The sequence below is a fragment of the Paraburkholderia sp. J7 genome (assembly GCF_905220155.1).
GTDB lineage: Bacteria > Pseudomonadota > Gammaproteobacteria > Burkholderiales > Burkholderiaceae > Paraburkholderia.
Genome location: NZ_CAJMYZ010000002.1, coordinates 1 through 112,891, shown reverse-complemented (window position 1 = coordinate 112,891; position 112,891 = coordinate 1). Strand labels below are relative to the sequence as shown.

Here is a 112,891-nt window from a genome sequence, read left to right as displayed (position 1 = left end):
CCGCGAAAGCGGTATCTCCGGCACGATCACTCAACGTGGAGGAAACCATGAATCGCCGTCAATTGCTGCAACTGGGCCTCGCAGTCGGGCCCGCCATCGTATTGTCCCGCTCCGTGCTTGCGGCCGATGCTGAACTGGTGGTCGGCTCCAACGTGGGCGCTCCGCCGTTCGCGTTCAAGCAGGGCGACACGTATTCCGGCTTCGATGTCGAGGTCTGGAGCGAAGTCGCGAAGGGATTGAACCGGAAGTGGCGCCTGCAACCCATGGAGTTCGGCGCGTTGATCCCGGCGCTTCAGACCCACAATCTCGACGTGATCGTCTCGCAACTGTTCATCAAGCCGGAGCGGCAGCAGGTTATCGACTTTTCTACGCCGTACTACAAAAGCGGGCTGATCGCGGTAACACGCGTTGACAACACCAGCATCCGTACGCCGGCCGATCTTGCCGGCAAACGGATCGGCACCGAAACAGGCACGGTCGCGGTCAATTACATCAAGGACCACATCAAGGACGCTGCGCTCGAGCAGATGCCCAGCATCAATAACGCCCTGCTCGCGCTGGAAGCCGGCCGTACTGACGTCGTCGTCTACGACAAGCCGCAACTGCTTTACTACGCCAACACCGCCGGCAAGAACAAGGTCAGGGTGATCCTGCCCGCGCTGGAAGGACTCGACGTCGGCATGGGCTTTCAGAAAGGCAGCCCGCTCGTCGCAGCGGCCAACGCTCAACTCGCGGCGATGAGAGCCGACGGCCGGCTCGAGGCGATCAACCGGAAATGGTTCGGCGAGGCTTTGTCATGAGCTTTGACTGGGCGGCGCTCATCGCCGCATTGCCGGATCTGCTGCAGGGCCTTCGGCTGACCTTGCTGATCGCGCTGTCCGGGCTGGCCGGCGGCCTCGCGCTCGGCGTCGTCGCGGGCGTGGCGCTGACTTACGGCAGCCGGGTCGCGGCGTTCCCGGCCAGGCTGTATGTCGCCTTGATTCGCGGCACGCCAATCGTGGTTCAGGTGATGTTCGTTTATTTCGCATTGCCGATCATGATGAACATACGCATCAGCGCGACCAGCGCCGCGATCATCACGCTAGTCATCAATTCCGGCGCCTATAACGCGGAGATTATCCGCGGCGCGCTCGACGGCGTGCCGGGCGGACTGCGCGAGGCCGGCATGGCGATGGGTCTGCCGTTTCACAGGACGCTGGCCCATGTGATTGCACCCATTGCGTTCAGACGCGCGCTGCCGGCGATGGGCAACCAGTTCGTCAATCTGGTCAAGGACACCTCGATCTTTCTCGTTATCGGTGTGGGCGAACTGACGCGTAGAGGGCAGGAAATCATGGCCGAGAATTTTCGCGCGGTCGAAATCTGGACTGCGGTCGCGATCATCTACCTGCTCGTCATCAGTCTGCTCGCGCTGGGTCTGCTAATGCTCGAACGGAGAGTGCGCCTGCCATGAGCATGATCGAATTTCAGCAAGCCTCGAAGCGGTTCGGCCAGCATGTCGTGCTGCATCCGCTGGACCTCACGATCGAACGAGGGGAAGTCGCCGTCATAGTCGGCCCGTCCGGCTCCGGCAAGTCGACGTTGCTGCGCTGTATCAACGGGCTCGAAACCATCAGTTCCGGCGATCTGCGCGTCGACAACATCAGCGTGCTGGGCTCGGCCCGCGACGTCAGACGAATCAGGCTCGAAGCCGGCATGGTATTTCAGCAGTTCAATCTGTTTCCGAATCTGACTGCGATGCAGAATGTCATGTTTGGACCGCTTCGCGCGCGTCACCAGACAAAAGCCGAAGCACGCGACATTGCAAGCGCGCTTCTGCACAAGGTCGGACTTTCCGAGCGTATGCATCACTATCCGTCGCAACTGTCCGGTGGGCAGCAGCAACGTGTGGCAATCGCGCGTGCGCTGGCCGTACAGCCAAAGCTGATGCTCTTCGACGAACCGACGTCGGCACTCGACCCGGAATTGCGCCAGGAGGTTCTCAAGGTCATGCAAACGCTCGCTTGCGAAGGCATGACGATGGTGGTCGTGACTCACGAAATGGGCTTTGCGCAGCGTGTGGGTTCACGCCTGCTCTTTATGGAAGCAGGCCGTGTCGTGCACGACGGCAAGCCTGTCGAGATGCTGTCCGCGCCGCCCGGAGAGCGCTTTTGCGAGTTCCTTCAGCATGTTCATTGACGTCCGCGCAATTCGCGCTGTATGCCCGAGGAGTCTGCAGTCACGATGAACCCGTCACAATTTGAAAATAACTACGGCTTTCGCCGCGATAGTGTGCGGCACGACAACTGGCGCGAAGCACCATGGAATGTCTGGGCCTTTCGCCATGTGCACGAAATCATCCCGACAGCGCGTATTCCTGCCACGCAGGGGCTCGTTGAAGAACCCGCGGCCGGAGCCGACGCACTGACCGAGCACCCCTTCGTGGTCCATGGCGCACGTCGCACGGTCGGACAGATCCTGAGACAGACCTCCACCGACGCCATTGCCGTGATGCGAGCCGGGCGGTTCGTCGCCGACTATCATGCGCCGCACTTCACGCTGCAAAGCCGCCATATCCTGTTCTCGGCCAGCAAGTCGGTCGCGGGCCTTCTCGCGGGCATGCTGGTCGGCGACGGCCTTCTGGACCCTGAAGCGCCTGTGGCGCAGTACGTTCCCGAACTCGCTCGCTCGGCTTTCGGCGATGCCCGCGTCCAGCATGTCCTCGATATGCGGACCAGTCTCGCGTTCAACGAGGACTATCTCGATCCGGATGGTGTCTATGCACGCTACCGGCGGGCCGGCCTGCTGGACCCGCGCCGCGAAGGCGAACCACCGGAGACGGTGATCGAGCTGCTTGCATCGCTGGCCAAAGGCGCGGGCGAGCATGGCGGCCCGTTCCATTACTGCTCGCCTAACTCGGACGTACTCGGCCTCGTGATCGAGCGTGCCTCGGGCCAGCGCTATGCCGACTTCGCGGCCGCCCGTCTGTGGCAACCGCTGGAATTGCGGCACGACGGATGTATCACGGTGGATATTGCTGGCACCGCGCGCTCGGGCGGAGGCTTGTGCATGACCGTGCGCGATCTGGCCAGGATCGGCGAACTGGTGCGTCTGGGCGGCATCGTCAACGGACGCAGGCTGATACCGGAAAGCTGGATGACCGATACGCTCACGGGCGGGAGTGCGCAGGCGTGGCGGCAGGGCAACTTCTCAAGCTGGCTGCCGAACGGCAAGTACCGCAACAAGTGGTATCAGGTGGGCAATAACAGCGGCGCGTGCTTTGCGATTGGTATTCATGGCCAGTGGCTCTATGTCGATCCGCTGCGTGAGACGGTGATCGCCAAATTTTCGTCGCAACCCCAGCCAACCAACGACGAAGTCAAACTGCTGAATCTCGCATTGTTCGAAGCGATTGCAGCGATGGCGTGAGGCGAGGTGTTGTCCGGCACGAGTCTAGCGTATCAGTCAGCCGGAGTGAAACTCAGCGTGCCTGCCAGGCGCGCTGGCTCGCCCGTGTCGTTCGGATGATTGACGCCATCCATCACCGGCACTTCAGCGAAATCAAATGGGCTCATGCCGTCGAGGCAAGCTACGTTCACGCCGTACAGGTTCGGGTTGGACCGCCGTTGAAGATGGGTGGCGATGCCGCAGCGGGAACAGAAGAAGTGCTGCGCCGCTTCCGTGTTGAAGCGGTAGCTAGCTAGCACCTCCTCGCCCTGCAGGAACTCGATTCCGCCCATTTCAGCCGCAACGATGACCGCGCCACGCATGCGGCAGTAAGAGCAGTTGCAGCGACGAATCGAGTTGAAGCCGTTGCTGAGTGTCGCCATGAAACGCACCGCGCCGCAATGGCATTGGCCGGCGTATTTGTTCGTATCGCTAATCATTGGGTTGTATTCCCTCTGCAGATAAAGCGCGCCAGGCAGACCCTGTCAAAGCCCGAGACAAACCGCACCGGCCGCGACGACCACGCAGGCGAGCCAGCGCGCTGCGCTCACCGTTTCTCGCAAAAACAGTCGCCCGATCAGCACCGCGAACACCACGCTGGTCTCGCGCAACGCCGACACCGCGCCCATCGCGCCTGACTGCAGCGCCCAGATCACGATGCCATAGGCTGCGATGGACACGAGGCCACCGGCCAGCGACGAGGCGATCGACAATGGCTCGTCACGCACCGGCGTCCACAACGGCGCGAACCCGCGCGCAGCGACGAACAGCACCGGCATCGCCCAGTAGAACAGGAACATCCATGCGGTGTAGCTGAGCGGCTGGCCGTCGGACAGGCGCACGCCCATGCCGTCGATCACGGTATAGAGCGCGATCGTCGCGCCGGTCGTCAACGCGGCCAGCGCACCCGCACGCGGCACGCGACGCCCCTGCAGCGCGATCGCGATGATGCCTCCCGAAATCATCAAGATCCCGAGTACGTGCAAGAGGCCGATCGCTTCGTGTGCAAAGAGCGCCGCGCCGAGCGTGACGAGCAGCGGCGACGAGCCTCGCGCAATCGGATACGCCAACGCCAGATCGCTGCGCCGATACGACCGCACGAGGCTCACGTTGTAGAAGATATGCACGAGCCCCGACGCGGCAATGTACGGCCAGGCGGCGCTAGCCGGCCAGGGCGTGGACAGGACGACGAGCGTGGCGACCGCCGCGATGGCGATGCTCATCCACGTCATGGAAAAAAAACGGTCGCGGTTGCCGTGGAGCATCGCGTTCCAGCTTGCGTGGAGCAGCGCTGCGAAGAGCACGATACCGCCGATATAGCTGAGCATGAGCGCGCGGGCCGGGTTTCATGAGTGGTTATCATCGGCAGGATATCTATCTTGTGATGGACCGGCAAACCAGATAAATTGCTCGTTCACGTTAAATAAACTATTGCGAATGAAACCGGTGTTGCCCCCGCTCAATGCCCTGCGGGCCTTCGAGGCCGCGGGCCGGCTCGGCAGCTTTAAGGAAGCCGCCGCAGAGTTGCACGTGACGCCAGGGGCGGTGAGCCAGCAGGTGCGCCTGCTGGAGGAGTGGCTTGGCGCGTCGCTGTTTGAACGGCACAACCGGCGTGTGGCGCTCACTGCGGCGGCAAAGGCATATCTGGAGGAAATCGGCCCCTTGTTCGAACGGCTCGCGCAGGCAACCGCGCGATACGGCGTGCCGCGAACGGTCTCCCGCACGCTGTCCGTGAACGCGCCCGCGACATTTACATTGCGCTGGCTGGTGCCGAGGCTGGCAACGTTCCGCGCCGGGCACCCCGACGTGCACGTCAAGGTGGAAACGTCGAACGAGCCGTTAGAGAGTCTGAACGATGACTACGACGTCATCATCCGCGGCGGTCCCGACACGTTCTACGGCTATTCAATGCGGCCTTTCTTGTGTGAGGAGCGGCTTCCGGTGTGTAGTCCTGCGCTTTTGCAGCGCGTGCCGCTGCGCACGCCTCGCGACTTGCGAGACCACACGTTGCTGCATACCTCGAGTCTTCCGCGGCTTTGGCCCGACTGGCTGGCGAGCGCGCAGATTGCCGAACTGAGGCCGGCGGCCGCTTTGACGTTCGACCATTTTTTTCTGACTTTGCAGGCAGCGATCGACGGAATCGGCATCGCCATGGGACCAACCGCGCTGGTGGCCGACGATCTCGCGGCTGGCCGGCTCGTCGCGCCGTTCGCGGGCCCGCGCCTGCCGTCGCGCAGCTATTGCACTTATGTTGCGCATGAGAAGTCCGGCGATGAATGGGTCGCGCTGTTCCGTGCGTGGCTCGAGCGGGAAGGGATGGGTGCATGAACGCAGCGCGGCGCCGCGCGATGCAAGAGAAAGCCTGCTGTCGTGCCGATGCGCCGCGAGAACCGGCGTCGCAATTATGCGACGCCTGGCAGACTTTTTCCGCGCACGCGCTGCTGGATATGCGCTCAATTTCTCACCCATCCGGAAAACAGCGCGTCGAAGCCATTTCATGGTTGACGGACCCGATTGGAGTTGGGGGCAATGTGACCATAAGTTCATGGCTACAAACGGTGTGCCTACTCCATGATGGGATCGATATCAAGCTGGTGATGGAGCCGCATTTTCCCGCCCTGCGCCGCACATTACATTCCTATAATCTGGCGCGTGCTCGCGTTTGACGCGCGAATGCTGAGTAGTGGATGGGGTAGTGCACCGGCTCGTTCGTGGGCCCACAACAAGACTGTGACAACAGGAGAAACTGCATGAAGGCTCTTCAAGTATTCAAGCTGGCCGCGGCGACGGCTCTCGTGGCTGCGTCCCTGCACGCCTATGCGCAGGACGACGCAGCGAGCGGCGCGGCCGCCGCTGCCCAGCAGGCCAGCCCGTCGCACGCGCAAACGAAGCAGGAGAAGGCCGCTAACCGGGCGCTCAGCCGCAAGGTTCGCACGGCGCTCGCCAAGGACAAGAAGATCGACGTTGCCCGTATCACCGTGCGCGCACGTGACGGCGCCGTGGTGCTGCAGGGCTCGGTGCCCGAGTCGGCGCAGATCGACCACGCCACCGAAGTCGCCAAGGGCGTGCAAGGCGTAACGTCGGTCAAGAACGCGCTGACGATCCGCCCGAACGAGTCCTGATCGTTCCTCGCCATCGCCATGCGCCCGTCCGGGCGCATGCGCCGATACCCGGAGACGAGTCTCCGGGTTCCTGCTGAAGGTTTCATATCGCGAAGCGCGGCAGACGCGCTCTTCTCGCGCCCGGTGGGTTCTCTCGCGCTTTGGCTGTGCTTTGCCGGCCCGCCGCGGACCGCATGCCAATGCGGAAACGACAGACGACCTCGATGCGTATGCAACGATTTTTCGAAATGCCGTTGCGAAAACAACGTCTCGCAAAAATCGGCATTTATCGCTGAACCGGATTTCAATCAGCGTGCCAAAGGGCTGCTTGTCAATGCCTGCCTGACTGGCCAAAACGCGAATCATTGCGGATGTACGGACCCTTGCGCGCATTGAGGCCCGTCTAATATCCGTTCCGAGTCGATTTACAGGAAATCCCCTTAATACGGCAATCGTGCGCCCAGAGGATTGGCGACCCGAATCCATTACCTCTAATGCCAAAAAGCGAAATAAATCGTTGCGTGCAATGCGCTTAATAATCTGCCATCGCTTTCCTAAACTTGTTATCAACTGGTAGTGGTTTGTTTGACGCATACCGCTGCGAACAGTTAAGCGATTTTGATCGCCGCGAGCCGCGCATGGAACGACCGCGAAGGAGATAGACGAGTGGATCGTTTGTGCCGGAATTCCAGTCCAATCATAGGAGGAGCGAGTCATGAGCAAAACAATCAGCACATTCATCGCGGGCGTTGCCGCACTCACGCTGTCGGCCGGTGCGTATGCACAGGCCAACAATACGCTGGCTACCCCGAGCGTTGTATCGCCCGCCGCGGCTAATGCCAATGCCAATGCAACGAGCGGCTACGGCGCGCCGGGCGCCGCCAACTCGGACAGCGGCATGAGCACTTCGCCGAATAGCGCGAACAATGGCGCGGCGCCGATCCCCGGCGGCCCTAACAACAATACGCTGGCGACCCCGACCACAGCGTCGCCGGCCGCCAAATAACAGGAGCCTCTCGCCGTAAGCAAGGCCGCGGCCCCCACGGGCGGCGGCCTTTTCTTTTTCTCCTTGCCCGGCACACGCAGCGCGGCCTCAAGTCTGTCCCCAAGCTGCCGTAATAGCAGGCTTCGGAATATTCTCGATGCATCGTGACACATCCCGGGACTCAGCCCTCACTGGATCTTGCAGCGCTTATCGAAACCGTTCAGCGCAACGAACGCGCGTCGAAGTCATTCCAGGACGTGGAACTGCGCCTGATCGGCGCGCACGACTGGTGCGCCTTTCTCGAAGGGATATTCGTCTATCTGCCCGAGGTGTTCCGGCTCGCTTCGTCCGGCATCTGGCTCGATGCCCGCACGCCGCTCCTGCGCGACCTGCTCGAAACCGACTGCGGGCGTGCCGACCTCGAAGCGAACCTGCGCTCCGGGGTTCAGGGCGGCCTCGCGCTGTCGCGCCTGTGCGCGGGCAACCAGCCGTGGCTGGGCCGCGTGAGCGAAATGAGCGATCTCGAGCCTGCGGTGAGCGAGACCTTCTTCGGCGCGCGAGCGGCGCAGCCAGCACAGACAGCGAGCGGCAGCGCGATCGTGTTGCCGCTTCTGAACCGCACCCAGGTGCTCGGCTACTTGTGCCTTGCAAGCGATGACCCCGCGCGCTTCGACGCCAGCATGGGCACCGACCTGCTCATGCGCTTCAGCAGCGTGGCGGCGGCGAGTCTGGACAACGTCGCCCACCGCGAGCATCTGCGCAAGACGGGCGTGACCGACCCGCTCACGGGTCTCTCGAACCGCCGCTATTTCGACGAGCGCCTGCATCACGAGATTCGCCGCGCGAGTTCGCACGCCGCGCCCATGTCGTGCCTGTTCATCGACATCGATCACTTCAAGCAGATCAACGACACGCACGGCCACGCAACCGGCGATCTCGCGCTGGGCGCCATCGGCACGTGCCTGAAGCAGCAGGTGCGCGTGGGGGATACGGTATCGCGCTACGGCGGCGAAGAGTTCGTCGCGCTGCTGATGTGCGAGTTGCCCGACGCGCTGGCGGTTGCGGAGCGTATCCGGCATGCGGTCGAGGCGCTCGAAGTGCTCGACGACGAGGGCGAGCGCATTGCGCTCAGCGTGTCGATCGGCGTGGCGGCGTATCGGATGAACGCGCTCGCCGCGAGCCCCGAGGTGCTGGCGCGCTCGCTGCTGGAGCAGGCCGATCAGGCCATGTACCGGGCCAAGCACCAGGGGCGCAACCGCGTTTCCCTGCTGGAAGCGTGAAGGAAGCGTGAAGGAAGCGTGAGGCAAGCGCGAGTCGCGCACACGTTCACAAACATGTCATCAAGGCAGCGGCGCCGTGGGCATGATCCAAGGCCGCGCTGAAACGTAAGTTTTCAAAATCCGGCACTATTTGCGGTAGCAGTGGTTTCAAGGCCCGTTGAGCGGTACATCGACCAGGCAAACCGAAATCATGTCTACCGACCTTTTGATGACCGTTGCCTGTCTGGCCAGCGCGATCGCGATGTTCCTGATCGGCCGGCCCCGCTCGGACGCGGTGGGGCTCATCATGATCGTCGCGCTGTCGCTCTCGGGCATCGTGACCGTCAACGAGGCGCTGGCCGGTTTCTCCGATCCGAACATCGTTCTCATCGCGGCCCTTTTCGTGCTCGGCGACGGGCTTGCACGCACGGGCGTCGCCCAGCGCGTGGGCGACTACCTGATCGCGCGCGGCGGCTCCAACGAGCGCCGCCTCGTCGTGCTGATCATGGTCGTGGTGGGCGTCATGGGCTCGGTCATGAGTTCGACGGCCGTCGTGGCGATCTTCATTCCCATCGTCATTCGCATTGCGCGGCAGTCGCGCGTGTCGCGCGCACGCATGCTCATGCCGGTCAGCATGGCCGCGCTCACGAGCGGCATGCTCACGCTCGTCGCCACGACGCCGAATCTCGTCATCAACAGCGCGCTTGTCTATCACGGCTACCCGGGCTTCAGTTTTTTCGGCATCACGCCGCTGGGCCTGCCGATTCTCGCCGCGAGCATTGGCTGGATGCTGTTCGCAAGGCGCTTTCTGAACGGCACCGGTGGCGCCGAGGCGAGCACGCGGCCGTCGCTGAATGACTGGGTCGCGCGCTATTCGCTCGAAGGGCGCGCATTTCGCCTGGAGGTGGGTGCGGAGTCCCCGCTCGTCGGGCAAACGCTCGGGCACACCGGGCTCGACGACGACCCCGTGGCGCACGTCGTCGCGATCGAGCGGCGCGCGCGCATGGGCGCAACGGTGCTGCCCGCGACCGCGGACAGCAGCATCGCGCCCGGCGACGTGCTGCTGCTCGACGTGGAGTCCGCGAGCTTCGACGTCAAGGCGTTTTGCGGGCGCTATGCGCTCGCGGTGCGCCACATGTCTGGCGCGTACTTCACGGACCAGACCCACGACGTGGGCATGGCCGAGGTCATCGTGCCGCCGGACTCCTCGCTCGTGGGCAACGTCGCGCGCAGTTCCGCCGCGCTGCGCCGCCACGGCGTGACGGTCGTCGGCCTGCGCCGCGCCGACGCCGCGCTCGAGCAGGATCTGCAGGCCACACGGCTGAAAGTGGGCGACACGCTGCTGGTGGTGGGGCCGTGGATCGATATCTTCTCGATGCAGTCGGTCGAGCGCGATATCGTGTGTCTTGCCATGCCGGTCGAAAGCGACGCCTACGTGCCCGTGCCGCACAAGGCGCTGCACGCGCTCGCCATCATGGCGCTCGTCATCGCGATGATGCTCACGCCGCGCGTGCCGAACGTGCTCGCGGGCCTGATCGGCTGCCTGCTGATGGGCGCGTTCGGCTGCGTGAGTCTCGACAGCGCGTATCGCGCGATTCACTGGCGCAGCCTCGTGCTGATCGTGGGCATGCTGCCGTTTTCCATCGCGCTGCAACGCACGGGCGGCATCGACATTGCCGCCGACGCCGTGTTGCGCGTGGCCGGCAACTGGGGGGCGCATGGTCTGCTGGGCGCCGTATTTCTGCTCACGCTCGTGATCGGCACCGTGATTTCCGGCACGGCGACCGCGGTGCTGATGGCGCCCGTGGTGCTCGCGATGGCGGCGCACCTGCATGCGTCGCCGTATCCGTTTGCGATGACGACGGCCGTTGCCGCGTCCGCGGCCTATATGTCGCCGATATCGACCCCTGTGAATGCGCTCGTCAGCACGGCGGGCGGCTATCGGTTCCGGGATTTTTTCAAGGTGGGCTCGCCGGCCGCCCTCGGGGCGCTCGTGATCACCGTATTGCTGGTACCGCTCATCTGGCCGGTTTACCCGCGCTAGCGCGAAGAACGGCCGGCCACCCGTTCGCGAGGCATTGACCGGACATGGCGAACTTCTTGACGAGAACGTGGGCTTTTCGCTGGATCAAGCGGCTTCTCCTGTTCGTGCTGATCGCGTTCGTGTGCATTGCCGGCGTGCGCCTGTACGACGCGCAGCGCAAGGCGCCGTTGAGCCTGTGGCACACGTATGTCCCGGAAGACATGCACGCACACGAAATCGATCACGCGACGTGGGAGGAATACATCGCGAACGAGAACCGCGTGTTCGACTCGGTCAGGAAGAACGTGACCGACAAACTACCGGCGGACGAACGCGTTCCCGCTAACCGCTATTTCTCGGGCAGCCCGATTTATCCGGGCCACTTTCGCACCGACTGGAACCGCTCGTTCACGCTCATGCCTCAGGGCGCGCCGCGCGGCGTGGCCGTGATGCTGCACGGGCTGACCGATTCGCCATACAGCCTGCGGCACATCGCGCAGCGTTATCAGCAAGATGGCTTCGCCGTGGTGGGGGTGCGCTTGCCGGGGCACGGCACCGTGCCAGCGGGTCTGACCGAGGTGACGGAGGAAGACTGGGAGGCGGCCACGCGTCTGGCCGTGCGCGAAGCGCGGCGGCTAGTGCCGGCGCCTGCGCCGCTGCATATCGTGGGGTATTCGAACGGCGGCGCACTCGCGCTGCAATACTCGCTCGAGGTGCTGGACGACCCGAGCCTGCCGAAAGCGGATCGCCTGATCCTGCTTTCGCCGATGATCGGCGTTACGGCCTTCGCGCGCTTTGCGGGGCTTGCGGCCTTGCCCGCGATCCTGCCTGCATTTGCAAAAGCCGCGTGGCTCGACATCGTGCCGGAATTCAATCCGTTCAAGTACAACTCGTTTCCGGTGAACGGCGCGCGCCAGTCATGGCGGGTCACGCGCAAGATCCAGCAGGAAGTGGCGGACGCGGCGCGCAACGGCAAACTCGCGTCGCTGCCTCCCACGCTCGCATTCCAGTCCGTGCTCGACTCCACGGTCAGCACGAGCGCGATTATCAGTTCGTTGTACTCGCAACTGCCTGCCAATGGCAGCGAGCTTGTGCTGTTCGACATCAATCGCACGGCGCAATGGAGCCCGCTGCTGCGCGCTTCGATGCGCGACGCGCTGCGCCGTCTCTTGCCCGTGCCGCCGCTGCGCTACCGGCTGACCGTGCTGACCAACGCCTCCGCCACCTCGCCGCAAGTGGTCGAAGCGAGCACGGCGCCGAACGAAACAACGGCGAAAGTCGAATCCACGGGGCTCGACTATCCGCCTGACGTCTATTCGCTTTCACACGTGGCCCTGCCGTTTCCGGTGACCGACTCGCTGTACGGCCGCACCCCCGACCCCGACGACGACGTGGGCATCCACCTGGGCGCCCAATCCGTACGCGGCGAAACCGGGGCGCTGATGGTGGGGGCGGGGTTCCTCACGCGGCTCTCGTGGAACCCCTTCTACGGGTACATCGTCGAGCGCATCGACGCTCTGGCGAGTCATGGGCCGTGAGCGCGCAAATAACGCGCGCCCGGCCCGCCCTCGCTTAGGCGCGCGGTGCGAGTTCGACCTTCGCGGTCATCTGCTCGCCGTCGCGCGCAACGACGATCGACACGTTGCTCCGAGCCCGCGCGATCATGCTTTGCAGCTGCTCGACATTCTCCACTTCGATGCCGTTGACCGCAACGATCACGTCGCCGGCGCTGATGCCAGCCGCCTTGGCCGCACCGCCCGATTTCACGACGAGCACGCCGCCGTCCACGCCGACTTGCTGCGCTTCGTCGCTGGTGAGCGAGCGCACGGCTACGCCAAGGCGCGGACGCGCATTGTGAGCCAGCGTGCCGCCGTTGCCGTTGCCGCCGCCTTGCACGATCTGATCCTTGATGTGCATGGCTTCGTCGATGGGAATGGCGAACGAGAGGCCCTGGAAGCCGCCCGTGCGCGAATAGATCATTGAATTGATGCCGATGACTTCGCCGTTCAGGTTGAAGAGCGGGCCGCCTGAATTGCCCGGATTGACGGGCACGTCGGTCTGGATGAGGTGCGTCGGGCTGTCTTCCGAGAGCTGGCGCGACTTCGCGCTGATGATGCCCGAGGTCACGGTGTTGTCGAGACCATAAGGCGAGCCGATTGCAACGACCCAGTCGCCGACCTTGCTGTTCGCCGGATTGCCGATCTTCACCGTGGGGAAACCCGTACCGGCGATTTTCAGCACGGCCACGTCGCCCGCCTTGTCGGTGCCGATCACGCGTGCGGGGAACTTGCGGCCGTCGGTGAGCTTGACCGTCACGTCGTCCGCGCCTTCGACGACGTGATTGTTCGTCAGGATGTAGCCATCCTGGCTCACGATGAAGCCCGATCCCAGGGCGCCCGAATGGCCGTCTTCGGAGTCGGGGTTTTCCTTGACGACTTCGACATGGACCACAGCCGGACCGTACTGCGCGACGATCGCCGAGAAGTTCGGCGCCGTGCCCTTGACGTCGTCCGTTTTGGGCACAGGCGTCGACAACGACGTTTTCATGATGCCGCGTTCGTCCGCGCTGGCGTGCTCATGGCTAACAACCCAGGCGCCGGCAAGCGCCACCGCTACACCGGCGATCAGGCCCCGGCGCCGATATTTGATGGTACTCATTGCTATGGTCTTCGAAGAGGTTGGTGAAGGTGGGGCGTAAGGTACTTTTTGCTGCTTAAACGTGACTTAAAGGAAAGAAGGATCTTTTGACCGATCGACGAGTCGATGTGCGCGCAACGAAATTGGGGCGCGCTTGTTTCGACGTGGTTCGGAATCCTCGCCAGCTAGCGCGCAAGTCTTCTGCAAAGCAGCTAGTCTTTCGAAGTCGTGCCCGATCACGCCCCGAAGACGTTTTTTTTTGGGGCCGGATAAAACACAGCGGGACGTTGATGGCTTGCAAACGTCTCATCAACGCAACGTGGTTCGTCATCCAAAGCATCTCCATGAAACAGGATCTCGTCACGTTCACCTGCGTGGTCGTCATCGCCGTCATCACGGGATGGGTGCTGTATATCGGGCGGCCGGTGCTGGTGCCCATTGCATTCGCGATCATCACGTCGTACGTGATCTACGGGCTCGCCGACATCCTGCGGCGCGTGCCCCACGTGGGCAAGCGCATTCGCGCGGGCGTGCGTTACTGGAGCGCCGCCGCGCTCATTCTCGCGGCCGCGTGGCTCGCAACCGAACTGCTGCTTTCCGACACGGACCGCATGGTCGCCGTGGCGCCCAAGTACGAAGCCACGCTGCTCGCGTTGCTCGCCAAGATCACCGCGCTGTTTCATCTGGAAACCGAGGCTTCGTGGGCGGCATTCCGGCGCGAACTGCTCGCGACCGTCAACGTGCAGTCGCTGCTCACCTCGCTCCTTGGCTCGCTCTCTTCGCTCATGGCCACGACGCTCGTCGTCTTGCTATACACGGCGTTCTTCATGATCGAGATGGGGCGCTTTCGTCGCAAGCTCTCTGCGGTCATGCGCGGCAAGGCCGACATGGAGCCCGTGATCGACGCCATCAACGCGAAGATCGGCACGTATCTGGCGTTGAAAGCGCTGCTCGGCGTGGTGCTCGGCATTCTCAGCTGGATCTGCATGCATCTGGTCGGGCTCGAGTTCGCGCCGCTCCTGGCCATTCTCATCGTGTTGCTCAACTTCGTGCCGTATGCGGGCTCGCTCATCTCCGTGGTGCTTCCCGCCTTGCTCGCCGCGCTTCAATTCGGTCAGTGGAACGAAGCGATCACACTGCTCATTGCGCTTTCGGCGATCAACTTCGTGATGGGCAACGTGCTCGACCCGTGGTTGATGGCGGGCTCGTTGAACCTGAGCCCCGCGGTCATTCTCATGAGCCTCGCCGCATGGACGGCGATCTGGGGCATTCCGGGCGCCTTTCTCGCCGTGCCGGGGACCGTGGCGCTCACGATCATCTTCTCCGCGTTCAGCTCCACACGGCCGCTGGCGTTGCTGTTAACGAAGGACGATGTTGTTAGGCATGCAGAATAAATGCGTGGCTTACTTTCACAGGTGATCTATGGCTTCCAGAATCAACCGCCGCGGCAACGCAATCGGCCCGGTTTCCTCGTGCCTGTGCGACAAGGCGCTCGCAGCGTTCGCGAATCGCCGCATCAGCGCCGATCTTTCCAGGCGCGGTTTTTTGGTCGGCATGGGTGCATCGTTGTTGAGCGCGGTCTTGCCTGAGTTCAGCAGCGCGCAGCAGCCCGGCGCCGCGGCCCCCGCGCAGCCCACGACATTCACGAACTTCCGCTTGTTCGACGGCAAGTCGGCCGCGCTGCAGGACGGCATGTATCTCGTGGTCGACGGCAACCGCATCTCGCAGTTGCGCCGGGGCTCGCCCGGCGCGCAGAACGCGTCGGGCGGCCGTGTGATCGATTGCGGCGGCAAGGTGATGATGCCGGGCCTCATCGACATGCACTGGCATTCGTTGCTCGCCTCGCTCCCGATCGCGGCCATCATGCAATCCGACCTGAGCTTCGTGTACCTGGCCGCGGGCGCGGAGGCACAGCGCACGCTGTTGCGCGGATTCACGACCATTCGCGATGTGGGGGGGCCCGCGTTCGCTCTGAAGCAGGCTATCGACGCGGGCATGCTGAGCGGCCCGCGTATTTACCCCTGCGGCGCGATGATCACCACGACGGGCGGGCACGGCGACTTTCGTCTGCTGACCGATGTGCCGCGCACCACCGGCCAGATCAGCGAGATTGAGCGAACCGGCGCCGCCGCGATCGCCGATTCGTCCGACGAAGTGCGCCTGCGTGTGCGCGAGCAGTTCATGATGGGGGCGACGCAGATCAAAATCGTGGGTTGCGGCGGGGTTTCCACGCCGCGCAGCCCGCTCGACATGCTCACATTCACCGAGGCGCAACTGAAAGCGGCGGTGGAAACCGCAGCCGACTGGGGCACCTACGTGCTCGTGCATGCGTACACGCCGGAAGCGGTGAAGCGCAGTGTTGCGGCCGGCGCGCAATGCGTCGAGCACGGACACCTCATCGACGACCGGACCGCCGAAGTCATCGCGAAGAACGGCACATGGTTGAGCACGCAACCGTTTACGAGCGAAGAGGATGTGGCGCCGATGGCGCCGTCGAGCCGCGAGAAGTTTCTGGAGGTGACCGCCGGGACCGACAACATGTACAAGCTCGCGCGCAAGCACGGGCTCAAGGTCGCGTTCGGCACGGACCTGATCTTCTCCCAGGCGCTGGCGACGCGCCAGGGCACGATGCTCGGGCACATGACGCGCTGGTATTCGAACGCCGAGGCATTGCGCATGGCCACGGCCACGAATGGGCAATTGCTCGCGCTGGCGGGCGAGCGCAATCCGTATCCTCACAAGCTTGGTGTGCTGGAAGAGGGCGCGTATGCGGACCTGCTGCTCGTGGCCGGTGACCCGCTCCAGGATATGGCGCTGCTGGCCAACCCCGATCAGAACCTGAATCTGATCATGAAGGATGGCCGCATTTTCAAGGATGCGTTGAAGGCGTGACGCTGTGAGGCGCGCCGCTTTCGCGAGGCAGCGCGCTCGAGCCGGTGGGCGTCATCTGGCGCAAGGAAGTTGAAAGTCCGCTTGCCGTGGCGCTATTCGTCGGTTGTTTGCGCGAGGCGTTGCGAAAACGCCTGCGTTTCGCGTATGAGCCACACGTTTTCTGTATCAAGATGTCACGCCGTAGGTCCCCATCGACCGGGCAGATTTGCCCGCGTGGCGCAGCCATCATGGCATGGCCCTCCAGCCCTCTGCGGGGGTCGAAATCCCGCCTGTCCAAATCCGCCATCTGGCCGATTAAGCCGGTTGAACTTCGCCGCGAAGTAGCTCATATTCAAAACGACTATTTGTTACAACCCTCCCACGCTCCGCGAAATACAGTAGGGACTACAGCGAATACTTCGAATCCGTGCCGCCTGGATGCCTCCGCCGTGACGTGACGCGCACCAGCCGCCGGTAGCAAACCCGAACCTATCCTGTCAAAGCTTCCATGCCTGCAATGTTCAACGAACCTGGCCGAGCCACGTCTGGTCCGTGGGGATGTCCATACTGCGGGACCCGCTTTAATGCGCCACTGATGATTTGCCCTCAGTGCGGCGCGAAGCAGCTTTCCTCTGGCCCGCGCATGTCGCCGGCTAGCGAATCCGCCGCGCCCGAATGGCACGATGGTTTCGCACGCCATGCGCGCACGGAGTGGAACGCTCCGGCGTTCAGTTTCGGCGGCGCGGCGCGCGACAGCGATTACGAACCGCGCGATGAAGCGCCCGCCGCGCCACGCTCGTGGCTGCCTTTCTATACCATCGGCAGCGTGGTTTCGATCGCGTTCCTGCTGACCGCATACATCGTTTCGCATCGAGCCGAGCGGGAGCCGGCGCCGGGCGCCCAGGTCGTCGAAGGAGCGATCCTCGGGCCGAAGACCCCATCGGCTGTGCCGGACACGAAGCCGCACCCGGTGCTGCATTCGGTGCGCAGCGCGCCGCCGGTAGCCGTCGCTCAGTTGCCGCCTCCTGCAGTGAGCGCGCCGCCGCCCATGACCGCTCAGGTGCCACTGCCGCATCAAGCGCCGCAAGCGCCGCAAGCGCAGCCGCGTACCGCTGCAGTGCATACGGTGACGGTGCCGCCGGGCACTGCTGCACGAAAGAGCAGCGCTGATGAACGCGCACTCGCCGCCGCGAAGATCAAGGCGGAAAAGGCCAACGAAGCGAAGGCCAACGCCGCGAAGGCCAGCTACGCGCGCGCCGACGTCGCGCGAAATCTGGCAAGCGCGCGTGCGAGCCTCGACAAGAACAACCTGGGGCCTGCGCGCAGTGCGATCAATGCCGCACTCGCGGAACAACCGGGCAACGGCAACGCGCTGCAAATGCAGGCCGAATTGACTTCGCGTGAAGATCAGCGCGATTCGTTGCTTGGCTACGCACGGCTGTGCGCACGCGACGGGCGGTGGCTGTGCGCCTGGCACAACGCGGGGCATGCATTGACCGTCGATTCGTCGAGCGGCGAAGCGCGGGCAATCCTCTCGCGTTCAATCGCGGCACAGGGCGCGGGCAACATGGCGCAGGGCGCGGGCGCCGCGCCCACGATGAGGCAGGTGGATTCGGGGCCGCCAGGCCCGCCAATCGATCCCAATTGACGCAATCCGCAGCGCAGGCTTGGGCGTGTGACGCCAGTCATGCGCCCGGGCTAGCTGCGCATCGCGCATTGCCTGGCCGGTTGCTCGCTGTGGCGCTCAACCAGCCAGTTGCTGAAGTTGCGAACGCGTAGTGTGTCCTGCACTTCGGGGCGCACGTCGAGCCAGTATCCCGAAGGTCCCACCACTTCCACCTCGCTCAGCTGGACGAGCGTGCCGTTCGCCAGTTCGGGCGCGATCATGTGCCGGTCGGCGACGGCAATGCCAAGCCCGGCCACCGCCGCGTGTATGACCTGATCGAGCGTGCTGAACTCCAGTTCCCCACGCGGTGCGATCGGCACGTCGAGCGCCGCGGCCTCGAGCCACGCTTCCCAGACCAGCAGGCGCCGGTCGATATCGAGGATATAGAGCCACGGATGCTGCGCGAGGATCTCGCGCAGCACATTTTGATCGGCGGGGGCCTCGGAGAACTCGCGCGCCGAGCCGACGAGTACATGACGCTCGCGCATGAGCAGCGTGCTTTGCCCGCCCGGCAGCGGCTCCATGCCGAAGCGGATCTGGCAGTCCTCGTTGCGCTCCGTGCCGTGCAGCGGGCCGTATTCGTTCGTGATGGAGATGCGCAGATCGGGGTGGCGCACCTGGAAGTCGCGCAGGCGTGGCGTGAGCCAGCGCGTGGCGAGCGTCGGTGCAGCGTTCAGACTGAGCAGGCTGTTCGACGGATCGGCGCGAATCGTGTCGAGCGTGTGAGCGATGCTGTCGAATGCGGCCTGGAGCGTAGGCAGCAAACGCTTGCCCGCGGCCGTGATTTCGAGCCGGTGATGATGCCGCATGAAGAGCGGCGTGCCGAGATAATCTTCGAGCAGGCGAATCTGGCGGCTGATCGCCCCCTGGGTCACGTGCAGGTTTTGCGCTGCCCGGGTGAAGCTGAGCGTGCGGCTCGCCTCCTCGAATGAACGCAGTGCCGATAAAGAGGGAAGGCGGCGCATGCAAACCTCGCGATGCAGGCGCGCCGGCGCGGTTTGATTCGCACCGGCGCATTGGCATTGATAAGGACTACGTCAAGAATGTTAGAACGCGTGCGTGATACCCACGCGGGCGACGGCCTGGTTGTCGGTGCCCGAGGGGTTGAAGCCCGTGATCTGCGCGTTTTCCGCGGAGCCCGCCGCATGCTGGTACACGCCCATCGCATAGAGCGACGTGCGCTTGGAGAGCGCATACTGGCCGATCAGGTTGAACTGGTGATACTTCGGCGAGTTGTCGGTGGCGTGGTCCTGGCCCACCGTGTAGGTGTAGCCCGCGCCCACCGTGAAGGCGGGCGTCACGGCGTAGGTGCCGGCCACTTCGAAGTTCTGGAAGTGCAGGTCGCCGCTGCCGGTGGCCGAGGAGAAGTCCACGTTCGAGTAGTTCGTCATCAGCTTGAGGCTGCCGATCACATACGACGCGCCGGCGGAGAGAATGCCCTGATAGCGCGCGTTGGCGAGCGCGTTGCCGAACACCGAATTCACGAAGCTGCCGCCGCTGCCATAACCGGCTACCGCCGTGATCGGGTTATTCACGCGCAGGTAGCCCACGCCCGCACTGAACGAGCCGAGCGTGTAGGCTGCCGCCGCGCTATACGAGGCGTTGTTCGAGAACTGGCCCGCCTGGCCGCCAAACGAGTAGTGGCCTTCGAACTGGAAGCCGGCGAGCACGGGGCTCACGTATTTCACGGCGTTGTTGACAGGGAAGCCGTTGTCCAGGTTGTCCATGTCGTTCGGGTGGGCGAAATACCAGCCGCCGTAGTTGCCGTTGAGCGAATACGGTTCGATCAGGTCGACGGTGGCGTCCCATTGCTTGCCGAAGGTGATCTGGCCATATTGATCCGACTTGAAGCCGACATAGGCATTACGCGAAAACGCGAGACCGCCGCCGAGTCCGCCCGTCGCGGCATTGAAGCCGCTTTCGAGCCGGAAGATCGCGGCGTAGCCGCCGCCCAGGTCTTCGGTGCCGCGCAGACCCCAGCGGCTGCCTGCGGGCACGCCGCTTTGCATCTGTACGAGCTTGCTGCCCGTGCCCGGCACGAGCTGGCCGTTCGCCCCGTTCGCCACATTGCTGGCATAGTCCACGCCGAGGTCGATGAGGCCGTACAGCGTCACACTGCTTTGCGCGTGCGCGCCTGCTGCGGCGAGCGCCAGCGGCAGCGCCGCGAGAATCTTCTTCTTCAATTAAGTCTCCTTATCATGGAGCCGCGTTACGCGGCCCGGCATTCTGGTTGGTATCAGGCTGGTATCGCGCGGGTATTGGGTTGGTATTACGCGCCAAGCGACTTCTGCACCTTCGCCGCGACATCCGCAGGCACCCAGGTCTTCCACATTTCAGGGTGCTGCTTGAGGAACTTGAGCGCTTCGTCCTGCGCATCGACCTTGTGCTCGGTCATGTCGAGGATCGTCGTGTTCAGGAAGTCGATAGGGAAGCTCACCTTCGAGAAGAAGGTCATCACGTCGGGCTCCGCCTGATAGAACGGTGTCGAAACGCCGATCTTCAACTGCGAGACCAGATACGACGAGGCACATTGCTGCGCGCTGTTGGCGTCGCGCAGCGTCTTCCAGCAGGCTTCGTTGAACGGCGGCATCTTGAGCTGAACGAACTTGTACTTCGCCATCAGCGCGGCCGGCTCCCAGTAGTAGGTGAGAATCGGCTTGCCGCGCGCGTAGGCCGAGGAGATGGCCGCATCGAGCGCCGCGCCCGTGCCGGGGCGGAAGTTCGTGTAGGTGTCGTCGAGCTTGAGCAGCTTGAGCAAGCGCGTATTCACGCGTTCGCAGTCCCAGCCCGAGGGGCAGTTGAGAAAGCGGCCGCGATCGGGTTCCTCGTCGTCGACGAAAAGGCCCTTGTATTTGGGCAGATCGCTCACGGACTGAAGGTCGGGCGCGCTGGCCTTGATGCTGCGCTTCGCGTCGCCGTGCACCACGTAGTCGGGCACGTACCAGCCTTCCTTCGTGCCGCCCGGCAGCGTGTCGCCCACGAGCTTGACCGAGCCCGCCTTGACCGCGCCCGCGATGATCTCCGAACGTCCCGTCCATTGCTCGGCCCAGATCTGCAGGTCGTTGCGCGAAAGCGCCGTTTCGGTGGCCGCGGTGCTGCCGGGCACGCTGTCGGTCTGGCAGCTATAGCCGTTCTTGAGGATGTAGCGCAGCACTTCGCTCGTGAAGTTGCCGCTTTCCCACGTGATGCCCGCGAAGCGCACGGGTTTGCCGCTGCTGCACCAGGTGCCGGCGGCGTGCGCCGGCAAGGCGGCGATGGCGAGCGGCGCCGCAAGGCAGGCCGCGCGCAGGAGGGACGTCAAGCGTTTCATTGCATGTCTCCGTTTTATTGAAATGTTTCGGAATGCTTCATATAGAGGATGGCATCGCCTTCATGCCATGCCCGTTGTGCTTCAGTCGTACCGGCTGTCGTGTGCGCGTGTGGCGGCGAGCATGGCTTCGTCGAGTTCGATGCCAAGGCCCGGCGCATCGCTTAGCTCGATCCAGCCGTTCGCGTCGATGTCGATCACGTGCTTGATCGGGAAGTCGCGCCGCGCAGGCGTCCATTCGGGCGGGTCGTACGGAAACTCGACGAACGGCGCGTTGCCTGCGCCCGCCACGATATGCAGGTTCGCTGCGAGGCCGATGCCGTTGCCCCACGTGTGCGGCGTGAACACCTTGCCGTGCGCTTCGATCTGCGCCGCGAGCCGCCGCGCGCCTTCCATGCCGAGCGTGCAGACGACATCGGGCTGATAGACGTCCAGACAGTCGTGTGCGAGGAGCGCCGCGAATTCGTGCGCGTCGCGCGTCATCTCGCCACCCGCGATGCGTATGCCGAGTCCTTCCGTTTGCTTGCGCAATTGCGCGTGGCCCGCGTAGTCGCCGCGATGCAGCGGTTCTTCCACCCAGTACACGCGATGCTTTTCGATCTGCCGGATCACGGCGAGTGCTTCGTCGGCGCGCCACGGCGCCTGGGTGTCCCAGGGCATGCGCCAGCCCTGGTTGCAATCCACCATGAGTTCGATCGCGTCGCCAGCGGCTTCGCGCACGGCGGCGAGCGCGGCAATATCGTCGGCGAGCGTGGCGCGGCCAAAGCGCACCTTGAGCGCCGGGAAGCCGCGCGCCACGGCATGCTCGGCCCACTGCGCCATGCCTTCGAGCGTGCGATGCACGCCCGAGGACGCATACGCCCGCACCCGCTTCGAACGGCCGCCGGCCATCTGCCAGCAAGGCTCGCCGCGAATCTTGCCGGCGAGGTCCCAGAGCGCGACGTCGAGCGGCCAAAGGCGGCCCGCGTGGAAGCTGAGGTTGTCGAGCACCGCCGCGTGGCGCGCCAGATCGAGCGGATCTGTGCCGATGAAGAGATCGCGGTAGTCGTCGAAGCCATACATGGCGTCGCCGGAACCGATGCCCACGCGGCCTTCGTCGTCCTCCACGCGCACGATCGTCGCCGGGAAGGCGCGCCGCGGGCGGCTGTCCCACGAGGCGGGGAACGGCGGGTCGAGCGACAGCCGGTGCTGGCTCACGGTGATGCGGGCGATGCGGTTCGTCATGGCGCGTGGGGCGCCGCCCGGTGGCGCGCAACATTGCGTAACTTACGTATGAAGATACGCATGTGGTGCGCCGTGGGGCGGGCATTGTCTCCTTGGCCTTGTCAGGCGTTACGGCATCCTAGAGGGTCAATTCCACGCACTCAATGAAGTCAATTGAAGTAAATGACAGCCTTCATTTCGGCGAATTGGGCGCGATAATGGCGCAGCCGCCGCGCCGTGCCGCGGCGTGCTTTTCTCCTTCGGGAAAACCATGAACGGCTGGACGCCCACGCTCTCGCGCAGCAGCGAACCCAAGTACCGCGCAATCGCTCACGCCTACGCGCAGGCCATTCATGGCGGCCAGATGCTGCCCGGAGAAAAGCTGCCTGCGCACCGGCTGCTCGCGAAGAAGCTCAATGTCACGACCGGCACGGTGAGTCGCGCGTATGCGGAGCTGGAGCGCGGCGGGATGGTGGTGGCGCGCGTGGGCGACGGCACCTACGTGGCCGAGCCCGACGCCGACGGCGTGCGTATGCAGGACCGTACGCGCCCCGCACCCGAATCCACCGAGCGGGCTGCAGCGACCACGCCGGGTGCACCGGGCGCTTATGCACCGGGGCGCTTGATCGATCTCGGCCAGAACGTGCCGATGCCGACCGACGAAGCCTTCCTGCTGACGCAGACCTTGCGCGAACTGGCTGCCGACGAGCGGCTGGCGGGCGAGCTGCTGCTGTATCAGCCCGAAGGCGGCCGCCGCTCGCACCGCGAGGCGGGGGCGCGCTGGCTTGCGCGCATGGGCTGCACGGTGGCCGCCGAGCGCGTGCTGGTCACGCAGGGCGCGCAGCACGGACTTGCCTGTGTGTTGCGCGCAGTGCTGCGACCAGGCGACACGATTTTCGCCGAGGCCTTGAGCTATCCCGGCATCGTCGCGCTCGCGCGGCAGTTGCGGCTCAATCTCGTCGGCATCGAAATCGACGAGGAGGGCATCGTGCCCGCGGCGCTCGAGCGCGCGTGCGGCCTGCTCGCGCCGCGCGCGCTCTTTTGCGTGCCGACGCTGCACAACCCGACCACGGCCACGCTTTCCGAAGCGCGTCGCGCGATGATCGCCGAGATCGCCGTGCGCCATCATCTCGTCGTGATCGAGGATCTCGTGCCAGCCGCCTTGCTCGACGCCCCGCCCACGCCGCTCGCGGCGCGCCTGCCCGAGCATGGCATCGTGATCAGCAGTCTTTCGAAGGCGGTCGCGCCGGGCCTGCGCATTGGCTATGTGCAGGCGCCGCAGGACTGGGTCGGCAAGATTCTCGCGGTGATACGCAGCGATTGCTGGATGACGTCGCCGCTCGCCGCGGAGATTGCGGCGCGCTGGATCGTGGATGGCGAGATCGATCGCCTCGTCGCGCAGCAGCGCGCGCAGGTGGACGTGCGCCACGCGATCGCCGCCGAGGTGCTGGCGGACTGGACGTATCGCACCGACCCCGCAAGCCCGCATCTCTGGCTGCCGCTCGCCGAGCCGTGGCGTGCCGCCGAATTCTCGGCGGCGCTGCGTCAGGCCGGCGTGCTCGCGAAAACGGCGGACAGCTTCGTGATCGGGCGCGGCTCCGCACCGCACGCGGTGCGCTTGAGCCTCGGCGGCGCGCGCAGCCACGAGGCGCTGCGCGAGGGGCTGGAGTTGCTGGCGCGCACGCTGCGCAACGGGCCGGAAGGGTTGTATTCGGCGTGACGTCGCGCAGCGTAACGTTACGCGCGCTTACTCCGCGATAAACGAGACCGTGCGCTTGCGCCGCTCATCGACCGAAAGCGAGAACACATCGGGCCGCGCATAGTGGCCCACCACATCGAAATCGTAGCGGGCGCGCGTGAGTTCTTCGGTGTCGATCTCCGCGACGATAAGGCCGGTTTCGCCGCGCAACGGCCCGGCCAGCACATCGCCAAGCGGCCCGACAATCAAGCTGCCGCCATTGATGAGCGGCCGGTTCTCGTCCCAGCCCGGCACCTCGACGCCGAGCGCCGCGGGCGAGGGCTGCACCTGGCATGCGCTGATCACGAAGCAGCGCCCTTCGTGCGCGATATGGCGCATGGAGCACTGCCAGATGTCGCGCTCGTCCACGGTGGGTGCGCACCAGATCTGCACGCCTTTCGCGTACATCGCCGTGCGCAACAGCGGCATGTGGTTTTCCCAGCAGATCGCAGCGCCCGCTACGCCGGATTCCGTACGAACGGCCGGCAGCGTTGAGCCGTCGCCTTGCCCCCAGACGAGCCGTTCGGTGCCGGTGGGCATGAGCTTGCGGTGCTTCGCCACGAGCCCCTCACCCGGATTGAAGAACAGCGCGGTGCAATAGAGCGTGCTGCCGTCGCGCTCGATCACGCCGAGCACGAGCGACGCGCCGCAACGCGTGGAAAGCTCGGCGAGCGCTTCGGTTTCCGCGCCTGGCACGTCGATCGCATTCTCGTAATAGCGCGCGAATGCCTCGCGGCCTTCGGGCAGGCGGTAGCCGAGGCGCGTGCCGAATATTTCGCCCTTCGGGTAACCGCCGAGCAATGCCTCGGGCATGACCACGAGCTTCGCGCCCGAGGCGCGGATCTGCGCTTCGAACGAGAGAATCTGTTCCAGCGTTTGCGCTTTGCCGGCGGCGGATGAACCGATCTGCAGCGCGGCGACTTTCGACTTGGCCATGATGGCGTGCTCCCAGGGGTTTGGATAGCTCACATCTTTCCACGGCGATAAAATCGCGAGAACGTATATCGATACTATGTGATATGAACCAGTTTGATATCGCAGGCGTGGACCTGAATCTGCTGAAGATCTTCGAGGCGCTGTTCGAGGAGGGCGGGGCAAGCCGCGCCGCGATACGCCTCGACATGACACAGTCCGCCGTGAGCGCCGCGCTCAGGCGCTTGCGCACACTCTATGCGGACACGCTCTTCGTGCGTACCGGGCGTGGACTCGCGCCGACCTCGCGCGCGCAGGAACTCAAGCCCGTGATTAGCGAGGCGCTCGACCATTGCCGCCATAGCCTTGCGATTGCCTCGCCCGACGCGACCACGTTTCATGGGCGCGCGGTGTCGATCGGGCTTTCCGACGACTTCGAGGTGGCCATTGGCCGGCGCATCATCGAAACGCTGGAAGCGAGCGCGCCGGGCCTGCGCATCATCTTTCGTCAGACGCACAGCCAGATCGTCGCCGACGCGCTCGCGAACCAGGACATGGATCTCGCCGTCGCGGCGGGCGGCTTCGCTTCGCGCGGGCTGAGCCACCGGGTGCTCGGCGAGGGCAGCTATGCGTGCCTCGTGGACCACGCTCCCCGCACGCCACGGCGCCTGACGCTTGCCGACTACGTGTCGAGAGGGCACATCCTGGTGTCGTCGGGCGGCGTGGTCGGGATCGTTGACGAAGGGCTCGCCGCGCGCGGCCTGAAGCGCAACGTCGTGGCCTCTACGACGCATTTCGCCGCGTTGCCTTTCCTGCTCAAGGGCACGCGCAGCGTCGCCACGATTCCGCGCCACGCGGCCGAAGCGATCGCGCGCGTGACGGGCCTGAAACTGCTTGCTTGCCCAATCGATCTGCCGCGCTATCCGGTGGAACTCGGGTGGCGCAACAGCTCGCTGCGCGACGCTGCCATCGTCAAGGTTCAGGCCGCCATCATCGCGTGCTTTCCGGCTAAACACTGATCGACACCCAGGCGGCATTCGCGTTGAATGATCGGGCACGAGATTTGCCTCCAGCCAGTCTCTTAACGGAACGACGATAACAACGGACTCGACAAGGAGATTCTCCGCATGCGCGCAGTGCCTTTGCCAGATGGTTATACGATCGAGTCACATATGCAGGAACCGCGCGACTTGCGCCGAGTGCCCATTCATCCCGACTACTGGTATCCGCTTGCCTGGTCGCGCGAACTCAAGCCTGGCAAGACGCTGGGTACGCATTTCGCCGGCGAGCCCATTGTGCTCTTTCGCACCGCGTCAGGCGCGGTGTACGCGCTCGAAGACCGCTGCGCGCATCGCCAGGTGCCGCTACATGCGGGCGTGGTGGACGGCGAGTCGCTTCGTTGCGGCTACCACGGCTGGACCTATGATTGTTCGGGCCAATGCGTGGACGTGCCCTACCTTGGCCGGGAGCGCTTGCCCAACGGCGTGCGCGCCTACCCGTGCCGCGAGGCGCACGGCATGATCTTCGTCTTTCCCGGCAACGCCACGCTTGCCGAAGCGCAACCGCTGCCCGTGCTGGATTCGGTCACGGACAAGGCCTACAAGACGCGCCGCTTCGGCCAGGAAGTGAAGTGCCACTACTCGTTCATGCACGAGAATCTGATGGACATGAACCACCAGTTTCTCCACCGCCGCCAGATGGGCCAGATGCGGGCGCGCTCGCTCGGCCGGCGGCGCGGCGAGAAGTCCATCGAAGTGGATTACACGTTCGCGCGCATGGCGGGCAAGCAGCCCGCGGGCGAGGCGCTCGTGTTCGGCGCGAGCAAGAACCGCGCGGACCCGAGCGATCAGAGCGTGATGACCGTTCGCACGGAATATCCGTATCAAACGCTGAAGATCCGGTCGGGCGACGAGTCGCTCCTCATGGACCTGTGGATCGTGTATGTGCCGCTCGACGCGCAGCAGCGCACGAACCGGACCTTCGGACTCCTTTCGGTGAAGCGTCCTGCCGTGCCGTTCCTGCTCGACGCGGCGTGGCCGCTGCTGGTCTGGTTCACGGAGCGCATCTTCAAGGAAGACCGCACGATCGTGGAACTCGAACAGGCGGCGCACGACAACCAGGGCGCCGACTGGAATCACGAAGTCTTTCCCGTCATCAACGAATTGCGCGACCTGCTGCGCGAATGCGGCGAGCGCACCGTGATTCCCATTCGCGAGTTGAGCGAAGTGTGAGGCGCTCGCGTCAGGCGGTTTTGCTGGCGCGCGGCTTCGCGGGCGCTTTTTTCTTCGCCTTGCCCTGGTTGAATTCGATTGCCGCGCGAATGAGCGCCTTCAGCGCGCGCTTGTCGACCTTGTCGCCTTCGAGATAGTCGATGGCGCGCCGCGCGTTGCCCTCGAGCCCGGCGTTGAAGAGCTTGTTCGGGTCGGGCAGGCTCGCGCCGTACAGGAACGTGAGCTTGACCTTGCCTTTGTGCGCGTTGCCCACGGCGATCATGCCGTCCCGATACCACACGGGGCTGCCCATGTATTTCCATTCCTCGACGATCGCCGGGTCGGCTTCGAGAATGGCCTCGCGCATGGCGGTGAAGGTGTCGCGGCGCCAGTCGGTGAGGTCCGCGATTAGCTGGTCAATACGTTCCGATGGGGTCATTCGCGCTCCGTGCCTTGCGTGGCTTCCCGTCGCCGGGCGATCAGGACCGTAATGTAGCACTCGGCAACCTCAGCTGACGTGCGCGCGGCCGGTGCTGGCTGGGATTTGCGCTTCGGGCTCCATGAGGGAGATCGTGAAGAAGCTGCCCATGACAGCGGAAAGAATGATGAAGATCGATGCGGCATCGACAAGGAAGCCGAAATACCGGAACACGAGGAAGCAAACCGAAAGCGTCAACACGTTAAGCGTAACGCCAATGATGGCCGAAGCCTTCGGCACGGTGCGCATGAAGACGGCGAGCCGCGAATCGTTGCGCGGCACATACCAGATGAAGAACAGCCCGACCACGAGGATGAAAGCGCTCTCGCACCAGATCAGCCAGGCCGGGCGCTGCAGGAAACGGCCCTCGAAGATCGTCTCGATCACTTGCGCCTGAATCTCGATGCCGGGCACCAGCTCGCCTAGCGCCGTCGTGCGCATGTCCGTCAAGCCCGTGCCGGTGAGGCCGACGAGAATCAGCTTGTTGCGGATGCGGTTTGCGTCGATCTTGCCTTGCAGCACGTCGCGTGCGGAAACGTAGCGCTGCTGCGTGTGCGCAATCGAGGCGAAATGCAGCCAGATATCGCCATCGGGTTGCGTGGGCACCCGCACATCCGCCACGCCCACGGCGCGCACGCCGGATGGGCCCGCAAACACCTCGATGGCGGGCGAGCCGGTGGCCACGCGCAGCATTTCAACGGGCAGGCTCGGCACGAGCTTGTCGCCAAGACCCAGCACGAGCGGAATGCGCCGCACCGTGCCCTGTTCCTGCGCGACGTTGAGCATGGCCTGGCCGTGGGCCGCGCCTTGCAGTTCGGGCAGGCTTGCGAGCACGTAATTGAAGCGGTGAACGCTCGCGAGCGCGTCCGGGCCGTGCACGAGCACGGGGGCGCTCAGCATGTCGGTGCGCGTGGTGGAGGTCGCGTAATCGAACGCGGCCGCACCGAGAATGGAAGGCGACGCGCGCAACGCGGTCTCTAGAATGCGCTCGTGGCTGGGCAGCGCGCGCAGTTGCGTGGCGAGTGCGACCTCGGAAGCGGGCAGGTTGTCGGCCACGATGCCCGGCGAGGTTTGGTCGGGTTCGGGCATGTAGATATCAAGGCCGATCGCCAGCGGTTTGCCCGCCTCGATCGCATCGACGAGGCCGGCGAGGCGGTTGCGCGGCCAGGGCCATTGGCCGAAGGCTTCGAGCGTCTTGTCGTCGATCTCGACGATGGTCACCGGCTGCGCGGCGGGTACGCGCGGAAAGCGGCGCTGATAGTGGTCGAAAAGAAGCTGGCGCGCCGAACCGAAGGTATCGGGCAATACATTGTCGAGTGTGTCGAGGAAGGCGGGGCGTACCACGTCGCCGGGCCATTCGCTGCACAGGTTGATGAACAAAAGCGTCACGAGCACCGCGAGCGCCCAAGGGCGCCCTTTGCGCGCCCGCATCATGCGTCTCAAGAATGCGATGCATGCGTTGCGGTAGCGTTTCATGGGGATGGGGGCTGACGATGAGCGCCGCGCATCGATACGGATTACTGAACGGTGATGACCGCGCGCCGGTTTGCCTGGTTGGGCACGCCGTCTGCAGTGTGGACGAGTGGCTCGCGTTTGCCCCGGCCGGCAATTTCGATCTGCTGCGCGGGTATGCCGGACTTGACCAGAAACGACGCTACGCTTTGCGCCCTGCGCATGGAGAGCTGGTCGTTGAACGCCTGCGAGCCCGCCATGTCGGTATGGCCGACCACCGTGAGGTGAGGGGCCGGCCACGTTGCCAGCACCTTCTTCAACTCGGCAACCGTGGCCGCCGACTCGGGTGCGAGTTGCGTGGCGGAGTCGAAAACGAAGTTGATCGTGAACGTGCGGGGCCGTGGCGGCTGGGCGGCCAGCAGATCGCCGTACTGCGCCTCCACGGCGGCCTTGTTATCGGCGGTTTCCGCGATGGCGCCGCCTTTCGAAACATCGGCGCGTGTGTAGGCCTTGTCGATGACTTGCGTCTTGCTGCCGCTATGCACGATCACGTTGCCGACGCTGCCGTCCGGATTCGGCAGCAGCGTGATCTTGTCGGGCGTGCTGCATGCAAAGAGGCACAAGCACAGCGTAAGGGCCATGTATCGCGCAAGCCAGTGCCCGGCGTTCATTGTCTTCAATGACCGTTCTCCCCGCTTCCCCCTACCTCGATGATGAATTCGGTGCCCCGCACGCCGAGCGTGGTGGTGGGCGTGCTGTAGCGCACGGCTTCCGGATTGGCCTTCGCGAGCTTGCCGTCGACCACGGCGAGCGAGCCGCGCTTGATGCTCACGTCGAGCGCCCCGTCGTAGGTGGTGGTGTTGAATGCGAACTTGTTGAGATCGAGAACGGAATTGGCGCCCTCGGTCAGCAGTGTGTTGTCGCGCAGCGTGATCCCAACGGCGGATGCGGGGCCGGTCGTGACACGGTCGCTCGCGAACACCTCGCTGCCGACCGCCACGCTGACCGGTTGGCTTGCGCGCTCGATTTGCACCGAGCCTTTGATCGTCTTGACTATGCCAATTGCATCGGCTGCGTGCGCGTCGAATGCTGGCGGGCACCCGCAGGCGAGAAGCAAGGCATATTGGATGGCTTGGCTGCGCACTGGCGATACCGTTTGGAGAAACGAACGTGAGGGCTAGCGCCGGGCCTCTCGGGCACCTGGCGAGCATAGCGATCGAGCGCGGCCCGTTCCGTGCGCTAGCGTACATAGTGCAATCGCGCTGAAGGTGCGCCAGAATCGGCAAATCGGGTCCGGCTCGCGCCGGACGAACAGCGCGCCCCGGCACTCACATCCATGCCGACACCGACCCACGCGAGACCGCACGGACTGGACCGACCGCATGCCGCAGCGCAGACATGGGCGCTCGCGGTGGCGCAACTCGTTTCGTGGGGGACGATCTACTACGCGTTCCCGCTTTTCGTCGTGCCCATGGAAGGCGCGATGGGCTGGAGCCGCACGGCGACGAACGCCGCGCTCTCAACAGGTTTGCTGGTCTCGGGGTTCGCGGCCTACCCGGTCGGCACGTTGATCGACCGCGGCTATGGCCGGCGCGTCATGGCGGGCGGCACGCTGCTCGCATCGTCGATGCTCGTGCTGTGGGCGCAGGCGCGCAGTCTGCCGGCGCTCTTTGCCGTGTGGTGCGGCTTGGGCGTAGCCATTGCGGCGACGCTCTACGACCCGGTGTTTGCGGTCGTGACGCGCGACTTCCCGCGCAGCTATGCAAGGAGAATCACGCTCATCACGCTTGTGGCGGGTTTCGCGAGCACGGTGTTCATTCCGCTCACGCAAGGCTTGATCGTCTCGTTCGGCTGGCGGGGCGCGCTGCTCGCGCTTGCGCTCGTTAATCTGCTCGTCTGCTTGCCGGTGCACGCATTCGTGATTCATCGCGGCGAGCCGGATGCGGACACCGCGACGCAGGAACGCGCCCGCGAAGTGAGCCGCGCCTCGGCGCGCAACGCCTTGCGCTCGCCCGTATTCTGGGCGCTGGCCGTTTGCTTCACGGCGTATTACTCCACCTTCGTCGCGCTCACCTTTCATCTGATCCCGTTGATGCACGAGCGTGACGTTGCGGGCGCAACGACCATTGTCACCATGGCGGCGATCGGGCCGGCACAGGTGCTGGCGCGGGTCCTGTGGTTCGCCGTCGGCAGGCGCGCGCCACCGGGGCGTGTCGCCGTTGTGGTGACGACTGCGTTCCCGTGCTCCGTCGTGATCCTGATGGGTGCGGGGAAGTCGGCTGCGTGGTTGATGCTGTTCGCCATCGTCTACGGCGGCGCCAACGGCATGATGACGATCCTGCGCGGGATGCTCGTGCAGACGCTGCTGGGAACCGAAGGCTACGGCGCGGTGAGCGGCCTGCTCTCGATGCCTGCGAACATCGCCAAAGGCATTGCGCCTATCGCGGGCGCAGCGATCTGGGCGATACGCGGCAGCTACGTACCGGTGGAGTGGGCCGTGCTGATCGTCTCGTTGATATCGATGGCGGCTTGTGTGGTTGCGGTGCGCATGGCCACGCCCCGCGTCGCCGATACAGAATCTGCCGCAGCGGGTCGGCGGAGATAGCGCGCGCCGCCGCTAATGCCAACCCTGTTATCGGCTTATCGCGCTCGCGCGGAGCATGGCAGCATGCGCCTGTATTGCCACAAGCTCCGCGCGGCCCCTTCAGTGATCGTGCCTCACCTGCGCCATGACCGGCTGGCTTGCTTTGCGGCTCAGCATCAACGTGACCACCGCGGAAAGCGCGAGCGTCGCGCCAACGACATACAAGCCCGCGGCATAACCCCCCGTCTGAGTTTTCAGCCAGCCAATCACGGCGGGCCCCACGAAGCCGCCGAGATTGCCGATCGAATTGATCATGGCGATCCCCGCCGCTGCTCCAGCGCCAGAGAGAAACATGCTGGGCATGGCCCAGAGCGGCGCCTTCGCGGCGCTGATGCCGATATTGACCACCACGAGCGCCAGCACGATCATCAGCGCGGTGCTGGCTTGCCCCGCGAAGATGAAGCCCACGCAAGCGAGCACGCAAGGGACGACGACGTGCCAGGTGCGCTCCGCCGTGCGGTCGGAGTGCCGCGCCCACAGAATCATCGCGACGACCGCCACGATGCTCGGAATGGCATTGAGCAGTCCGGTCTCGAGCGAACTGAAACCATATTGCCGGATGATGAGCGGCGCCCACAGCCCCAGCGTGTAAAGGCCCGCCGAGGTGCCGAAGTAGATCAGCGCGAGCGCCAGCACGCGCGGGTCGCGCAGGGCGCTCAGCGCGCCTGCCGTGTGGCCGGTGTGGTTCTCTCTCTCGCGCGCTTCCTCGACGAGCTTCGCCATGAGCCAGTCGCGTTCTTGCGGCTTCAGCCAGCGCGCTTTGGCAGGCGCATCGGTGAGAACCTTCAGGACCACGAAACCCAGCAGCACGGCGGGAATTGCTTCGATCACATAGAGCAGTTGCCAGTTGGCGAGCCCGAACGTGCGCGGCAATTGCATGAGCGCGCCTGAAATGGGCGAGCCGAGCGCAGTCGAGATCGGCGCGGCTGCCATGAACCATGCCGCGGCTGCCGCGCGTTGCTTGCCCGGAAACCAGAGGCTGAGATAGAGAATGATGCCGGGGAAGAAGCCCGCTTCCGCCACGCCCAGCAAAAAGCGCAGTACATAGAAGCTTGTGGGCCCGGTCACGAATGCGGAGGCCGCCGAGACGATGCCCCATGTGACCATGACGCGCGCGATCCAGATGCGCGCGCCCACGCGGTGCAAGATCAGGTTCGAAGGCACTTCGAACAGAAAGTAGCCGATGAAGAAGAGCCCGCCGCCGAGACCGAAGGCCGTAGGCGAAAGGCCAATCGCCTTATTCATCGTCATTGCCGCGAAGCCCACGTTGACCCGGTCGAGAAAGCTCACGAAGTAGAGCAGCATGACGAACGGGATGATGCGCCACATGAGTTTGCGCGTGACAATTGCTTCGGTATCCGAATTCATGTGTCTCCTCCTTGGAGGGTTGACGGAGGCGTGCGGGTATTTTTTGTGTTACGCCCCCGTGTCTGCTTGATTTGACGGCGCGGTAGCGCTCAGGCCTGCATTCAGGCAGCGACGGCTGCCTTCTCGACGAGTTCGCACACCGCGGCCGTGACCTGCGCGGTGGTCGCCTTGCCGCCAAGATCGCCCGTGTGCAGCGCGGGGTTGGCCGTCACGGTCTCGATGGCCTGCATCACATGAGCGGCGGCTTCGGTTTCGCCGAGGTGTTCGAGCAGCATCACGACCGACCAGAACGTGCCGATCGGATTGGCGAGCCCCTTGCCCATGATGTCGAAGGCGGAGCCGTGGATTGGCTCGAACATCGACGGGTAGCGGCGCTCGGGATCGATGTTGCCCGTAGGCGCAATGCCCAGGCTGCCCGCGAGCGCGGCGGCGAGGTCGCTGAGAATGTCGGCATGCAGGTTGGTCGCGACGATCGTGTCGAGCGAGGCGGGACGGTTGACCATGCGCGCCGTGGCGGCGTCCACCAGCTCCTTGTCCCACTTCACGTCCGGGAATTCCTTCGAGACTTGCTGCGCAATCTCGTCCCACATGACCATGGCGTGGCGCTGCGCGTTGCTCTTGGTGATGACCGTGAGCAGCTTGCGAGGGCGCGACTGCGCGAGCCGGAACGCAAAGCGCAGGATGCGTTCGACGCCGGCGCGCGTGAGGATCGAGACATCGGTTGCGGCTTCGAGCGGATGGCCCTGGTGCACGCGGCCGCCCACGCCCGAGTATTCGCCTTCGGAGTTTTCGCGCACGATCACCCAGTTGAGGTCCTCGGGCTTGCAGCGCTTCAAAGGCGCGTCGATGCCGGGCAGGATGCGCGTGGGGCGCACGTTGGCATACTGGTCGAAGCCCTGGCAGATCTTCAGGCGCAGGCCCCACAGTGTGATGTGATCGGGTACGTCGGGGTCGCCCGCGGAGCCGAACAGAATGGCGTCCTTGTTGCGAATGGCGTCGAGGCCATCGGCGGGCATCATCACGCCGTGCTGGCGGTAATAGTCGGCGCCCCAGTCGAAGTTCTCGAACTCGAACGCGAAGCGCTGCGTGGTTTTCGCAAGCGCTTCCAGCACCTCCTTGCCTGCGGGCACGACTTCCTTGCCAATGCCGTCGCCGGGAATGGTTGCGATGCGATAGGTCTTCATGTCTCGTTCCTTTGGAATGTGGCCAGTGTGGGTGCACTTTACCCAACTCCTGGTTCAAAAACCGGTGCTAGACTCAAAGCATCATTAACCTGAATTCACAAGTGGTGACCGTGACCGACACCGTTCTGCCCGCCGATCTCGGCTTTTTCTCCACGCTCGCTTCCTCGGGCAGCCTGAGCGCCGCCGCACGAGAATTGGGCCTCACGCCCGCTGCCGTGAGCAAGCGGCTCGCGCAAATGGAAGAGCGCGCCGGCGTGCCGCTCGTGAACCGCACGACGCGCCGCATGATGCTCACGCCCGAAGGCGAGGTGTACCTGGAGCATGCGCGGCGCATTCTCGACGAGATCGACGAACTGGGTGAACTGCTGGGTGGCTCGAAGAAGCACCCCAAGGGCTTGCTGCGCGTGAACGCCACGCTCGGCTTTGGGCGCAGCCACATCGGGCCGGCGCTTTCGCGTTTCGTCGCGCAGTATCCGCAGGTTTCCGTGCAGCTTCAGCTTTCGGTCATGCCGCCGCCGCTCACGGAGGATTCGTACGATGTCTGCATCCGCTTTGGCGAGCCGCCGGATACGCGCGTGATCGCCCGGCGTCTCGCGGCGAACCGGCGTTTGCTCTGCGCTTCGCCCGCCTATCTCGCGAACCGGGGCACGCCCGCCACGCCGCACGACCTCGCGAAGCACAACTGCATCAGCATTCGCCAGGGCGACGAAGCGTATGGCGTGTGGCGGCTTTCGAACGAGCGCGGCAATACGCGCAAATCGGAAGCCATCCGGATCAATGGCAACCTCACGACCAACGACGGCGAGATTGCGGTGAAGTGGGCGCTGGACGGGCACGGCATTCTGATGCGCGCGGAATGGGATATCAACGAATATCTCGCGGACGGGCGGCTCGTGGTCGTGCTGCCCGAATATGAAACGCCGGGCGCGGACATCTACGCCGTGTATGCGCAGCGGCATCAGCTTTCTACGCGGATTCGGGCGTTTGTCGACTTTCTCGCCATCGAACTCAGCAAGTCGCAGCGATATCCAGTAGCCCGAAATACTTGATCTCGCCTTATCTCGCCACTGAGGCGATCACGGCGGCAAGACGATGCGCAGCCGCTTTCATTTGAGCGGTGCTAAAGCCGCCAAAGCCGAGGATCAGCCCCGGGCGCGCCGTGCCCGCTGCGAACATGGGCGACGCCGCGCGCACCGCGACGCCCGCATCGGCGGCGAGCCGGACTACGCGGTGATCGTCGAGTCCCGCTGCAAGCCAGAGCACGAGATGCATGCCCTGATCGCCGGGCTCGATCCACGCCAGATTCCGGGGCAATAGCGCTTCGAGGGTCTCGATCAGGCTGAGCCGCTGCTCCGCATAGACGTTGCGAACCTTGCGCACGTGCCGCTCCAGGTGCCCCTCGGTCATGAAGGCGGCCAGAACGTGTTGATCGGCAGTGGGCGGATGGCGGTCTACGAGCACGCGCGCGCCGCAGAACGCATCGACGAGATTGGGCGGCACGACGACATAGCCCAGCCGCAGTGATGGAAAGAGGATCTTGCTGAAGGTGCCGAGATACACCACGCGATCCGGCGCGAGCCCCTGCAGTGCCGGAAACGGATAGCCCTCGTAGCGCAACTCGCTGTCGTAGTCGTCCTCGACGATCCACGCACGGGTCGAGCGCGCCCACGCGAGCAACGCCGCGCGCCGCGCCATGCTCAGCGGCATGCCGAGCGGATATTGATGCGAGGGCGTGACGAATGCCACGCGCGCTTTCGGCGCCATGCGTATGCCCGCCTCGACGTCGAGACCTTCGGCATCCACGGGCACGCGGACCATGGCGTCGCGGTAGGGCAGGCTCTCGAGTATGGCGGTGACGCCACGGTAGGCCGGGTTCTCGACCCATGCCTGGTCACGCGGCCCGAGCAGCACCTGGCTGGCGAGAAAGAGGCCCTGCTGGGTGCCGTTCGTGACGATGACCTGATCCGCATCGCAGCGCACCGAGCGGGACTTGCGCACATAGTCGGCGATGGCTTCGCGCAGCGCCCGCGCGCCAAGCGGATCGGCATAACCGGTTGGCGAGGCCGGACCGCGCGCGCGCAAGCGGTTGCCGAGCCGGCGCCAGATATCGCCTGGCGCGGTAAGGCCCGTTGGCACCGAAATGGCAAACGGCACCGGAGGAAGCGGCTTGAACTCACGTCCGATTCTGGCGAACGCTTCGGCGCGTTCCGGCAGCCCGGCTTCTTCCGCATGGCGCGAAGCTGCGCGGGGCTCGCGCGCGGGCGGCGGCTCGGCCAGCGCGAGCGCCACGCGCGTGCCGGCTCCCGCTTTCGATTCCAGGAAGCCTTCGGCGATCAATTGCTCGTACGCCTCGACCACCGTGCCGCGCGCGATCTGGAGCGAAGCGGCGAGCGAGCGCGTGGAAGGCAACGCGTCGGCGGGCCTCAAGTCCCCTTTGCGCACCGCTTCGCGCAGCGCCTCGGCCACCTGGCGGCTGAGATTGCCCGCCTCACGGTCCAGCGTGCCGAACGATGGCATTTCCGCGGCCTGCGCTGTTCTCGGCATGATTCTGGTTCACTGGAATTTAAATAAACTGGATCTATAGAATAAACCACTTTTGGGGCAGACTTGGCTGTGTGGCAGCGTCGGCCACGCTACCATTCACCTTACAAGCAGGGACACCCGCATGTACGTACCAGCCCATTTCGCCGAAAACCGCAAGGACGCCCTGCACGATTGCATTGCCCAACATCCGTTCGGCACGTTGGTCACGCACGGAGCAAGCGGGCTCGACGCCAATCACATTCCCTTCGAACTCGCGGCGGGCGAAGGCGAGCTGGGCATCTTGCGCGCGCACGTCGCGCGGGCCAATCCGGTTTGGCAGGACGTGGCCAACGGCGACGAAGTGCTCGTGATCTTCCGCGCGGGCGACGCGTATATCTCGCCGAACTGGTATCCGAGCAAGCACGAAGCACACAAGCAGGTGCCGACCTGGAATTACGTGGTCGTTCACGCGCATGGGCGCATCAGGATTCTCGACGACGAGCGCTACGTGCGCGGCGTGGTTGGCCGCTTGACGCGCACGCACGAAGCCACGCAGCCCAAGCCCTGGAAGATGGCCGACGCGCCCAAGGACTATACGGACACGCTCGTGAAGCTGATCGTTGGCGTGGAGATCGAGATCACGCGTCTCGTCGGCAAGAGCAAGCTCAGCCAGAACAAGGAAGAGCGCGATATTCGCGGCGCGGGCGAAGCGCTCATATCGAGCGGCGAGTCGCCCATTGGCGACGCCATGCTCGCCGCTGCCGACGAAAAGGCGCGATAACGACTACCGGGCACACAACAGAGGGCCGCGCCATGCAACGGGTGCGGTTCGCTGCAGGCGCAACATTTCCGAGGCACCGCCATACCGGTCCCGAGTTCATCTACGCGCTCGAAGGCGAGGCGGTGCAAAACGGCTGGCGGCCGCCCGCGCGCTGCACGGTTGTCGCCGCGCGGGCCGATGAGCAAACGCGGGTAAACCACATTCCAGGCGCTTGAAGAAAATCTTCACAGGCCTATTCAACTAGTATTTAATAAACCGGCGCGGCAGTGAGCGACGGGTCACGCGCGTCGCCGTGACCTGACCCTGACGGTACGAGGCCGGAACGATGAATCCCCACGAATACGAAATCCACGATGCGCGCTTTCGCATGCTGCTGCAGCCCAACGCGCAGTTCGAGAAGCTCGCGGGCGGCTGCATGTGGGCGGAAGGGCCGGTGTGGTTTCCCGCCGGCGACTTTCTTGTCTGGAGCGACATCCCCAACAACCGCATGATGCGCTGGGTGCCCGGCATCGGCACCGGCGTGTTTCGCGCGAACTCGAATTTCAGCAACGGCAATACGCTCGACCGGGAATGCCGGCTCGTGACGTGCGAGCACGGTACGCGCCGTGTCACGCGCACGGAGCACGACGGGCGCATCACCGTGATCGCCGATCGCTTTGAAGGCCACCGGCTGAATTCGCCCAACGACGTGATCGTGCAGTCGGACGGCTCGATCTGGTTCACGGACCCCGACTACGGCATTCTCGGCGACTACGAGGGCTTTCGCGCGCCGAGCGAGATCGGCGGCTGCCACGTGTATCGCGTGACGCCCGACACGGGCGTGGTGCAGCGCATGGCCGACGACTTCACGAAGCCCAACGGCCTCGCATTCTCGCCGGATGAATCGCGGCTTTATGTGGCCGACTCGGGCGCGTCGCATATCGAGAACGGCCCGCATCACATCCGCGTATTCGACGTGGACGCGCAAGGCAGGTTGCACAACGGCCGGGTGTTCGCGGAAGTCGCGCCCGGCGTGCCCGACGGCATGCGCGTGGACGAGCACGGCAATGTCTGGACGAGCGCGGGGGACGGCATCCACTGCTATGCGCCCGATGCCACGCTGCTCGGCAAGATCCTCGTGCCGGAAACGGTCGCGAATCTCGTGTTCGGCGGCCCGAACCGCAATCGTCTTTTCATCGCGGCCAACACCTCGCTGTACTCGCTTTACGTAGGCGTGCGCGGCGCTTCCCAGGGAGACCGGCTATGACACTTCTCGACCCCGCTCAGCTTTCGGCCGCGCTCATTCTTCTCGACCGGCGCGACGACGTTGCCATCGCGCGCGGGCAGTTGATGCCAGGCTCGGTACTCTATGGCGACCACACGGTCGCGGGCATGATTCCGCCGGGCCACAAGGTCGCGCTGCGCGATATCGAGCAAGGCGAACCGGTGCGCCGCTATGGGCAGATCATCGGCTTCGCGAGCCGGCCGATCCGCCGTGGCGAACACGTGCATACCCAGAATCTCTCGATGGGCGATTTCGAGCGCGACTACGCATTCGGCGTGGACGCGCACGACACGCCCGCCGCTGCGCAGCCTGCGACGTTCCTCGGCATCCGGCGCGCGGATGGCCGCGTCGCCACGCGCAATTACATAGGCATCCTGACGTCGGTGAACTGTTCGGCCACGGTTGCGCGCGCGATAGCCGACCACTTCCGCCGCGATATCCACCCCGAAGCGCTCGAAGCGTTCCCTAACGTGGATGGCGTGGTGGCGCTCACGCACGGCGAAGGGTGTGCGCTCGCGGCGGAGGGCGAGCCCATTACGGTGCTGCGCCGTACGCTCGCGGGCTATGCGCGTCACGCGAACTTCTATGCAGTGCTGATCGTTGGTCTTGGCTGCGAGACGAACCAGATCGACGGTCTCGTGGAAGCCGAGCAACTGGAGCGCGGCGCGCGCCTCTCGACCATGACGATCCAGCAAACGGGCGGCACTGCGCGCACGGTTGCAGCGGGTATCGACCAGGTGCGCGCGCTGCTGCCCGATGCGAATCGCGTGAAGCGCGAGCCGGTGGAGGCGCGTCATCTGATGGTTGGCCTGCAGTGCGGCGGCTCGGACGGCTACTCCGGCATTTCCGCGAATCCGGCGCTCGGCGCAGCCGTAGACAGACTGGTCATGCACGGCGGCACGGCCATTCTCTCCGAAACGCCCGAGATCTACGGCGCCGAACATTTGCTCACACGGCGTGCGGCGTCGCGCGAAGTGGGCGAAAAGCTCGTGGCGCGCATCCGCTGGTGGGAAGCCTATTGCGCGCGCATGGAAGCGAACATGAACAACAATCCTTCTGCCGGCAACAAGGCGGGCGGCCTCACGACGATTCTCGAAAAGTCCCTCGGCGCGGTGGCGAAAGGCGGCACGACACGGCTCGTCGAAGCCTACGAGTATGCGCAGCCCGTGCATGCGCGGGGGCTCGTGTTCATGGACACGCCCGGCTACGACCCTGTGTCCGCCACGGGCCAGGTGGCGGGCGGCGCCAATCTGATCTGCTTCACGACGGGCCGAGGCTCCGCTTACGGCTGCGCGCCTTCGCCCTCGCTCAAGCTCGGCACGAACAGCGCGCTGTGGCGGCGCCAGGAAGAGGACATCGACCTGAACTGCGGCCGCATTCTGGACGGCGAGCAAAGCGTGGACGAGGCGGGCGCCGCGATCTTCGAGCTGATGCTCGCGACGGCCTCCGGGCAGCGCACGAAGAGCGAGCTGCATGGCTATGGCCAGAATGAATTCGTGCCCTGGCATCTGGGGGCGGTCATGTAGCGCGGGAGCGATTCGGACAGGCGCCGCAACTCGATGGGGTCACGACGCCGCATTCAGAAGGAGTGCTTTTCATGAAGGAAAAGTCGCGCTGGCTGGTCATTTTCTTCTGTTTCCTGGCGATTGCAGTGAACTACATCGACCGCGCCAATCTCGCGGTCGCAGCACCCCACATCATGAAGGACCTCGGTATTGGTCCTGCCGCCATGGGGCTGCTGCTAAGCGGCTTCTTCTGGACTTACGCGGTAATGCAGCTGCCCTACGGCTGGTTCGTCGACCGGGCCGGCGCGCGCATCGCGTTGCCGTTCGCCGTGGGCTGGTGGTCGGTGTTTACCGCGGCCACCGCGGTCGCGGGCGGCTTCGCTGCCATGTTCGGCTGCCGGCTCATGCTCGGCGCGGGTGAGGCCGGCGCGTACCCGTCGTGCGCGAAGCTCGTTAGCCAGTGGTTTTCGCGCGAAGAACGCGCGCTCGCCACGAGCATTTTCGATAGCGGCTCGCGCGTGGGCTCCGCGCTGTCGCTGCCGCTCGTTGCCGCGATCATGGCCGCGTGGGGCTGGAAGGCTTCATTTGTGATTACCGGCGCGCTCGGTTTCGTGTGGATCGTGGGCTGGCTCGTGATGTATCGGGAGCCTGAGGCGCGCGCCGCACTCGATCAGCCGCGCGCCCCCGTGCCGGCCGCCGCCTCGATCCGCTGGAGCGGGTTGTTCCGCTATCGCACCGTGTGGGGCATGATGCTGGGCTTCTTCTGCCTGAACTTCGTCATCTACTTCTTCATTACGTGGTTTCCGAGCTATCTCGTGCAAGCGCGCGGCTTCTCGCTCAAGTCGCTTGGCACGCTCGGCACCTTGCCCGCCATTGCCTCGATCCCCGGCGGCTGGCTGGGCGGCTGGCTTTCCGACACGCTGGTCAAGCGCGGCTGGAGCCTGACGGCCGCGCGCAAGACCTGCATCGTCGGCGGCATGCTGCTTTCGTCCGTGATCACGCTCACCGGCGTTGTTCAGGATGTCTATCTAATGCTCGCGCTCTTCGCGATTGCTTATGGGAGCCTCGCGGCCGCCGCAGCCAGCATCTGGTCGCTGCCTGCCGACATCGCGCCCACGCCGCGGCACGTCGCCTCGCTGGCGGGCATCCAGAACTTCGCGTCGAATCTCGCGGGCATCGCGCTTACGACGTTTACAGGCGTGATGTTGCAGCTCACGCGCGGCTCTTTCACGATTCCGCTCGTTGTCGCCGGTGGGTTTTGCGTGCTCGGCGCAGTGAGCTATCTTGTGATTGTCGGGCGTGTCGAGCCGCTGCAGGCACCCGAGGCCAAGGGTGTCGACGAGTCGGCCTACGCGCCGCGCGCCTGAGCGCCGCCTCTTGTTCCGCTGCCATACACAGGGTCACGTACATGTCGAATTCCACTGCTGCGAAAGGTTCAGAAGTCGTTGTCGATGCTCGCGCGCTGCATGCTTTCGTCGTCGCCATCTGGCGCGCGGCCGGCAGCGAGGCGCGCGAGGCGACGCTCGTTGCCGACCATCTCGTCGAAGCGAATCTCGCGGGGCACGACTCGCACGGCGTGGGCATGATCCCGCGCTATATGCTGGCGTGCCGCGAAGGCGAACTGAAACTCAACGCGCACGCGCAAGTCGCGCGCGACGCGGGCGCGGTGCTCACAATCGAAGCAGGGCGCGGCTTCGGGCAAGTCACGGCGTTCGAAGCGATGGAGCACGGCATCGAGCGTGCGAAGTCGCTCGGCGTGTGCGCGCTCGGTCTGCGCAATGCCCATCACATCGGACGTATCGGGCACTGGGCGGAGCAATGCGCGCGCTCCGGGCTCGTGTCGTTCCACTTCGTCAACGTCGCGGGCGATCCGCTTGTCGCGCCGTTCGGCGGCATCGACCGGCGCTTCGGCACCAATCCGTTTTGTGCGGCGTTTCCGCTCGAGGGCCGCTCGCCGCTGGTGCTCGACTTCGCCACGAGCGCGATTGCCGCGGGCAAAGTGCGCGTGGCCTACAACAAGGGCGTGGATGTGCCAGCCGACGCGTTGATCGACAGCGACGGCCGCCCCACGCGCGACCCCGGCGCGCTCTTTAGCGATACCCAGCATGGCGCGCTGCGCGCGTTCGGCGGCGCGGTGGCGGGGCACAAGGGTTCGGGGCTTGCCGCGATGTGCGAGATTCTGGCCGGTGCGCTCTCGGGCGGCTTCACGACGCGCGAGCAAACCATCGTCTCCACGCACGCGATCGTCAATTGCATGATGTCGGTGATCGTCGATCCGGCGGCGTTCGACGCGCCCTCGCGCGAGGACGAAGCGCTCGCATTCGTCGAATGGCTAAAGGCCACGCGGCGCGCGGCGGGTGTCGATGAGATCCTGCTGCCCGGCGAGCGCGAGGACGCGACACGGCGTGCGCGCGAGGCGCACGGCATTCCCGTGGATGCGACGAGCTGGGCGCAGATCGTCGATGCCGCGCGCATGGCGGGCGTGACGGATGCGGAAATCGCGGCGTGCGAGCAACCCGGCTAACTGCGACGCGCCAACTACCTGCCGCTCACTCGTCGCACTTCACCTCGCTCTTGGGCGCGACGATGATCACGGGGTAGGTGCCGCGGTCGAGTTCCACGCGCACGACGACAGCGGTGGTAGCCGGGTCGCTATCGTCGTACACGCTCACCTTCTCGTTCTTCAATAACGTGACGCCCGTGCAGCCGGACGCGTGGCTGTCGTCGTCGGCGATCTTGCATTGGATCTCGTTTTCCTTGAGGTAGCGAATGCGGTCGCGGTCGGGCGTGGCCAGATAGTCGCGCACGCTTTGCGCCGAGCCTGCAACGCCCGTGACATAGCCGATCGCGCAATCGCGCTTCGAATTCGAAGCGCCCGACGACGTTTGGGCAAGGGCGGGAACGGCGGCCAGAGCGATGGCAGCGAGGGCGCACGAGAGGGTGAGGCACTTCATGGGTGTTCTATTGCCGCAAAAGTGGAATGCGCGATTTTAACGCTTGCGCGCAATTCGCTATCGGGCCAAACGCACCGCATGGCGGTGGTCCGCCCGATTCAAGCGGCCAGCGCTGCATCGACCGCGGCCTGGTATTGCTGGAAGCCAGCCTGCAACAGCACGCTTCGCACGCGTCCAAGCTCGCACCGCGCGGCTTCGTCAGCGCGCTCATGCAGGGCGCTCGCGAGCGCGCGTCCACGCGCCGCGAACAGGTCAGCCCAGGGCAACGGTTCACGTCGCGTGTAGTTCTCCAGCGCGCTCACATAGCGCAGCACGCCGTCCGGATCGCGGGCCGCGAGCATCGCTTCGATCGCGTCGCGATAGAACCAGAGGTGGTTGTGGCCAACCGCGCCGCGGCGTAGTAGGTCCTCACCTTCTGCGAGGAGCCGCAGCCGTTCGTCATGCTCGTCGACTGCGCCGGCGAGCGCGCTCAGGGCCTTCGGTGCGCTGAACTGCGTGCCCACCTCGCGCGAGATCGCAATCGCCTCACGCAGCGCTTCGAGCGCTTCGCTGCGGCGCCCATCGGCGAGCCAGACGCGCCCCTGCATTTCCACGTTCTGCGCCTCGAACCGGCGCGCGCCCAATTGCCGGATCACGCGCCGCTCCAGGTCCAGATGGACCTGCATGGCCTGCATATCGCCTAGCTCGTAACTGGAGAATACGCCGAGCGTTTCGCCCAGCAATTGCGCGCGCGGCTGCCCGACCAGCTCGGCGGCGCCCACGGCGGCGACAGCGTCTTCGCGCGCCTGCCGCGGGTCGTTCAGATATATGCGGCTGAAGCCCTGCATCGACCGGTTGGCGACTTCAATGCGGCCGCATCCGTGCTCGCGGCTCAGCGCCACGCAATCGCTGAAATGGCGGAACGCCGTGCGCATGCGCCCTTGCGCGTACGCGGCATCGGCGAGGCCGCCCAGCGCGCGGGCCTCTGCCTCCGGCAGGCCGAGGCGACGCGCATAAACAAGTCCGCGTTCGTGCTCGGTGCTGCAGGCATCGATCTTTCCGAGCGGAAAGTAGATGTTGCCGCGCAAATAGTGAAGGCTCGCGAGTTCGGCCACCCGGTCGTCGCGTTCCGCGATCCGCTGCGCGGCGTCGAGCAGGTCTAGCGCTTCGTCGAGCCCTTCGCTCACGCGCAAGCCTTCCGCGAGCCCGAGCTGGCAGCGGCACAGACTGGCGTCGTCCGGGGCGGCCGCGAGCGCTGCGCGCCAGGTCGCGATCGATCCCGCAATGTCGCCCAGGTCGCGCTGCAGCTCGCCCTTGCAACAGGCCAGGGCGTGGCGGTCCGCCTCTGTCTGCGCGATCTCGAGGCCGCGCTCGGCGAGGCGCAGTGCGGCTTCGAGCAGGTGCGCCGCGCGCTGTGCGAGCGCGGCGGCGAGGTAGGCCTGCGGCGCGCGTTCGTCCTCGGCGCGGTCGAGATGCTGGGCGTGCAGCGTGGGGTCGCCGTGTGCAAACCAGTCGGCCGCGCAGCGGTGCAGCTCGCGCCTGCGCGCGCGCAGCAGCGTCGAATAGGCGCTTTCCTGGATCAGTGCATGGGCGAACAGGAACTCCTCGCCCTCCGGCAACACGAGCGCATTGGCGAGCAGACCGTCGCAGACATAGCCGGGGTCGTCGATGAGCCGCCGCAACAAGGCGAGGTCGAAGCGCTGGCCGATCACGGCGGCCGCCTGGAAGGCGAGGCGGTCGTGCCGCGCGAGCCGGTCCATGCGCGCGAGCACGAGGCTGCGGATCGAGGCGGGCACGGCACTGTCGCTGCCTTCCTCGACGTTGCGCAACAGCTGCTCGAGGAACAGCGGGTTGCCGCCCGCGCGCTCGATGCACGCGAGCGCCACGCGCTGCGTCGCGTCGATGAAGTTGCCCGCGAGGCTCAGCGCCTCATCCTTGCGCAGCGGCCCGAGATCGATCGTCGCGAACGGCGTGTCGCGGCAGCGCGCGCGCCACGTCGCATCGATCGGATCGCCTTCCACGCGCGAAGTCGTCACGAGCAGGCCCGGACCGTTCGCGATGCCCGAGGCGAAGGCCGAGAGATAGTCGAGCACTTCGGGGTCGGCCCAATGCAGGTCTTCTACGACGATTAGCGTTGCCGCGCGCCGGCAGGCGTCGTCGGTCAGTCTCGCCGCGAGCGCCTGCTTGCCGCGCTTGCGCGCGCCGTGGTCCATTGCGTCGTAAAGGGCGCGCCACTCGTGCGCGAGCGGCAGGTCGAGGAGGTCGTGGACAAATGCGCGCTGTTCGGCCTTGACGACGCCTTCAGCGGCGAGACGATCGGCGGCGGCCTGGCGCGCGTCGCCCGAAGCGCCGGCCGGCAGGCCGAGCAGGCTGGCGACGATCGTGTGCACGGGGTCCTGCCCTTTGCCCACGCCGAAATCGAGCACGAGGCCCCGGTGGATCTCGAAGCCCTGCGACTGCGCGTAGCGGCGCATCTCGTCGACAAGACGCGTCTTGCCGATGCCCGCTTCGCCGCGCACATGGACGATGTGGCCGGCCCGCCTCGCCATGCACGCGTGGACGATACCGTGAAACTGCTCGAGCTCGGCCTGACGTCCGACGAAAAGGCTCTGCCCCGCCTTGGCCGACTCGCTCGCCGGGTCGTTCGAAATCGCGCGCAGCCGCCATGCGCGCAGCGGCGTGTCGATGCCTTTGAAGCGCTGCTCGCCGAGCGCGTCGCACACGGCGGTGTCGCCGAGCGCGCGCGCCACGTCATCGGAAAGCCAGGTCTCCCCGGGCGCCGCCGCCACCTGCAGCCGCGCGGCCAGGTTCACCGGATTGCCGGTCACGGTGTAGTCCCGCGCGTCGACGCAGCCGAGCGCGCCCGCGACGACTTCGCCGCTCGCGATGCCGATATGTGCCTGCAGCGTGCGCGCCGCCTGCGCGCTTAGGTGGGTCAGCGCCTCATGGATGTCGAGCGCCGCACGCGCCGCGCGCAGCGTGTCCGTCTCGTGCGCGCGGGGCGCGCCGAACAGCGCCATGACCGCGTCGCCGATGTGCCTGTCGGTCGTGCCGCCGTAGGCGAGCACGATACCGTCGACGAGCGCCGTGAAGCGGCCGATCAGCGCGCGCAGTTCCTCCGGATCGAGCGTGCGCGAGAGCGCGGTGAAGCCGCAGAGATCGGCAAAGAGGATCGTGACCTGCCGGCGCTCGTCCGTGGGGATGTCCCCAGCGTCGGGTGCGGTGGGTGTGTTCGGCGTCTGCGCCTGCGGCCCGGACGCCGGCGCCAAACCCTGCGCGGCGGCAGCGAGGATGCGTTTGCGATGGCCGAGCGACTGCACCCCGAGCTCCCTCAGGTCCGCGTCGGTCAGCTGCGCGAGCAGCGACAGATCGATATCGTTTGCCGCGAACGCGGGTGCGTACTGCTCAAGTCCGAGGGCGCGCAGCCATTGCTCAGTATCCATGTTCGCCGTCTGGATCCCATGCCGCTCGCCCGATGCGAACCGCCGCGAGCCTGTGGGCACTCGTGCCGATGAATATTCAGTGTAGGCGCGCGCCACGCGCCGCGTATGGCCTGCTTCCGGCGTTTGACAGGCTTTCGATTGCGGACGGATACTGGATCGCACCCCATCGCTCCCCAATCGCGCCTCGCGCATTCCACTGAGCATTCACGTGAAGCCGGGCAAGACCGCTACCGTCGCCGCCGCCCCGCCGCGCTCGCGTATGGCGGCGCTGCCCGGCGATCTGGCGGCCGGCGCGGTATCGGCGCTCGTCATGCTGTGCTACGCAATGAGCCTCGGCACGATGATCTTCAGCGCCGATCTTGCCCGCTACGCGATGCTCGGCGTGCCCACCGCGCTCGTCAGCTGTGTCGTCACGGCGCTCGTGATTGCCTTGACAAGCTCGATGCGTCTGAACATTGGCGGCCCCGACAGCAATGCGGCTGCGTTTCTCGCGGGGGTGGCGGCAGGCGTGGCGAGCAGCGTGCGCGCGGACGGCGGCTCCCCGCAGACACTCCTCCTCACCGTGCTGATCGCCATCGCGCTGTGTTCGCTCGTGACCGGCGTCGTGCTTTACGCGATCGGCTCCTCGAAGCGCAGCCGCTCGCTGCAGTTCCTGCCTTACCCGGTCCTCGGCGGTTTTCTCGCGGGCACGGGTTATCTGCTGCTCGCCGGTGCATTTCGCGTCATGACGGGCGAGTCGCTGCAATGGCACACGCTCGCGCTATTGACCCATCTTCACTGGCTCGCCTGGCTGCCCGCGCTCATCGTAGGCGTGCTGGCCACTGTCCTCATGCGCAGCTGGAAACACGTTGCGGCGCTGCCGCTCACGCTCGCCTTCGGGATCGTCCTTTTCTACGTTCTGCTACATGCTGCGGGCCTGTCGATCGATCAAGCGCGCGACATGGGGTTGCTGCTGCCGCGCGTGGCGCTGCGCCTCACGGGCATACCGGAGCTGCACTTGCGGGCGCAGCTCGCGCAGGGTGGCGTCGACTGGACGGCGATCGCCTCTCACCTCCCCGAAAGCCTCGTGGTCACGTCGGTTTCGGCCGTCACGATCCTGATGAATTCGACGGCGATCGGCGCGGCAACGGGCGAGGAAGTCGATCTGAACCGCGAAATGAAGGCTGCGGGCCTCGCCAATCTCGCGAGCGGACTGTTGGGCGGCATGGTGGGTTATCAATCGTTCAATCGCTCGATGCTCAATGCGCGCGTTGGCGCGACGAGCCGGATGGCGGGCGTGTTCGCATCGCTCGCGTGTCTCGTCGTGCTGGCGTCGTCGCCCGGTTTTGTCGCGCTCTTTCCCGTGCCGGTGCTCGTCGGCCTCCAGCTGTTCATGGGGCTGCGCCTCATCGTGCAGTGGGTTGTCGGCGCATGGACGAAGCTCACCTGGTACGAGTACCTGCTCGTGCCGGTCATTCTCGGCACGATCGCGGCCTGGGGCGTGATTGTCGGCGTAGGCGCGGGCCTGATCGCCGCGTGCATCATGTTCACGCTGCTCTACGGCCGCGTGAGTTGCATACGCATGGCGTTCGACCTTCGCACCCGCAGATCGAATGTCGAGCGCAACATCGAGGAGACCGAAGCATTGCGCGCACTCGGCGCGCAGGTGTGCGGAATGTGCCTGCAAGGGTTTCTCTTTTTCGGCACGGCCAATTCGATCCTCCAGCGCATACGGGAGCGGCTAGCCGCGCGCGACGCGGTGCCGGTTCATTTCGTCGTGCTCGATTTCGCGTCGACACAAGGCATTGACGCGTCGGTTTCGATCAGCTTCGTCAAGCTGCGGCAGCTCTGCGCGGCCATGAACGCGGACTTGATCCTGACCGCGCTGCCGCCGCGCTCGCGCGATCTGCTGACCAAAACCGGCACGCTCAATCTGCGCATTCGTGAATTCGACACGCTCGATGCGGGCCTGGAATGGGTGGAAGACCAGTTGCTCGCGACAAGCGCGTTCGCGCCGAAGCGCGGGGACGACCTGAACGCGTTGCTCGCGCTGCATTTCACGGCCAGCGCGCTGAGCACGCTCTCCACCCGGCTCGAAGTGCACGATCTGCAAGCGGGCCAGGCGCTGTTTCTTCGTGGAGATCCCGGCGACGCGCTGTACATCATCGAGCGCGGGCGCGTCGCCGTTTCGCTGCCGCTCGGCAACGGGCGCTCGGTGCGCCTGCGCGCTTGCCTGCCGGGCACGGTCATCGGGGAAATGGCCGTGTATACGCAGCGGCCGCGCAGCGCGGATGTGTTCGCTGAGGTGCCGACGCGGGTGCGCAGGCTGTCGCTGGCTGCGCTCGTTGCGCTCGAGCGGGACGACCCCGCAGCCGCCCAGCAGTTTCATCGCTTTCTGGTGAAGGTCATTGCGTCGCGCCTCGCCCTCGCCACGGAGGCGCTGCGCGCAGCCTACTGAGCGGTGGGAGCTTGCCAGTCGCGTACGCCTTCAGTCACCTCTTCATGCAGGTGATCGTCGAGCGATTTCCGGGACGTTTCCGGCAAGGACATGCCGCCAACCAGCGCCAGCAGCGAGACGGCGATCAGGTAGAAAGCGGGCGAGATGTTGTTGCCCGTCGTCTCGATCAGCCAGGTGGCAACGAGCGGCGCCGTTCCGCCAAAGATCGTATAGGCGAGGTTGTACGTGATGGCTGAAGCGGTGTAACGCGTTCGGGTCGGAAAGACTTCGGAAAGCAGGGCCGCCGTGACCACGCCTGACAAGACCGCGCCGACCGCAAGCATGGCCGCGCCAAGCAGTGCGGAGCGAAAGTCGCCTGACCCACCGAGCACGAAGGAAGGGTAGACCGCGGCGATCAGGATGGCGCATACCGTGAAAACGGTTTTGCGTCTTCCCACGGCGTCCGAGTAGAGGCCGGCAAGCGGGCAGAGTGCCGCGGCGAAGACCAGTGCGATTACCGTGATCAACAACGCGCTGGCCCGGCTCAGATGACCGACAACCTGCAGATACGTGGCGAAGTAGGTCGTAAAGGTATAGAACGAGAGCGCGGTGACGGAGACAAAGGCCCCAAGGCGCACAATCGCGCTTGCCTGGGTCTTGAGCGTTTCACGCAGCGGGGCGTGGGCCAGGTCGTGATCGTGTTCGACTGCGGCAAACGACGGCGTTTCGCCAAGGCGCGTGCGCAGATACAGGCCGACGAGGCCGATAGGCGCCGCCGCGATGAACGGGACTCGCCAGCCCCAGCTGCTCATTGCCTCTGCCGACAGCATGGCGTCCAGTCCGGATGCCACCACGGCGGCGCTCGCGAACGACAGGAACGTGGAGACGGGAAGAAAGCTTCCGTAGCGCGCGCGCTGGTGCTTCGGCGCATGTTCCATCAGATACGCGCAGGCGCCGGCGTACTCGCCGCCGGCGGAAAAGCCTTGCACGCATCGCACGATCGCGAGCAGCAACGGTGCGAGCATGCCGACCGATGCGTAGGTCGGCAGCAAGCCGATAACCGTAGTTGCACCTGCCATGATCAGGATGGTCAGTGCGAGCGTTTTCTTGCGGCCTACCCTGTCGCCCACCACGCCGAAGAAAATGCCGCCGAGCGGTCTGAATGCAAAAGCGACGGCGAAAACCGCGAAGGTTTTCATCAACGCGATCGCGGGGTCGCCGTTCGGAAAGAATTGGCGAGTCAGCAGGGTTGCCAGAAATCCGTAAACGGCAAAGTCGAACCATTCGACGAAATTGCCTACCGCGGCGGCGATGATCACCTTGCGAAGCGTTTTTGGGTCCACGTCTGGCTGATACGCTTTCATGCTCTGGCCGTCCCTTATGCGTTGAATAAGGTGTGCGTATCACCATGAATGGCAGAGCCACTTGAGGCGAGCGGTTTAACGCTGAAGTCGCACGGTATTGGTTTGCACAGTAAATGCGACCATAAATGGCGCTCCTAGAACAAAGGCGACATGGTGACGCGCTGGAAGCGACATCCGGTTTTGCTGTCGCGCGATGACCAGACAATGCCGTTTTTTGAATGGTTTTATTCAGCGAGAGCCGGTCGCTCCGGTCGAATCGCCATTGCCTTTTCGATTGAATGCGCCTGCACGACGTGCCAACCGGAATGCGCGTTCGTGATACAAGGTCACAACGCAAAGCGGCCACCCAACCAGAAATACGCAATGGACCGAATCGACGCCATGAAGGTTTTCGTCGCCACGCTCGACGAGGGAAGTCTCGCGGGCGCGGGCCGCCGCCTGGGCCGCTCGCCCGCGGCGGTGAGCCGGGCCATTGCGTTCCTGGAGGAGCACACCGGCACGCCGCTCTTGTACCGCACCACGCGCACGATTCGGCTGAGCGAGGCGGGCGAGCGCTATGCGCTCGCATGCCGGCGCATTCTGGCCGACCTCGAGGAGGCGGACTTGCTCGCCGCCGACGAGCGCTCCGCGCCGCGCGGGCTGCTCGGCGTCACGGCGGCGGTGGCGGTGGGCGAAGAGGTGCTGCGCCCGATGATCGACGAGTTCATCGACCGCCACCCCGAGGTGTCGATCCGCCTGCACTTGCTCGACAGGCCCGCAAGCCTGATCGACGAGGGCATCGACGTGGCGTTGCGCATTGCGCATTTGCAGGACTCCACGCTCGTCGCCATTCCGGTGGGCGAGGTGCGGCGCGTGGTGGTCGCTTCGCCCGGCTATCTCGCCACGCATGCGGCCATCGAGGCGCCCGCCGATCTCGCGAGCCACCCGATCATTTCGATGACGCATTTCGGGCTCGACTCGTGGAGCTTCCCGGCCGCGCGCCAGACGGCGCTGCCCCAGGTCGTGCAGTTCTCGCCGCGCTTCATCGTGAACACGATACGCGCGGCGCGGGCTTCGGCCGTGGCGGGGCATGGGCTCACGCGGCTCTTTTCGTACCACGTGGCCGAGGAGGTCGAGGCGGGCAGGCTCGAGATCGTGCTGCGCGACAGCGAGCATGCGCCGCTGCCCGCGAATCTCGTCACGCCGCACGGGCGCCTTTCGGTGCCCAAGGTGCGCAGTTTCGTCGATTTCGCCGCGCCCCGGCTGCGCGAGTACTTCGCGCAGGCCCGGCGCATTACCGACGCCGATTGAGCGATATTCGACGCGGCCGCCATACGCGCATTCGTTCGCGGCGCGGAAGAATGACTTCCGTATCGCGACGATTCTCCCGCCATTCGATCTAACCTAGACTGACTCCCATCTTCAGCGGGTGCTTCATTGCCTCGTTTGCCGGGAGTCGTCATGCATCAAGCCGTTTCGAATCCTTCCACGCCTGCCGCCTACAACGTGTGGCGCGGCACGCTCGCCGGGGCCAGCGCTAGCCTCATCGGCATTGGCCTTGCACGTTTCGCCTACACGCCGCTGTTGCCCGCCATCATCGGCGCACACTGGTTCCCCGCCTCGACCGCCGCCTACCTCGGCGCAGCGAACCTGGGCGGCTATCTGGCCGGTGCGCTGCTCGCGGGCGCAATGGCTCGCGCCGCGAGGCCCGCCGCCGTGCTGCGCGCGATGATGCTGCTCGCGACGCTCGCCTTCGTCGCCTGCGCGGTGCCCGTTTCGTTTCTCTGGTTCTTCGTCTGGCGCTTCGCCTCGGGCTTGTCGGGCGGTGCGCTCATGGTGCTCGCCGCGCCCACGATCCTTGCGCATGTCCCGGCGGCGCGGCGCGGCTTTGCGAGCGGCGTCATCTTCACGGGCATCGGGCTCGGCATTGCGGCCTCGGGCACGATCGTGCCGATCCTGCTGCGCCAGGGCCTGAGCGCCACGTGGCTCGGGCTCGCCGTCGTCTCGGCGCTGCTCACGGCAGTGGCGTGGAACGGCTGGCCCGAGCACGGCGCGAGCGCGCCCGCTCATACGCCTTCACGCTTCGAACACGCCAAGGCCTACCCCCGCGCGAAGCTGCGCGCGCTCTACGTCGAATACGGGCTGAACGCCGTGGGGCTCGTGCCGCACATGATCTTCCTCGTCGATTACGTGGCGCGCGGTCTCGGTCGCGGCGTCGATGCTGGCGCCGAATTCTGGGTGCTGTACGGCATCGGCGCGATCGTCGGCCCGCTCGCGGCGGGACATCTCGCCGACCGCTCGGGCTTCGCGCCGGCATTGCGCGCGGCGTATCTGCTGCAGGCCGTCGCGGTCGCCATTCCGGCGTTCGGCATGTTCGGCGCGCAGGGGCTCATGGTCTCAGCCGTGCTGGTGGGCGCATTTACACCCGCCATCGTGCCGCTGGTGCTCGGCCGCGTGAACGAGCTGCTCGCGCATCATCCGTCCGCCGTGAAAAGCGCGTGGAGCCGCGCCACGACGAGCTTTGCCGTGATGCAGGCGGTCGCCGCCTACGGGCTGTCGTTCGTGTTCTCGTCGAGCGGCGGCAACTACCTCGTGTTGTTTGCCATCGGCGCTGTGGCGCTCGTGCTCGCGCTCTTTGTCGATCTCTGCTCCGCGTTGCGCGCCAAGTGAGGGCCAGGTGAATACCACCGTATCTTCCCCGGCCGCTGCGCAGCGGCAGGGCACGCCTGCGCGACGGGGCTATGTGGAGCGCAATGCGCAGTACTGGCAGCGCAATCTCGTGGTGTGCGTAGTCGGCTCGTTCACGACGCTCGTGAGCCTGAGCATGCTGCTGCCGTTCCTGCCGCTCTACGTGCGGCAGCTCGGCGTGAGCTCGCAGTCCGCCGTGATCCAGTGGTCGGGCGTGGCATTCGGCGCGACCTTCCTCGGCACGGCGCTTACGGCGCCGATCTGGGGGCGTCTCGCCGACCGCTATGGCCGCAAGCCCATGCTCGTGCGCGCGGCGATCGGCATGGCCGTGGTGATGTCGTTGATCGGCGTGGCGCACAATGTGTACGAGCTCGTCGCGCTGCGTCTGATCGCCGGTCTCGTGGGGGGCTATGCGTCGGCTTCCACCGTGATGGTCGGCACCCAGGCGCCGCGCGAGCGCGCGGGCTGGGCCCTCGGCATCCTTTCCACGGGCGCGCTGGCGGGCAATCTCGTCGGGCCGCTGGTGGGCGGCGTGCTGCCTGGCTGGATCGGCATTCGCGGCACCTTTTTCGCAGGCGGCGCGATGATCGCCGTGGCGGCGCTCCTGACCATCTTCGTGGTGAAGGAAGAGTTTCATCCAGAAAGCGACGCGAAGCCACACGCGCGCCATGCCGCAGCGGGTTCAGGCAGTAGCGCGCGCCGCCCCGACTACGCGGTCGTAGCCGCGCTGCTCGTGACCGCGATGATGGTGCTGCTCGCCAACATGTCGATCGAACCCGTCATCACGGTTTTTATCGGCAGTCTGGGCGTGGGCGCGGCGCATCTCGCGCGCGTGGCGGGCGTGGTCATGGCATGCTCGGCGCTTGGCAGCATGCTCACGGCGGCGCGCCTTGGCGCGCTCGCCGACCGCTTCGGCAGCTGGCGCGTGATCGTCGCGTGCCTCGTGCTCACCGGGCTCGCCATGGTGCCGCAAGCGTTCGTCACGCACTGGTGGCAGCTCGCGGGCCTGCGTGTGGTGATGGGCATGACGCTCGCGGGGCTCCTGCCTTCCATCGGCAAGCTCGCGCGGCAATCGGTAGACGAAAGCAAAACGGGCCGCATGCTCGGCTATCTGCAATCGGCGCAATTCAGCGGCCAGGTGGTGGGCCCGGTGATCGGCGGCGTGATCGGCGTTCACTTCGGCCTGCACGCCGTGTTCTTCGCGACCGGCGCGCTGCTGGTCGCATGCGGTGGACTCGCGCACTGGGCGCAGCGCCGCGCCCACGCTTGAAAGTGGAACGCATCCGGAGGTAACGCAACATGAGCAGCACTCAAGTGGACGAACGCGCGTTGTTGCGCTCGCTCGGCATTCAAAAACCGATCGTTCAGGCGCCCATGGCGGGCACCACCACGCCCGCGCTGGCCGCCGCCGTGTCGAACGCGGGCGCGCTCGGCTCGCTGGGCGTGGCCGCGATGAGCGCGGAGAACGCGCGCAACGCCATTCGCCAGACGCGCGAACTGACGGCCAAGCCGTTCAACGTCAACGTGTTCTGCCATCGCCCGGCCACGCCCGATGCGGCGGTTGAACGCGCGTGGCTGGACTGGCTCGCACCGGTGTTCGAGCAATACGGCGCCACGCCGCCGCAATCGCTTTCGGAGATCTACACGAGCTTCGTCGTGGATCAGGCCATGCAGCGCATGCTGCTCGAAGAAAAACCCGCGGTGGTGAGCTTCCATTTCGGCCGGCCGCCCGATGCGGTGATCGCCGAACTCAAACACGCGGGCATCCGTTTGTTTGCGAGCGCAACGAGTCTCGACGAAGCGGCCGCGGCCGTGGAGGCGGGCGTCGATGCCATCGTCGCGCAGGGCGTGGAGGCGGGCGGCCATCGCGGTGTGTTCGATCAGAACGCCCGCGACGACGGCCTTGGCACGTTCGCGCTCACGCGCCTGCTCGTGAGCGAGTTCGACGTACCCGTGATCGCGGCGGGCGGCATCATGGACGGCGCGGGCATTGCCGCCGCGCTGGCGCTCGGCGCGCAGGCGGCGCAACTGGGCACCGCGTTCGTGGCCTGCCCGGAGAGCGCGGCCGACGAGGGTTATCGCGCGGCCTTGCTTGGTGACGCGGCGCGGCATACTACCTTCACCTCGGCGATTTCGGGGCGCCTTGCGCGCAGCATCGTCAACCGGTTCACCGCGCTTGGCGAGGACCCGAAGGCGCCGCGCATTCCGTCCTACCCGATCGCCTACGACGCGGGCAAGTCCCTGATCGCGGCTGCGAAGGCCAAGGGCGAATCCGGCTACGGCGCGCAATGGGCGGGCCAGGCCGCGCCGCTCGCGCGCGCGTTGCCGGCGGCGGAACTCGTGGCGCAACTGGAGCTCGAGACGCGCGAAAGCATCGCGCGCTTGCAGTCCGTGTGGGGTTGAGCCGGGTCTGACTGCCGCCAGCGTTTCGCCGCCCGCCGCAAAAGACGCGCTCAGGCAGGCACGATTTGCGCGATCACCACGAGTTCGACGGGCAAGTTGAGCGGCAGTTGCGAATGCGAGAACGCCGAGCGCGCATGTCCGGCCTTCTCGCCGAGCGTGGCGGCGAAGAGATCCGATGCGGCGTCGAGCACAGCAGGCTGATCGAGGAAGCCTTCGGCGCTGCTCACGTGGCCTTCCATACGCACGATGTGATGCAGACGCTCGAAGCCGCCCAGGTGGCGCTTGATTTGCGCGAGCACGTTCAAGGCGGTGAGCTGCGCCGCCTCGCGGCCTTGTTCGAGCGTCAACTCCGCGCCCACGCGTCCGGTCCAGCGCAGCTTGCCGTCGGCGAGCGGCCCCTGGCCGGAGATGAAGAGCAGATTGCCCGCCTCGGAAGCGGCCGTGTAGTTGCCGAGCGGCTGCGGCGCGGCGGGCAGGGCGAGACCGAGATCGGCAAGTTTCTGTTCGACGGACACGATGTTCTCCTTGAGTGGTGGTGAGCATTCGCCTCATGTTGGCGCCTTCAGAATAGAGCGAAAACAGCGGGCGCGAATCGGAGCAGGCAGGAGAAAACGGGCATGCAACGCAAATTCGACGATCTGCTGCTGGGCAGCATCGAGCTGTTCTGCCAGGCAGCGGAACTGGGCAGCTTCACGCTGGCGGCCAATGCGGCGAGCGTCACGCCCGCTGCGGTGAGCCGGTCCGTCGCGCGGCTCGAAGAGCGGCTTGGCGTGCGCCTGTTCGTGCGCACGACGCGCCAGATCCGCCTGACCGATGCGGGGCGACGCTACTTCGAGCAGTGCCGCCAGGCGCTGTCGCAACTCGTCGACGCCGAGCGCGAGGTCACGGGCGAGCAGACCACGCCGGCCGGCGTGCTGCGCATCAGCATGCCCACGCCCTACGGGCACTATCGCGTGCTGCCGCTTTTGCCGGCGTTTCGCGAACGTTATCCGCAGGTGCAGGTCGACACGCACCTGAGCAACCGCAACATCGACTTCGCCGACGAAGGCTTCGACCTGGCGATTCGCGGGCGTGCGCCTGCCGATTCCAACCTGGTGGCGCGCAAGCTGGAAGACGCGGAGATGGTTGTGGTGGCCACGCCCGCTTATCTGAAGCGTGCGGGTACACCGAAGACCGTGGCCGATCTGCAGAAGCACGAATGCATACAGTTCGAACTGCCAAGTAGCGGGCGCCATGTTGTCTGGACGTTCGACGGCAATGCCAATGAAGATGGCGATGTGGCGACGAGCGGAAGTTACGGAACCTCCGGCGACGCGCTCGCCGGCGTGACGCTCGCGCGTGCGGGGGCGGGGCTCTTTCAGACGTATCGCTTCGTGGTGGCGGACGACCTGCGCGAGGGCCGGCTCGTTGAGGTGCTGCGCGAGGAGGGCGGGCGTACCCGGCCTTTCATTCTGCTGTATCCGCACGCGCGTTATTTGACGTCGCGCGTGCGGGCCTTTGTGGATTTTCTGGTGGAGCAACTGGCGGCGCCTGCGCCGCGTGCGAAGCGCGCGACATGAGGGCGCAGGCGACGGCCTGAATTCATTGCTTGCCAGGGAATAGCCCCGCCGCTGCTTCGTTTATGCAAGACGCGGGGCGCGCGAAGCATGGTGGGTTCACCGGCCGCGCGAGTCGTCATGGCATTGGCGGCCCGTCCCCGCGAGAAGGAGGTGTCAGATGAAAGCTTCTCGCTCGTTGTCTGCATGTCGTTCATACATCGGCAGGAACCGCACGGCGTTTGTGCCGCGACTGCGTCACCTGGCGTTGGGCGCGGGGCTCCTCGCCCTTTCACTCGGCGCGGTTAGCGTAGACGCCCAGCAAGCGATCCTGCCGCCGGCGTTTGCGACTTCATCGACTGTGCCGACCAATGGCGACGTCAATCCGTACGGCATTGCATTCGTACCGGCCGGCGTGCCGTCGTGGAGTCCGCTCAAACCCGGCGACGTGGTGGTGTCCAACTTCAATGCGCAATCGAATCTGCAAGGCACCGGCACGACGATCGTGAAGATCGTTCCCAATAGCCAGCCCGTGACATTCTTCGCGGGACACAACCTCGGTCTCACAACGGCGCTCGCCGTGCTGAGAAGCGGCTTCGTGCTGGTGGGCAACGTGCCGACCGCCGACGGCAAGAACGTCATCGCGCCGGGCTCGCTGCTCGTCATCAATCCGCAGGGCCGGCTCGTCAAGGAACTGAAAGATGCGCGCCTGCTCGACGGCCCATGGGACCTCACCGTGATCGACGGCGGGCCATTCGTGAAGGTTTTCGTCTCGGACGTGCTGAACGGCACCGTCGCGAGAATCGACCTGCTGATCGGCGAGAACGGCGTGACCGAGTTGCCGACCTCGACGATCGTCGCCTCGGGCTACCAGCATCGGACCGATCCGGCGGCGCTGGTTGTCGGCCCCACGGGCCTCGCCTACGACGGCCTGCGTGACGTGCTCTATGTCGCCTCGACCGGCGACAACGCGGTGTTCGCCATTTACGGCGCGGCGTTCGCGAGCCATAGCGGCGGCATGGGGCGGATGATCTATCAGGACAACACCCATCTGCATGGACCGCTTGCCCTTGCACTCGCACCCAACGGGCATCTCGTCACGGCCAACGGCGACGCCGTGAACGCCGACCCGCAACAGCCCAGCGAAATCGTCGAGTTCACGGTGGACGGGCAATTCGTCGCTCAGATGTCGGTCGATCCTGCGGCGGGTTCTGCGTTCGGGCTGGCATTTGGCATGGACAGCCAGCATCACTCGCAGTTTGCCGCCGTAGACGACGCCACCAACACGACGACAGTCTGGACGCTGCGCACCGGCAACTGATCAACAAGCGCGCAACGTGATGACCCATGCCCCGCTCCGAAGCGCTGGAGCGGGGCGGGTGGTGGGAATTGCTTAGTGTGCCGAAATAATGTCAGGGCTTCACGACGTGCCACATGTCTTTGAAGCCGTCGCCGGTCATCTGTCCAGCGTGCGTGTCTTTCGAGTAGCGATAGAGGGGGTGGCCCTTGTAGGTCCATTGATGCTTCCCGTCTGCGGAAGCGATCAACCCCCAGTCGCCGCTGGCCTTGTCGTAAGGGTCGGCGAGCGCGGCTGGCCACATGGTTGCGCATGCGCCGGCGCACGCGCTTTTGCCCTGCTCGGTGTCCTTGTCGAACGTATAGAGCGTCATGCCGTCGTCGTCGACGACCATGCCGTTGGCCACTTTCGGTGGTTCCGCGAACACCGCAATGGGTAGAAAGCAAACCACGGCGCACAACAAGATTCTGGTCATGATTTCAGTCCTTGTAAAAACCCGCTGGGATACGTGATAAACGGCTGACGGCTGGCTTTCTTCCATTTTCGGTTCGTCGTTGGAAAGCGCTCCGCGGCGCGTGACATCCATTTCCGCGAGGGCAGGTGAAACGCCCGCCGCGCGCCCTACGTTCGGTGCCGAACACACCGCGAACAAACGGCGCATAAACGCGGGTCTATCGCGCACGTCGAGCCACCGGGCCGAAGGCGGATGCGGCATACTGCAAAGCGCACAATGCGTATGCCTACACAGAGAGCCGCGATGATCTTTCGCCAGCTTTTCGACCCGGTATCGTCTACCTATACCTACCTGCTCGGCGACCCCGAAAGCGGCGAGGCGCTGCTGATCGACCCTGTCTACGAGCAGGTGCCGCGCGACCTCGCGCTGCTGCAGGAACTGGGCCTGCGTCTGCAGGCGACGCTCGACACCCATGTGCACGCCGACCATGTGACCGGCGCGTGGCGCTTGCGCGAGCGCAGCGGCAGCCAGATCGCGCTCGCCGAAACGGTGGGCGCCGAGGGCGTGAACCGCCCGCTGCGGCATGGTGACCGCATCCCTTTCGGCAAGCGGTATCTGGAGGTGCGCGCCACGCCCGGCCACACCAGCGGCTGCCTGACCTACGTGCTCGACGACGCAAGCATGGCCTTCACCGGCGACAGCCTGTTGATTCGCGGCTGCGGCCGCACCGATTTTCAGGGCGGGAGCGCGGAGCAGCTGTTCGCTTCCGTGCGCGAGCAGATTCTCACGCTGCCCGGCGACTGCCTGCTTTACCCGGCGCACGACTATCGCGGCATCACGGTCACGAGCGTGGCCGAAGAGCGGCGCTTCAATCCGCGCCTGGGCGGCGACGTCGATCTCGGCGACTTCGCGGGCTACATGCACAACCTGAATTTGCCGCACCCCAAGCAGATGGCCGTCGCGGTGCCCGCCAACCTGCGCTGCGGCAAGCCCGAGGGCGAGGCGCCGATCCAGGAAACGCCCGACTGGGCCCCCCTCACGCTGCGTTTTAGCGGCGTGTGGGAAATCGAGCCCATGGCGTTGCTGGAGCATGTGGCGGCCATGCAGATCGTCGATGTGCGCGAGCCGCCCGAGTTCATTGACCAGCTCGGCCATCTGCCCGATGCGAAGCTCGTGCCGCTCTCGCAACTGATGGCCCGCATCGACGAGCTCGATCGCGACCGGCCGGTCGTGGCCGTGTGCCGCTCCGGCGTGCGCTCCGCGCAGGCAAGCGTATTGCTCACGAAGGCGGGCTTCGGCAAGGTGGCCAATCTCGCTGGCGGCATGTTGCGCTGGAAGGCCGAGGGACTGCCCGTCGCGCCGTGCAGTCCGTGATGACGCCCAGGAGGAGACGAACATGACAGCCCACGACTTCGCCGAGTTTTCCTGGGACGAACAGGAAGACGTCAAGGCTGTGCTCGCCAGCCGGGGGCTCGAGCTGCGCGACTTCCGGATCTCGGACAACGAGAAAAGCCCTGCAGGGGGCGAGCGCGCGGCGATCCGGCAGGTATCCGTCACTCGGATCGCCAATGGCAAGACGGCCACCTACGACACCGACCACTTCGCCCCGTGGATCACGGATTTCGACGAAGCGCTGCAGGCCGGCGAATTCGACGACTGAACCAGGCTGAGCGGGCGCCGGCGAGACCGGGGGCGCGCTGCGTGCTTCGCGCAGGGCTCGCGTACACTCGTGCCCTTGGGTAAGGAACCGGGAACGAGGAGCGAGGCAGGCCATGACGAACGCGACGGTGACTGAGGGCCGGAACGATCACTGGCTCGTCGCGCGGCGCGACGCGCAAACGGGTATCGAGAGTTTGCGCGCGCATTTCAGCGGCCACGCCTACGACCCCCACGATCACGACGACATGCTGATCGGCTATACGGAGCAGGGGGTGCAGCGTTTTCAATGCCACCGGTCGCTGCATACGAGCGTGCCGGGCCGCGCGATCCTGATCGAGCCGGGTGCGCTGCACGACGGCCACGCGCCCGAACCGGGCGGCTTCACCTACGCGATGTTGTATCTGCCGCAGCCGTGGGTCGAGCGTGCGGCGCGCAGGCTGAACATTGCGGGCCTCGGCGCCGTGGAGGCCGCTTTCGGCCAGACGCTCGTTGACGACCCGCGCCTGACCGACGCAATCCGCCGCGCCTTTCTCGCGCTATACGGCGAGGAAGGCCGGCTCGCGCGCGACGAGGCGCTCGACCGCTTGCTGGAGCACCTGGGCGGCCATCTGGTCGATACGACCGTAACGGCGAGTCCGGCGCCGCCCGCACTTGCCCGCGTGCGTGACCTGCTGCACGAGCACATGGCCGCGAACATCGGGCTCGACGAACTCGTCGATAGCGCGGGCATCGACCGGTTTCGTTTGACGCGCCTGTTCCAGCGCGAGTTCGGGACGTCGCCCCATGCGTACCTGGTGCGTTTGCGTCTGCGCGCCGCGCGCAGGCTGCTGGCGGCGGGGCGCACGCCGGCCCAGGTTGCCGCGGAGGTCGGCTTCGCGGACCAGAGCCATTTGGGACGCTGGTTTCGCCGCGCGTACCGGATGACGCCGGCCACCTACCGGCGCATGTGCGAGGAGAGGCTCGACTAGACGAATCCCGCGATTGGCGTTTCGCATGGGCGCGCCTCGCGGGAAACCGTTTGCGCTACCGGCCCAAGCCGGCCTGGGCTCGTTGCAGCCACTCGCTATTGTGTTCACGGGCGTGGCGCGGCCAGTGCCTGGCGTCGTGCACGATATCGGCGTAAAGCTCGCGTGCACGCTGGCGGTCGGCGTCGCCGGGCTGTTTTGCCAGCCAGTCGGCGAAGAGGCAACGCGGGGCGGCGTCGCTCGCGCAAGCAAGCGCGGCTTCGAACGCGGCGCGCGTGCCCGCTGCGCCATTGGCGGCGAGCGCCCGTGCATACAGCAAAGCGGGGTCCGGCTGCTGGCGGGCCACAGGCTGCACGGCGAACAGCTTTTCGAGCGTCTCTTGCGTGGCAGCGGCATTGCCGTTTGCAAACTGCGCGCGCGCGAGGCCTTCGAGCAGGGCGGGATCGGAGGCGAACGGCCCGGTTGCCGCCGCCTCGTAATGCTCCAGCGCTTCAACGGCATTGCCCGCGTCGAGCAGCGCCGCGCCCAGCCGCATACGGTGCGCGACGGTCGGCGCGCGGTCGAAGTCCGTGCGCGCCTCACGCACCGCGCGGTTGGGATCGACCAGTTGCGAGATGGCCCGGCCCGTCGCCCTCGCCCCGCGCGACTGGCGCAGGCTCGGCAAATAAATCACGAAGAAGTAGACGAGGCTGCCAAGGCCGGGGAAAAGAAACAGGATCAGCAGCCAGTACATGTTCTGCTGGTTGCGGATGGCATGCACTGCAAAGAGCAGGGCGATGATGACGTAGAGGCTGATTCCGAATATGCGCATTGGCGAAAGGGTCCGTTGTGGTGCGTTGCCGGTGCGTGGTTCTGCTTCAGGCATGGCGAGTCGTCGCAGGTCGTCGAATCGACCTCAAGCTCGCGGATCAGGGGCGACGTTTGTGCAGTTTGCGCTGCAGCGACTCCATCCTTTCAATGATACCCGCGGGCAGCTTGCGTTCCCTCGCAAGTGCAACAGTATCGCGGCCTTGCTGATCGCTTGCTTCGATCAGCCCGGGCGCGGCTGCGATGGCTTGGTCATGGTCGCGCCACATTGGGGCGATGGCCGGATTGTCGTGAATTCTAGCCTTCCCGTTCGACGAGCGTGTTTTTGGACTGTTCTCGCCCGGAGCCCTTGCATCCGGCTCAGTGAGCTGCACACGTTGCGCATGCATCGATTGGCGCAAGACCCTGCAGGCCGCAGCGGTGGCAATTTGCACACACGGACCGACCACAGGCAGAATACGCAATTCAAGCGGACGCAAAGACGCTATGCGCGGTGGGTTGGCGCTATGCGCCGATGCACGCGCATCAATCTAAAAATGAGCTTACGGGGTAGTAAAGATGATGGGACGGTTTCTGGTGGTGGTATCGATGGTTGGCCTACTAGCCGCCTTGGCGGGCTGCAATACGATTGCCGGTTTCGGGCAGGACATTACGGACTCTGCACGAGCCGTTCAGCGCGCTATTTGACCGGCGCTTCGGGTGGCGTGTAGCCGCTCGATCGAAGGTAACGGCTGGAGCGGGCTCCTGCTGAATGAACACGGAACGTCGATGCGTTCCGTGTTGTGAATCAATAAGTAATCCTGTGGAAATCAGTTACAGCGTTGCTGCCGCTGGCATTCGACTCCGGTCCAGTAGCAGATTCCATCGCCGCGACGCATTGAATGGGCGAGCGATTCACGCTGAATAAAAGCCATTTTTATTCAGAAAAATAAAAAGTATAAATAGCGCCGCCGCTCATGGAAATCCCGTATAAATCGGCGCGACCCGCGAAAGCTTCGGGAAGGGTTTGAATCACTAAAATCCCCGAAACGATCGAGGCGGCCAGCATTGCGCCGCCGGCCCATTCTGATGGAGACACTCAATGCAACCCAGTTCTGGCGCGCTGCGTCAAGTCGCACTCGCTGGCGGCCTGCTGTTTGCCATGGCGCTTCACGGCGCTCATGCCGCCGACGATGCCGGCGACAAGATCACCATCATGGTGGGCGGTATTACGAAGCTCATTTACCTGCCCGCGCGCCTCACCGAGCAACTGGGATATTTCAGGGACGAAGGGCTGAATGTCGAGTTGCTCTCGCAACCCGCGGGTGTGGATGCCGAGAACGAACTGCTCGCGGGCGCAGTGCAGGGTGTTGTGGGCTTCTACGATCACACCATCGACTTGCAGACCAAAGGTAAGGACGTCAAGGCAATCGTCGTGTTCGGTCAGGTGCCCGGCGAAGTGGAGATGGTGTCGTCGAAGGCGGCCGGCACCATCAAGTCCATGGGCGACGTCAAAGGCAAAACGCTGGGCGTGACGGGCCTGGGCTCTTCGACCAGCTTTCTCACGCAGTATCTCGCGAGCCAGCATGGCATCGCCTCCAGCGCATACACCATGCTGCCGGTGGGCGCGGACGCGAGTTTCATTGCCGCCATCAAGCAAGGGCGCATCGACGCGGGCATGACGACCGAGCCGACCGTTTCGGCGCTGCAGAAAGCCGGCGACGCGAAGGTGCTCGTGGACATGCGCTCGGTGGAAGGCACGCGCGCCGCGCTCGGCGGCACCTATCCCGCCGCGAGCCTTTACGTGCAGAACGCGTGGGCCGAGTCGCACAAGGCGCAGGCGGCGAAGCTCGCGCACGCGTTCGTGCGCACCATGCAGTTCATTCACACGCATAGCGCCGAGGAAATCGCCGCGCAAATGCCGGCCGATTATCAAAAGGACAAGGCGCTGTATGTCAGCGCACTCAAGGCCTCGCTGCCGATGTACACCGCAGACGGCAAGATGCCGGCCGACGGTCCGGCGACCGTGCTGAAGGTGCTTTCGAGTTTCAATCCTTCGGTCAAGGGCAAGCACGTGGATCTGTCCGGCACGTATACGAACGAATTCGTCAGCGCGAAATGAAGCACGCCGAGCGCCGTCCTGCGCGCGCCATCTCGCGGCTCGTACCTTTGAGAGCGTGACATGGTGCATAGTCTGCGTGCGCGATTGCTGTTGTGGCTGCTGGTGCCGCTCGCCGTATTTGTCGTCGTGACGAGCGGCGTGTCGTATGACGCCGCACGGCAGACTGCGGATCTCGTGCAGGACCATTCGCTGCTGAATTCGGCGCGCACGATCATCGAAGACGTCGACTGGGACAACGGTTCCCTCCGCGCGTCGATTCCGCCTGCGGCGCTGGAGCTATTCGAATCGCCGTGGCAGGACCACGTTTTCTACAAGGTGCTGGCCGGCAACGGCCGCCTGCTGGGCGGCGCGCCGGACTTGCCGCTGCCGCGCGCGGATACCGCCAACGCGCCTGTGTTCTACGACACCGCGTACGCAGGTATGCCGATTCGCGCCGTGGCCTACGAGCGCATGCTCTACGACTCGGGCCGCGCCGAACGCGTCGTGGTGATCGTTGGCAAGACGATCGCGTCGCGCGAAGCGATGATCAGCGCCTTGTGGAGGCCGCAGCTTGCACGCCAGTGGCTCATGCTCGCGCTCGTCGCGCTGCTCGTGCCGCTCGGGCTCACGCTCGAACTGCGGCCGCTCATGAAGCTCAAGGACGACGTGGCCGACCGCGAGCCCGTGCAACTGGAGCCGATCCGCCCGGACCATCTGCCTTCGGAGCTGAGGCCAATCGTCGAAGCGATCAACCAGTGCATCGCGCGCCTCAAGGTGCACGCCGCCATGCAGCGCCAGTTCATTGCCGACGCGGCGCACCAGTTGCGCACCCCGCTCACGCTGCTCACCACGCAAACGCAATTCGCGAGCCAATGCGACGCGCGCGACCCTGCGCTATACGACGCGCTCAAAGGCGTGCGCCGCACCAGCCAGAAAATGGCGGAGTTGACGAATCAACTACTTCTGCTCGCGCAGGCAGAGTCGATGGCGCAGTCGTCGCGCAGCCAGACACGTGTCGATTTCACCGAGGTCGTGTCTTCGGTGCTCGAAGAGATGGTTCAGGCCGCCGAGCGGCGCGGCATCGATCTCGGCGCGGAACTCGCCGACGACGTGCACGTGGCGGGCAATACGGGCCTGCTTGCCTCGCTCGTGTCGAACCTGATCGACAACGCCATACGCTACACGCAGCCCGGCGGCCGCGTGACCGCCATCTGCCGCAGCGAAGGCAGCGAGGTCATGCTGCAGGTGGTGGACAACGGCCCAGGCATCCCCGCCGAGGCCCGCGCGCATGTGTTCGAGCGCTTCTATCGCGTCGCGGCGGATACCGAAGGCACAGGCCTCGGTCTTGCCATCGTGCACCAGGTCGCGCGCTCGCACGGCGGCTCGGTGAGCGTGGCCGCAGGGGCCGCGCGCGTGGGTCTTGTTGCGACGGTGCGCTTGCCTGTGTGGCCCGGATGAGAAGAAGTGAGGAAGGACCATGAAGCTGCTGCTCGTAGAAGACAATGCCGAACTCGCGCACTGGATCGTCAACCTGTTGCGCGCCGAGAATTTCACGGTGGACTGCGTGGTCGACGGAGAGGCCGCGGATTCCGTGCTGCTCACGCAGAGCTACGATCTCGTGCTTCTCGACATGCGCCTGCCGCGCCTGAGCGGCAAGGACGTGCTCAACCGCTTGCGGCGCAGGCGCAATAACGTGCCCGTGCTCATGCTGACTGCGCATGGCTCGATCGACGACAAGGTGGCGTGTTTCGGCGCCGGCGCCGACGATTACGTGGTCAAGCCGTTCGACAGCCGCGAACTGGTGGCGCGCATCAAGGCGCTGATACGGCGGCAGACGGGCGAGAAGTCGGGCTGGCTCACCTGCGGCGACCTGCAGTACGTTTGCGACACGCGCGAATTCCGTCACAAGGACGCGCCGCTCACGCTACGCAGGCGCGAGCACTCCATACTCGAGGCACTCATGCTGCGCCAGGGCAAGGCCGTGCCCAAGCATGCGCTGCTCGAGCGCATCTGCAGCCTGAGCGACGACCCGAGTGTGGACGCGATCGACATCTACATTCACAGGCTGCGCAAACATCTTGCGGAATCGAGCGTGCAAATCACCACGCTGCGCGGCCTTGGCTACATCCTTCGCGCGAAGGACCCCATGCCGGCGTGAACAGGTCCGCTTCTTTACCGGTATTAGTGATTTTACTTAGCATTACCAAGCGGTCGTGAAAGAATCGCGAAGGATTCACCTCTCTACTATTCGTCTCACCCGCTGATTCACACGGCTCGCCGCAACCGGTGAGTGATGCCAGCGGGTCCATGAAAACTTCCACACAGCACCCTGGAGACGATCTTGAAGAGAAGGCACCTTGCATTCACCGTGACGGTTGGCGCACTGGCGGCGAGCGGCGCACACGCGCAGTCGAGCGTTCAACTGTATGGTCTCATCGACCTGAGCGTTCCCACGTATCAGTCGCATGCCGACGCCAACGGCAATCACGTGATCGGCATGGGCATTGCCGGTGAACCGTGGTTCAGCGGCAGCCGCTGGGGCTTGAAGGGCGCTGAAGACATCGGCGGCGGCACGAAGGTGATCTTCCGGCTCGAAAGCGAATACCGTGTGAGCGACGGCCAGATGGAAGACCCGGGTCAGATCTTCGACCGCGACGCGTGGGTGGGCCTGGAGGACGACCGCTTCGGCAAGATCACGGCGGGCTTCCAGAACACCATCGCGCGCGACGCCGCGGCCATTTACGGCGACCCGTACGGCAACGCGAAGCTCACGACGGAAGAGGGCGGCTGGACCAACGCGAACAACTTCAAGCAGATGATTTTCTACGCTGCGAGCGCAACGGGCACCCGTTATAACAATGGCGTCGCATGGAAGAAGGTGTTCGACAACGGGATCTACGCGGCAGCGGGCTACGCGTTCGGCAATTCAACGAGCTTTGGCAATAACGCAAACTATCAGTTCGCGCTCGGCTACAACGCCCCGACCTGGACGGCCTCGACCTTCTACAACCATGTGAACAACAACGGCAACACGAACCAGGCGTTCTCGGTGGGCGGCAACTACACGATCGGCATCGTGCGCGCCAATGCGGGCTATTTCCGCTACTGGGGCAATCAGGGTGCGCTCGGCCAGCGTCAGGACAATGCGTGGACGGTGTCGTTCAAGCTCGTGCCGAAGGGCGCGTTCGACTACGAACTGGGCTATCAGCAAATGCGCACGCACAACGCTGCGTACAACGTCGATGGCGATATTCCGAACGCCAACGTAGGCGCATTCGATCCTGCGAGCGGGCTGCACAACGGCTTCAAGGAAACGCTCTACGGCTCGGTCTTCTATCACCTCTCGAAGCGCACCGAAGTGTACCTGGCGGGCGACTACATGAAGCTGCACGGCGGCTACACGGTTGGCACGACCTTCGGGGCGACCAATCAGGTCGAAGTGACGACGGGCGTGCGTACGCGCTTCTAATCCGGTCTGAATGCGCGCAGGGCTCGATTCGTCAGGCGAATCGAGCCCTTTGTTCTTATTGCGGCATCAACCCGCGTTCACGCAGGCCACGCTCGGCGCCGTATAGGCAGAGGGATAAGGCGACTCCGGTCCGCTTACGAGCCGCAAGCGCTGCGTGGCGAGGACATCGGCCTCCACTTGCTCGCGGCGCGTGAGCACCGCGGTTTCGCCTGCAGGCTGTGATTCGTTCACGCTGCAAAGCAGGTTTCTTCCGCTCGATAACTGCACCGGCGTCTGGTAAGCGGAACCCGGTGGCGCGGCCAGCGCGCCGGTACTCCACAGCACCGCGGCGCAAACAGCGGCGCATCCTGGCAAGACGATCTTCATGGCTCGCTCCTCAAGTTGCGGTGATTCATCTTCGGCCAACGTTCGGTGCTGTACCAGAACAAATTCTGAAAATGATTCTTGCGATCGGCTCAAGGGTCGGGCCGTTGTTATTGGCGACGGATGCAAGCGGTCGGCAGGCAGGCCGAGATTTCAGCCTGCGGCTCGGGCCGATTCTGAAATTTCGGAGCGATGGGGTGAAGGGATCGGAGGCGCTTCTAGAAAATTATCAACAAATCAACAAGTTATGGTTGGTGTGGCAGGGTGAAACGCGCTGGCACGGCTACTGCTATATAGACGCCCGGCGGCCTATTTCTCGATAGTCCGAACCCGTTATTAAACAAGCACCGGAGACGCGACGCAGTCCGGTCGCGAAAACGAAGGAGACATCCCGTGCAGAACAGCGCATCCGCATCCACCGCCTCGCAAGTGAGCCAGTCGGTCCCCGAATCATCCTCCACGACTCCCACCCGCTTCTGGCCCGAAGGCTGGTGGAAGCTGATGGAAATCCGCATCGGCATCATTCCGCTGCCGATCTACGTGATCCTGTTTGCGCTAATCGCGGGCTTCGCGGTGACCGGCAAGGTGCCCGGCGAGATCTCGATGGCCATCGCCGTGCTCGCGTTCTGCGGCTTCACGTGCGCCGAACTCGGCAAGCGCCTGCCGCTTCTGCGCAATATCGGCGCGGCGGCGATTCTCGCGACCTTCGTGCCTTCGGCGCTCGTGTACTACCACGTGCTGCCCCAGCCCGTGCAGCACCTCACGGTCGAGTTCACGAAGCAGACCAACTTCCTGTATCTCTTCATCGCCTCGATCATCGTCGGCAGCATTCTGAGCATGGACCGGCGCGTGCTGATTCAAGGCTTCCTGAAGATCTTCATTCCGCTCGCGGCCGGCACGGTTGCGGCGACTATCGTGGGCACGGCCGTGGGTGCTGCGCTCGGCCTTGGCGTCAAACACACGCTGCTCTATATCGTCGTGCCGATCATGGCGGGCGGCGTGGGCGAAGGCGCGATTCCGCTTTCGGTGGGCTACTCGGAAATCATGCATGTGGCGCAAGGCGATCTGTTCGCACAGGTGCTGCCGCCCGTGATGCTCGGCAGCCTCATCGCCATCATCCTCTCGGGCATGCTCGACATGCTGGGCCGGCGCATGCCGCATCTCACCGGCAACGGCCGCCTGCAAGTCGGCGCAACCGATGAACTGGCGTCGTCGTCGAACGACGAAATTCGCGGGCATGTGGACGTGAGCCACATCGCCGCGGCCGGTATCACGGCGATCACGCTGTACCTCATCGGCCTGATGGCGAACAAGCTGTTCGGTTTGCCCGCGCCGGTGGCCATGCTGTTCCTCGCCGTGCTCGTAAAGCTCGCGCGCGCGGTTTCGCCGCCGCTGCAGGAAGGCGCGTTCGTGGTCTACAAGTTCTTCTCGACGGCGGTTACGTACCCGCTGCTGTTCGCCATCGGCGTGGCAATGACGCCGTGGGACAAGCTCATGGCCGCGTTCACGCTCGTCAACGTCGTGACGATTGCCGCGACCGTGGTCACGCTCATGGGCACGGGCTTCGTGGTGGGCCGCCTGATGAAGATGTACCCTATCGACACCGCAATCGTGAACGCGTGCCACAGCGGCCAGGGCGGCACCGGCGACGTGGCGATCCTCACCGCCGCGAACCGCATGCAGCTCATGCCGTTCGCGCAGATCGCCACGCGCATTGGCGGCGCCATCGTCGTGACCGTGACGCTCATCCTGCTCGCGCATTTCGGCGCATGACGCGCCGCCGTGCGCCCTGCGTGCGAGCCTCGCACGCGCCTTCGCGATAGCGTCGCTGGTCCAATCGGCGCGCGGTGTTCGCTGAACCCGCCGTCTGGCGGCAGCCAATCGACGAGGGTGAACGTGCAGATGCGTTACAAGGGCATTCCATGGTGGGGATGGGCGGCGGCGGCCGTGCTGTATGTCGGCGCGGCCGCCGCCGCGGTGGAGTTCGCATGGAACCGCGCGATCGACGCGCTCGCCGACGTGGGCGAGCATCGCCTCGACCTCTACGCCGCGAGCCTGAAAAGCGAGCTGGGACGCTTCGAGATGGTCCCCGCGCTCGTGGCGCGCCAGGATAGCGTGCGCGCGTTGCTCAAGTCATCGCCCGATGAAGCGCGCGGCATGTTGCCCGCAGTCAATGCCTACCTCGAAGCGGTCAACAACGATGTCGGCAGCGGCGCCGTAGACGTGATCGACGCGCACGGCACGGTGATCGCCGCGAGCAACTGGAACCAGCCGGTCAGCTTTGTCGGCACCAACGTGTCGTATCGCCCGTACTTCAAGGACGCGCTCGCGCAGGGCCGCGGCCGCTTCTTCGGCATTGGCACGAACACCGGCGTGCCGGGGCTGTACTTCGCGAATGCGATTCACGATGGCAATGTTGGCAATGCGGCAATTGGAGCTGCGGCCGTGAAGGTCAGCGTCGACGCGCTCGAATCCGCATGGCGCACGCCTGGCGAAGCGGCCATCGTCGTCGACAGCAACGGCGTGATCGTGATCTCGACCCAACCCGAATGGAAATTCACCGCCATGCGGGCGATCACCGAGCCGCAGCAGCGCGATATTCAGGCGTCGCGGCAATACGCGGGCCGCATCGTCGAGGCGCTGCAATACCGGCGCGTTGGCGACTGGAACGACAACGCGTGGATCGGCCTCTTCCCCGACCTGCGCCGCGCGGGCCGTACTGGACGCTTTCTGGTGATGTCGAGTCCCGCGCCACAAGGTCAGGACACGATCATGGTGCTGCTCGACACGGCGGGCGCGCGGCGCCAGCAGCGGCTTGCGTTCGCGTTCGTGACGGGCTTGTTTGCGATTGCCGCGCTCTATGCGCTGTATGCGGTGCAGCGCCGCCGCGTGATCGTGGAAAAGCTCAAGGCGCAAGAAGCGTTGCGGCGCGCGAACGACCAGCTGGAAACGACCGTCGCGCAGCGCACCGCCGCGCTCACGCAGGCCAATGCGCAGATGCAGCGTGAGATCGCCGAGCGCGAACGCACCGAGCAGCGCCTGCGCGCCACACAGCAGGAAGTCGTGCATGCCGGCAAGCTCGCCGTGATCGGCCAGATGGCGGCCGGGCTCACGCATGAGCTGAATCAGCCGCTCGTCGCGATCCGCACGCTCTGCGACAATGCGCGCACTTTCTTCGAACGCAATCAACCCGCGCAGGCGATTGCCAATCTCGAGCGCGTCGGGCGTCTCGTGGACAGCATGGCGGTGCTCACGAGCGAGCTGAAGGCGTTCGCGCGCAAGCCGGACGTGGAGCGCGTGGCGGTGTCGCTTGGCGAAGCCGTTGCGCATGCAAGGCTTATCTACGAGTCGCGCATTCGCGACGAAGCGGTGCAACTCGACGTGCGGATCGCGCCGGGCACCACGGTGTACGCAGAGTCCAGCCAATTGCAGCAAGTGATCGTGAACTTGCTCGGCAACGCGCTCGACGCGGTGCGCGACGCGAGCAAGCGTGTGATCGCGATGGAGGCGAGCGAGCCCGACGCGCAAGGCCGCGTGCGCTTTACGATCGACGATAGCGGCCCCGGCATCGCGCCGGAAGTGCGGGCGCACCTGTTCGAGCCGTTCGTGACGACCAAGCCGCGCGGGCAAGGTCTCGGGCTGGGGCTCGCGATCACGTCGCGCATTGTCGAAGGCTTTGGCGCGAAAATCACGGCCACGAATGGCGACGAAGGCGGGGCCCGCTTCACGATCGAATTCGCGGCCGCCGAGCCGCAAAGGACAGAACATGGCAGATGACAGGGCAAATGAGATTCGCGTGCTGGTCGTCGAGGATGACGAGAACGTGCGCATCGGCGTCGAGCAGGCGGTGGCGCTGGCGGGATTCCCGGTGAGCGCATATGCGTCGGCGGCCGATGCCTATGCCGACATCGCCCCGGGCGCCCCGATCGTGATCGTCTCGGACGTGCGCATGCCCGGCATCGACGGGTTGCAGCTGCTCGACCATGTGATGGCGATCGACCCGCAAATTCCGGTGTTGCTGATCAGCGGGCACGCGGACATTTCGACGGCGGTCAGCGCCATGCGCGTGGGCGCCTACGACTTCATCGAAAAGCCGTTCTCGTCCGACGTGATCGCGGGCCGCGTGGCCCGCGCGGTCGAGAAACGCCGGCTCACGCTCGAAGTCGAGGGCCTGCGCGCGTCATTGCACAACTGGCAGGGGATCGAGGCGCTCGTGCTCGGCAAGTCGCCGGCCATGGCGGAGGTCCGCAAGAAAATTCTGCGCCTCGCCGATACGTCCGTGTCGGTGCTGATCACGGGCGAGACGGGCACCGGCAAGGAACTGATCGCGCGCAGCCTCCACGACTTCAGCGCGCGGCGCGACGCGCATTTCGTGGCGCTGAACTGCGGCGGCCTGCCCGAGCAGGTGTTCGAGAGCGAACTGTTCGGGCACGAGGCGGGCGCGTTCACGGGCGCGATCAAGAAGCGCGTGGGCAAGATCGAATGGGCGAACGGCGGCACGCTCTTTCTCGACGAAATCGAAACGATGTCGATGCCGCTGCAGATCAAGATGCTGCGCGTGCTGCAGGAGCGCGTCGTCGAGCGCCTCGGCGCGAACGAGCTGATTCCGGTGGATTGCCGCATTGTCGCCGCGTCGAAGGCGGACCTCGCCGAAGTCTCCGCCGAGGGCAACTTCCGCGCGGACCTGCTGTACCGGCTGAACGTTGCGCAGATCGAATTGCCGCCGCTGCGCGAGCGGCGCGAAGACGTCCCGCTGCTGTTCGAACATTTCGTGCTCGCGGCCGCGCGCCGCTTCGGCACGCCGGCGCCGGTCGTGACCGCCGCGCAGGTGTCCGAGCTCATGACGCACGCATGGCCCGGCAACGTGCGCGAGCTGCAGAATGTCGCCGACCGCTTCGTGCTCGGACTAACCGGCGACAGCCTGCTTTCCGCGGGCGCGGCGACGGCGAAAGGGGAGACGCTTGCGGACCAGATTGCGTACTTCGAACGCATGCTGATCGAGAACACCCTGCGGCGCCATCACGGCAACGTCGCCCAGGCGAGCGACGAGCTTGGCATGCCGAAGAAAACGCTTTATCACAAGCTGCGTCAGCTGAAGATCGCGGCTCGCGACTCGCAGGGCGAGGAGAAGGACGAAAAAGACGCCTGAGCGGTCTAGTTGGTGCGGTAGGTGGTCGTCGACGATTGCAGCTTCGTGAGCGCGCCGTTCTTGAGCCGGAACCAGCCCTCCGAGCCTTGCATCACGACTTCGTCGGGTTGCCAGAACACGCGCTTGATCGTCATGCGCGCGCTCACGTGCTGCACGAGCGGCGGATTGCGGCGAAAGTCGTACAGCACGGGGCCAAAGTCGGTCTGCACGAGCATGCGCGTAATCGTGCTGTTGTCGTGGCCCATTTCGTCGAAATGCGTGAGCGTTTTCGCGTCGAAGCGGTCGAAGATGTCCTTGCCGAGGACCGCCACGAAGTCGCGGTCGTCGCGCACGAATTGCACCGTGCCTGCGGGGGTGGCGAACGAGCCGGCCGCGTTGCTCTGTGCATGAGCGCAGGTGGCGAACGAGGCGGCGGTGAGCGCGGCGAGTAACAGTCGTTTCATGTTTCTTTCCAGTAAGTTCGCGGTATTTTCGTTGATTTCGGTCGCTGCGTCGAATCCTGCGATCGCGTTGGATGGGGCCGCTGGTCGCATCCGCCATTCCGGCTTTCTTCGCCACGCGATGAAATCAATCAGGAAAGCTTACGAATTAGAGAGCGCCGCAAGCAGCTGATTCTTCACGATCGCCGTTGCCCGCGGCTGGCGGCCGAACTCGTACCAGGCCACGTGCCTGCGCCATGTGGTGCCGGGAATCGGCTTGACGAACAGTTGCGGGTCGTCGGCCCACGCCGCGTGCCGCAGGCTCGGCACGATCGACACCCCCACGTTCTGCCGGACCAGATCGGCAATCGCGGCAATCGAATTCATTTCCAGCACCGGATTGACCTCCACGCGCAAACGGCGCAGCAGGCTCGCCACGTGTCTGCCTGTGAGCGATGCCCCTTCGAAGCCGATGAACGGCAAGCGCTTGAGCAGCGAGGCCGCCGACGCGTCGGCGGGACCGACTGCCGGATTGGCCAGCAGCACGAGCGGCTCCTCGTAGAGCGACTCCCACGATTCCGGCAGCGTGGTGCTGCGCGGTTCGCTGATGAGCACCGCGGCGTCGATCTCGCCCGCGCGCACCTGGCGCTCCAGTTCCGGGCTGCTGCCATGGGTGAGGCGCACGTTCAGCGCGGGGTACGGCACCTTGAGCTTGATGACGTTGGCGGCGAGAAAGCCCATGGACGACACGGTCGAGCCGATCGTGACCGTGCCTTCGATGCTGTGCGTGTCGGCCACGCCGCGCAGCAGCGAGTCGTAGGCCGCCACCACCGTGCGCGCCTGCTCGATGATCGAGCGGCCCGCGTCGTTGAGCTGGATGCTGCGGCCGCTGCGGTCGAACAACTGGCGTTGGCACACGCGTTCCAGCGTGCGCATTTGCGCGCCGACCGCCGCGTGGGTCAGCGCCATGCGATCGGCGGCGGCCGCCATGGTGCCGTGCTTCTCGATCGCCAGAAAGGTCCGGAGCATCCGGATTTCGCTCATCTTTCGCCTCCTCGGGCCGCTTTTGGCATGTCATGCCGTGCCCCGCATGATCGCACGAAGCACAAAAAAATCTTTCCTTTCAGTAAACAAAATAACGCTTTTTATTTTATTTCTCTCGCCCGAGAATCGTTTCATCAAGTTCATTCGTTTCTTGCGTGGGAGTGATTCGATGCCGCAAATCCAGCCGTTTCCGTTCGTCAGCGTCTCCGGCAAGCCCTATGAGCGCGGGGTGCAATATGGCCGCGCCGTGGCCGGCCGCGTTCGTTTGAGCGCGTCGCGCTACGGCCAGACGCTGCGCAATATCGGCTATAGCGAAGCGTCGCAAACGGCGCTGATCCGCTCGCTCGAACAGGCGATCGGCGAGTTCCAGCCGGCGTATCTGGACGAAATGCGCGGCATTGCGGTGGGCGCGGACGTGCCGTTCGAAGACATCGTCATGATCAATGCCCGCACCGAGGTGCTGGCCAAGGCGCGCGCCGACAAGACGACACCGGCGGATGCCGAAGACGAGGACGGTTGTACGGGCGTGCTCGTGCTGCCTTCGCGTTGCGCGAACGGGCGGCTGATCCACGCGCAGAACTGGGACTGGAAAGCCGACTGCGTCGATACCGGCATCGTCCTGCGCGTGCGCAACGACGAGGGCCCCGACTATCTGACCTTCGTCGAAGCGGGCGGCCTCGCGCGCAGCGGCCTGAATGCGGCGGGCGTGTCGATCACGGCGAACTACCTCGAATCGGATCGCGATTTCACGCAGATGGGCGTGCCGCTTTCGCTCCTGCGTCGCCGCGTGCTCGAAGAGCCGGTCTTCGCCAACGCGATGCGCACGATCGCCACGACGCCCAAGTCGTGCTCGAACAACATCATGCTGGGCATGGCCGAGGGCTTCGGCATCGATTTCGAATGCGCGCCGGATGAGGCGTTTCCGATCTGGCCAAACGACGATCAACTGATCGTGCATGCGAACCACTGGATGAGTCCGGTCGCCCGCACGAAGCTGCGCGACACCGGCTGCGAAAACTCGCCCGACAGCTACTACCGCGACTGGCGCGTGCGTCAGTTGCTCAACGCCGCGCCGAAGGTGGACCGCAACGCGGTGAAAGCCGCGCTGTTCGACGCGTTCGGCACGCCGCATTCGGTTTGCCGTCCGCCGCGCCCGGGCACGCGCCACACGCTGAGTGCAACGGTCGCGATGATCGTCATGGAACCGGCCAGCGGCGAGATGGACGTTGCACCAATGCCTGCGCTGAACCGCGTTTTCACTCGCTACAGCCTCCAGCACGAGCCGATTGCCGAAGCGGCTTGAAGCTTGATAAACGCCATACGCGAAACGAATTGGGAGGAGAGACCGATGTCCGAAGTTGCAGAAAGGCCGCTTACGGTGGACAAAGCGAAAGCCGAAGCGCTCTATGACCTGGGCTCGACCACGGTGTACGCGAGCCGGCACGATGCGCGGTTCCCCTACACGCTTTACGTGCCGCCCGAAGTGATTGCGCCTGGCAACGACGTCGAGCTGGTTGTCGTGATGCACGGCACCGGCCGGCAATTCATTCAGTACCGCGATGCATTTGCGGGCTTCGGCCGCTGGAACCGCTGCATCGTGCTCTGTCCGCTCTTTCCGGTGGGCGTGCGCGGCGACGGCGATCGCAGCGGCTTCAAGCGCCTCGTGGAAGGCGACATCCACTACGATAACGTTCTGCTCGACATGGTGAGCGAAGTCGGCGAACGTTACGGCAAGCACTTTGAGAAGTTCGCCTTGTTCGGCTACTCGGGCGGCGGCCAGTTCGTCAACCGTTTCGCGTATGTTCACCCCGAACGCTTGTGGGCGGCCACCATCGGCGCGCCGGGCAACGTCACGCTGCTGGACGCGTCGAAGGACTGGTGGCTGGGCGTGGGCGGCTTCGAGCGGCACTTCGGCAAGCCTTTCGATCTCGCCGCGCTGCGCCGGGTGCCGGTGCAGATGGTGGTGGGCCGCGCGGACCTCGAAACGTGGGAAATCACCGTGCGCGGCGACAGCCCGATGTACCTGCCGGGCATCAACGATGCGGGCAGAACGCGCCCGGAGCGCCTTAGAGCGCTCAAGGCATCGTTCGAGGCGGCCGGTATCGACGTACGCTTCGACGAACTCGAGAACATCGCCCACAGCGGCCTGCAGGTGGTCGAGGTGGTCCAGGACTTCTTCGCGCAAAGCCTGCGCGCGATGCGCACGGGAGCCTAAGCCGATGGAAACGGTCAGCGAAGCCAGAAAGATCCGCAAAGTCATCATCACGACTGTGGCGGGCGGCACGTTCGAATGGTTCGACTTCGCGGTATATGCCTATTTTTCGAGCTTGATCGCGCGGACGTTTTTCGCCGGCGTGAATCGCGGCGAGTCCTTGCTGCTGACGTTCGCAACGTTCGCGGTCGGCTTTCTCGTGCGGCCGATAGGCGGCGTGGTGATGGGCATGTACGCGGACCGCGCGGGGCGCGTGAAGGCGCTCTCGTGGATCATGGTGGCGATGTCCGTGGCCTCGCTGCTGCTGGCGCTGACGCCGGGCTATGCCACGCTCGGGCTCGCAGCGCCCATTCTGGTGGTGATCGGCCGCCTCGTGCAGGGCTTTGCGGTGGGCGCGCAGTTCGCGCTTTCGTCGGTCACGATCTACGAGGTGGCGCCGCCGGGCAAGAAGATGTTCTACGGCAGCTTCAACATGGTCTCGCTCGGCGTGGCGGCCATGCTGTCCTCAGGCTGCAGCTACCTGTTGACGAGTCATCTTTCGCACGACGCGCTCGCTGCGTGGGGATGGCGCGTGCCGTTCCTGGTCGGCGCGCTCGTCGGGCCCATCGGCTTCTATCTGCGGCATCATATTGGCGAGTCGGACGACTTTCAGCGCATGCAGGCGCGCCCCGCCGCGCAGGCACCCACGCTCGTGCGGGCGCGCCAGTTCGTGCGCGAAAACGGCGATGCGCTCGTGTGCGCGATGGGCGTGATGATCGCGGGCACCTCGCTCAATTACGTGTGGAATGCCTATTTGCCGAACTATGCGCAGTTCCAGCTGCATCTTTCGCTGGGCTCGACGCTGCGCGGCGTGTTCGTGACGAGCCTCGTGATGTCGATCCTTTCACCCGTGTTCGGCATGCTCGCCGACCGCATTGGCGCCTATCGTCTGTTCTGCTTATTTATTGCGGGGTGGATGGTGTGTGTCTTTCCGCTCTTCTGGTACCTGCTCGCCCAGCCGAGCGAGAACAGGCTGATGTTCGTGCAGGTCGTCGGCATGCTGTTCCTGACGCTGCAAGGCGCCGCCCACCCCGGCATGCTCGTGAAGATCTTTACGGTGCAAGGCCGCTCCACGGGCGTGGCGATCGCATACAACACGGCGGTGATGCTGTTCGGCGGGCTGGCGCCTTTTTATATCTCGGTCGTGGCGCGATTCACGGACGCCAGATTCATTCCGCCGGGCTATCTGTTCGGCACGAGTCTGCTGGCCATCGTGCTCGTGCTGCTCACGCGCACGGGGCGGCGCGTGTTGCAGGACGACCGCGCTCAGCGCAGCTATGAGGCGCAGACGTCGTCAGCCTGATTGCTTCGCGCGTAGCGTGTGGCGCTAAGCGAGCAGGTCCTCGTAGAACGCGCCGAACGCACGCGTGGGATGTGCGATCTGTATTTCGAGGATCCACAAGCCGGCGGCCGGCACCGTTTCGAAGTCGCCGAGGTCGCCGGCCCGGTAAATGGCGTGCGGAAAGTCGCTCACGCGATGGCCCTTGATATCGACGTTCAGGCGCCAGCCATAGGCGCTCGCGCGTTCCGCGGCGAATTCGTAGAGCGCCTTGCCGCTGCAGCCCGTGCTGCGCCAGTGGATGGCCACCTCGTCGTAGATGATCTTGACGTCGCGCGCGCAGCGCCGCATTTCCAGGTCGCCGCCGGTGACGAAGGTTGCGCCCGCGTCGCCTTCATGCTGGTTCCACACGACGCCAAGGTCGATGAAGAAGATGTCGTCCGCGCCCAGAACGGGGTCGCCTTCGGAGCGCTCCTTGAAGATGCGCAGCGTGTTCTCGCCAAAGCGGATCAGCACGGGATGCCAGATGCGGTCCATGCCCAGCGCTTCGAGGATGGCCTTGCTTTGCGCCGTGGCTTCCGATTCGCGCATGCCGGGCCGGATGGCCGCCGCAATCTGCTCGATTGCCTTCCAGGTCATCACGCGTGCGTGCTCCATGGCGTCGGCCGAGAATTTTTCTCCCACCGCTTCCTTGCTGCCAGTGTTCACCTGATGTCGCTCCAGTTGTCTTGCCGCCCATTGAGGAGGGGACCGGGGCGGTAGCGCTATATTCTCGCGTATATTTCGATTCGTTGCCAACCGCAACGATGTGCGGTTCACGGGGAGCAAGCCTGTCGACGGTAAACGGACGAAGCGCCCGGCCCGCGGAACCGTGTCCGCGGGCCGGGCGCTTCGGGGTGCCGCTTTTCGCGCGGTCAGGTGGCCGCGCAGTTCGCTCAGTTCGCCACGTAGCCCGTCGGAAGCGTCGCATTGGCGCTCGCCACCGAGGCATTCTGCGAAACCACGTACACCGGTGATTCAGTCAGATTCAGCGAGAGCTGGCCATTGGTGTAGCCCATCGTTGTCGGATTGCCCATCTCGTCGAGCACGGTGACCGTGCCGCTCGTGCCGGGCGCATCCACTGCGAGGGTATAGGCCACGCTATAGGTCGAGCTGTAGCCGCTGCTCGCGCTCCACACGCTGTTGTTGTGCGTCCAGAGCGCGGTGATGACCGCGCCGTTGTTCAGCTGCTGGAACGCATAGGCGTAGACACCCGAAGGCGTGCCGTTCACCGGGCCGAGCGTGTTGGTGCCGTCGAGAATGCGCGTCATCGCCGCGACAGCCATCGCCGCCGGCTTGGGGCTGATGTTCTGCGCGCCGTACTGGCCCTGGGCGTCGGCGAGATCGAAGAACGTGCCATAGCCCACGAGGCCCGGGAAGTCCGCGCCATAGAAGATCCAGGTTTGATCGGCGCCTTCGCCCAGAATGATCACGTGGCTGCGCGCCACCAGTGCGCCTTGTGCGTACAGGATGTTGGCGCTCGGATAGTTGGCGCCGTACGACGAGCCGTTGTCATAGCTGATGCCCAGCTCCGTGCTGAACAGCTTCATGCCCGGCTTGTAGTCGGCGGCCATTTCGCTGCGCAGCGCGCGCATTTGCCCGATCAGCGAGCCGGATGCGTTGGCGGGATCGGTCGCGAGACGTTCCGGCGGGTACGAAGGCGAGGTGCCGTTGATGTCGTAGTAGCCGTGCGTCGTCACGCCGTCGATGTACTGCGCGTAGCCGAGTGGCGCGAGCGTCTTGAGCTGGCTGGCGGTGCCGGAGGGCGCCGTATCGGTCGGACCCATCACGACAGCATGCGGGTCAGTCGAATGGATGCCCTGATAAACGGTCTGATACAGCTGCACGAACTGCGCGTTCGTGCCTTGCCATTGCGCGTCCGGTTCCCAGGTGAGCTGGTAATAGTTGGCCGACTGGTTCGGAAAATAAGTCGTCCGAATGAGGTTCGACTCCGTGCCGATCCGGGCCATGTAGTTCTGGTAGTACGAGAGATCGGAAGGCGCAAGCGCTTCGTCCTCGAACGCGCCCGTGGGGCTCGCCCACGCGGGAATGCCGTCCAGACGCACGAGCCGCATCACCTGGCCCGTGGTGTAGAACGGATCGAGGTTATTGGCGTTCGGGTTGAAGGTGTTGGGGCCGTTCGGCTCCATGTTGTACAGCTCGCGATGGTCGTACGTCCACGAGATGCCGAGCGAGGAGAGCACGGAGGTGTTGTCGTCCTCGCCTTGCATGCCGAAGCGATGCAGGTCCTGACGCGCATACGTGACCGTCGGCACGATGTTGGCCAGATTGGGCAGCACACCGAAGGTCGCGGTGCCCGCGGGCCGGGTGCCGAGCGAGGGCAGCTGACCGCCGGCGTTGGCGAGCGTGGCCGACACGGCGAAGTAGCCCGCGAGCGTGGACGAGCAGGAGAGCGTGGTCGTCAGGGGGCCTGCCGTCACGGGCAGGCGGCCACTCGCGGCCACGTTGCCGAACTGGTCGGCGATCGACCAGATCAGCGTGTCGGCGGCGGGCGCGTTGGTCGTCAAGGCAACAGGGAACGCTGTGGCCGAGGCGAAGATGCGGCCGCTTTGCGTGGTCGGCGTATCGGCTGAAACGAGCGCGCTGCCGGAACTCGCGCTCGAAGTCGAGGCGGAGCCGCAGGTCATCGTCCCGGGCTTGAGCGCGGTCGTGCCCGCATTCGCTGCGGCCGCGTTGCTGCCGCCATTGGCGCCACTCGAGTTTTGCGACGTGGCCGAGGCATTGGTTGCATCGCCGGAGCTTCCGGAACCGCCGCCGCCGCACGCCGCGAGGAATAGCGACGAGGACAGCAAGAGATAAAAGAGTTTCATCGTGCTCGAAAAAGACAAAGCGACGCCCAGCCGGCGACGGCGCGCGCTGCGCGCTCAGAGGCTGGCTAAGGTCTGAAGAATGAGTTTTGGCAGACGCCGCACAACGGCTCGATGAGCCCTGCGCCCGCTACGTGCGCCGCGCGGCTCGCGCTACAGCGCGAACGTGCGTATCTGTCCTTTGCTTTCGCGGGGGTAAATATTGCGCCCTCGCTACGGCTGCCCGTCGGGAATTTCGGCCCTGCGCTGGATCCCTGGAGGAGGGGAGACGTGCGCAATATTTTCGGACGAAGAAGTATTAAGTCACTGCTTGAAGTCAGACGCGCGGCGGATGTTACCGATAATTCCCCCTGACATGTGAAAATCAGACGTAACAAAATGTCACACGAATTCACATCAGTTTCAATTACCGAAACTTAGTGAATTTCCGCCAATAGCAAGGTATGAATTACCTCAAAAGAAGACGGTAATGCTTGCTGCATCGATCGCGTGTTTCACCCGCTATTTCCGGCTATATCGGCAACTATGGGGCGATCTGAAGAGCGCAGATGTCATTCATTCTTTTGTCTATATCTCCCTTTTAAATGCCTTTCTGATTTAAATCGGGTCGGAATTTAATTGACTCTGCTGATATGATTGCGGGCATGCGAATCGATCCCTATAGCCTCGAGCTGTTCATCTCGGTCGTGGAGGAAGGTTCCATTGCGCGGGCGGCCAGCCGCAATCACATTGCGCCTTCGGCACTCAGCCGCCGCATGGCGGATCTGGAAGCGGCAATGGGGCTGCCTCTGCTCATCCGTTCTCCTGCGGGCGTCGAATTGACCGAGGCGGGCCGTCACGCGTTTTCTCGCGCGGCGGCGCTGCTCGACCAGTTGCAGTCGCTCGCGCGCGAAGTCCAGTCGCTCAGCGGCGAGGTGGCGGGCGTCGTGCGCCTGTTCGCGAACGCGTCCGCGATCGTCGGCTTTCTGCCGGAGCGGCTCAAGGTCTTTCAGGCGCGCTATCCGCTCGTGCAAATCGCCCTGACCGAACAGATCAGCGACGAGGTCGTGCGGGCCTGCATGGAAGATCGCGCCGACGTGGGGATCTCCGCGAACGGCAGGATTCCCGGTGCGCTCGATTCGTGGCACTTCGCCAATGACCCGCTCATGGTCGTGCTTCCGCCCGAACACGAACTGGCCGCCATGCAGGCGCTCACGTTCCACGACGTACTGCGTTTTCCGCTCGTGGCGCTGCAGGCGGGCGGCTCGCTCGACCAGATGCTCAAGGAGCGCGCCGCCGCTGCGCGCGTGCCGCTCAAGATTCCGGTGACGGTCAACAGCTTCGACGCGCAGTGCCGCATGGTCGAGGCCGGGCTTGGCATCGGCATCGTCCCGACCAGCGCGGCGTCTGCCTTCGCGGGCTCGCAGGGGTTCGTGCGCCGGCCGCTCGATGAGCCGTGGGCGACGAGCCGCAGCCTGCGCTTGCACGCGTTGCGCAAGTCGCCGCGCCTGAGGGCCGTGCAGGCCTTGATCGATACGCTCGTCCAGCGCGAGGGTTAACGAGGACATCGCGAACGGCGATGCCCCCTTTGCCGATCGAGCACTTCATTGCGCCGCTTGCTGCCGTCTAGATTTCCTCTCAAGGAGAAAATGGATGGCAACACCGAAATTGACTGGCCGCGTGCTGTTTCTTTGCAACGACCCGGAACGGGTCGAGCGGCAATTGCATGCAGACATGCGAGGCGCCGATCTGGACGGCGTCACGCCCGACGCGTTGAGAGACGACGTTTCGACCGACGAGATCACGCCCATGAGCGTGCTCACGCGCTTCGACGACCGTCTTGGCCGCGTGCCCTACGTCGGCTTTCAGGCCGGCGGGCGCAATCCAATTGGTATGGATTCCGTACGAAACGGCGGCTTCAGCGTGACCGTGGCAGGGAGTCGCTATGGCAAGGGCTCATCGCGCGAGCACAGCCCGCTGGCGGAATACCGTGCGGGCATCCGGCTCGTCATCGCGCGCAGCTTCGAGCGCATCTATCGTCAGAACGCGGACAACATCGGCTTGTTCACGTCGACGGATTTCGGCCTGATCGAGCGCATCCGGCGCGGCGAGCCGATCGACATCGAGGAGCTGGTCGCCTCCCGCGACGGCCTTGCGGCGTCGATTCTGCGCAGCGGCGGGCTGTTGAAATACGGCGCGCAATACATGCGGCAGATCGAGACTGTTCCGCGGTCCGTCAATCACGCGCCGCGTACGTTCGCGCAGAAAATCCTCGAGCGGCATGTGTTACGCACGGAGCACACGGGCGAATCGCTCGCGCCGGGCGCGGGCGTTTTCGTTCGCGCAGACTGGCGCTTCATCCACGAGTACTACACGGGGATGGCCACGCACATGCTGCATGCCACGTTCGGCAAGCCGCTTTCACTGCATGAGCCCGAAACCCTGCTCGCGTTCGAAGATCACCTTTCCTATTCGCACAAGAGCGAGCTGCATGTGCGTAACGGCCTGCTGCCTGACGTACGCGAGCTTTCGGCTGCACACCGTCAATTCGCGCACGACTATGGGGTGCGCAATCACGGCTATTTGAGCGAACTCGAAAGCGGCATACAAGAAGGCTCAGAAGGCATTTCCCACGCGATGATGGCCGAGCGTTACGCGCTGCCGGGGCAGGTCGTGGCAGGGACCGATTCGCATACGCCGCACAGCGGCGCGCTCGGGTGTCTCGCGTTTGGCGTGGGCACGACCGACATGGCGAATGCGTTCGTGACGGGCGCGGTCCGCATGACCGTGCCGCAGTCCTTGCGCGTGAATTTCCACGGCCCGATTCCCGCCGGCGTGACGGCAAAAGACCTTGTGCTGCACCTGCTCGCGCAACCAGGAATCCGCGCCGGCGCGGGCGTAGGAAAAGTGTTCGAGTTCGCGGGTTCCGCGATCGCGCAGTTGAGCACCGACGAGCGCACGACCCTCACGAACATGACAGCGGAGCTGGGCGGCTTCACGGGCATCGTCGCGCCCGATGAAGAAACCGTGCGCTTTCTGCGGGAGCGTCGCGGCATCGAGTTCGCCATCGAGCCGTGGATGTGCAGTGACCCCGGCGCGCCCTACGCCGAAGTGATCGACATCGACTGCACGCGCCTCTCGCCCATGCTCGCCGCGCCGGGCGACCCCGGCAACGGCATTGCGCTGCATGACCTCGAAGCGCGGCCGCGCGTCGACATCGCCTACGGCGGCTCGTGTACGGCGGGCAAGCGCGAAGACTTCGACCGCTACCACGAAGTGCTGGCGTGGGCGGCGGCGCGCGGCATACGCGTGCCCGCCGATGTGAAGCTCTATCTGCAATTCGGCACGTCCGACGTGCGCGACTATTGCGTGCAGCGCGGCTACATCGAGGCTTTCGAACAGGCGGGCGCGGTTCTCCTGCAACCCTCATGCGGCGCGTGCGCGAATTGCGGACCTGGCGCCTCTGTCGACGCGGGCCAGGTTACGATCAGCGCGATCAACCGTAATTTTCCGGGACGCTCGGGTCCTGGCCGCGTCTGGCTCGCGAGCCCGCCGACGGTCGTGGCGAGCGCGCTTGCGGGGGAGATCGCTTCGTTTGACGAGCTGAAAGCGCGGTATCCGTGAGCGCAGCGTCAAGAACAATTCATTCGAATGACTACATTGGAGACAAAACATGGCCATTCTGGAGGGCACGGCGAGCTTGCGCGCCGCTGACCATGGAACCCCCGGCGATGCGAACGCGCTGGCCGACGGCAGCATGCAGTACGGCTCGATATCGGCCCGTCTCGACAGGCTTCCAGCCACGCGCGCGGTATGGAAGCTGATCCTGTTGCTGAGCCTCGGGTTCTTCTTCGAACTGTACGATCTGCTCTTCACAGGCTACGTTGCGCCGGGTCTCGTCAAAAGCGGCATTCTCACTTCGACCACACCGGGCCTTTTCGGCACCTCGGGCGTGGCGAGCTTTATCGCCGCGCTGTTTTGCGGGCTCTTTATTGGCACGGCCGCGTGTGGCTTTCTCGCGGACCGCTTTGGCCGGCGCGCCATCTTCACGTGGTCGCTGCTGTGGTATGTCGCGGCGAACACGGTCATGGCCTTCCAGGATACGGCGAGCGGCTTGAACTTCTGGCGCTTCGTTTCGGGCGTGGGCATAGGCGTCGAACTGGTGACCATCGGCACGTACCTGTCCGAGCTTGCGCCGAAACATTTGCGCGGCAGAGCGTTTGCGGTGTGCCAGGCGATCGGCTTTTCGGCCGTGCCTGTCGTGGCGTTTCTTTCGTGGCTGCTCGTGCCGCGTGCGCTGCTGGGACTCGACGGATGGCGCTGGGTCGTGCTGCTTGGCGGCATTAGCGCGCTCTTTGTCTGGTACTTCCGGCGCAATTTGCCCGAGAGTCCGCGCTGGCTCGCGGGCAAAGGCCGCACCGAAGAAGCCGCTGCGGTGCTGGCGGATCTCGAAGAGAAGGTGGCGCGGCAATACGGAGCGCCGCTCCCTGCCCCAGGACCCGCCGACCCGGTGCCGCGAAAGGCGGGATTCGCGGACATGTGGAAGCCGCCGTACGGCAAGCGCACTGTCATGCTCATCGTCTTCCATGTTTTCCAGACGGTGGGCTTTTATGGCTTCGCAAACTGGGTGCCCACGCTGCTCGTGAAGCAAGGCATCACGGTCACGTCGAGCCTCATGTACACCACGGTGATCGGGCTCGCTGCACCGCTGGGTCCGCTGCTCGGCTACTGGATTGCCGACCGTTTCGAGCGCAAGCATGTGATCGTCGGCATGGCGGCGATCAATATCGTGAGCGGCTTGTTGTTCAGCCAGGCGTCGGCGGCGGTGGCGATCGTCACGCTTGGCGTGCTGTTGACGCTCGCCGGCAACATAATCTCGTTCACCTATCACACGTATCAGCAGGAGCTTTACCCCACGGCCATCCGCGCGCGCGCCGTGGGCTTCGTGTATTCGTGGAGCCGGCTTTCGGCCGTGTTCAGTTCCTTCGTTATCGCGTTCACGCTCAAGGAGTTCGGCGTGACTGGCGTGTTCGTTTTCATCGCGGGCGCGATGGCGCTCGTGATGGTCGCCATCGGCCTGATGGGGCCGCGCACGCTGGGCAAGTCGCTGGAGAGCATTTCGCACTGAGCGCCCTCACCCCGCCGCCTGCTCCCGTGCGTATTGCGCAGGCGGCACGCCCACATGCCGCGTGAACGCCACGCTGAATGTGCTGGCCGAACTGTAGCCAACACGCAGCGCAACTTCTGCCACGCCCTGCGCTTCGCGGCGCAGCAGGTTTCTCGCGATCGCCATGCGCCAGCCGAGCAGATACTCCATCGGCGCGACACCCACGGCTCGCCGGAAGCGCTCGAAAAACGCCGAGCGCGACAGCGCCGCTTCCTTAGCGAGCTGAGCGACGGTCCAGGGCACGGTGGGGCTTTCGTGCATGCGCCGCAGCGCAGGCGCAAGGCGCGCGTCGCCGAGACCACGCAGCAGGCCCGGCGTAGCCGACGCGTCCCCCGTCGAGCGCAGCGCTTCGATCAGCAGCACCTCCAGCAGGCGCGCGAGGACGACCTCGCGCGCGGGCCGCTGCGCACGCGACTCGTCGCGCACGAGTTGTACGAGTGTGGCGAGGCGCTTTTCGCCGCGAACATGAATGCGCTGCGGCAGCAGCGAGACGAGCAAGGCCGCATCGGGCGAGCCGAACACGCAGTAACCCACGAGCATCTGCACATTGGGCGGGCCGCTCAGGTCGCCAAGCCGGTATTCGCCGCTGAGCTGCGCGACGGGGGTGGTGTCGGTGGTCTGCGTCGTCGCCGGGTCGAGGCTCGACATCGCGAAGCCGTGGGCCTCCGGAATCAGGACGAAATCGTCGGGTTCGAGCGTGAGCGGCGCCTGGCCATCCACCTCGAGGCGGCATGAACCTTCGAGAATCGCGCAGTAAAAGGGCTGCCCGGCATCCGTGCGCCGGATACGCCAGGCGCCGGCGCCGCTCACCCTTTTCGAGATCGAGGCGCCCGGCTGGAGCAGCGCGACCACTTCCGCAAGCGGGTCGATCATGACCGGACTCCTGCAAATGAAACGTGGACGTTTGATTGTAGCAAGTCCGGCGACGGAGGCTTATCGTCTCGGTACTGCCAACCCACCTGCAGGAGCGTTGATGAAAACCGTCTTGATCACTGGATGCTCGTCCGGTTTCGGCCTCGAAATCGCCCGCTACTTTCTCGACCGCGACTGGAACGTCGTCGCGACGATGCGCACGCCGCGCGAGGACGTGCTGCCGCGGTCGCCGCGCCTGCGCGTGCTCGCGCTCGATGTCACGCAGGCGCAGAGCATACGCGAGGCCGTGGAGGCGGCCGGGCCGATCGACGTGCTCGTCAACAACGCGGGCATCGGCGTGCTGGGCGCGCTCGAAGGCATGTCGATGGAGACCGCGCGCGACGTGTTCGAGACGAATACGCTCGGCACCATCGCGCTCACGCAGGCGGTTCTGCCGCAGTTTCGGCAGCGTAAGGGCGGTGTCGTCGTGAACGTCACGTCGAGCGTGACGCTGCGCGCGTTGCCGCTGCTCGCCGTGTATTCAGCGAGCAAGGCGGCGGTCAACGCGTTCACGGAGTCGCTGGCGCACGAACTCGCGCCGTTCAATGTGCGCGCGTGCGTTGTGCTGCCGGGCCGCGCGCCCGACACGCGCTTCGGCGAGAACGCGCAGCAACGCATGGAGGGCAGCATTCCCGAGCCTTATGTCGAGCTGGGACAGCGCGTGTTCGAACAGTGGGCGCAGTCCACCGCGATCACGCGCTCGCAGGACGTGGCCGAGGCGGTCTGGCGCGCGGCGACCGATGCGGCGGCTCCGGCTCGCATCGTCGCGGGTGCGGATGCGCTGGCGTTGGCCGGGGCGCAGTGATCCCGGCGAAGCGCCAAGGCTAAGCCGGTGCGAGCGCCAGATGCAGTGGCGCCTGCGGCCTTAGCGTCACGTTGAGCGCGGGACGCGGGGCCGCCATGCCGTCCGGCACCGCGAGCGTGTAGCGCTGCAACAGCATCGCCGCGATCACCGTCATCTCGGTCATCGCCAGATGCTGCCCCAGGCACACACGCGGACCCATGCCGAACGGCGACCACGCGCCGCGCTGGGCGGGCGCGGCTTCGCGGGCGAAGCGCTCGGGCTTGAATGCGGACGGGTCGGCGAACCAGCGCGCGTCGTGCTGCATCAACTGCACGGGCAGCATGAACAGCGTGCGCGCCGGAAACCGCCACGCACCGAGTTCCACCTCGCGCAGCGCGCGACGGCTGATTAGCACCGGCGCGGCCGGGTAGAGGCGCAGCGTTTCCTCGAGGGTTTGCGTCACCCACGGCAGCGCGGTGCGGACATCGGCGCCCGGCGCGCGGCCTTGCAGCACCTCGCTCACCTCCGCACGCGCGGCCGCTTGCGCCGATGGGTTCGAGGCCATGCACCATGCCCACCACGTGAGCGTGGCCGCAGTCGTCTCGTGACCCGCGAGAAAGGTGGTCATGCATTCGTCGCGCACCGCCTGGAGCGGCCATGTAGCCGCGTCTTCGCGATGAAGATGCAAGAGACGCGAGAGCAGGTCGTCGGGCCACGCGCTAGCGGAGAGCGCAAGGCGTGCTTGCAGATGCTGCTCGATGAGACCCTTCAGCACGCATATGGCCCGCCGCTTCGCGCGTTTCCAGGGCATCCAGTCGGGTGCGCTGGCGGGCCAATAGAATTCGGCATTGGCGGCTTCGCTCGCCACCCGCACGGCGTCTTCGGCCTCGCGAGCCTGCGCGCCGATTTGCGCGGAGAACATCATCCGCAAGATCACGTCCATGGTCAGCGAGGTCAGCGCGTTTTCCACCGGCCAGCGCGCGTACTGCTGCGGCCACTGCGCGAGCGCGGCCGCCGTTGCCGCCGCCACGCCCGGTACGAAGGCCTGCACGGTCTTCGGCGCGAAGCCGGGTTGCATCGCATGACGTTTGACGCGCCATGCATCGCCTTCGGATGTCAGCACGCTGTGGCCGTGTAGCTGCGCGAATATGCTCGTGCCGCGTTCCCAGCGGACCAGCGCGTCGTGATGCGTGACCAGCAGGTCGCGCGCAAGCTGTGGGTCGGCCACCATGACCGCGTGCTCGGGGAAGGTGCGCACATGCACGACATCGCCGTAGCTGCGCTGCCACTCGCCGAGCGTGCCGAGCAGGTCGCGGGACATGCGGCGCAACAGGCCCCAGCCGGTCAGGCCAGCTGGCGGGCCGGGCGGCCATGCGCCGGTGGGCGGGGGCGAAGGCGGCGTCCCGTCGCGTTTCGCGTGGAACGGACATTGAGCGGTCGATGGCGTTTTCATGCCACGCATTGCACACCAACGGCCGCCGCGCGTCTTGAACGCAAACGACATCGACGCTCTTGCAGCGCTCGCCTATACTGCGCGGTCATGTCCACCGCTACGCCTTCCAGCTCGATTGCTTGCCCCGACCGTTGGGCACGCGGCCCGCGCGTCTTGCGCGGCGCCGAGCGTCCTCACGCGCGGCTCTATCCGCCGCCTGCGGCGTTGGCGGATGCCATTGTGGCCGTGGCCTGCCGCGACACGCGCGGCTTCGACCTGAGCGACGCGCAACGCCTCTCGCATTTCCCGGCCTCGCCGCTCGTGTGCCTCTCGTGGTATCGGGACCTGGATGCCGGGCTCGTGGAATCGACCGCGAACGGGCCGCTGTGGCGGCCCTTCGGCACGGCGATCACGCTCTCGGGCAGCCAGTCGCAGCCCACCACGAGTTGGGCGCCCACCGCGGGCTTCGGCGGCATGGTGTGCTTCAACGCCGACGCAGCGAAGGCCTTGTTCGATCTCGATCTGGCTGCGGTCCACGACCGCTTTCTGTGCGCGCGCGAAACGCTGGGCCGCGAGTGGCTCGCGCTCCTCGACGCGTTGCTTTGCACTGCCGATGATGCGCAGATGCTCGCGGCGCTCGAAACACATCTCGCGCCACGCTGGCAAGCTGTTCGCGGCCAGCGCTCCTCCGTTGCCACGCTGCGCCAGGCGGGCCGCCGCTGGGTGGGGCGTCTTGCCTGGCAGGCGCGCGAATGGGGGCGCACGCATAGCGTGCGGCAGGTGGAGCGGCGCATCAAGGCTTACAGCGGGCGTTCGCTGCGCGAGTGGCACTCGCTCGTGAAGGCCGAGGGCGCGTATTTCGCGGCAACGGAGCGCCTCGCCAACGGTCAGTCCTTCGACTGGGCAGCGTTCGCCCACGACGAAGGCTTCGCGGATCAGGCGCACCTGAGCCGCACGACCCGCCGCATGACCGGCTTCTCGCCCACCGACTTCGCGCAGCGCTATGTCGAGGACGAGTCGTTCTGGATGTACCGGTTGTGGGTATGAGCGGGCCGCGCGCGCGAACCTAGCGGTCCACCCGCTGCTGCATCTGCGCCGGATACCGGTCGCCCACCACCTGGATCGCCTTGAGCGCCGCTTCGATGGCGGCGAGATCGCCTGCGCTCAACTCGAGACTGGCCGCGCCCATGTTCTCGTCGAGCCGCGAAAGCTTCGTGGTGCCAGGAATCGGCACGATCCACGGCTTCTGCGCGAGCAGCCAGGCCAGCGCGATCTGCGCGCGCGTGGCGCCTTTGCCCTCGGCAATGCGGCCCAGCACGTCGACGAGACCGGCATTGGCCTTGCGATTCTCCTCCGAAAAGCGCGGCACAATCGTGCGGAAGTCGCTTTGATCGAATGACGTGCGCTCATCGATCGCGCCGGTCAGAAAGCCCTTGCCGAGCGGGCTGAACGGCACGAAGCCAATGCCCAGCTCCTCCAGGACCGGCATCACCTTGTGCTCCGGCTCGCGCCACCAGAGCGAATATTCGCTTTGCAGCGCGGCTACGGGCTGCACGGCGTGGGCGCGGCGAATGGACTGCTCGCCCGCTTCGGAAAGGCCGAAGTGCTTCACCTTGCCTTCGCGGATCAGATCCTTGACCGTGCCCGCCACGTCTTCCATGGGCACGTTCGGATCGACGCGGTGCTGGTAGAAGAGGTCGATGCGGTCGGTCTTCAGGCGTTTGAGCGACGCTTCGGCCACCGCGCGGATGCGCTCGGGCCGGCTGTCCATGGGCTTTTTCGAGTCGCCGTCCTGAAAGCCGAACTTCGTCGCGATCACCACCTGGTCGCGAATCGGCGCAAGCGCTTCGCCCACGAGCGCTTCGTTGACGAAGGGGCCGTAGACTTCGGCCGTGTCGAAGAACGTGACGCCGCGCTCGAACGCCGTGCGGATCAGGCGGATCGCGTCCGCCTTTTCGGTGGCGGGCCCATAGCCGAAGCTGAGCCCCATGCAGCCGAGGCCCAACGCGGAGACTTCGAGGCCGTTCTTGCCGAGTGTGCGCTTTTGCATGTCTTGCTCCTTGAAAGCGATTGGACGGACGGCCCCCGTGTTCACGCGCGAGCCGCCTTCTACCCGATCGAGTGTAGGTTGCTGCATGCCGCTCAACAATCCCGCTAGACTTGCATGGGGTACTGAGGAAAATTCACAAATGGTGCGCACCGGCTTATCCGAACTGACGGCTTTCGTGACGATCGCCGAGCAACGCAGCTTCAGCGGCGCGGCGCGTGTGCTGGGCGTCTCGCCGTCCGCGCTCAGCCACACCGTGCGCAACCTGGAGGCGAAACTCGGCGTGCGTCTCCTGAACCGCACCACGCGCTCTGTGGCGCTGACCGAGGCGGGGGAGCAGTTGCTCAACCGCGTGCGGCCCGCCATGGCCGATCTCGAAGACGCCGTGAACGACGTCACGTCCGCGAGCAACCGGCCTTCGGGGTCGATCCGCATCAGCGCTTCGGAATCGGGGGCGCGCCCGCTCATTCGACATGTGTTGCCGGCGTTCCTCGCCCGCTATCCGGACATACGCGTGGAGTTCGTGGTCGACTCGCGGCTCGTGGACATCGTGGCCGGCGGATTCGACGCCGGCGTGCGCGTGCTCGAAGACGTGCCGCGCGACATGATCGCCATTCGCTTCACGCAGGACATGCGTTTTGGCGCGGTGGCCTCGCCTGAGTATCTGGCGCAGCATGCGCCGCCGCGCGCGCCGCACGACCTGGAGCAGCACCGCTGCATCCGCTTTCGTTTCGAGAGCGGCGCGCTGTTCCGCTGGGATTTCGCGCACCGCGGCAAGAGCGCCAGCATCGACGTGGACGGGCCGCTCACGCTCGGCAATCTGAACCTGATGGTCGAGGCCGCGCTCGCCGGGGTCGGCGTGGCCTGGGTGCCGGAATCGCTCGTGGCCGAGCATGTGGCCGCCGGCCGGCTCGTCCACTTGCTGCCCGAGTGGGGGCCGGTGTTTTCGGGGCTCTGCCTTTACTATCCGGCCAATCGGCATCCGCCCGCGGCGCTGCGCCTCTTTGCGCAGGCCGTGCGCGAATGGGCCGACCCGGCCGATGCCGCGCCGCAGCGCAAGCCGCAAACGCGCTGAAATGAACCGGCCTGCAATGTATTGTGTCCTGCCCCGGCGCCGATACAGTGAGATACAAAGCCGCGCGCGGCATGCGGTATAAACCCATCATTCCCTGCATACGGAGTCCGAACATGCAAGCCGCTGGTTTTGCGGGCGGGGCGGCAATGAGCGCGCTGCACTGGCCGCGCACGCTGTTCGCGCGCCTCGCCCTGATCCTTTGCGTCGGCCTCGCGCTCGCGCAGTTGCTGTCGTTCAAGCTCACGATGACCGAGCGTAACGACGCCACCGCGAACATGATGACCAATTACATCTCGCGTGAAGTCGCCATCTCCGTGGCGCTGCTCGACCATCTGCCCGCGGCCGAACGCGCGGCGTGGCTGCCGCAGCTCGCGCGGCGCACCTATAGCTTCATTCTCGGCCCCGGGACGCCTGGCGAGGCGCCCGACGCGAGCCGCTCGAAGATCGTGGCGTCGGCCATTGCAGCGGGCATCGCCGACAAGTACGCGCTCACGACCAATTCGGTGCCCGGCGACGGCGAACGTCTGCAGATCCATCTGCGGCTTTCCGACGGCTCGCCGCTCACCATCGATTACCGCCCGGGCGCCGCGCTGCCCTTGTCGGGCTGGCTGCCGGCCGTGCTCGTCGCCCAGCTCGTCGTGCTGGCGGCATGCTGCTGGTTCGCGGTGCGCACGGCCACGCGGCCGCTGCACGAACTCGCCCGCGTGGCCGATGCACTGGGTCCGGACCTGAAGGCGGAGCGCCTGGAGGAAGAAGGGCCATCCGAAGTGGCGCGCGCGGCGCGCGCGTTCAACGCCATGCAGGAGCGCATCTCGGCGCACGTGGCCGAGCGCATGCAGATACTCGCGGCCATCTCCCACGATCTGCAGACGCCGATCACGCGCATGCGCCTGCGTGTGGACCAGATGGACGACAACACGCAAGCGGACAAGCTCGCGCAGGACCTGCACGAAATGGAGCAACTCGTGAAGGAGGGCGTGGCCTACGCGCGTACGCTGCACGGCACCGGTGAAGCGCCCGCCCGCGTCGATCTCGACGCGCTGCTAGACAGCCTCGTGTGCGACTACGTGGATGCGGGCTCGCCCGTGACCTTCGAGCGGCGTTTGAACGTGGCGATCGTCACGCGCGTGCAGGCGCTGCGCCGCATCGTCGGCAATCTCGTGGATAACGCGTTGAAGTACGGCAGCACGGCGGCCATTGAAGTGAGCGCGTCGCCGCGCGACAAGACTGTCACGATCTCGGTGCTCGACAGCGGCCCCGGTATTCCCGAAGAAGCGCTCGAAAAGGTGTTCGAGCCGTTCTACCGGCTCGAAACCTCGCGCAACCGGGGCACGGGCGGCACGGGTCTCGGCCTTGCGATCTCGCGCCAGCTTGCCGTGGCGATGGGCGCGCAGCTTACGCTGCGCAACCGGCCCGAAGGCGGGCTGGAAGGACGGCTCGTGCTCGGCGGCGCGGATGCGTGAAAGGCGGCGCGCCACGAGCGCGCGCCCATGTCGCTCACGCAAGCGGAATGAACACGTTGAACTGGCCTTCCTCGGGGTGGCGCGAGCGATGGCCCTTGCCCACGGTGTCTTCGCACAGCACGACCGTGCCCGGCTCGCAGTGGCGCGTGTCGCCGTCGCTCGTTTCGAACTCGACCCAGCCGGAAATCCAGATCACGAACTGACGAACCGGCGTGGTGTGCCAGTCCGCCTCCTTGAGACCGGCCGGCACCCAGCCAAAACGCACCGCCTTCGCCTGCTCCCATGTCGAAAGATAAATGGGCGGGATGTTGGGAAAGAGCTCCAGCGGCGTGAGCGGGATATCGATGTCCTCGAAATGGGACTCACCCTGGGCGTCGGCGTAGATTCGCAGACATTTCATGGAGACCTCCTGGAGCCGTTCTATGAGTTTCGCTCGCTACAGCAAACGCGCATAAACAATGCCGGTTTGTTGCTCGACCGGCAGCGGTCATTGCCGGTCGTTTCAGGTCATGTCGGGTCGATGGGCGGCGCGCCGGATACGCGCTAGCGCACATTGTGGTCCCGAATCGGGTGGCGCGGTTGCGGGTTGTACGCGCCGTGTCGCGCGTTGTGCACTGCGATGTGCGCTGCTTGTTGCACTGCGCTTTGAACTAATTTGCGAGCGCATTGCAATGTGTTGTGTCTGGCGGCGCGGTGGATACGGTGTGATACCGCGCCTCGCGCGCGCTGCGTTATCAATCAGCCAACGAAATCAATCGAGCGGAGGGCAATATGGGCACGTCGACCGGTACGACTCGCTGGACGGGGTCCTGTCATTGCGGTGCAGTAAAGTTCGAAGTCCACACGGCCATCGAGCCGGCGGGGCGCTGCAACTGCAGCCTGTGCCGCCGCAAGGGCGCGCTGATGAGCCCGATGTTCGAGGCTCGCGAACTGACGATTCTCGCGGGCGAAGACGCGCTCACGCTGTACCAGTTCAATACGCGCGTGGCGAAGCACTATTTCTGCAAGCACTGCGGCATTTATCCGTTTCACCAGACGCGAAGGGACCCGGCGCGCTGGCGCGTCAATCTCGGCTGCCTGGAAGGCGTGGACGTCTACGCGCTCGAAGCGTCGGTTGCCGACGGTGCGAGCCTTTCGGTCATGGAGGACGCATGAAACGCCTGTTCGCGATCCTGTTCTTCGCAGCGAGCGGCCTGGCTGCGGAGATTGCCCATCCGGTGTACTGTTCGTGCATCGCGGAAACCCGTTCACGCCTCGCGCGCAAGGAGAAAAAGAACCCATGACGGAAAAGATCGATCACGTCCTGATCGTCGATGACGATCGCGGCATACGTGAACTGGTCGGGGCGTACCTCGAAAAGAACGGCATGCGCGTGTCGCTGGCCGCGAACGGGCGCGAGATGCGCACGGTGCTCGAGAGCGGCGCGCCCGACCTGATCGTGCTCGACCTCATGATGCCCGGCGACGACGGCCTCGTGCTGTGCCGCGAGCTGCGCGCGGGCAAGTTCCGCGCCGTGCCCGTGGTGATGCTCACCGCGCGCAATGAGGAGACGGATCGCATTGTCGGCCTCGAAATGGGCGCCGACGACTATCTGCCCAAGCCCTTTGCCGTGCGCGAACTGTTCGCGCGCATCCGCTCGGTGCTGCGCCGCACACGCATGCTGCCGCCGGGTATGGAAGTGAGCGAATCGGCGCAACTGCTCGCGTTCGGCGACTGGCGGCTCGATACCACGGCGCGCCATCTGCTCGACGCCGAAGGCACGATCGTCGCGCTTAGCGGCGCGGAATACCGGCTGCTGCGCGTGTTCCTCGACCACCCGCAGCGCGTGCTCACGCGCGACCAGCTGCTGAGCCTCACGCAAGGCCGCCAGGCCGATGCGTTCGACCGCTCGATCGACCTGCTCGTGAGCCGGCTGCGCCAGCGCCTGCGCGACGAGGCGCGTGAGCCGCGTTACATCAAGACGCTGCGCAGCGAGGGGTATGTGTTTTCCTCGGCGGTGACCACGGTCGAGGCGCCGGAGTAAGGACGGTGAGCGTCAGGGTTGAGCGAAGAAACGCAGCAGCGCTTCGGCAACCGCTGCGGGCTGTTCCTCCGGCAAGAAGTGGCCGCAGTGGGCGATCGTCGCGCCTTGCACCTCATCGGCGTAATCGCGCAGCGGACTCGCCATATCCGCAATCGAGCCCTGATCGGCGCTCAGCGCGAGAACGGGCATCCGCAATTTGCCTCGCTTGCTCAACTCGCGGTTCTGGCGCGCCGAAATATGGGCCGCGCGGTAGTAGGCCAGTCCCGCGCGCAATCCGCCTTCTTTTGTGAACACGCGCAAATATTCGTCGATATCGGCCTCCGTGAAGGTGTGCGGATTGGCCGTCTTGCGGCGCAGAAACCAGTCCAGGTACGCGCGCTCCTTGCCCGCTATCAGCAACTCCGGCAGATCGGCAACTGCATGGAAGGCGAAGTGCCAGGTGCGCCACGCGCGCTCGGGCGCAACGGGCAGCGCATCCGGCAGTGTGACCCCGGGGATGCCGGCGTCGAGCAATGCGAGCTTCGACACTTCGTCGCCGAATAGGGCCGAGTAAGGATAAGCGACCCATGCGCCGACGTCGTGGGCGGCGAGATGGTAGCGGCGCGCTTCCAGCTTGCCGAGCAACGAATGCAGGGCAGTGGCGAGCGATTGTGTGTCGTAGCCGTCTTGCGGCCGGTCCGAGTCGCCCTGACCGGGCAGGTCGGGGACGATCACGCAGTAATTTTGCGCGAGGAGCGGCATGACCTTGCGCCACGCGAACCAGCTTTCTGGGTAGCCGGCCAGCAGCACCACGGTCTCGCCTTCCTCTTTTCCGCCGATGACGTAGTGCAGGCGCGTGCCTTCAACGGTTTCGAAGCGATGCGCGAAGCCGGGGAGGATGGGGTCGGGCAGCGAGGCCGAACCGTGGTCGATCATGCGGGAGGGCGTGCTCATGACGTGAAGCTCCTGTGGTTGCAGAAAAACGCAGACATAAATTGGAAATAATCATTTCCAAATTGGCCAAAAAAATTTCAACGCAGCAAACGCATGGCTTCTTCAGCCGCGGCTAGCATCTCGCGCTGTGTGCGACCGGATTTGCCGATCAAACGAAAGCCGTGGAGCAGGGCGAGCAAGGTGCGCGCCATGGCCGGGACATGAATTTCCGGTGCAACGGAGCCGTCTTTCTGGCCTTGCTGGAGGAGTTCGCGCAGCATCTCTTCGGTGCGCCGCATGGCGGCTTCGATGCGCGTGGCGATTTCGTCGTCGAAGGTGGCGAGCGCCGTGGCGCTTGAAACGACGAGACACCCGCGCCGGCCCTCGCTGCCATGGGACGATTCGGCGTAGAAAACGAAGAGGACGCGGATCTTTTCGCTTGCTTTGGACTGCTTGTCGAGGCGATGGCGCAACTCGACGTGGCGCGTGGTGACGTAGTGGTCGAACGCGGCGAGGAAAACGCCGCGCTTGTCGCCGAAGGCTTTGTAGAGGCTGCCTGCGGTCAAGCCCGTTGCTTCGCTGAGATCGCCGACTGAAGTGGCGTGGTAGCCGCGCTCGCGAAACACGCGCACGGCGCCGTTCACGACGGTGTCCATGTCGAATTCGCGCGGGCGGCCTGGGCTGCGGGCCACGGAGTGGGATGAGTGCTCGGATGCCATGAGGGTGATTATAGGAAATGTTCATTTCCTAATCAACTGCCTCATTCAAGACACCCTCACTCCACACTCTCCCCCCGCCCCTTGTGCTGTGCCGCGAGCTTTTCCTGATGCGTCGGCGGCACCGGATCATAGTGGCTCAGCTGAATGCTGTAATTCCCATGCCCGCCCGCGAGCGAATTCAGCCGCGATTGATAGTCGTTAAGTTCGGCCAGCGGCACCTTCCCCGCAATGACCATGGCTTGCCCGCCCATCGTGCGCGTGCCGTGCACCTGCCCGCGCCGCGAGGAAAGATCGCCGATGATGTCTCCCATCGCGGCCTCGGGCGTCATGACCTCGATATCGACAATCGGTTCGAGCACGATAGGCTGCGCCTTCAAGACCGCATCGATAAACGCCTTGCGCCCCGCGGTAACGAACGCGACTTCCTTCGAATCGACCGGATGATGCTTGCCGTCATACACGATCACGCGCACGTCCTGCATGGGAAAACCGGCGAGCGGCCCGCTGTCGATCACCTGCAAGATGCCTTTTTCCACCGCTGGCATGAATTGCGAAGGAATCGCGCCGCCTTTCACCGCATCCACGAATTCGAAGCCCGCACCGCGCGGCAAGGGCTCGACACGCAACATCACTTCGCCGAACTGGCCCGCGCCGCCGGTCTGCTTCTTGTGGCGGCAATGTCCCTCGGCTTTGCCGCCTATCGTCTCGCGCCATGCGATCGTAGGCGGACGTGTCACGACGTCGAGTTTGTACTGATCGGTTAGCCGCTCCAGCATGTAGCGCAAATGCAGTTCGCCGAGCCCACGTACAACGGTCTCGTTGGTGCCCTCGGGGTGATCGATCTGCAGGCAAGGATCTTCCGCCGCGAGCTTTTGCAGCACTTCCCACACGCGCTGCTCGTTGCCAGGCCTCGCCGGTTCGATAGCGAGACCGTAGATCGGATTCGGAAACGCGGGTGGCGTGAGGTGGATGTTGCCGTCTTCGGGGGCGTCGTGCAGTACGGCGTCGAAGCCGATATCGTCGGCCTTCGCCACGGCGCAGATATTGCCGGGCCCCGCGCGTTGGACCTCCGTGTGCTCCTTGCCCTGCAGCATGAGCAAATGCGCCACCTTGAACGGCTGCCGCGCGTTGCCGATATACAGCTGGCTGTCGCGCGTTACCGTGCCCTGATGAATGCGAAATACGGCCACCTTGCCGATATACGGGTCCATTACGATCTTGAACACATGCGCGAGCACGTGTTTATCGGCGTCCGGTTCGGCGCGCACGGGCTCCTTGCCTTCCTTGCCGTCCACCTCTCGATAAAACAGCGGCGGATTGCCTTCGGTGACATTGGGCAAGAGCTTCACGAACACGTCGAGCAGCTGCGCGATGCCCGCGCCCGTCGCCGTAGAGGTGAAGCACACCGGCACGAGATGCCCTTCGCGCAACGCGCGTTCGAACGGCGCGTGCAGCTGCTCGGGGCTGATGGCTTCGCCCTGTTCGAGGTACAGCTCCATCAGCTCGGGATCGAGTTCGATCACCTGGTCGATGAGCGCATTGTGCGCGGCTTCCACCGAATAGAAATCGGCCTCGCCCGCGGGGTTGAAAAAACAGTCCACCACTTCACGACCGCCTTGTGCAGGCAGATTGATCGGCAAACACGTCTTGCCGAAGGTCTCCTGTATCTGCGCAAGCAGTCCAGGTAAATCGACCTTCTCCGCGTCGATGCCGTTCACGATGATCATCCGGCACAGCTTGCGTTGCTGCGCGTACGCCATCATGCGCGTCGTCGTCATTTCGATGCCGGTACGCGCGTTGACGACGATGGCCGCCGTTTCCACCGCGGGCAGCGCGCTCATCGACATGCCGGCGAAGTCGGGGTAGCCGGGCGTGTCGAGTAGGTAGATGCGCGTGTCTTCGTGTTCGAAGTGGGCGATGGCGGAGTTGAGGGAGTGGTGATATTTGCGTTCGAGGGGATCGAAATCGCAGAGGGCGGTGCCGCGATTCACGCTGCCTGGCGCGTGCAGCGCGCCGCCCTGGTGCAGGAGCGCTTCGGCAAGCGAGGTCTTGCCGCAGCCGGCATGGCCGACCAGAGCGATCGTGCGGATGGCTTCGGGACTGTAATCCATGGCCGCCGTCGTCCGTTAGTGGATGTTCGGCAATTATTGGCGATATTTCCGCGCTCTGCCAATCCCAAGCGCAAAAGAAGCGTGCACGAACGCGCGCAGCGCGCCGGCCGGCTATTTTCGCTGCGCTGCAATATTCAGGTGAACTGGAGAAGGCGCTGGATGCCTGAGCTGAGGGGACGGATCACTCAAGGTCCGCGCGGCGGCCCGGCTCGGTCGATCAGCGCGTTGAGCAACTCGATCGGCAGCGGGAAGACGATGGTGGAGTTCTTGTCGGCGGCGATCGTGGTAAGCGTCTGCAGATACCGCAGTTGCATGGCCTGCGGCTGCTGCGCGAGACATTGCGCGGCTTGCAGCAATTTTTCGGACGCCTGCAGTTCGCCTTCCGCGTGAATGACCTTTGCGCGGCGCTCGCGTTCAGCTTCGGCCTGGCGCGCGATCGCGCGGATCATCGTTTCGTTGAGGTCGACGTGCTTGATCTCGACGTTCGACACCTTGATGCCCCACGCGTCCGTTTGCGCATCGAGCACTTTCTGGATGTCCGCGTTCAGTTGCTCGCGCTCGGCGAGCAGGGCGTCGAGTTCGTGTTTGCCGAGCACGGCGCGCAGCGTGGTTTGCGCGAGCTGGCTCGTCGCCTCGACGTAGCGCGCGACCTGAATCACGGCCTTTTCCGGGTCCACCACGCGAAAATAGACCACGGCGTTCACCTTCACCGAAACATTGTCGCGCGTGATGACGTCTTGCGAAGGCACGTCGAACACTACGGTGCGCAGGTCGATACGCACGGCCACCTGCACGACGGGAATGATGAGCACGAGGCCCGGCCCCTTGACCTTCCAGAAGCGTCCGAGCATGAACACGACGCCGCGTTCGTACTCCTTGAAGATGCGGATGGACGATAACGCGATCAGCACCACGAGCGCGATCAGTAGACCTGTGAAGCCGAACGTGAAGCCGATCATGAACGTTCTCCCTCGTTTTGTGCCTTGTCGTGTGCGTTGTCGTGCGCGCCGTGCAGCGGGGTGACGGTGAGCGTGAGACCGCTGCGCGAGCTCACGCGCACGCGGCTGCCGGCGGCGAGCGGCGTGGCGCAGGCCACGCGCCAGCGCTCGCCGTGCACGCGCGCCCAGCCCGTGGACAATGCCGCGTGGCCGGGCCGCGATTCGGGATGCAAACCCTCGTCGATCACTTCGCCAACGGCGCCCACCATGGCCTCCGCGCCGGTCACGACGGGGCGCCGCCGCGCGCGCAGGGCCACGCTGGACACGGTGGCGACGAACGCCGCGCCGCCGAGTGCCAGGCCCGCAACGAGCGGCAAGGGGATGCCGTAGCCGGGCGCGCTGGTGTCCATCAGCATGAGCGCGCCGATGGCGAACGCCACGATGCCGCCAAAGCCCAGCACGCCAAATGTCGGCAAAAAAGCCTCCGCGATGAGGCACGCAAGCCCGAGCATCACGAGCCCGAGGCCTGCGTAGTTCACGGGCAGCAGTTGCATGGCGAACAGACCCACGAGCAGGCAGATTGCCCCGGCCACGCCGGGCAGCACGAAGCCAGGGTTGGCGAACTCGAAGAAGAGCCCATACACGCCGATGGTCAGCAGAATCAGCGCGACATTCGGGTCGGCGATGATCGCAAGGAAGCGGTTGCGCCAGTCCGGCGCGACGGCTTCCAGCGGTGCGTGCGCGGTGGCGAGGCGCAGCGTCCCCGCCGTGGTCGTGACGGTGCGGCCGTCGAGCTGGCGCGCGAGATCGGCGGGGTCCTGCGCGATCAGGTCGATCACGTGCTGGTCGCGCGCTTCTTCGTCGGAGAGGCTCACGGCCTCGCGCACCGCGCGCTCGCCCCACGCCGCGTTGCGTCCGCGCAGTTGCGCGAGGCCGCGAATGTAGGCGGCGGAATCGTGCATGACCTTGCGGGCTTCCGTCGAGGCGTTGTCGTCGGCGCGCGGGGTCGAGGCGCCGGAGGCGGCTTCCGGAAAGCCTGCCGGGCCACCCATGGGCCCACCCGCTGGGCCACCGCCGCCGCCCACGCCAAGCTGCACCGGTGAAGCCGCGCCGAGATTGGTGCCCGGCGCCATGGCCGCGAAATGGCTTGCGTAGACGATATAGGTGCCCGCGCTCGCGGCGCGTGCGCCGCCGGGCGCGACGAATGCCGCGACCGGCACCGGGGAGGCCAGGATTGCCTTGATGATCTGCCGCATCGAGGTGTCGAGGCCGCCGGGCGTATCCAGTTCGAGGATCGCAAGCGGCGCGCGCTCGCTCGCGGCGCGCTCCAGCGAACGGACGATGAAATCGGCGCTGGCCGGCCCGATCGCACCGTTCACGGTCATCACCACGACGGGCGGACTGGCTGCAGCGAAGGCCGCCGGCAAAGCGATCCCAGCCGCCAGAGCGGCCCACGCGAGCAGCAAGGCGACGAACACAACGGCGCGAGCAAGCCGCGCCGTGAGCGGATGGTGCGGGTGAGCAGGCGGCGCGTCGTGCACCGCGACATGCGAGGGGCGATGATCGCGCATCGGGCGTCCGGAGCATGGCGCACGCTGGCGCAGGTTCCGGTTCACAGATGGGGCAAGAGCCGATACCTCAAGATTAGGCGCTTTCCGCGCAAAGCGCGAACCGGCCCGAATGGCCGGAATGCATGGTCGGCATGAACGGCCGCAACACGCGCCGAACGTTGCGCCGCACACTTATTCCACCGCTCCGAAAGCAATGGAGGAATCGAGATTTGGCGCACCGGGCTTCGTGGCTAACATTGCACTCCCTTACAAGCAGCGCACGAGAACAATGAGAAAAGCTCACCGGTCGACGCAAGTTCCCCGTATCCGCATCGCATGCGCCATGGTCGCCAGCGTCGTCGCGCTGGCCTCGTGCGGCGGCACGAACAGCAGCGGCTCGCCGGTGGCGAGCGCCGCCGTCACGCACAAGCAGCCCAACATCCTCTACATCATGGCGGACGATCTGGGCTACTCGGACATTCATGCGTTCGGCGGCGAGATCAACACGCCCAACCTCGACGCGCTCGTGCAGTCGGGCCGCATTCTCACGAACCATCACGCGGGCACGGTGTGCGCGATCACGCGCTCCATGCTGATTTCGGGCACCGACCATCACCTCGTGGGCGAGGGCACCATGGGCGTGCCTACCGACGAGCGGCGCGGCCTGCCCGGCTATGAAGGCTATCTCAACGACCGCGCCCTTTCGGTTGCGCAACTGCTCAAGGACGCCGGGTATCACACTTATATGGCGGGCAAGTGGCATCTCGGCTCCGGTATCGTTGGGAGTGCTACGGGTAGCGGGCAAACCCCCGACCAATGGGGCTTCGAGCACAGCTACGCGCTGCTGGGCGGCGCCGCGACCAATCACTTCGCGCACGAACTCGCAGGCTCGAAGAACTACACCGAAGACGGCCAGTACGTGCAGCCCGGTCAACCGGGCCAGCCCGGCGGCGCGGGCGGCAGTCCGGCCGTGTTCTATTCCACGAACTTCTACACGCAGAAGCTCATCGCGTACATCGACTCGAACAAGGGCGACGGCAAGCCGTTCTTCGCCTACGCGGCCTATACGTCGCCGCATTGGCCGCTCCAGGTGCCGGACCCGTGGCTGCACAAATACGCGGGCGTGTACGACGCAGGCTACGACGCAATCCGCAACGCGCGCATTGCGCGGCAAAAAGCGCTCGGCCTGATTCCCGCCGACTTCACGCCGTTCGAAGGCTTGCCCGAAACGTTCACGCGCTCGCCCGCCACGGCCAACAACGGCACGGCTAACGCGAAGTACATCAGCGCCGTGCATCCGGCGTCGGATGGGTACGTCGATTACGGCCAGGGCAACGTCGACAAGGCGTGGGCCAGCCTTTCCGCGGACGAGCGCAAGGCGCAGGCGCGCTACATGGAGATCTACGCGGGCATGGTCGAGAATCTCGACTACAACATCGGACTCCTGATCCAGCATTTGAAGGACATCGGCGAATACGACAATACGTTCATCATGTTCCAGTCCGACAACGGCGCGGAAGGCTGGCCGATCGACTCGGGCGCCGACCCCACCGCCACCGATACGGCGAACGCCCAGGAGCCCGTGTATTCGTCGCTCGGGACCGACAACGGTTTGCAGAATGCGAAGCGCCTGCAGTATGGGCTGCGCTGGGCCGAAGTGAGCGCCACGCCGCTGCGGCTCACGAAGGGGTATTCGGCGGAGGGCGGCGTGTCGGTGCCGGCCATCGTTCATTTGCCGGGGCAGGCTACGCAGTTGCCGTCGCTCAGCATTTTCACGCACGTTACCGACGACACGGCCACCTTCCTCGACGTGGCCGGCGTGACGCCGCCGAGCCAGCCCGCGCCCGCGCTCATCAATGCGCTCACGGGCGTGGACCAGAACAAGGGCAAGGTGGTCTACAACAACCGCTATGTGTATCCGGTAACCGGAAAGTCATTGCTCACGCAACTGAATGGCAAGACGACTGCGGAAGCCCACACGGAAGCGTTCGGCGACGAAGCCTATGGCCGTGCGTATCTGCGCAGCGCGGATGGCCGCTGGAAGGCCTTGTGGACGGAGCCGCCGCTCGGACCCACGGACGGCCACTGGCAGCTCTATGACCTCACGAAGGACCGCGGCGAAACCACGGATGTTTCGACGCAGAATCCCTCGGTGATCCAGAGCCTCGTGAACCAGTGGAACACGTATATGAGCAACGTGGGCGGTGTCGAACCGTTGCGTCCGCAAGGTTATTACTAAGGGCGCGGCCATGCGGTATCGACTGACACTCGCGACGCTGGCCGTGACGGTGTTCGCTGTGGCGTTCGCGGCATCTAGCGCCTCGACACTCACGTCGTCCGGCGACGGCTTCGATTCGCTCAACCGCGGCCGCCCGCTCGCGCCGCTCGGCAACGAGCGTCAGTGCGAGCGCTATTCGGGTCTGCCTGACAACTGGGGCGGCGATCGCAAGGCGGGCATGGTGCATCTTCGAGGCGGTTCGTTCGTGCTCGGCAGCACGGCGGGCTACCCGGACGAGCGTCCCGCGCCCGGCGGCGGCAAGACGCGCGTGGCGGGCTTCTGGATCGACCAGACCGACGTGACGGTGGCGCAGTTCGCCGCGTTCGTCGAAGCCACGCACTACGTGAGCGAAGCGGAGCAGCAGGGCGGCGCGGCAGTGTTTCGCGTGCCCACGGCCGAGCAGATGAACGCGCGCGATCTCGCCTGGTGGTCGTGGGTGCCGGGCGCGTCGTGGCGGCATCCGCAAGGGCCGGGCAGCGACGTGGAGGGCCGGGGCAACCTGCCCGTCACGCTCGTGACGCTGCGCGACGCGCTCGCATACGCGCACTGGCTGGGCCGCGATTTGCCGACGGAAGCCGAGTGGGAATACGCCGGCAAGGCGGGCCGCGACGGCGCGGACCTCGACACCGCGCCCACCGACGCCAACGGCAAGCCCACGGCGAACTACTGGCAAGGCGTATTTCCGGTGCTCAACACCGCCGAGGACGGCCATGCCGGCCTCGCTCCCGTGGGCTGCTACGCGGCCAATGCGTTTCGCCTCTACGACATGATCGGCAATGCCTGGGAATGGACGCGCGATGCGTACACGGGCCCGCACCAGTCGCACACGAATGGCGACACGGCAGCGGTCGCGCCGGCGGGGCGGCGTCACGACACGCTCATGGTCATCAAGGGCGGCTCGTTCCTGTGCGCGCGCGACTATTGCGTGCGCTATCGGGCGTCGTCGCGGGAACAGCAGGAGGCCGATCTCGCGGCTTCGCATATTGGCTTTCGCACGATTTTGAGGGACGCGTCATGAGCGCAAGACGCTGGCCGCTGGCCGCGTGGGTGCTTGGCGCGGCGCTGAGCGGCATGGCCCACGCGGCGCCTGATCCCGTTCGCGTGGGTGTGACGCGCGGCACGCACGCCGAGATCATGGGCGAGGTCCAACGCACGGCAGCGGCGCGCGGCCTGGCGCTCGACGTCGTCGTGTTCGACGACGCCGCGAAGATCGACGGCGCGCTGGCGGCGGGCCGTATCGACGCGGCGAGCTTCGAGGACGAAGCGGACCTGGCCGCCGCGCGCCGCGTGCATCGCTACGCGATCGCGGCCATTGCGCCCACGGTCGCGCTGCCGATGGCGCTGTATTCGCGCAAACTGCCGAACCTCAGCCAACTGCGCCCCGGCTCGACAATCGCGATTCCCGACGACGCGCGCGGCATGGGCCGCGCGCTGATCCTGCTGCAGAACTACACATTGGTGACGCTGCGCGAAAGCGCCGGGTTGCACGCCACGACGGCGGATATCACGGGCAACCGGCTAAAACTCAAGATCGTCCGCGTGCCGCACGCACGCCTTGCGCATGCGCTCGACACGGCGGCCTTCGTGGCGATGGAAGACGACGACGCGGCGCGCGCCGGGCTGCAGCCGGCGCGCGACAGCATCGGCATTGAAGACGCGCGCTCGCCTTACACCGACGTGCTCGCCGTGCGCGACGCGGACCGGACGCAGCCCTGGGCGCGCGAACTGGTGGACGCGTACCACTCGAATGAGGTCGCGCATTTCATCCTCACGCGTTACCAGGACTCGGTGCGGCGGCCATGGTAGGTCACGATACGGTGCACGGCATGGAGCACTACGCGCTCGCGTGCACGGCGTGCGGGAAGTGCTGCAACAGCCCGCCGTCGATGTCGCTGGCGGAACTGCTGCGGCATGGGGAGCGCTTTGTCGGGTGCCTTGCGATCGGGCGTCAGCCGGTGCGCCGCGCGGGCGAGCACCGGCTTGCCGCCGCCGACGCCGTGGCGATCGACGAACTCTCGCAGACGCTTTTTCACCGCAGCGCGGCATTCGGCAGCGACTGGATCGCGCTGACGCTGCAGGGCTACGACTATCCGTCGCTTGGCCGCTGCCCAGCGCTGGCCGGCGACGGGCGCTGCACGCTGCACGAAAACGGCAAGCCCGCAATGTGCGCAGCGGTGCCGCTCGATCCGTTATTGCCGGATCGTCTGCAAACGCGGGTGCTGGAAGGAAGGCGCGAAAGTGCGCAATGGCTCGGTGCGGATTGCATCCGCACGACGGCGACGGCGGGCGCCGCGCCGCTGGTGCTCAAGGGGAAGGTGGCGGATGCCGAGGCGCTCGCGCGCTTTCGCGGCGCGCTCGTATTCGAGCGCGGCGTTTGGCGCGACGCTGTGTTCGCCTCGCTCCACGAGGCAGCCGCGGACCTGCGCGGCGCGCTGGCCCGGCTTGGCGCGGGCGGGCATCTCACGGTTTCGCTCGGCCCGGCGCTCATGGCGGCGGCGCGTGTGTCGGCGCGCTGCCGCGAGCTTTGCGTCGCGTATATCGACAACCAGGTCGCGCTGATCGAGCGCACCGTGGAAGCGGCGCTAGCCCGGCGGCGTCTGGACGACCGGCCGGTTACGCGTGAACTGCGCGGCTTTGCGCAGGCCTACGCCGGCGCTCGCGAACTTCTGGTGGCGCCAGGATGGCGGCCCGATGCGGCGCGCGCGGATGCCCCCGAAATCGAGGCATGGCTGGGCGCCGCATAAACCCGACCGCGCAGTGCGGTCGCGTGTTGCTACTCGTCCCCCGTGTGCACGGGCAGGGACGCTTGCTGCAGTCAGGCGCGCATTAGTACCAGCGGCGCTGAGCTTCTGCGAGCAGTTCGCAGTATTCGAGGTGACGGTCCAGCGCTTCGGCGCCCAGACGACGCAGTGCAGCCAAGGCTTGAGCCAGCTTTTCGACGATTGCACCCATGATTTCCTCTTTGCTAGGGTTAGTTCCTAAGGGATAACCCTTATTATAGAGATCTCGGGACAGAATGCAAGGCTCGAGGGCGCTAAGTGTGCAGTGCAGCAACACTTTTGATTCGCCCCTTATTGACGTGTTAGCGGGCGGCGCGCGGGCGGCTGGGCGCCTTCTTGTATCGCACTGTGTCTGGCTGCCCGTGGGACATGCGCGCTTGCAAAAACGGGCGCGCACGCAAACAAGCCAGATACATCGCGGCGTTCAAATGTCTCCTACGCAAGGTTGATACACAACAGTGCGCAACCACCCAGCCAACGTCAGGAGAAACACCATGAAGCTCGCCCAATCGCTCGCCGCCGCCGCTCTTGCTGCCCTCGTCGCCGTTCCCGCGCTCTCGTTCGCACAGTCGAGCCAGCCGATCACCCGCGCCGAAGTGAAGGCCGAACTCGTGCAACTCCAGAAGGCAGGCTACAACCCCGCCAGCGACGACACGCAGTACCCCGCGAACCTGCAAGCCGCGCTCTCGCGCGTGAGTGCAGAGAACGGCGCAGCGGCGTCGGCATTCGGTGGGGCGGTTGAAGGCGGCTCCGCAGCAGGCAGCCGCACGCACACTCGCGCCGTATCAAAGGTCTCCGGTGCGAATGCGGCGGACCAGGATGTCGTGGGCCTCGAACCGATCTACGCTCACTCGTAATGCGCGCGGCACCATGCCGCGAAGTTCGCCGCACTTCGGCAAGCTTCGCGGCTTTGCCGCGTCCATGCCTCGCCCGCCTGTTGCCGCTTCTTCCCGATCGCTCGCCTTCCTGCTGATACCATGTGCCAGCGTGCCCACGCGGCACGCGCGAACGTTACGCGTTCGAGTTCAAGACGCATCCCCGCGCGTCAACGCGCAATGCGCGCCTACCCCCCGAAGCTCGCACGAGGTCAACATGCCGGGAACCCAACTCCCCACTTCCGCTCGCCCACGCATGATCCTGTTCAGCGCGCGCCAGTACGACGTCGATACGTTTGCCGAGGCGAACGCCGCTTTCCAGTATGAGTTGCACTTCCAGGAATCGCACCTCGACGCCGAGACCGCCGTGCTCGCCGACGGCTACGACGTGGTGTGTCCGTTCGTGAACGACACGGTCGACGCCGCCACGCTCGAGCGCCTTCATCAGGGCGGCACGCGGCTCGTGGCGCTGCGCTCGGCGGGCTTCAATCACGTCGATCTTGCGGCGGCGCAGCGTCTGGGCATCACCGTTGCGAGAGTGCCCGCGTATTCGCCGCATGCGGTGGCCGAGCATGCCGTCGGGCTGATCCTCGCGCTGAACCGCAAGCTGCCGCGCGCCGTGTCGCGCACGCGCGAAGGCGACTTCTCGCTCGCGGGGCTGCTCGGTTTCGACCTGCATGGGAAGACGGCCGGCGTGGTCGGCACGGGCATTATTGGCCGGTGTTTTGCGCGCATCATGGCGGGCTTCGGCATGCAGGTGCTCGCCCATGACCCGGGCACGCCGGCCGCCGACCTGCTCGCGCTCGGCGTGCGCTACGTGCCGCTCGACACGCTGCTTGCGCAGTCGGACGTGGTGAGCCTGCATTGCCCGCTCGTTCCCGCCACGCGTCATTTGATCGATCGCCACGCGCTCGCGAAGATGAAGCGCGGCGCCATGCTCATCAACACCGGGCGCGGCGGCCTCGTGGAAAGCAGCGCGCTCGTGGATGCGCTCAAGAGCGGCCAGCTCGGACATCTCGGCCTCGACGTGTACGAGGAAGAAGGCGGCCTGTTCTTCGAGGACCATTCGGATGCGCCGCTGCAGGACGACGTGCTCGCGCGTCTCTTGATGTTTCCGAACGTGATCGTCACTTCGCACCAGGCGTTCTTCACGCGCGAGGCGATGAGCGAGATTGCGCAAACGACGCTGCGCAACGTGCAAGCCTGGCGCAACGGCTCGCCGGCCAATCTCGTGGATGCGCGGCACGGCTAAAGCGCAACGCACACAGCAACACGCAAAAGCAAAGCGGGGCGCGCACAAGGCGCCCCGCTTTTTGCTTTCTACGCTTTCTACCGCTACGCGATCACGCCTCGACGACTGCGAGCGTAACGTCGATGTTGCCGCGCGTCGCCTTCGAATACGGGCAGATCTGATGGGCCGTTTCGACGATGCGCTGCGCCAGTTCGCGATCGACGCCCGGCAGCGTCACGTTCAGGCGGCCGCGCAGCTTGAAGGCGTCGTCGGCGTTGATGAGGTCGATCTCGGCGTCGACCGCCACGTCGCGCGGCAGCGTCGTGCCGAGCTTCGTGGCGGCGCGGCCCATCGCGCCGATGAAGCACGCCGACCAGCCCGCCGCGAACATCTGCTCCGGGTTCGTGCCCGGCGCGCTCGAACCGGGCGGCGAAAGCTTCACGTCCAGACGTCCGTCTTCGCTGCGGGCTGCGCCGTCGCGGCCGCCGGTGGTGTGGGTCTTGCCGGTGTACAGCACTTTTTCTGCCTGAGTCATGGTGTGTATCTCCTGAAATTGGCTTCGTGATGGCAATGATTTAGCTGCCGCGATACAGCTGCTGGATTGCGGCGAGCTGGCCGTCGTGCTGCGCCTGGATCAGTTCCTGGCGAACCTGTGCACGCGTGACCTTCGCGTTCGCCGCATTGCTGGCGGGCGTCCATGCCTGGCTTTGCGCAACCGTGGATTGTGCTGCGCTCGACTGAGCGGGCATGGCGGCGAACACCGGCGTGGCGGCGAGGACTGCGGCGCTGGCGGCAAAGGCGAGGGCGAGCTTCGATGCGTTCATGACTTTCTCCTGGGATGGGTTGGGAAATCCGTCCGGTCATCAGCAAGTTCCGGCGTTGATGCATTACAACCGCCGGACGTATCTGCCGTGTTTCATGAACGCCGCGTTTTGCAAGGGTATGTATCTCGTCCAGGCGCTTATACATTGCGATACAAACCCGTCGTTCGTTCAACCTCGCGCTCGCCGCGACCGGTCGCGCCACGCCGACATTTTTTGATTCGTTGTGTGTCCACGCTCGCAACAGACACATTGGGATACATGGCGCTTTTCCTGCTCGGATATAAATTCACCGGGGCGTTTTGCCTGCCGCCGCGAGCGCGATCGACCGATCTGCTGCCGTGGGCTTAATCAACGAGGCCAAGCCGTTCGGGCGCGGCCTGCATGCATGCACATCAAGGAGAAGTGGTCATGTCAGATCCCGTCAACGTCCGTCGCCGTCGTCTTCTCGGCACGTCGCTTGCCGGCCTCACGCTCGCGGACTTCGCATTCGGCGGTCTCGCGCACGCACAGTCGGCTGGCGGTACGGAAGGCAACACGCGCACGGGCAACGGCGTGTCGTTCGGCCCGATCAAGCAGATCAACGCGGGCCTGCTCAATGTGGGCTACGCCGAAGCGGGACCGAAGAACGGCCCGGTGGTGATCCTGCTGCACGGCTGGCCGTACGACATCCATAGCTATGTCGAGGTCGCGCCGATGCTGGCCGCTTCGGGCTATCGCGTGATCGTGCCTTATCTGCGCGGCTACGGCAGCACGCGCATTGTCTCTGACGACACGCCGCGCAACGGCCAGCAGGCCGTCACCGCTGTCGATCTCGTTGCGTTCATGGATGCCCTGAAGATCGATCAGGCCATTCTGGGCGGCTACGACTGGGGCGCGCGCACGGCGAACATCGTCGCGGCGCTGTGGCCAGAGCGCGTGAAGGGTCTCGTCTCGGTCAGCGGCTATCTGATCGGCAGCCAGGAGGCGAACCGCAAGCCGCTGCCGCCGCAAGCCGAGCTGCAGTGGTGGTACCAGTTCTACTTCTCGACCGAGCGTGGCGCGCAGGGCTATGCCTCGAATCGCGACGCGTTCAACAAGTTGATCTGGCAACTTGCCTCGCCGAAGTGGAACTTCGACGACGCGACCTACGAGCGCAGTGCAGCGTCGTTCGAGAATCCCGACCACGTGGCTATCGTGATCTCCAACTACCGCTGGCGCCTCGGGCTCGCGCAGGGCGAAGCGAAGTACGACAGCCTCGAGCAGCGTCTCGCCGCCGCACCGGCCATTACCGTGCCGACCATCACGCTCGAAGGCGACGCCAACGGCGCGCCGCATCCTGCGCCGGCCGCCTATGCGAAGAAGTTCACGGGCAAGTACCTGCACCGCACGATCGACGGCGGCATTGGCCACAATCTTCCGCAGGAAGCGCCCAAGGAGTTCGCGCAGGCCATTCTGCAAGTCACGCATCTGTGATCGGGGGCCGCGATGCAAATACGTTTTTTCAGGCGTCGCGCGCTCCTCGCGGGCGCGCTGCTCGCGAGTCTGACGCAAGGTCACGCCGCATGGGCGCAGCAAGGCGCGAAAGCGCAGCCGCAAGCACAATCGCAGGCGCCGGGCCAGGCGGCTTCGCCGATCTACGGCGTGACGATTCCACCCGGCTACCGCAAGTGGGTAATGATCGCGCCGGCGGAGGAGGCCGCGCCGCTCGACGAACTGCGCGTGGTGCTCGGCAATCCGGTGGCGATCAAGGCCATCGAGAATGCGACGCTGCCGTATCCCGACGGCACGATCCTCGTGAAGCTTGCGTACAAGCGTAAGCAGTCCGATGATTTCGCAACCGCCACGGTGCCGGGCCAGCCCACGACCGTGCAGGTCATGGTGAAGGACTCGCGCCGCTATGCGTCCACGGGCGGCTGGGGGTACGGGCGTTTCGTGAACGGCGTGCCCGCCGACCTGGCGCAGCATCAAACCTGTTTTGCGTGCCACGCTTCGAAGGTGAAGGATCGCGACTACGTGTTCACGCGCTTTGCGCCTTGATGGAATGCAGGGGCGCTAGCCGCGCGTTCGGTGACATAATCCGCAATTGTCGCCAAACCGATCGGGAGCGCCCTCATGCAGCGGACATACCGTGGAAGTTGCCATTGCCAGTCGATAAAGTTCGAAGCCCTGATCGATTTCAGCAAGGGCACGGGAAAGTGCAACTGCAGCTACTGTGGAAAACTCCGGCTCTGGCTGGTGCAGGTCCGCCCGGAAGACTTTGTTCTACTTTCCGGCGCAAGCGAACTCACGCACTACGAAGGGAAAAACCCGGTCGCCCATCATCCGTTTTGCAAACACTGCGGTGTGCACGTATTCGACCGCATCGACATGCCCAACGGCACGGGCTATTCGTACATCAACGTGAATATCAT

103 protein-coding genes are annotated in these 112,891 nt (G+C 65.3%); 63 read left to right on the top strand and 40 right to left on the bottom strand.

The annotated features are described in order from the left end of the window. Nucleotides 1-62 precede the first annotated feature (62 nt). Genes U5A58_RS03630 through U5A58_RS03615 form a run of 4 tightly spaced genes read left to right on the top strand, consistent with a single transcriptional unit; the run spans nt 63 to nt 3,408 of the window. Nucleotides 63-800: a transporter substrate-binding domain-containing protein gene (locus U5A58_RS03630; RefSeq protein WP_321960324.1), complete on the top strand. Its 738-nt coding sequence runs from the start codon at nt 63-65 to the stop codon at nt 798-800. Continuing rightward, on the top strand, nt 797-1,453 hold the full coding sequence (locus U5A58_RS03625; protein ID WP_321960323.1) for an ABC transporter permease subunit: 657 nt from the start codon (nt 797-799) through the stop codon (nt 1,451-1,453). Before U5A58_RS03630 ends, U5A58_RS03625 begins: the two co-directional genes overlap by 4 nt. Further along, entirely contained in the window at nt 1,450-2,178 is a 729-nt protein-coding gene (glnQ, locus tag U5A58_RS03620) for a glutamine ABC transporter ATP-binding protein GlnQ (protein WP_321960322.1), read from the top strand. Before U5A58_RS03625 ends, glnQ begins: the two co-directional genes overlap by 4 nt. Nucleotides 2,179-2,223: 45 nt before the next feature. Next, nucleotides 2,224-3,408, top strand: a complete 1,185-nt coding sequence (locus U5A58_RS03615) for a serine hydrolase (RefSeq protein WP_321960321.1) — start codon at nt 2,224-2,226, stop codon at nt 3,406-3,408. A gap of 32 nt (nt 3,409-3,440) precedes the next feature. Here U5A58_RS03615 and U5A58_RS03610 read toward each other — a convergent pair whose 3' ends face one another. Further along, entirely contained in the window at nt 3,441-3,866 is a 426-nt protein-coding gene (locus U5A58_RS03610; protein ID WP_321960320.1) for a GFA family protein, read from the bottom strand. 45 nt (nt 3,867-3,911) lie between these two features. Beyond that, nucleotides 3,912-4,754: a DMT family transporter gene (locus tag U5A58_RS03605; protein WP_321960319.1), complete on the bottom strand. Its 843-nt coding sequence runs from the start codon at nt 4,752-4,754 to the stop codon at nt 3,912-3,914. Nucleotides 4,755-4,863: 109 nt separating this feature from the next. Between U5A58_RS03605 and gcvA the strand changes: the two genes are divergently transcribed. The 7 genes from gcvA to U5A58_RS03570 all read left to right on the top strand — a co-directional run bounded on the left by gcvA (nt 4,864) and on the right by U5A58_RS03570 (nt 12,332). Next, nucleotides 4,864-5,754, top strand: coding sequence for a transcriptional regulator GcvA (gene gcvA, locus U5A58_RS03600; RefSeq protein ID WP_321960318.1), 891 nt, complete (start codon nt 4,864-4,866; stop codon nt 5,752-5,754). After that, nucleotides 5,751-6,092, top strand: a complete 342-nt coding sequence (locus U5A58_RS03595) for a hypothetical protein (RefSeq protein ID WP_321960317.1) — start codon at nt 5,751-5,753, stop codon at nt 6,090-6,092. The genes gcvA and U5A58_RS03595 overlap by 4 nt, the downstream gene beginning before the upstream one ends. 84 nt (nt 6,093-6,176) lie before the next feature. After that, nucleotides 6,177-6,548, top strand: a complete 372-nt coding sequence (locus U5A58_RS03590) for a BON domain-containing protein (protein ID WP_321908058.1) — start codon at nt 6,177-6,179, stop codon at nt 6,546-6,548. Between the two features lie 694 nt (nt 6,549-7,242). Then, on the top strand, nt 7,243-7,533 hold the full coding sequence (locus U5A58_RS03585) for a hypothetical protein (RefSeq protein ID WP_321960316.1): 291 nt from the start codon (nt 7,243-7,245) through the stop codon (nt 7,531-7,533). A gap of 143 nt (nt 7,534-7,676) precedes the next feature. Then, nucleotides 7,677-8,792, top strand: coding sequence for a GGDEF domain-containing protein (locus tag U5A58_RS03580; protein WP_321960315.1), 1,116 nt, complete (start codon nt 7,677-7,679; stop codon nt 8,790-8,792). Nucleotides 8,793-8,982: 190 nt separating this feature from the next. After that, nucleotides 8,983-10,815: an SLC13 family permease gene (locus tag U5A58_RS03575; protein ID WP_321960314.1), complete on the top strand. Its 1,833-nt coding sequence runs from the start codon at nt 8,983-8,985 to the stop codon at nt 10,813-10,815. Between the two features lie 56 nt (nt 10,816-10,871). After that, nucleotides 10,872-12,332 carry an alpha/beta hydrolase gene (locus U5A58_RS03570; RefSeq protein WP_321960313.1) on the top strand — a complete coding sequence of 487 codons (1,461 nt, stop codon included), beginning with the start codon at nt 10,872-10,874 and terminating at the stop codon, nt 12,330-12,332. A gap of 34 nt (nt 12,333-12,366) precedes the next feature. Here the strand turns inward: U5A58_RS03570 and U5A58_RS03565 are convergent, their stop codons facing one another. Next, nucleotides 12,367-13,452 (bottom strand): S1C family serine protease, encoded by a 1,086-nt coding sequence (locus U5A58_RS03565; RefSeq protein ID WP_415774160.1) that lies wholly within the window; start codon nt 13,450-13,452, stop codon nt 12,367-12,369. A gap of 323 nt (nt 13,453-13,775) precedes the next feature. On the opposite strand from U5A58_RS03565, the gene U5A58_RS03560 reads away from it, so the two are divergent. The 3 genes from U5A58_RS03560 to U5A58_RS03550 all read left to right on the top strand — a co-directional run bounded on the left by U5A58_RS03560 (nt 13,776) and on the right by U5A58_RS03550 (nt 17,950). After that, the gene (locus tag U5A58_RS03560; protein WP_321908050.1) at nt 13,776-14,825 is read left to right on the top strand and encodes an AI-2E family transporter; all 1,050 of its coding nucleotides are present in this window, start codon (nt 13,776-13,778) and stop codon (nt 14,823-14,825) included. Nucleotides 14,826-14,853: 28 nt separating this feature from the next. Continuing rightward, nucleotides 14,854-16,323 (top strand): amidohydrolase family protein, encoded by a 1,470-nt coding sequence (locus tag U5A58_RS03555; protein WP_321960312.1) that lies wholly within the window; start codon nt 14,854-14,856, stop codon nt 16,321-16,323. A 574-nt stretch (nt 16,324-16,897) separates the two neighbouring features. Continuing rightward, the gene (locus U5A58_RS03550; RefSeq protein WP_321960311.1) at nt 16,898-17,950 is read left to right on the top strand and encodes a hypothetical protein; all 1,053 of its coding nucleotides are present in this window, start codon (nt 16,898-16,900) and stop codon (nt 17,948-17,950) included. A gap of 50 nt (nt 17,951-18,000) precedes the next feature. Here U5A58_RS03550 and U5A58_RS03545 read toward each other — a convergent pair whose 3' ends face one another. From U5A58_RS03545 to U5A58_RS03530, 4 genes are all read right to left on the bottom strand, one after another. Next, nucleotides 18,001-18,933 carry a LysR substrate-binding domain-containing protein gene (locus tag U5A58_RS03545; protein WP_321960310.1) on the bottom strand — a complete coding sequence of 311 codons (933 nt, stop codon included), beginning with the start codon at nt 18,931-18,933 and terminating at the stop codon, nt 18,001-18,003. A gap of 81 nt (nt 18,934-19,014) precedes the next feature. Beyond that, entirely contained in the window at nt 19,015-20,151 is a 1,137-nt protein-coding gene (locus U5A58_RS03540) for a porin (protein WP_321960309.1), read from the bottom strand. Between the two features lie 86 nt (nt 20,152-20,237). After that, nucleotides 20,238-21,278: an ABC transporter substrate-binding protein gene (locus U5A58_RS03535; protein ID WP_321960308.1), complete on the bottom strand. Its 1,041-nt coding sequence runs from the start codon at nt 21,276-21,278 to the stop codon at nt 20,238-20,240. Between the two features lie 81 nt (nt 21,279-21,359). Then, nucleotides 21,360-22,499 (bottom strand): mandelate racemase/muconate lactonizing enzyme family protein, encoded by a 1,140-nt coding sequence (locus tag U5A58_RS03530; protein WP_321960307.1) that lies wholly within the window; start codon nt 22,497-22,499, stop codon nt 21,360-21,362. Nucleotides 22,500-22,749: 250 nt separating this feature from the next. Here U5A58_RS03530 and U5A58_RS03525 point away from each other — a divergent pair, with 250 nt between their 5' ends. After that, entirely contained in the window at nt 22,750-24,198 is a 1,449-nt protein-coding gene (locus U5A58_RS03525; protein ID WP_321960306.1) for a PLP-dependent aminotransferase family protein, read from the top strand. Nucleotides 24,199-24,225: 27 nt separating this feature from the next. On the opposite strand, the gene U5A58_RS03520 is transcribed toward U5A58_RS03525, so the two are convergent. Further along, complete coding sequence (locus U5A58_RS03520) at nt 24,226-25,152, bottom strand: carbon-nitrogen hydrolase family protein (RefSeq protein ID WP_321960305.1); 927 nt, start codon at nt 25,150-25,152, stop codon at nt 24,226-24,228. Nucleotides 25,153-25,235: 83 nt separating this feature from the next. Between U5A58_RS03520 and U5A58_RS03515 the strand changes: the two genes are divergently transcribed. Both U5A58_RS03515 and U5A58_RS03510 read left to right on the top strand, forming a co-directional pair. Then, entirely contained in the window at nt 25,236-26,147 is a 912-nt protein-coding gene (locus tag U5A58_RS03515) for a LysR family transcriptional regulator (RefSeq protein ID WP_321960304.1), read from the top strand. Nucleotides 26,148-26,255: 108 nt separating this feature from the next. Beyond that, entirely contained in the window at nt 26,256-27,359 is a 1,104-nt protein-coding gene (locus tag U5A58_RS03510; protein ID WP_321960303.1) for an aromatic ring-hydroxylating dioxygenase subunit alpha, read from the top strand. 10 nt (nt 27,360-27,369) lie between these two features. Here U5A58_RS03510 and U5A58_RS03505 read toward each other — a convergent pair whose 3' ends face one another. From U5A58_RS03505 to U5A58_RS03490, 4 genes are all read right to left on the bottom strand, one after another. Beyond that, entirely contained in the window at nt 27,370-27,777 is a 408-nt protein-coding gene (locus U5A58_RS03505) for a DUF1801 domain-containing protein (RefSeq protein WP_321960302.1), read from the bottom strand. Between the two features lie 69 nt (nt 27,778-27,846). Further along, a complete protein-coding gene (locus tag U5A58_RS03500) occupies nt 27,847-29,247 on the bottom strand; it encodes a CHASE2 domain-containing protein (protein ID WP_321960301.1) in 1,401 nt (466 codons plus the stop codon). An 86-nt stretch (nt 29,248-29,333) separates the two neighbouring features. Beyond that, nucleotides 29,334-29,939: an OmpA family protein gene (locus tag U5A58_RS03495; RefSeq protein ID WP_321908571.1), complete on the bottom strand. Its 606-nt coding sequence runs from the start codon at nt 29,937-29,939 to the stop codon at nt 29,334-29,336. A 5-nt stretch (nt 29,940-29,944) separates the two neighbouring features. Further along, nucleotides 29,945-30,301: a FecR domain-containing protein gene (locus U5A58_RS03490; RefSeq protein ID WP_321934673.1), complete on the bottom strand. Its 357-nt coding sequence runs from the start codon at nt 30,299-30,301 to the stop codon at nt 29,945-29,947. Nucleotides 30,302-30,604: 303 nt separating this feature from the next. On the opposite strand from U5A58_RS03490, the gene U5A58_RS03485 reads away from it, so the two are divergent. Next, nucleotides 30,605-31,873: an MFS transporter gene (locus tag U5A58_RS03485; protein ID WP_321960300.1), complete on the top strand. Its 1,269-nt coding sequence runs from the start codon at nt 30,605-30,607 to the stop codon at nt 31,871-31,873. A 99-nt stretch (nt 31,874-31,972) separates the two neighbouring features. Here the strand turns inward: U5A58_RS03485 and U5A58_RS03480 are convergent, their stop codons facing one another. Further along, on the bottom strand, nt 31,973-33,280 hold the full coding sequence (locus U5A58_RS03480; protein ID WP_321960299.1) for an MFS transporter: 1,308 nt from the start codon (nt 33,278-33,280) through the stop codon (nt 31,973-31,975). 101 nt (nt 33,281-33,381) lie between these two features. Next, nucleotides 33,382-34,464, bottom strand: coding sequence for a tartrate dehydrogenase (locus U5A58_RS03475; RefSeq protein WP_321908022.1), 1,083 nt, complete (start codon nt 34,462-34,464; stop codon nt 33,382-33,384). A 110-nt stretch (nt 34,465-34,574) separates the two neighbouring features. On the opposite strand from U5A58_RS03475, the gene U5A58_RS03470 reads away from it, so the two are divergent. Further along, on the top strand, nt 34,575-35,513 hold the full coding sequence (locus tag U5A58_RS03470) for a LysR family transcriptional regulator (protein WP_321945543.1): 939 nt from the start codon (nt 34,575-34,577) through the stop codon (nt 35,511-35,513). Nucleotides 35,514-35,520: 7 nt separating this feature from the next. Here U5A58_RS03470 and U5A58_RS03465 read toward each other — a convergent pair whose 3' ends face one another. Further along, nucleotides 35,521-37,008 carry a PLP-dependent aminotransferase family protein gene (locus U5A58_RS03465; RefSeq protein ID WP_321960298.1) on the bottom strand — a complete coding sequence of 496 codons (1,488 nt, stop codon included), beginning with the start codon at nt 37,006-37,008 and terminating at the stop codon, nt 35,521-35,523. Between the two features lie 121 nt (nt 37,009-37,129). Between U5A58_RS03465 and U5A58_RS03460 the strand changes: the two genes are divergently transcribed. From U5A58_RS03460 to U5A58_RS03440, 5 genes are all read left to right on the top strand, one after another. Next, complete coding sequence (locus U5A58_RS03460; protein WP_321960297.1) at nt 37,130-37,768, top strand: FMN-binding negative transcriptional regulator; 639 nt, start codon at nt 37,130-37,132, stop codon at nt 37,766-37,768. A 325-nt stretch (nt 37,769-38,093) separates the two neighbouring features. After that, entirely contained in the window at nt 38,094-39,014 is a 921-nt protein-coding gene (locus U5A58_RS03455) for an SMP-30/gluconolactonase/LRE family protein (RefSeq protein WP_321960296.1), read from the top strand. Beyond that, nucleotides 39,011-40,558 (top strand): altronate dehydratase family protein, encoded by a 1,548-nt coding sequence (locus tag U5A58_RS03450; protein ID WP_321960295.1) that lies wholly within the window; start codon nt 39,011-39,013, stop codon nt 40,556-40,558. Before U5A58_RS03455 ends, U5A58_RS03450 begins: the two co-directional genes overlap by 4 nt. 71 nt (nt 40,559-40,629) lie before the next feature. After that, on the top strand, nt 40,630-41,904 hold the full coding sequence (locus U5A58_RS03445) for an MFS transporter (RefSeq protein ID WP_321960294.1): 1,275 nt from the start codon (nt 40,630-40,632) through the stop codon (nt 41,902-41,904). A gap of 41 nt (nt 41,905-41,945) precedes the next feature. Then, entirely contained in the window at nt 41,946-43,061 is a 1,116-nt protein-coding gene (locus tag U5A58_RS03440) for a malate/lactate/ureidoglycolate dehydrogenase (protein WP_321960293.1), read from the top strand. Nucleotides 43,062-43,086: 25 nt separating this feature from the next. Here U5A58_RS03440 and U5A58_RS03435 read toward each other — a convergent pair whose 3' ends face one another. Then, nucleotides 43,087-43,491, bottom strand: coding sequence for a hypothetical protein (locus tag U5A58_RS03435; RefSeq protein ID WP_321960292.1), 405 nt, complete (start codon nt 43,489-43,491; stop codon nt 43,087-43,089). A gap of 98 nt (nt 43,492-43,589) precedes the next feature. Continuing rightward, nucleotides 43,590-46,913: an adenylate/guanylate cyclase domain-containing protein gene (locus U5A58_RS03430; RefSeq protein WP_321960291.1), complete on the bottom strand. Its 3,324-nt coding sequence runs from the start codon at nt 46,911-46,913 to the stop codon at nt 43,590-43,592. A gap of 208 nt (nt 46,914-47,121) precedes the next feature. Between U5A58_RS03430 and U5A58_RS03425 the strand changes: the two genes are divergently transcribed. Next, on the top strand, nt 47,122-49,350 hold the full coding sequence (locus tag U5A58_RS03425) for a SulP family inorganic anion transporter (protein WP_321960290.1): 2,229 nt from the start codon (nt 47,122-47,124) through the stop codon (nt 49,348-49,350). Here the strand turns inward: U5A58_RS03425 and U5A58_RS03420 are convergent. Then, nucleotides 49,344-50,693 (bottom strand): MFS transporter, encoded by a 1,350-nt coding sequence (locus tag U5A58_RS03420; protein ID WP_321960289.1) that lies wholly within the window; start codon nt 50,691-50,693, stop codon nt 49,344-49,346. The genes U5A58_RS03425 and U5A58_RS03420 overlap by 7 nt on opposite strands. Before the next feature lie 363 nt (nt 50,694-51,056). Between U5A58_RS03420 and U5A58_RS03415 the strand changes: the two genes are divergently transcribed. From U5A58_RS03415 to U5A58_RS03400, 4 genes are all read left to right on the top strand, one after another. After that, nucleotides 51,057-51,983, top strand: coding sequence for a LysR family transcriptional regulator (locus tag U5A58_RS03415; protein ID WP_321908000.1), 927 nt, complete (start codon nt 51,057-51,059; stop codon nt 51,981-51,983). Nucleotides 51,984-52,133: 150 nt separating this feature from the next. Then, nucleotides 52,134-53,342: a YbfB/YjiJ family MFS transporter gene (locus U5A58_RS03410; protein WP_321960288.1), complete on the top strand. Its 1,209-nt coding sequence runs from the start codon at nt 52,134-52,136 to the stop codon at nt 53,340-53,342. A 7-nt stretch (nt 53,343-53,349) separates the two neighbouring features. Next, nucleotides 53,350-54,630 carry an MFS transporter gene (locus U5A58_RS03405; protein ID WP_321960287.1) on the top strand — a complete coding sequence of 427 codons (1,281 nt, stop codon included), beginning with the start codon at nt 53,350-53,352 and terminating at the stop codon, nt 54,628-54,630. Between the two features lie 29 nt (nt 54,631-54,659). Further along, entirely contained in the window at nt 54,660-55,763 is a 1,104-nt protein-coding gene (locus U5A58_RS03400) for a nitronate monooxygenase (protein WP_321960286.1), read from the top strand. A 50-nt stretch (nt 55,764-55,813) separates the two neighbouring features. On the opposite strand, the gene U5A58_RS03395 is transcribed toward U5A58_RS03400, so the two are convergent. After that, nucleotides 55,814-56,278: a RidA family protein gene (locus U5A58_RS03395; RefSeq protein ID WP_321960285.1), complete on the bottom strand. Its 465-nt coding sequence runs from the start codon at nt 56,276-56,278 to the stop codon at nt 55,814-55,816. Nucleotides 56,279-56,380: 102 nt separating this feature from the next. On the opposite strand from U5A58_RS03395, the gene U5A58_RS03390 reads away from it, so the two are divergent. Both U5A58_RS03390 and U5A58_RS03385 read left to right on the top strand, forming a co-directional pair. Further along, nucleotides 56,381-57,322 (top strand): LysR family transcriptional regulator, encoded by a 942-nt coding sequence (locus U5A58_RS03390; protein WP_321960284.1) that lies wholly within the window; start codon nt 56,381-56,383, stop codon nt 57,320-57,322. A 337-nt stretch (nt 57,323-57,659) separates the two neighbouring features. Further along, entirely contained in the window at nt 57,660-58,619 is a 960-nt protein-coding gene (locus U5A58_RS03385; protein ID WP_415774169.1) for a hypothetical protein, read from the top strand. Between the two features lie 91 nt (nt 58,620-58,710). Here the strand turns inward: U5A58_RS03385 and U5A58_RS03380 are convergent, their stop codons facing one another. Then, nucleotides 58,711-59,070 (bottom strand): hypothetical protein, encoded by a 360-nt coding sequence (locus tag U5A58_RS03380; RefSeq protein ID WP_321907989.1) that lies wholly within the window; start codon nt 59,068-59,070, stop codon nt 58,711-58,713. A gap of 282 nt (nt 59,071-59,352) precedes the next feature. Here U5A58_RS03380 and U5A58_RS03375 point away from each other — a divergent pair, with 282 nt between their 5' ends. From U5A58_RS03375 to U5A58_RS03365, 3 genes are all read left to right on the top strand, one after another. Then, nucleotides 59,353-60,423, top strand: a complete 1,071-nt coding sequence (locus tag U5A58_RS03375) for an MBL fold metallo-hydrolase (RefSeq protein ID WP_321960619.1) — start codon at nt 59,353-59,355, stop codon at nt 60,421-60,423. Nucleotides 60,424-60,445: 22 nt separating this feature from the next. Further along, on the top strand, nt 60,446-60,709 hold the full coding sequence (locus tag U5A58_RS03370; RefSeq protein ID WP_321960282.1) for a hypothetical protein: 264 nt from the start codon (nt 60,446-60,448) through the stop codon (nt 60,707-60,709). Nucleotides 60,710-60,821: 112 nt separating this feature from the next. Further along, nucleotides 60,822-61,676 carry an AraC family transcriptional regulator gene (locus U5A58_RS03365; RefSeq protein WP_321960281.1) on the top strand — a complete coding sequence of 285 codons (855 nt, stop codon included), beginning with the start codon at nt 60,822-60,824 and terminating at the stop codon, nt 61,674-61,676. Between the two features lie 55 nt (nt 61,677-61,731). Here U5A58_RS03365 and U5A58_RS03360 read toward each other — a convergent pair whose 3' ends face one another. From U5A58_RS03360 to U5A58_RS03350, 3 genes are all read right to left on the bottom strand, one after another. After that, nucleotides 61,732-62,484 carry a hypothetical protein gene (locus U5A58_RS03360; protein WP_321960280.1) on the bottom strand — a complete coding sequence of 251 codons (753 nt, stop codon included), beginning with the start codon at nt 62,482-62,484 and terminating at the stop codon, nt 61,732-61,734. A 97-nt stretch (nt 62,485-62,581) separates the two neighbouring features. Further along, nucleotides 62,582-62,914, bottom strand: coding sequence for a hypothetical protein (locus tag U5A58_RS03355; protein ID WP_321960279.1), 333 nt, complete (start codon nt 62,912-62,914; stop codon nt 62,582-62,584). A 482-nt stretch (nt 62,915-63,396) separates the two neighbouring features. Further along, nucleotides 63,397-63,528 carry a hypothetical protein gene (locus U5A58_RS03350; protein ID WP_321960278.1) on the bottom strand — a complete coding sequence of 44 codons (132 nt, stop codon included), beginning with the start codon at nt 63,526-63,528 and terminating at the stop codon, nt 63,397-63,399. A 33-nt stretch (nt 63,529-63,561) separates the two neighbouring features. Between U5A58_RS03350 and U5A58_RS03345 the strand changes: the two genes are divergently transcribed. The 4 genes from U5A58_RS03345 to U5A58_RS03330 all read left to right on the top strand — a co-directional run bounded on the left by U5A58_RS03345 (nt 63,562) and on the right by U5A58_RS03330 (nt 68,029). Continuing rightward, nucleotides 63,562-64,581, top strand: coding sequence for an ABC transporter substrate-binding protein (locus U5A58_RS03345; protein WP_321960277.1), 1,020 nt, complete (start codon nt 63,562-63,564; stop codon nt 64,579-64,581). A 60-nt stretch (nt 64,582-64,641) separates the two neighbouring features. Next, nucleotides 64,642-66,018 (top strand): sensor histidine kinase, encoded by a 1,377-nt coding sequence (locus U5A58_RS03340; RefSeq protein WP_321960276.1) that lies wholly within the window; start codon nt 64,642-64,644, stop codon nt 66,016-66,018. Nucleotides 66,019-66,037: 19 nt separating this feature from the next. Next, nucleotides 66,038-66,718: a response regulator gene (locus U5A58_RS03335; protein WP_321960275.1), complete on the top strand. Its 681-nt coding sequence runs from the start codon at nt 66,038-66,040 to the stop codon at nt 66,716-66,718. Nucleotides 66,719-66,889: 171 nt separating this feature from the next. After that, a complete protein-coding gene (locus U5A58_RS03330; protein WP_321908567.1) occupies nt 66,890-68,029 on the top strand; it encodes a porin in 1,140 nt (379 codons plus the stop codon). 66 nt (nt 68,030-68,095) lie between these two features. Here the strand turns inward: U5A58_RS03330 and U5A58_RS03325 are convergent, their stop codons facing one another. Next, complete coding sequence (locus U5A58_RS03325) at nt 68,096-68,395, bottom strand: hypothetical protein (protein WP_321907975.1); 300 nt, start codon at nt 68,393-68,395, stop codon at nt 68,096-68,098. A gap of 498 nt (nt 68,396-68,893) precedes the next feature. On the opposite strand from U5A58_RS03325, the gene U5A58_RS03320 reads away from it, so the two are divergent. From U5A58_RS03320 to U5A58_RS03310, 3 genes are all read left to right on the top strand, one after another. Then, nucleotides 68,894-70,165: a 2-hydroxycarboxylate transporter family protein gene (locus U5A58_RS03320; RefSeq protein ID WP_415764298.1), complete on the top strand. Its 1,272-nt coding sequence runs from the start codon at nt 68,894-68,896 to the stop codon at nt 70,163-70,165. 129 nt (nt 70,166-70,294) lie between these two features. Then, nucleotides 70,295-72,169 carry an ATP-binding protein gene (locus U5A58_RS03315; protein WP_321960618.1) on the top strand — a complete coding sequence of 625 codons (1,875 nt, stop codon included), beginning with the start codon at nt 70,295-70,297 and terminating at the stop codon, nt 72,167-72,169. Then, the gene (locus tag U5A58_RS03310) at nt 72,159-73,541 is read left to right on the top strand and encodes a sigma-54 dependent transcriptional regulator (RefSeq protein WP_321907973.1); all 1,383 of its coding nucleotides are present in this window, start codon (nt 72,159-72,161) and stop codon (nt 73,539-73,541) included. Before U5A58_RS03315 ends, U5A58_RS03310 begins: the two co-directional genes overlap by 11 nt. Before the next feature lie 5 nt (nt 73,542-73,546). Here U5A58_RS03310 and U5A58_RS03305 read toward each other — a convergent pair whose 3' ends face one another. Next, nucleotides 73,547-73,984 carry a hypothetical protein gene (locus U5A58_RS03305; RefSeq protein ID WP_321960274.1) on the bottom strand — a complete coding sequence of 146 codons (438 nt, stop codon included), beginning with the start codon at nt 73,982-73,984 and terminating at the stop codon, nt 73,547-73,549. Between the two features lie 138 nt (nt 73,985-74,122). Then, nucleotides 74,123-75,004, bottom strand: a complete 882-nt coding sequence (locus U5A58_RS03300; RefSeq protein WP_321960273.1) for a LysR family transcriptional regulator — start codon at nt 75,002-75,004, stop codon at nt 74,123-74,125. A 169-nt stretch (nt 75,005-75,173) separates the two neighbouring features. Between U5A58_RS03300 and U5A58_RS03295 the strand changes: the two genes are divergently transcribed. The 3 genes from U5A58_RS03295 to U5A58_RS03285 are packed head-to-tail and all read left to right on the top strand — an operon-like array spanning nt 75,174 to nt 78,558. After that, nucleotides 75,174-76,307 carry a C45 family peptidase gene (locus U5A58_RS03295; protein WP_321960272.1) on the top strand — a complete coding sequence of 378 codons (1,134 nt, stop codon included), beginning with the start codon at nt 75,174-75,176 and terminating at the stop codon, nt 76,305-76,307. A gap of 45 nt (nt 76,308-76,352) precedes the next feature. Beyond that, complete coding sequence (locus U5A58_RS03290; protein WP_415774159.1) at nt 76,353-77,219, top strand: alpha/beta hydrolase; 867 nt, start codon at nt 76,353-76,355, stop codon at nt 77,217-77,219. Nucleotides 77,220-77,223: 4 nt separating this feature from the next. Then, entirely contained in the window at nt 77,224-78,558 is a 1,335-nt protein-coding gene (locus U5A58_RS03285) for an MFS transporter (protein WP_321960271.1), read from the top strand. Between the two features lie 24 nt (nt 78,559-78,582). Here the strand turns inward: U5A58_RS03285 and U5A58_RS03280 are convergent, their stop codons facing one another. Both U5A58_RS03280 and U5A58_RS03275 read right to left on the bottom strand, forming a co-directional pair. Then, the gene (locus U5A58_RS03280) at nt 78,583-79,242 is read right to left on the bottom strand and encodes a M24 family metallopeptidase (RefSeq protein WP_321960270.1); all 660 of its coding nucleotides are present in this window, start codon (nt 79,240-79,242) and stop codon (nt 78,583-78,585) included. A gap of 227 nt (nt 79,243-79,469) precedes the next feature. Beyond that, complete coding sequence (locus tag U5A58_RS03275; RefSeq protein ID WP_321960269.1) at nt 79,470-81,404, bottom strand: hypothetical protein; 1,935 nt, start codon at nt 81,402-81,404, stop codon at nt 79,470-79,472. A gap of 641 nt (nt 81,405-82,045) precedes the next feature. Here U5A58_RS03275 and U5A58_RS03270 point away from each other — a divergent pair. From U5A58_RS03270 to U5A58_RS03260, 3 genes are all read left to right on the top strand, one after another. Then, the gene (locus U5A58_RS03270) at nt 82,046-82,939 is read left to right on the top strand and encodes a LysR family transcriptional regulator (protein ID WP_321960268.1); all 894 of its coding nucleotides are present in this window, start codon (nt 82,046-82,048) and stop codon (nt 82,937-82,939) included. A 94-nt stretch (nt 82,940-83,033) separates the two neighbouring features. Further along, nucleotides 83,034-85,004 (top strand): aconitase family protein, encoded by a 1,971-nt coding sequence (locus U5A58_RS03265; RefSeq protein WP_321960267.1) that lies wholly within the window; start codon nt 83,034-83,036, stop codon nt 85,002-85,004. 49 nt (nt 85,005-85,053) lie between these two features. Beyond that, a complete protein-coding gene (locus tag U5A58_RS03260) occupies nt 85,054-86,508 on the top strand; it encodes an MFS transporter (RefSeq protein WP_321960266.1) in 1,455 nt (484 codons plus the stop codon). A gap of 6 nt (nt 86,509-86,514) precedes the next feature. Here U5A58_RS03260 and U5A58_RS03255 read toward each other — a convergent pair whose 3' ends face one another. Continuing rightward, on the bottom strand, nt 86,515-87,420 hold the full coding sequence (locus U5A58_RS03255; protein WP_321960265.1) for an AraC family transcriptional regulator: 906 nt from the start codon (nt 87,418-87,420) through the stop codon (nt 86,515-86,517). Between the two features lie 100 nt (nt 87,421-87,520). Here U5A58_RS03255 and U5A58_RS03250 point away from each other — a divergent pair, with 100 nt between their 5' ends. Next, nucleotides 87,521-88,264 carry an SDR family oxidoreductase gene (locus U5A58_RS03250; protein ID WP_321960264.1) on the top strand — a complete coding sequence of 248 codons (744 nt, stop codon included), beginning with the start codon at nt 87,521-87,523 and terminating at the stop codon, nt 88,262-88,264. Between the two features lie 19 nt (nt 88,265-88,283). On the opposite strand, the gene U5A58_RS03245 is transcribed toward U5A58_RS03250, so the two are convergent. Continuing rightward, on the bottom strand, nt 88,284-89,696 hold the full coding sequence (locus U5A58_RS03245; RefSeq protein WP_321960263.1) for a cytochrome P450: 1,413 nt from the start codon (nt 89,694-89,696) through the stop codon (nt 88,284-88,286). Nucleotides 89,697-89,783: 87 nt separating this feature from the next. Here U5A58_RS03245 and U5A58_RS03240 point away from each other — a divergent pair, with 87 nt between their 5' ends. Continuing rightward, on the top strand, nt 89,784-90,722 hold the full coding sequence (locus tag U5A58_RS03240) for a helix-turn-helix domain-containing protein (RefSeq protein WP_321960262.1): 939 nt from the start codon (nt 89,784-89,786) through the stop codon (nt 90,720-90,722). A 19-nt stretch (nt 90,723-90,741) separates the two neighbouring features. On the opposite strand, the gene U5A58_RS03235 is transcribed toward U5A58_RS03240, so the two are convergent. Then, nucleotides 90,742-91,725: an aldo/keto reductase gene (locus tag U5A58_RS03235; RefSeq protein WP_321945573.1), complete on the bottom strand. Its 984-nt coding sequence runs from the start codon at nt 91,723-91,725 to the stop codon at nt 90,742-90,744. Between the two features lie 139 nt (nt 91,726-91,864). Here U5A58_RS03235 and U5A58_RS03230 point away from each other — a divergent pair, with 139 nt between their 5' ends. Together U5A58_RS03230 and U5A58_RS03225 are read left to right on the top strand one after the other, a co-directional pair. Further along, nucleotides 91,865-92,797, top strand: a complete 933-nt coding sequence (locus U5A58_RS03230; protein WP_321960261.1) for a LysR family transcriptional regulator — start codon at nt 91,865-91,867, stop codon at nt 92,795-92,797. A 113-nt stretch (nt 92,798-92,910) separates the two neighbouring features. After that, a complete protein-coding gene (locus U5A58_RS03225; protein WP_321960260.1) occupies nt 92,911-94,260 on the top strand; it encodes an ATP-binding protein in 1,350 nt (449 codons plus the stop codon). A 34-nt stretch (nt 94,261-94,294) separates the two neighbouring features. Here the strand turns inward: U5A58_RS03225 and U5A58_RS03220 are convergent, their stop codons facing one another. Continuing rightward, nucleotides 94,295-94,660, bottom strand: a complete 366-nt coding sequence (locus U5A58_RS03220; protein WP_321960259.1) for a cupin domain-containing protein — start codon at nt 94,658-94,660, stop codon at nt 94,295-94,297. 371 nt (nt 94,661-95,031) lie between these two features. Here U5A58_RS03220 and U5A58_RS03215 point away from each other — a divergent pair, with 371 nt between their 5' ends. The 3 genes from U5A58_RS03215 to U5A58_RS03205 are packed head-to-tail and all read left to right on the top strand — an operon-like array spanning nt 95,032 to nt 96,283. Next, nucleotides 95,032-95,415 carry a GFA family protein gene (locus U5A58_RS03215; protein WP_321960258.1) on the top strand — a complete coding sequence of 128 codons (384 nt, stop codon included), beginning with the start codon at nt 95,032-95,034 and terminating at the stop codon, nt 95,413-95,415. After that, nucleotides 95,412-95,543: a hypothetical protein gene (locus U5A58_RS03210; protein WP_321907934.1), complete on the top strand. Its 132-nt coding sequence runs from the start codon at nt 95,412-95,414 to the stop codon at nt 95,541-95,543. The genes U5A58_RS03215 and U5A58_RS03210 overlap by 4 nt, the downstream gene beginning before the upstream one ends. Then, nucleotides 95,540-96,283: a response regulator gene (locus U5A58_RS03205; protein ID WP_321907932.1), complete on the top strand. Its 744-nt coding sequence runs from the start codon at nt 95,540-95,542 to the stop codon at nt 96,281-96,283. The genes U5A58_RS03210 and U5A58_RS03205 overlap by 4 nt, the downstream gene beginning before the upstream one ends. Nucleotides 96,284-96,295: 12 nt before the next feature. Here U5A58_RS03205 and U5A58_RS03200 read toward each other — a convergent pair whose 3' ends face one another. The 5 genes from U5A58_RS03200 to U5A58_RS03180 form a co-directional block, all read right to left on the bottom strand. Beyond that, the gene (locus U5A58_RS03200; RefSeq protein WP_321960257.1) at nt 96,296-97,216 is read right to left on the bottom strand and encodes an alpha/beta hydrolase; all 921 of its coding nucleotides are present in this window, start codon (nt 97,214-97,216) and stop codon (nt 96,296-96,298) included. Nucleotides 97,217-97,293: 77 nt separating this feature from the next. Then, nucleotides 97,294-97,851, bottom strand: a complete 558-nt coding sequence (locus tag U5A58_RS03195) for a TetR/AcrR family transcriptional regulator (protein ID WP_321960256.1) — start codon at nt 97,849-97,851, stop codon at nt 97,294-97,296. Nucleotides 97,852-97,970: 119 nt separating this feature from the next. Next, nucleotides 97,971-100,025, bottom strand: coding sequence for an elongation factor G (gene fusA / locus U5A58_RS03190; protein WP_321960255.1), 2,055 nt, complete (start codon nt 100,023-100,025; stop codon nt 97,971-97,973). 185 nt (nt 100,026-100,210) lie between these two features. After that, the gene (locus U5A58_RS03185) at nt 100,211-100,984 is read right to left on the bottom strand and encodes a slipin family protein (RefSeq protein WP_321912074.1); all 774 of its coding nucleotides are present in this window, start codon (nt 100,982-100,984) and stop codon (nt 100,211-100,213) included. After that, entirely contained in the window at nt 100,981-102,534 is a 1,554-nt protein-coding gene (locus tag U5A58_RS03180) for a nodulation protein NfeD (protein ID WP_321960254.1), read from the bottom strand. The genes U5A58_RS03185 and U5A58_RS03180 overlap by 4 nt, the downstream gene beginning before the upstream one ends. Before the next feature lie 322 nt (nt 102,535-102,856). On the opposite strand from U5A58_RS03180, the gene U5A58_RS03175 reads away from it, so the two are divergent. The 4 genes from U5A58_RS03175 to U5A58_RS03160 are packed head-to-tail and all read left to right on the top strand — an operon-like array spanning nt 102,857 to nt 107,535. After that, the gene (locus U5A58_RS03175) at nt 102,857-104,752 is read left to right on the top strand and encodes an arylsulfatase (RefSeq protein ID WP_415774158.1); all 1,896 of its coding nucleotides are present in this window, start codon (nt 102,857-102,859) and stop codon (nt 104,750-104,752) included. A gap of 10 nt (nt 104,753-104,762) precedes the next feature. Beyond that, a complete protein-coding gene (locus U5A58_RS03170) occupies nt 104,763-105,809 on the top strand; it encodes a formylglycine-generating enzyme family protein (protein ID WP_321960252.1) in 1,047 nt (348 codons plus the stop codon). After that, nucleotides 105,806-106,597 (top strand): MetQ/NlpA family lipoprotein, encoded by a 792-nt coding sequence (locus tag U5A58_RS03165; protein ID WP_321960251.1) that lies wholly within the window; start codon nt 105,806-105,808, stop codon nt 106,595-106,597. Before U5A58_RS03170 ends, U5A58_RS03165 begins: the two co-directional genes overlap by 4 nt. Further along, nucleotides 106,591-107,535 (top strand): YkgJ family cysteine cluster protein, encoded by a 945-nt coding sequence (locus U5A58_RS03160; protein WP_321960250.1) that lies wholly within the window; start codon nt 106,591-106,593, stop codon nt 107,533-107,535. Before U5A58_RS03165 ends, U5A58_RS03160 begins: the two co-directional genes overlap by 7 nt. Nucleotides 107,536-107,617: 82 nt before the next feature. On the opposite strand, the gene U5A58_RS03155 is transcribed toward U5A58_RS03160, so the two are convergent. Continuing rightward, a complete protein-coding gene (locus U5A58_RS03155; RefSeq protein WP_321912067.1) occupies nt 107,618-107,743 on the bottom strand; it encodes a hypothetical protein in 126 nt (41 codons plus the stop codon). Between the two features lie 322 nt (nt 107,744-108,065). On the opposite strand from U5A58_RS03155, the gene U5A58_RS03150 reads away from it, so the two are divergent. Further along, the gene (locus U5A58_RS03150) at nt 108,066-108,428 is read left to right on the top strand and encodes a DUF4148 domain-containing protein (RefSeq protein ID WP_321960249.1); all 363 of its coding nucleotides are present in this window, start codon (nt 108,066-108,068) and stop codon (nt 108,426-108,428) included. 235 nt (nt 108,429-108,663) lie between these two features. Further along, on the top strand, nt 108,664-109,698 hold the full coding sequence (locus tag U5A58_RS03145) for a 2-hydroxyacid dehydrogenase (RefSeq protein WP_321960248.1): 1,035 nt from the start codon (nt 108,664-108,666) through the stop codon (nt 109,696-109,698). 91 nt (nt 109,699-109,789) lie between these two features. On the opposite strand, the gene U5A58_RS03140 is transcribed toward U5A58_RS03145, so the two are convergent. Together U5A58_RS03140 and U5A58_RS03135 are read right to left on the bottom strand one after the other, a co-directional pair. Further along, on the bottom strand, nt 109,790-110,212 hold the full coding sequence (locus U5A58_RS03140) for an organic hydroperoxide resistance protein (RefSeq protein ID WP_321912061.1): 423 nt from the start codon (nt 110,210-110,212) through the stop codon (nt 109,790-109,792). 40 nt (nt 110,213-110,252) lie between these two features. Further along, the gene (locus U5A58_RS03135; protein ID WP_321960247.1) at nt 110,253-110,501 is read right to left on the bottom strand and encodes a DUF4148 domain-containing protein; all 249 of its coding nucleotides are present in this window, start codon (nt 110,499-110,501) and stop codon (nt 110,253-110,255) included. Nucleotides 110,502-110,909: 408 nt separating this feature from the next. Between U5A58_RS03135 and U5A58_RS03130 the strand changes: the two genes are divergently transcribed. The 3 genes from U5A58_RS03130 to U5A58_RS03120 form a co-directional block, all read left to right on the top strand. Continuing rightward, a complete protein-coding gene (locus U5A58_RS03130) occupies nt 110,910-111,953 on the top strand; it encodes an alpha/beta hydrolase (RefSeq protein ID WP_321960246.1) in 1,044 nt (347 codons plus the stop codon). A 12-nt stretch (nt 111,954-111,965) separates the two neighbouring features. Next, entirely contained in the window at nt 111,966-112,517 is a 552-nt protein-coding gene (locus tag U5A58_RS03125; protein ID WP_321960245.1) for a cytochrome P460 family protein, read from the top strand. Between the two features lie 75 nt (nt 112,518-112,592). Then, nucleotides 112,593-112,891 (top strand): GFA family protein (locus tag U5A58_RS03120; RefSeq protein ID WP_321960244.1); only part of this gene is annotated, 299 nt, incomplete at its 3' end.

What these genes read in the sequence shown, in the direction of transcription:
- U5A58_RS03625 (WP_321960323.1), top strand. Translation starts at nt 797, where the DNA reads ATGAGCTTTGACTGGGCGGCGCTCATCGCCGCATTGCCGGATCTGCTG.
- glnQ (WP_321960322.1), top strand. Translation starts at nt 1,450, where the DNA reads ATGAGCATGATCGAATTTCAGCAAGCCTCGAAGCGGTTCGGCCAGCAT.
- U5A58_RS03615 (WP_321960321.1), top strand. Translation starts at nt 2,224, where the DNA reads ATGAACCCGTCACAATTTGAAAATAACTACGGCTTTCGCCGCGATAGT.
- U5A58_RS03610 (WP_321960320.1), bottom strand. Translation starts at nt 3,866, where the DNA reads ATGATTAGCGATACGAACAAATACGCCGGCCAATGCCATTGCGGCGCG.
- U5A58_RS03605 (WP_321960319.1), bottom strand. Translation starts at nt 4,754, where the DNA reads ATGCTCAGCTATATCGGCGGTATCGTGCTCTTCGCAGCGCTGCTCCAC.
- gcvA (WP_321960318.1), top strand. Translation starts at nt 4,864, where the DNA reads ATGAAACCGGTGTTGCCCCCGCTCAATGCCCTGCGGGCCTTCGAGGCC.
- U5A58_RS03595 (WP_321960317.1), top strand. Translation starts at nt 5,751, where the DNA reads ATGAACGCAGCGCGGCGCCGCGCGATGCAAGAGAAAGCCTGCTGTCGT.
- U5A58_RS03590 (WP_321908058.1), top strand. Translation starts at nt 6,177, where the DNA reads ATGAAGGCTCTTCAAGTATTCAAGCTGGCCGCGGCGACGGCTCTCGTG.
- U5A58_RS03585 (WP_321960316.1), top strand. Translation starts at nt 7,243, where the DNA reads ATGAGCAAAACAATCAGCACATTCATCGCGGGCGTTGCCGCACTCACG.
- U5A58_RS03575 (WP_321960314.1), top strand. Translation starts at nt 8,983, where the DNA reads ATGTCTACCGACCTTTTGATGACCGTTGCCTGTCTGGCCAGCGCGATC.
- U5A58_RS03565 (WP_415774160.1), bottom strand. Translation starts at nt 13,452, where the DNA reads ATGAGTACCATCAAATATCGGCGCCGGGGCCTGATCGCCGGTGTAGCG.
- U5A58_RS03560 (WP_321908050.1), top strand. Translation starts at nt 13,776, where the DNA reads ATGAAACAGGATCTCGTCACGTTCACCTGCGTGGTCGTCATCGCCGTC.
- U5A58_RS03555 (WP_321960312.1), top strand. Translation starts at nt 14,854, where the DNA reads ATGGCTTCCAGAATCAACCGCCGCGGCAACGCAATCGGCCCGGTTTCC.
- U5A58_RS03550 (WP_321960311.1), top strand. Translation starts at nt 16,898, where the DNA reads ATGATTTGCCCTCAGTGCGGCGCGAAGCAGCTTTCCTCTGGCCCGCGC.
- U5A58_RS03545 (WP_321960310.1), bottom strand. Translation starts at nt 18,933, where the DNA reads ATGCGCCGCCTTCCCTCTTTATCGGCACTGCGTTCATTCGAGGAGGCG.
- U5A58_RS03535 (WP_321960308.1), bottom strand. Translation starts at nt 21,278, where the DNA reads ATGAAACGCTTGACGTCCCTCCTGCGCGCGGCCTGCCTTGCGGCGCCG.
- U5A58_RS03530 (WP_321960307.1), bottom strand. Translation starts at nt 22,499, where the DNA reads ATGACGAACCGCATCGCCCGCATCACCGTGAGCCAGCACCGGCTGTCG.
- U5A58_RS03525 (WP_321960306.1), top strand. Translation starts at nt 22,750, where the DNA reads ATGAACGGCTGGACGCCCACGCTCTCGCGCAGCAGCGAACCCAAGTAC.
- U5A58_RS03520 (WP_321960305.1), bottom strand. Translation starts at nt 25,152, where the DNA reads ATGGCCAAGTCGAAAGTCGCCGCGCTGCAGATCGGTTCATCCGCCGCC.
- U5A58_RS03515 (WP_321960304.1), top strand. Translation starts at nt 25,236, where the DNA reads ATGAACCAGTTTGATATCGCAGGCGTGGACCTGAATCTGCTGAAGATC.
- U5A58_RS03510 (WP_321960303.1), top strand. Translation starts at nt 26,256, where the DNA reads ATGCGCGCAGTGCCTTTGCCAGATGGTTATACGATCGAGTCACATATG.
- U5A58_RS03505 (WP_321960302.1), bottom strand. Translation starts at nt 27,777, where the DNA reads ATGACCCCATCGGAACGTATTGACCAGCTAATCGCGGACCTCACCGAC.
- U5A58_RS03500 (WP_321960301.1), bottom strand. Translation starts at nt 29,247, where the DNA reads ATGCGGGCGCGCAAAGGGCGCCCTTGGGCGCTCGCGGTGCTCGTGACG.
- U5A58_RS03495 (WP_321908571.1), bottom strand. Translation starts at nt 29,939, where the DNA reads ATGAACGCCGGGCACTGGCTTGCGCGATACATGGCCCTTACGCTGTGC.
- U5A58_RS03485 (WP_321960300.1), top strand. Translation starts at nt 30,605, where the DNA reads ATGCCGACACCGACCCACGCGAGACCGCACGGACTGGACCGACCGCAT.
- U5A58_RS03480 (WP_321960299.1), bottom strand. Translation starts at nt 33,280, where the DNA reads ATGAATTCGGATACCGAAGCAATTGTCACGCGCAAACTCATGTGGCGC.
- U5A58_RS03475 (WP_321908022.1), bottom strand. Translation starts at nt 34,464, where the DNA reads ATGAAGACCTATCGCATCGCAACCATTCCCGGCGACGGCATTGGCAAG.
- U5A58_RS03465 (WP_321960298.1), bottom strand. Translation starts at nt 37,008, where the DNA reads ATGCCGAGAACAGCGCAGGCCGCGGAAATGCCATCGTTCGGCACGCTG.
- U5A58_RS03460 (WP_321960297.1), top strand. Translation starts at nt 37,130, where the DNA reads ATGTACGTACCAGCCCATTTCGCCGAAAACCGCAAGGACGCCCTGCAC.
- U5A58_RS03455 (WP_321960296.1), top strand. Translation starts at nt 38,094, where the DNA reads ATGAATCCCCACGAATACGAAATCCACGATGCGCGCTTTCGCATGCTG.
- U5A58_RS03450 (WP_321960295.1), top strand. Translation starts at nt 39,011, where the DNA reads ATGACACTTCTCGACCCCGCTCAGCTTTCGGCCGCGCTCATTCTTCTC.
- U5A58_RS03445 (WP_321960294.1), top strand. Translation starts at nt 40,630, where the DNA reads ATGAAGGAAAAGTCGCGCTGGCTGGTCATTTTCTTCTGTTTCCTGGCG.
- U5A58_RS03440 (WP_321960293.1), top strand. Translation starts at nt 41,946, where the DNA reads ATGTCGAATTCCACTGCTGCGAAAGGTTCAGAAGTCGTTGTCGATGCT.
- U5A58_RS03435 (WP_321960292.1), bottom strand. Translation starts at nt 43,491, where the DNA reads ATGAAGTGCCTCACCCTCTCGTGCGCCCTCGCTGCCATCGCTCTGGCC.
- U5A58_RS03430 (WP_321960291.1), bottom strand. Translation starts at nt 46,913, where the DNA reads ATGGATACTGAGCAATGGCTGCGCGCCCTCGGACTTGAGCAGTACGCA.
- U5A58_RS03420 (WP_321960289.1), bottom strand. Translation starts at nt 50,693, where the DNA reads ATGAAAGCGTATCAGCCAGACGTGGACCCAAAAACGCTTCGCAAGGTG.
- U5A58_RS03415 (WP_321908000.1), top strand. Translation starts at nt 51,057, where the DNA reads ATGGACCGAATCGACGCCATGAAGGTTTTCGTCGCCACGCTCGACGAG.
- U5A58_RS03410 (WP_321960288.1), top strand. Translation starts at nt 52,134, where the DNA reads ATGCATCAAGCCGTTTCGAATCCTTCCACGCCTGCCGCCTACAACGTG.
- U5A58_RS03400 (WP_321960286.1), top strand. Translation starts at nt 54,660, where the DNA reads ATGAGCAGCACTCAAGTGGACGAACGCGCGTTGTTGCGCTCGCTCGGC.
- U5A58_RS03390 (WP_321960284.1), top strand. Translation starts at nt 56,381, where the DNA reads ATGCAACGCAAATTCGACGATCTGCTGCTGGGCAGCATCGAGCTGTTC.
- U5A58_RS03380 (WP_321907989.1), bottom strand. Translation starts at nt 59,070, where the DNA reads ATGACCAGAATCTTGTTGTGCGCCGTGGTTTGCTTTCTACCCATTGCG.
- U5A58_RS03375 (WP_321960619.1), top strand. Translation starts at nt 59,353, where the DNA reads ATGATCTTTCGCCAGCTTTTCGACCCGGTATCGTCTACCTATACCTAC.
- U5A58_RS03370 (WP_321960282.1), top strand. Translation starts at nt 60,446, where the DNA reads ATGACAGCCCACGACTTCGCCGAGTTTTCCTGGGACGAACAGGAAGAC.
- U5A58_RS03365 (WP_321960281.1), top strand. Translation starts at nt 60,822, where the DNA reads ATGACGAACGCGACGGTGACTGAGGGCCGGAACGATCACTGGCTCGTC.
- U5A58_RS03360 (WP_321960280.1), bottom strand. Translation starts at nt 62,484, where the DNA reads ATGCGCATATTCGGAATCAGCCTCTACGTCATCATCGCCCTGCTCTTT.
- U5A58_RS03350 (WP_321960278.1), bottom strand. Translation starts at nt 63,528, where the DNA reads ATGCTGGCCGCCTCGATCGTTTCGGGGATTTTAGTGATTCAAACCCTT.
- U5A58_RS03345 (WP_321960277.1), top strand. Translation starts at nt 63,562, where the DNA reads ATGCAACCCAGTTCTGGCGCGCTGCGTCAAGTCGCACTCGCTGGCGGC.
- U5A58_RS03340 (WP_321960276.1), top strand. Translation starts at nt 64,642, where the DNA reads ATGGTGCATAGTCTGCGTGCGCGATTGCTGTTGTGGCTGCTGGTGCCG.
- U5A58_RS03335 (WP_321960275.1), top strand. Translation starts at nt 66,038, where the DNA reads ATGAAGCTGCTGCTCGTAGAAGACAATGCCGAACTCGCGCACTGGATC.
- U5A58_RS03325 (WP_321907975.1), bottom strand. Translation starts at nt 68,395, where the DNA reads ATGAAGATCGTCTTGCCAGGATGCGCCGCTGTTTGCGCCGCGGTGCTG.
- U5A58_RS03320 (WP_415764298.1), top strand. Translation starts at nt 68,894, where the DNA reads ATGGAAATCCGCATCGGCATCATTCCGCTGCCGATCTACGTGATCCTG.
- U5A58_RS03315 (WP_321960618.1), top strand. Translation starts at nt 70,295, where the DNA reads ATGCGTTACAAGGGCATTCCATGGTGGGGATGGGCGGCGGCGGCCGTG.
- U5A58_RS03310 (WP_321907973.1), top strand. Translation starts at nt 72,159, where the DNA reads ATGGCAGATGACAGGGCAAATGAGATTCGCGTGCTGGTCGTCGAGGAT.
- U5A58_RS03305 (WP_321960274.1), bottom strand. Translation starts at nt 73,984, where the DNA reads ATGAAACGACTGTTACTCGCCGCGCTCACCGCCGCCTCGTTCGCCACC.
- U5A58_RS03300 (WP_321960273.1), bottom strand. Translation starts at nt 75,004, where the DNA reads ATGAGCGAAATCCGGATGCTCCGGACCTTTCTGGCGATCGAGAAGCAC.
- U5A58_RS03295 (WP_321960272.1), top strand. Translation starts at nt 75,174, where the DNA reads ATGCCGCAAATCCAGCCGTTTCCGTTCGTCAGCGTCTCCGGCAAGCCC.
- U5A58_RS03290 (WP_415774159.1), top strand. Translation starts at nt 76,353, where the DNA reads ATGTCCGAAGTTGCAGAAAGGCCGCTTACGGTGGACAAAGCGAAAGCC.
- U5A58_RS03285 (WP_321960271.1), top strand. Translation starts at nt 77,224, where the DNA reads ATGGAAACGGTCAGCGAAGCCAGAAAGATCCGCAAAGTCATCATCACG.
- U5A58_RS03275 (WP_321960269.1), bottom strand. Translation starts at nt 81,404, where the DNA reads ATGAAACTCTTTTATCTCTTGCTGTCCTCGTCGCTATTCCTCGCGGCG.
- U5A58_RS03270 (WP_321960268.1), top strand. Translation starts at nt 82,046, where the DNA reads ATGCGAATCGATCCCTATAGCCTCGAGCTGTTCATCTCGGTCGTGGAG.
- U5A58_RS03265 (WP_321960267.1), top strand. Translation starts at nt 83,034, where the DNA reads ATGGCAACACCGAAATTGACTGGCCGCGTGCTGTTTCTTTGCAACGAC.
- U5A58_RS03260 (WP_321960266.1), top strand. Translation starts at nt 85,054, where the DNA reads ATGGCCATTCTGGAGGGCACGGCGAGCTTGCGCGCCGCTGACCATGGA.
- U5A58_RS03255 (WP_321960265.1), bottom strand. Translation starts at nt 87,420, where the DNA reads ATGATCGACCCGCTTGCGGAAGTGGTCGCGCTGCTCCAGCCGGGCGCC.
- U5A58_RS03250 (WP_321960264.1), top strand. Translation starts at nt 87,521, where the DNA reads ATGAAAACCGTCTTGATCACTGGATGCTCGTCCGGTTTCGGCCTCGAA.
- U5A58_RS03245 (WP_321960263.1), bottom strand. Translation starts at nt 89,696, where the DNA reads ATGAAAACGCCATCGACCGCTCAATGTCCGTTCCACGCGAAACGCGAC.
- U5A58_RS03240 (WP_321960262.1), top strand. Translation starts at nt 89,784, where the DNA reads ATGTCCACCGCTACGCCTTCCAGCTCGATTGCTTGCCCCGACCGTTGG.
- U5A58_RS03235 (WP_321945573.1), bottom strand. Translation starts at nt 91,725, where the DNA reads ATGCAAAAGCGCACACTCGGCAAGAACGGCCTCGAAGTCTCCGCGTTG.
- U5A58_RS03230 (WP_321960261.1), top strand. Translation starts at nt 91,865, where the DNA reads ATGGTGCGCACCGGCTTATCCGAACTGACGGCTTTCGTGACGATCGCC.
- U5A58_RS03225 (WP_321960260.1), top strand. Translation starts at nt 92,911, where the DNA reads ATGCAAGCCGCTGGTTTTGCGGGCGGGGCGGCAATGAGCGCGCTGCAC.
- U5A58_RS03220 (WP_321960259.1), bottom strand. Translation starts at nt 94,660, where the DNA reads ATGAAATGTCTGCGAATCTACGCCGACGCCCAGGGTGAGTCCCATTTC.
- U5A58_RS03215 (WP_321960258.1), top strand. Translation starts at nt 95,032, where the DNA reads ATGGGCACGTCGACCGGTACGACTCGCTGGACGGGGTCCTGTCATTGC.
- U5A58_RS03210 (WP_321907934.1), top strand. Translation starts at nt 95,412, where the DNA reads ATGAAACGCCTGTTCGCGATCCTGTTCTTCGCAGCGAGCGGCCTGGCT.
- U5A58_RS03205 (WP_321907932.1), top strand. Translation starts at nt 95,540, where the DNA reads ATGACGGAAAAGATCGATCACGTCCTGATCGTCGATGACGATCGCGGC.
- U5A58_RS03200 (WP_321960257.1), bottom strand. Translation starts at nt 97,216, where the DNA reads ATGAGCACGCCCTCCCGCATGATCGACCACGGTTCGGCCTCGCTGCCC.
- U5A58_RS03195 (WP_321960256.1), bottom strand. Translation starts at nt 97,851, where the DNA reads ATGGACACCGTCGTGAACGGCGCCGTGCGCGTGTTTCGCGAGCGCGGC.
- fusA (WP_321960255.1), bottom strand. Translation starts at nt 100,025, where the DNA reads ATGGATTACAGTCCCGAAGCCATCCGCACGATCGCTCTGGTCGGCCAT.
- U5A58_RS03185 (WP_321912074.1), bottom strand. Translation starts at nt 100,984, where the DNA reads ATGATCGGCTTCACGTTCGGCTTCACAGGTCTACTGATCGCGCTCGTG.
- U5A58_RS03180 (WP_321960254.1), bottom strand. Translation starts at nt 102,534, where the DNA reads ATGCGCGATCATCGCCCCTCGCATGTCGCGGTGCACGACGCGCCGCCT.
- U5A58_RS03175 (WP_415774158.1), top strand. Translation starts at nt 102,857, where the DNA reads ATGGTCGCCAGCGTCGTCGCGCTGGCCTCGTGCGGCGGCACGAACAGC.
- U5A58_RS03170 (WP_321960252.1), top strand. Translation starts at nt 104,763, where the DNA reads ATGCGGTATCGACTGACACTCGCGACGCTGGCCGTGACGGTGTTCGCT.
- U5A58_RS03165 (WP_321960251.1), top strand. Translation starts at nt 105,806, where the DNA reads ATGAGCGCAAGACGCTGGCCGCTGGCCGCGTGGGTGCTTGGCGCGGCG.
- U5A58_RS03160 (WP_321960250.1), top strand. Translation starts at nt 106,591, where the DNA reads ATGGTAGGTCACGATACGGTGCACGGCATGGAGCACTACGCGCTCGCG.
- U5A58_RS03155 (WP_321912067.1), bottom strand. Translation starts at nt 107,743, where the DNA reads ATGGGTGCAATCGTCGAAAAGCTGGCTCAAGCCTTGGCTGCACTGCGT.
- U5A58_RS03150 (WP_321960249.1), top strand. Translation starts at nt 108,066, where the DNA reads ATGAAGCTCGCCCAATCGCTCGCCGCCGCCGCTCTTGCTGCCCTCGTC.
- U5A58_RS03145 (WP_321960248.1), top strand. Translation starts at nt 108,664, where the DNA reads ATGCCGGGAACCCAACTCCCCACTTCCGCTCGCCCACGCATGATCCTG.
- U5A58_RS03140 (WP_321912061.1), bottom strand. Translation starts at nt 110,212, where the DNA reads ATGACTCAGGCAGAAAAAGTGCTGTACACCGGCAAGACCCACACCACC.
- U5A58_RS03135 (WP_321960247.1), bottom strand. Translation starts at nt 110,501, where the DNA reads ATGAACGCATCGAAGCTCGCCCTCGCCTTTGCCGCCAGCGCCGCAGTC.
- U5A58_RS03130 (WP_321960246.1), top strand. Translation starts at nt 110,910, where the DNA reads ATGTCAGATCCCGTCAACGTCCGTCGCCGTCGTCTTCTCGGCACGTCG.
- U5A58_RS03125 (WP_321960245.1), top strand. Translation starts at nt 111,966, where the DNA reads ATGCAAATACGTTTTTTCAGGCGTCGCGCGCTCCTCGCGGGCGCGCTG.